We start from the raw sequence: 115343 nt of genomic DNA on the forward strand, positions 1-115343 counted from the left end.
TTGGCACCTCGATGTCGGCTCATCGCAACCTGGGGCTGTAGTAGGTCCCAAGGGTTGGGCTGTTCGCCCATTAAAGCGGTACGTGAGCTGGGTTCAGAACGTCGTGAGACAGTTCGGTCCATATCCGGTGTAGGCGCAAGAGCATTGAGAGGAGCCTTCCTTAGTACGAGAGGACCGGGAAGGACGCACCGCTGGTGTACCTGTTATCGTGCCAACGGTAAACGCAGGGTAGCCAAGTGCGGAGTGGATAACCGCTGAAAGCATCTAAGGGGGAAGCCCACCTCAAGATGAGTGCTCTCACAGGGTTAACCTGGTAAGGTCACGGGAAGACTACCCGTTAATAGGCACTAGGTGGAAGTCCAGCAATGGATGGAGCCAAGGTGTACTAACAGACCGAGGGCTTGACCTTTTCAATGTTGATTTGTTAACTGCAGTCTTGAGGGTATATGTTAAATACTTTCTGGTGTCTTTAGCGCCATGGACCCACTCCGATCCCATCCCGAACTCGGTAGTTAAACATGGCAGCGGCGACGATACTTTTGGGGTAGCCCACTGGAACAATAGTTCGATGCCAGAATCAATATTTCAACTAAAAGCCCCCCTTTTTATTATTAAAAAGGGGGGCTTTTAGCGTGTATAGTATGTGTATGAAAAAGTAAAATAATTTTATTAGACCACTCTTAAATCACAAAATACCTACGGTAACCAGGGATATTGACTAAAGTTCGGAGTACGTTTTTCTAAAAATGCTTTTTTCCCTTCACTACCTTCTTCCGTCATATAATATAGAAGGGTTGCATTACCTGCTAATTCTTGTAAACCAGACTGTCCATCACAGTCAGCATTAAATGCCGATTTTAGACAGCGAATAGCTATAGGACTTTTTTCCAATATTTCCATAGACCACTGCATTCCTTCTTCTTCCAGTCTTTCTATCGGTACTACACAATTAACCAAACCCATTTTTAGAGCTTGTTCTGCATTGTATTGACGACAAAGAAACCAAATCTCTCTAGCTTTTTTCTGGCCAACTACTCGAGACAAATAACTGGCTCCAAAACCACCATCAAAGCTCCCAACTTTTGGTCCTGTTTGCCCAAAAATTGCATTGTCCGCCGCAATTGTTAAGTCACACAATAATTGAAGTACATTTCCTCCTCCAATTGCATAACCAGCTACTAAAGCAATAACAACTTTCGGTAAAGAACGAATTAACTTTTGCAAGTCAAGAACATTTAAACGAGGAATTCCTTCATTATCTATATAACCTGCGTTTCCTCTGACACTTTGATCTCCACCTGAGCAAAAAGCATATTTACCATCTATATGAGGGGATTTTCCCGTCAGTAAAATCACACCGATAGTATTATCTTCACGGGCATTACAAAAAGCATCGTATAATTCAAAAACGGTCTTCGGACGAAAAGCATTACGTTTATGAGGGCGATTAATAGTTATTCTGGCAATGCCTTTAAATTTATGATAGAGTATGTCGTCGTAAATTTTTACACTTTCCCATGCAATTTCCATTAGTTAGAGTCGACATATTTTTACAGTATATAAACAATACTACAAGTCACGATATTTCTGTCCTAATTTATGTAAACTTTACTCAATAATATGATAAGTACCTTTTTTAGATAAGTAATTAGTTATTATATATAGATTAATATTTATCTGAAAATCAAACTTCTAACATAGAATTCTCTAGAAATACTTACAACTCTTATTTTTTAACCAAATAATTGAAAATCTAGCATTCAATTAATAATCAAGTTAAATAAATAGTGTTTAAGATCAAAGTTTATAATTAGATTTGTAAATCTATCTCATGTACAGCGTATAGAGTAGAACTCTTTCTTGTTAGATGTTACTAATTAATTTTAAAGAATAGTTAATATTAATATAGCCATTCTTTAAGACGACGAGTCACTTGAGGACGACGTAATTTTCTCATAGCTTTGCTTTGAATCTGACGCATCCTTTCACACGATAAACTAAAAATTCCTACTTCTTCTTCTAATGTATATGCTTGAGAAGCACATAATCCATAATAACTTAAAGCGATCACATCTCTCTCTCCGTGTTAAAACATCACTTAAAACGGTTGACACTTCATGTTTTAAAACTCCCCCGTTCATAAGTTCTTCTGGAAGTTGTAAATTCTGATCTTTTAATAATTCTGCTAATTCAGTGTCTTTATCTCTTCCGACTCTATGGTTTACAGATAAAGATTGGCTACGTAATTGTAATCATTGACGCAATTGAATAGAAGTAACCTCTAATTTATCAGCTAATTCCTTCTCATTGGGATTACGCTGTAATTCTTGTTTAAGAACTCTCTGAACCTTTTTTAATTTATTTAATTTTTCCGTAACATGTATAGGCAAGCGAATTATTCTAGCATCGTTAGCAAGAGTTCTATTTCCTTTTAGAAAAATCACTATGGTATTTAAAAGGCAATAAACCTTCTTGTCTTAAAATTTTCATTTATTATGAATGCTGATATTAATGATAAAAAAGATTTATGAAAAGAATCTTATAAGTCTCTTTTAAAGTTGAAGAAGAATTGATATTTTCTTAAACTTCAGTAATATATATTAATACTGTTGAAAAAGTTAATGCTTCCTAAACAAAAATATTTTACTAAATCTGATCAATCGAATTTTCAACTGGTTGAAGTTTTAGTTGATTGTCCAGGATTAGAAAAACCATACACTTATGGTGTTCCTGTAAATTTATTAATAAAACCTGGCGATATTGTAAATGTTCCTTTTAAAGCAAGAGTTATAGGAGGTATTGTCCTGAATTATGTTGATTCTTTTCCTCATAATATTGACTACAAAAAGATTAAATATGTCAATGATGTAATTACAACGAGTGTTTTTTCTGAGAAATATTGGAAAATGCTAAATCAGGTTGCTCAATACTATCATACAGATTTAGTTAATGTTATTAAAGCAGCTCTACCTCCAAGACTTTTAGGAAAGTCACAAAGAAGAATTCGTTTAGTAACAAAAATAGTAAATCAAGAAGACGGAGATCTTCCTGATTCTAGTATCAAAATTTTAAATTTACTTCAGAAAGAAAAAAGCAAAAGCTATAGTGTTAAATATCTGCAAAACAAGATTAAGGATTATTACAAAGGAATTAAAGTTTTAAAAAATCGAAACTGGATAGAGGATTACCTAGAAATGCCTAAGAATTCTCAAGTCAAGCAGCAAAAATTAGTAATACAATTAAAAAATAATAATTCTAGTAATTTAACTGTAAAACAGTTAGCAGTTTTAGAGGCTTTACAGCTTAACAACGGTAGTATGCCACTAACTGAACTATTGACTTGGAGTCAAGTTAGTTGTTCAGTAGTTCAGGCTTTGGAAAAGAAAAAATATCTATATACTGAGTATAGAGAAAAACTAAGATTATCAAAACAAAAAGTTGAAAAAATAAGACTGGCAAAGACTCTAACAACAAACCAATCTAAAGCTTTAAATGTTATTAATAGCTTGCAAAAATATGCCGAAGTACTGTTGCATGGAGTAACTGGCTCGGGTAAAACTGAGGTTTATATGCAGGCAATCTCTACATTGTTAGATAAAGGAAAATCTGCATTAGTTTTAGTACCTGAGATTGGTTTAACTCCTCAGCTGATGGATAGCTTTCAAGGAAGATTTGGTGTTCTTGTTTCTGTTTATCATAGTAACTTATCTGATGGAGAAAGATATGATACTTGGCGGCAGATGTTAAGTGAAAAGCCTCAGATAGTTATTGGTACTAGATCAGCAGTCTTTGCTCCTTTACCCAATTTAGGATTAATAATTTTAGATGAAGAACATGATTCTAGTTTTAAGCAAACACAAATTGCTCCAACCTATCATGCAAGAAAAGTAGCTAAAATGAGAGGGATTTTAGAAAATTGTCCGATCATTCTGGGTTCAGCAACACCTTCCCTAGAGTCATGGGTTTCTGTTCATTATTCCAAGCTACCATCTTCTAATTCATACTATTTATCTTTACCAGAGAGAGTCAACCTAAGACCACTACCATCAATTGAAATTATTGATATGAGAAATGAGTTAAAGCAAGGAAATAAATCAATTTTTAGTCGTTCCTTGCAAAAATCATTAAACAATTTAAAGAAACAACAACATCAAGCAATTCTTTTTATTGGTCGTAGAGGACACAGTACATTTGTATCGTGTAGAAGTTGTGGCTATGTTATAAAGTGCCCGAATTGTGATGTTTCACTTGTCTATCATTATGATAGTAACTCTCATGGAGTATTGAAGTGTCATTACTGTAACAGTTCAAGAACTCAGCCCATAAAATGCCCTGAATGTAAATCTCCATATTTTAAGTTTTTTGGGAATGGAACTCAAAAAGTGACAGAAGCTTTAAACAAAGAATTTCCTGAGCTAAGTTTTTTGAGATTTGATAGTGATACTACTCGTTATAAGGACTCTTACCGTAGTTTGTTGAATAAGTTTTCTCAAGGTAAAGTTGATGTTTTAGTAGGAACACAAATGCTAACGAAAGGGCTAGATGTAGAGAAAGTCACTTTAGTAGGTGTTATATCTGCAGATGGATTGTTATATCTATCGGATTATTATGCTTCAGAAAGAGCTTTTCAGACATTAATACAAGTATCAGGAAGAGCCGGGAGGGGGAAAGAACCTGGACAGGTAATTATACAAACTTATGTTCCTGAGAATACTGTTATTCAAACAGTCAAAGAACATAATTATGAATCTTTTGTACATAAAGAATTGATTCGAAGAAAAGAACTAAATCTTCCCCCTTATGGACATTTAATATTGATTCAGTTAAGTAGTTTAAACGCTATGGAAGTTGAGAAAACAGCTGAAATTTTTGCTAATTTTTTAGCAAAGAACATTAGTTTAGATTGTGAAATTTTAGGTCCTGCACCTGCTAATATAACAAAGTTAGAAAAACGTTATCGATGGCAAATATTACTTAAATTTAAATCACATTTACAAACAACTACTTCCGAAATTAAAGCTTGGTATAAGATATGTCCATCATCAGTTAAACTTAAAATTGATATTGACCCAATATATATTAGTTAGCTTTGCTATACTTTTAGATTAATACGAAAGATTCTTCCTACTCCTAGAATTAAAAATAGACAACATTTTATTATACTAAATTAGTAAAAACTTTAAAAAAAATAACTACTAAATATATACAAGTAAATAAATTTTTGAAGAATTCTAAAGGAAAAATATTTTATTTCTTAATAATTCTAATATCAATCAAATAGTAAAAATATTGTAGTTAAGTGAACAATCAAAAAGTAGAGATAAAACTATTATTAATATGACAAAAGTTGTAGATACTTTACAAATAATACATTAATGTATCTCCTGCCATATTTTTTAAATTACTACTTATGATAGAATCATTTACCATAATGAAATGAAATATTAAGTTGTAACTGCATTTAATTTTAATCATCAAAAGTATCTTTTGGATAGAATTATTTTATTTTAAGATATGATAATACATACTTGAGCAAAATAAATATTTTTACATTATGAAAAGATAAAATCTTCTGCTTAACAATATTTATAGCAGTTACTTCTATCTTTTTGCAGAGAATTAAGTAAAATATTTCTAGTTATTATTACTAATGATTGTAAAGCCTTATTATCAGAATTAAAAAAGATATTACTTGATATAAGCTTTATATTATAAATATTTTACATAATGTGGAGATCAATTTTGAATAAAAATACACCATTAATCACCGAGAAATCTGAAGAAATTTTTTCTGCTGCACAAAAGTTAATGCCAGGTGGAGTTAGCTCTCCTGTAAGAGCATTTAAGTCTGTTAATGGACAACCTATTGTTTTTGATCGTGTTAAAGGAGCTTATGCTTGGGATGTAGATGGGAATCAATATATTGATTATGTAGGAACTTGGGGACCTGCTATCTGTGGTCATGCTCATCCAGAAGTAATAAATTCATTGAATAAAGCCTTAGAAAAGGGAACAAGTTTTGGAGCCCCATCTTTGTTAGAAAATATATTAGCAGAAATGGTTATTAAAGCTGTTCCAAGTATTGAGATGGTTCGTTTTGTTAATTCTGGAACTGAAGCCTGCATGTCAGTATTGCGCCTAATGCGAGCATTTACTGGTCGAGAAAAAATTATAAAATTTGAGGGCTGTTATCATGGTCATGCTGATATGTTTTTGGTTAAAGCTGGCTCTGGGGTAGCGACTTTAGGTCTTCCCGATTCACCAGGAGTACCTAAAAGTACTACTGCTAGTACATTAACTGCACCTTATAACGACTTAGAAGCAGTAAAAACTTTATTTGCAGAAAATCCTAACGATATAGCTGGAATAATTCTTGAACCAGTAGTCGGAAACTCAGGGTTTATTAGACCGAATCCAGGATTTTTAGAAGGATTGCGAGAATTAACTAAAGTTAATCATGCATTATTAACATTTGATGAAGTAATGACAGGTTTTCGTATTTCCTATGGAGGGGCTCAGCAAAAATTAGGAGTAACTCCTGATTTAACAACATTGGGTAAAGTGATAGGTGGAGGATTACCTGTAGGAGCCTATGGAGGGCGTGCAGACATCATGTCCATGGTTGCTCCTGCTGGGCCAATGTATCAAGCAGGTACTCTATCTGGTAACCCACTAGCTATGACAGCTGGAATTAAAACCTTAGAAATATTACAAGGACCAGAAACCTACACAAAATTGGAAGAATTAACAAAACAATTAAGCCAGGGACTGCTAAAAATAGCCAAAGATAAAGGACATTCTGTTTGTGGTAGCTACTCTGGAGCCATGTTTGGACTATTTTTTACCGAAGGACCGGTACATAATTATGATGATGCAAAAAAATCTGATCTAAACAAGTTTAGTCGTTTTCATAGAGGTATGTTAGAAAAAGGCGTTTATCTTGCGCCTTCTCAATTTGAAGCTGGATTTATGTCTTTAGCTCATACTTCTCAAGATGTCGAAGAAACTCTAGCAATAGCTAGCGATGTGTTATCAATTTTATAAATAAATATAAACAGTTTAAATCTTGCAAAGTCCAATATAGAAATACTGGACTTTGCTATGATATTTAATAAAAAATTCAATTAAGAAATTCGTAAAACTTAATAACTAAACTCTCTTTATTTCTTATTTACATTAATTTAAAATATAAGCTGATGAACAAAATCTAGTTTAGGCCATAGTAAATTAAAATTAAGCAATAAAAAGGTTACTAATAGTAAATCATAAGTCTAGATTTAAACGGTACTATTAAATTTTCTTCTTTCTTTATAAAAAGTTCTTATATTTTAGATTCTAGATTGAACCATTTGTCTTTTTAGTTTAGAATAAAAAAACTACATTTACTCTCATAAATTATTAGTTCTCAGTGAAAGTCATTAGATGATCGAAACTTTTATTAACTTGAAGCAAAATTATTTTTGGTGCTTAATTAAATAGTATTAAATTTTCAATAACTTACTGAGAAGTGTGTTTTTTCAAAGAATTAATACAATTAAGATTATCCAATATACAGTTGTGTAGCTTTAGAAAATTTATTTGTAATACTACGTGGAGAGGCAATCTAGACGATTAATAGAATATTGATTAATTTTAATTTATCCTTCGCTACTTGAATAGGATCCAATATTAAACAATAATTATTAGATTGACTAGAAATATTAATCCAATCATATTATATTTTCGCTAAACTTTAGCGTTCCAATACGTGTCTCTGATAAGAATAACTATTCTGAACCTTAATTTCTTACTTTCTAACTATATTGACATCTCTAGCATGAAGATATACTACAAGAACATTATCTAATAGAAGATGTAGTCTTTGCTCATAATCATTACATTGACCAGATCAAAATAAGCAATCTCATACACTAGCAGATATACTATGGTTGCATAAATTGTAATTAATATCTATGCAGATCTTTAAATGGTAAATAGGAATATCGGTTGTGATATTAAGATAATATTTTTTAATCAAGTATTGCTATTTCTTGCTTACTTCTTAAAGTATCTTTTATCATCTTTTCAACCCTTAAGAATCAGTAGTTGCTTCTTCCCTTAGGTATTCACTAATTCTAGGAATTTTTTCAGTAATTTTGGAAACACACAACACAACTAAAAATAAAATTACATAATTTATATTATGAACAAAGAAAATTAACTTTTACTATTAAGTGGAAAATAGATAATTAGGTACAGTTAAGTTAGTTTTAAGTAAAAAAAGACATTGTTTACTATGGCAAAATAGTTAAGCTTAAATCAAATTTATTAATTAATTGTCAGTATCATATATATTATATGATACTGACAATTAATTAACACAAGACAAATACTATATTGAATTTCAAAAAAGTTGTTACGTAAATAATATTTTTGTAGCATAGAGTTTTTGTATAAAATTAAATAAATATATTTTTATCATAATCATTGTGAAATTTTCTTTCCAACTACAAAAAAAATGTTGTAACACTCAAGCTAGAGTAGGAGTTTATTCTACTCCTCATGGAATAGTAGAAACTCCTAGATTCATGCCAGTAGGAACAATAGCTGCGGTAAAGGGAATTACACCTGCGCAGTTAGAAACTACAGAGGTACAAATGATTTTAGCTAACACTTATCATCTTCATTTGCAACCAGGCGAAAACATAATAGAAAAAGCAGGTGGATTACATAAGTTTATGCATTGGAATGGTCCAATCTTAACTGATTCTGGAGGTTTTCAAGTCTTTAGTCTCAGTAAACTTAGAGAAATTTCTGAATTGGGAGTAACATTTCGTTCTCCAAAGGATGGTCGTATAATTAAATTAACACCAGAAAAATCAATTAATATTCAAAATGCGTTAGGAGCAGATGTTATTATGGCTTTTGATGAATGTCCTCCAGGTAGTGCTAACTATCAAACTGTTGAAGCTGCAACTAATCGTACTTACCGTTGGTTAAAAAGATGTATAGAAGCTCATAGTAGAACAAAAGAACAAGCTTTATTTGGTATTGTTCAAGGAGGGACTTATCCTAAACTAAGACTCAAAGCCATATCATCGCTAATTGAATTAAATTTACCAGGTTATGCCATTGGTGGAGTTAGTGTTGGAGAAGAACCTTCTTTAATTCAAGATATTGTACAATTTTCTGCCCCGCTACTTCCTGAAAATAAGCCTCGTTACCTTATGGGAGTAGGTACATATAAAGAGATAGCTATGGCAATTGCTTCTGGGATAGACTTATTTGATTGTGTCATCCCTACACGTTTTGGTCGCCATGGAACAGCATTAGTTGCTGGAGAACGCTGGAATCTTAAAAATTCTAAATTCCGAGAAGATTTTATGCCTCTTGATGAAGAATGTACTTGTTATACATGCCAAAATTTTACAAGAGCATACTTAAATCATTTAATAAGATCACAAGAAGTACTAGGTTATACTCTTTTGTCGTTACATAATATTACTGAGCTTGTTAAATTTACTCAAAATATTCGAAAATCTATCTTAAATAATTCTTTCATTGAAGACTTTAAATTCTGGTTAACTTGATTTTATCTAATTATCAAAATTACTTAACTATTTCTTAAAATATAGAAAAAATTAAGCCTTCTGAAAATAATTAGAATATCGGTAGAAAGTAGCATTTAAATTCTATTTATTTGGATTTCTAATCTTTCAGTATTTCATATAATCATTTTTAAAGTGTAGTATTTATATTTTTTAAACCTTTATAGAAAAAATATTCAAACTTTAACTGATATAATTATATCTACCACTATTAAAAACTATTTCTATAGTTAAAATTCGTTATTAATGTAATCTTTATGAAAAAAGAAGTATTACGCATTTGTATTGTTGGAGGAGGTTTTGGTGGTCTTTATACGGCTTTACGCCTTTCCAAATTATTTTTGGAAGAAGATGAATGTCCGACAATAACCTTAATTGATAAAAATAATTATTTTTTATTTACTCCACTTCTTTATGAATTAATAACTGATGAAATTGAAGAGTGGGAGATAACTCCGTCTTTTAGAAAGTTATTGGTACGTACAAACATTCTTTTTAAACAAGGGTTGGTAACCAATATTGATACAAAGAAACAAATCATTCAATTAGAAAATAAAAATAATTTACATTATGATAAGCTTGTGCTTGCTATGGGGGTAGGTCCCTCTTTAGATAGTTGCAATGGAGCTAAACAGAATTCTATTCCATTTCGAACACTCAATGATGTTCATCGCATTAAAGAGCATTTACTTTCCTTGGAAAGAAAACAAACTGAAAAAATCCATATAGCCATTGTTGGTGGTGGAAGCAGTGGGGTAGAAATAGCCTGTAAATTAGCAGATCTCCTAGGAGAAAAAGCTAGAATTCGCTTAATAGAAAAAAATAAAAATATCTTAAAAGACTACTCCTCTTTTAGTCAAAATGTTGCAGGTAAAGCGCTAAAGTCTCGTCATATCTTTGTTAATTTAAAAACGGAAGTTACTCAAGTTTCCAATAAAAACTTATGTCTACTACATAAAGATAAAAGTAAGACTATTCCTGTAGATTTAGTAATTTGGACTATAGGGACTAAAAGTTTAGAAATTGTTAATAAATTACTATTACCCAAAAACTCGAGAGGATCATTAGTAATTAACTCTAAATTACAAGTAATTAATCATCCTGAGATTTTTGCAATTGGTGATATTGCAGAATATCAAAATAATTCAGACAACAAATTATATCCAACAGCTCAAACTGCATTTCAACAAGCAGATTATTGTGCTTGGAATATTTGGGCATCAATTACAAAAAATTGTCTTTTAAATTTTTCTTATCAGCCATTGGGAGAAATGATTGTACTAGGTAATAATAATGCTGCATTATTTTCCTTCGGAATTAAGCTAGATGGCCCGTTAGCTTATATTGCAAGACGTTTAGTTTATTTGTATCGCTTACCTACTCAGAAACACCAACTAATTGTAGGAATAAATTCTATAGTAAAACCATTGTTTAAAATATTGTCATATTAATTAAATTAAGATGTTATTAACTATCTAATTTTAAGCAATAAAACTTAAATATTATTTAAGTTATCTCAATAATACTTTAGTTTTATTGCTTAAGATGAAATAAATAAAATGATTAGTGATGCTTTAATTTCAATTAAAACATCACTAATCATTTTATTTAAGTAGTGGACTAAAGCCATGTTTAATAGACGCTTCTCCAATTTGCTTCATCTTAGACACAGTAATTTGATTACGTCCCCAAGAGAAGCTAGTATGCCATTGCTCAAACTCAAGCAATACTGCTTCTGCAAAGCAGGCAAACATTTGACGAGAAGGAATATCCATATTAACAATATCCATTATTTTCCAATCAATATCTAAAGAGTGCTCGACTATTCCTCCTTTTAGAACATGAATATCAGGATGCTGAATTTGTGTTCCTAAGTTTTTAGGGTAACCTCCATCAATTACTAAACAAGGCTTTTTGAGAACCTCAGCGTTGATTTTTACTCCTTTCGGCATACTTGCTACCCAGACAATAATATCGGCTTTAGGTAAGGCTTCTTCTAAACCTAGAATCTGTCCTCGATTTAATTCATCACGCAACTTTTGTAATCTTTCTTGGTTGCGAGCAATTAACAGCAGTTCCTGGACATCGGTTGTATCATTTAACCAGCGACAAACAGCACTACCTATATCTCCTGTCGCACCACAAACTGCCACTGTTGATTTAGACAAATCAATTCCTAAATTTATAGAAGCTTGTTCTACTTGACGACAAATAATATAAGCCGTATGGGTATTACCTGTTGTGAAATTATTAAATTCTAGAGATATATTACGTACCTGTTTATTATTTTTAAGATTAAATTCTTCAAAAATAATTGAAGAAAATCCTCCTAATGCTGTTATATTTACGTTATTTTTTTGGGCTAAGGCCATAGCATTTAATATTTTACGAATTGCTGCCTTAATACGTCGATTAACAAGCATTTCCGGTAAAAAGCAAGACTCAAAATATTTTCCCTCTATGACCTGTCCTGTAATACTAGTAACTTGGAAATGATCAACGACTAATGGTGGGGCAGAACACCAAAAATCCAGCCCTTGATTACCGTATTCAGTGTAGCCAAGTGTACCGGCAACGGATTGAGCGTGTTCTAAATTTGTGAGATGACCTATCAGACCAAACATTGATTACTTTATAGGATAATTAAGCAGAGAAGAAACTAAATCATAGAAAAAGTTAAAGCTCTCAATAAGCTTAACTTAATACTTAATTATTGATCAGTTTTATCAGAAAAAGCGAAAAGGGCCTAAACATCATAATTATTATTAGACCCTTATATATCTAAGATAATTTTAAACGTTTGAATATTTAAGAGGTACGTAAACCATGAGAAGACATTCTCATTATTTCGCGAGTAGAGAAACCAATATTTCCTAATGCTTCTCCATAACTAATCATAAAGTCTTCAACCAGTGCTTCTTTTTCCATTCCTAGTACGCTGGCATCCTGTTCAACTTCATTTAGCATCCTCCAGACAATGGGTAAATTTGTTTTATTTGCTTCTTCTAGTTCCAATTTAGATGATTCAAAATTTTTCCCCAACCAGACTTCACCAAAATTTAGATGTTTATATTCATCTTTAACAACATTTTCAGTGATTTTACGAGCGAAGGGATCTGCTACAGGAATATAAATGTTATAAGCAGCGATCGCAAAAGCTTCGATAATCAAAGCTTGAATCAATAAACAAGTGACAACCTTTTTTTCATTCTTCGCTATTTGAAAATTTTCATGAAGTTGAGAAAAGAATTCCTTAGCATATTGCATATCAGGAACAACATTTAAATTCTTACCACAAGCTTGGAAGCCTGTTTTATGACGATTTTCCATTTTTGAAAGGCGAACTAGTTCATCTTTGTTTTCTGGTAGCATATGTACCATGTCAAGGTAGTTTTGATAAGCTTCTTGTTCTCCTTCAATAACAATGGCATTGATGCGGCTATACGCATCTTTATAAGTCTCGTTATTAAAGTCAAGTTCTGATCGTAAAGCAAGCTCTTGCATAAGCTAATTTATCTCCTGTAGTTTATCAACTGAGTTAATGTTGAAAATGATGTCTCTAATAAAATAAAGGACTTTGGTTATTAAGTCCAACTTGGCTATTACACAATAATATAAGTTCAATTCTAGTGTATAAATTTAAAATAAGGGAAAATAAATTATTAAACTATTTAATATAATTTAGATTCTATTTCTTTGTATTCATATTTAGCTTAAATATTCAGTGTAACTATTACATACCTGTTTATGATATCTATAGCTTTATGTTTTAGTAGAAGTTTTTAAGGAACCTTTAAGCCTTAATTACTACTAAGACTGTTAGATTAGATGATGATCGTTTCAATGATAGTGTGAGGAAGTATTATGAAAAAAACTTTATTTTTAAGTCCGCCCTCATTTGATGGATTTGATGGAGGTGCAGGATCAAGATATCAAGCAAAGAGAGAAATCACTTCTTTTTGGTATCCTACATGGCTGGCACAACCAGCAGCTTTGGTTCCAGGCAGTAAACTAGTTGATGCAGCAGCTCATTATCAAACAGTAGAAGATGTTCTTAGTATTGCCAAAGACTATGAACTTGTTATTATGTACACTAGTACTCCGACTTTACCAAATGATGTAAAGTGTGCTGAAGCTATTAAAAAACAAAATCCTACAACTGAGATAGGGCTATTGGGAGCACATGCGGCAGTACTACCAACTCAAACACTAGAGGAGAATCCTGTCCTAGATTTTGTCTGTCGTACTGAATTTGATTACACTTGTAAAGAATTGGCCGAAGGAAAACCTTACGATACAATTAAGGGGCTGAGCTATCGAGATAAATTCAACAACATAAAGCACACTGACGAACGACCACTCGTCCAAGATTGGGATTCAATGCCAAGTGTTTTCCCTGTGTATCAAAAAGATCTTGATTTTCGTAAATACTTTATTGGCTATTTACTTCATCCATACGTCTCTTTATATACAGGAAGAGGTTGTCCTGCTAAGTGTACTTTTTGTCTATGGCCACAAACTATTGGAGGTCATGATTATCGAGCCAAAAGTCCTAATGTTGTTGGACAAGAGATGGCTTTAGCCAAGTCGATTTGGGGAAATTCTGTACAAGAATACTTTTTTGATGATGATACTTTTACTATTGATAAGAAACGTGTTATTGCCATTAGCGAACACCTAAAGAAACTGAATTTGACCTGGAGTTGTAATGCACGTGCTAATTTAGATTACGAAACTCTTAAGACTTTACGTAATAACGGATTAAGATTGTTATTAGTAGGTTTCGAATCTGGTAATCAAAAAGTTCTTGATGGTGTAAAGAAAGGAATTAAACTAGAAGTAGCTCGTAAATTTATGGCAAATTGCACTAAATTAGGGATCAAAGTGCATGGAGCTTTTATTATCGGATTACCAAACGAAACAAAAGAGACTATTGAAGAGACTATACGTTTTGCATGTGAAGTAAGTCCCCATACTATTCAAGTATCTATTGCCTCTCCTTATCCAGGAACAGAACTATATCAACAAGCACAAGATAATGGATGGTTTAGTAACGGAGATTTAGTTGCTACTTCTGGTATTCAAATGTCTACTTTACACTACCCTGGTTTATCATCAAGCGACATTGAAGATGCCGTTGAAAAAATGTACCGTCGTTTTTATTTTCGTCGTCGCACAATTATTCCTATTGTTCAAGAAATGCTCGGAAATCCTCAGATGTTAGTACGCCGTTTGCGAGAAGGACGAGAATTCATGTCTTATTTAAAAGAACGTCATACTCGAAGTCTTGCTAATCGTTAATGTAAATAAGTTTTAAATCTCACAAAAGTTTAGATTACTGTAACCATACTTTATTTTGTGAGATTTAAACGTAACTAAAGTTACCCTAGACTTTTTATTATTATTGATTAAGTAACTATATTTTTTATAAGAAAAAATATTAAGTTACTTTAATCTATATCAATAATCTATGATTCTGTTAATTTTGCTCATAAATTCGTTCTAATACTCAAAAGCAAAACGAGAGTAAACATAATGCAAAATATTATTATTACTAATGCTAAAATAATTGGATATCAAAAATGGCAAAAAATCTTAATTAATGAGCAAGGTATAATTGAAGGCATAGTAGATACAAGTCTTGATGTTGATTCTATAAAAATTTGTAAAGTTTATGATGCACGAGGAGATTGGGTGTCTTTAGGTGGTCTTGACTTACAAATTAATGGAGCATTAGGCTTATCATTTACAGATATTGATAAAACGCAAATTCCAAAGTTAAGGGAAATTTGCGACTTTTTATGGAAACAAGGTGTAAATTCCTTTTTACCAACAATAGTAACTACTTCAATTGAAAATATTCAAAATTCTTTATCAACAATCAAACAGTTTATTGAGATTCAAAATAGAGAGAATAATCAAACAGCTCAAGTATTGGGAGTACATTTAGAAGGCCCTTTTTTAAATTATCAGAAAAAAGGAGCGCATTCATTTCATTATCTTCTTGAACCTTCTATTGATTCTGTACAGCGAATATTAGAAGGTTACGAAGATGTTGTTAAAATAATAACATTAGCTCCTGAACTAGATAAAACCCGAAAAGTTATTCCATATTTGCTGTCAAAAAAAATAATTGTCAGTTTAGGACATTCTCAAGCCAATGCAGAAGAAGCAAAAACAGCTTTCGCTATGGGAGCATCAATGGTGACTCATGCATATAATGCAATGCCTTCTTTACATCACCGTCAACCAGGTTTATTGGGAGAAGCAATTATAAATAACAAAGTTTCTTGTGGTTTAATAGCTGATGGTCATCATGTTTGTACTACTATGATGGATCTTTTATTAAGAAGCAGCTCATATCATAAAGGCATATTTTTAGTAAGTGATGCTTTAGCACCAATTGGCTTAGGAGACGGAATTTATCCCTGGGACAATCGAGAAATAGAAGTAATAAAAGGAACAGCAAGGCTTGCTGATAAAACTTTGGCAGGAACAACATTGTCTTTATTCGTTGGAGTTCAAAATTTAGTTAATTGGGAAATATGTTCTCCTGAAATTGCTATTGCCTTGGCTACTGAATCACCCAGAAAGGCTATTAACTTACCTGGAATTTCAATTGGACAACCAGCACATTTAATTCAGTGGTACTGGGATCAATTAAATAACCAGTTAAGTTGGCGAAGGATTGAGGTTTAAATTAAATATCAAATCTAAACAGCACAACTTAAGATCAGTTGGAATGTCTAAAACAATTTAAATAGAGAAAAAATTAAATAAAATATAGTTTTCTAGTCTAATGAGATACAAAATGATTTTTAAGCCAACTATACCAAGCCGATAAACCTTCTCCAGTAACTGATGAAACCTGGAAGATATCCAGTTTAGGATTTACTTGTTTAGCATATTCTAAGCACTGATCAATATTAAAATTGAGATGAGGTAATAGATCAATTTTCGTTAGTAGCATTACTTGGCTTTCTCTAAACATATGGGGATATTTAAGAGGTTTATCCTCTCCTTCTGTAATAGATAAAATAGCAATTTTAGCTGATTCACCAAGATCGAATAGAGCAGGACAAACTAAATTGCCAACATTTTCTATCATCAAAATTGAATTAGGTTTAGGATCTAACTCTACATAACCTTGTTGAACCATTGAAGCTTCTAGATGACAGCCTGCCCCAGTATTTATCTGAATCACTTTACATCCAGTTTCTTGAATTTTTTCAGCATCATTGATAGTTTCTTGATCTCCTTCAATAACACTTATTGAAATATATTTTTTTAAGTCATTAATTGTACGAGTTAACAGAGTTGTTTTACCTGAACCCGGAGAACTCACCAAGTTTAGAGAGCAGATATTATTTTCTCTGAAAAAAAGACGATTTTGTTCTGCAAACGTATTGTTTTTTTGTAGAATTTTTTTTTCTAAATTAACTATACTTTCAGAAGCTTGAATGGATTGAGAGTGATTAATATGATTATCAAAAGACTTATCAACCACACTATCATTGGTTGACTTATGACTATGATGGCTAATATCTTTTGTTTCTCTCGTATTAAGTCTAGTTAGTGAAATATTACTGTGACTAGTACATCCACATGTTATACACATAATTTGCTACAACTCCATTTCTTTAATTTTTAGTTCTTGTCCCTGAATAATTTCTAGTTCAAAACTACCACAATGATTACATTTTCCATAAGGTTGAGACAACTTACTTTCTGTTTTACATTTGAGACATTTACCGATACCCTGAATCTCAATAATTTCTAAAACTGCTCCTTCTAATAAAGTTTCCTTACAACAGATATCAAAGCAAAAATGAATAGAATCTGGGATAATTGCAGACAGTTTACCTATCTCAAGAGTAACACGCTTGACTTTTTTGCCGTTTGCTTCCTCTAAAATAATAGCTACAATATTTCTGGTAATTCCTAGTTCATGCATAGTAAAGAACTACTAACTATTAAATCGTTGTTAGAGTATTTTTTAATGTGTACAGTAAATGTTTTCAGCATACTATTAAAGTTAAGATTTTTTTTAATAAATCTACTACTTTCAAAGAGCAGTTAATGAAAAACAATAGAATAATTATTCCGTTGTTTTTAATAGTTAACTATATTTACAAAACATAAGCATAATATTCTATTAATAACTAAATAAAATGTTTTCTACAGAAAGTTTTTAAATTTAAACTATTGGATCAATATAAATGGTTATTTAAGTTTATTATGTGGAAATTATTTCAACTTCTCCACAAAAGAACACGATTATTTCCAGAATCAGAAATTACTGCAGTATCTTTACAAACAGTAATTCCATAAGGCCAGCTTAAACTATTACGATTTGAGTTTCCGTAAAAACGATTCTCATTTTTAATTTTAAAGTCAGATTGCCCGTTTAATCCTTGAGCTGCTTGTCCCATAGTGGGTCTATCTTTCCATCCTAAAAGACGAGAATTCGCAGTATCAGCAGAAATTAACCATTCATTCATTATTGCTACTCCGTATGGCATGCTAAGAGTACTGGACGAAGGAAAGTAATTACTTTGATTTAATTCAGTATCTCTAAAATTTTTTTGTCCTAAGACAAGATTGCATGGGATATTACTAGTAGTAGGGATTCCATCCCAAATCATAATCCGATTGTTACCAGCATCAGTTACTACTAAATTGTTATTCCAGATAGTTAAAGCATGGGGCCAACGTAAACTACTAGAATTGGGATCTTCTCCTCCATTTTCATCTCTTAAATTCATACTTAACTGTCCAAGAACATAATCTGCAGGTTGTCCGTTTTCTGTCGGAAGCTTGTTCCATACTAGAACTCTACGATTACCTGTATCAGCTACAAATAAACGATCTTGAAAATACATAACACCATAAGGCCAATGCATCTTGTTAGCAGCAGTAGTAGAACTTTCTTGATTGGCTTGATTTTGATTAAAGTCGTTTTGTCCTAAAACAATATCTGCATTAGTATTATTTTTTGAAGGCATTTTGTTCCAAATCAAAACTCTATGATTCCATGCATCAGCAACTACAAGTCCTTCTCCACAACTACAGATACCTGTGGGAACATTTAAAGTGTTTGCTTGAACATGACTTTTAGCATTTTGACCTTCATGATAAAAATCTGGTTGTCCAATAATCCAATCAGCAGCCTGACCATCTTCTTTAGGACGATGCTTCCATCCTAATAGACGATGATGACCAGTATCACAAACCCATAATGGTCCATCTTCAGAAAATAAACAAGCTCCTCTTGGACCAAACATTGTGGTAGGAGAAGGATGAATAGAAGAAACTAAATCTTCAGATTTAGTTTCTCCAAGAATAATTTCTGCGCCTTTTGAATTTAATATATCTAAAAAAGTTTCTTTATCAGTAATATTAGAGGCTTGATTTGCTTGTGGTACAAATTCCATTGTTTAAACGAATGATTTTCTAAACTAATCCTATTGTAAAGAATAAAATAACCATAAATTGGTTTTCTTTTTGCGGAACTACGCTTAAGCGATGATAGAAAGTAAAATTTATTGTTATTTGCAAACATAATAAACAAAACAGTTTTTTCTCTGTAGAAAAAGACACGTGTAATTGAGTGCGTATATAACTTGAATTTTTCTAGATTTTAAAATAAAACTGTATATTTATTGCGTACTTTTAGTATATTCTGCTATAATGCTGAATCTGATAGAATCAATTATCATTATACTCAATAATTTTTTTCTGGACAAAGACTGTGGCTAATTCAAAGTCTGCAACTAAACGTATTCAAATTGCTGAACGCAACCGACTCCGTAATAAGAGCTATAGTTCAGCTGTAAAAACTTTAATGAAAAAATACTTCCAAGCAGTAGAAAATTATTCTGCATCTCCTACTACTGATAACAAAGCAATAGTAGAAAAAAGTATGTCAGCAGCTTACAGTAAAATTGATAAAGCTGTTAAAAGAAGTGTTTTGCATCGTAATAACGGTGCTAGGAAAAAAGCTCGATTGGCAAAATTTTTACAGAAAATTGCTCCGGATTCATAAAGCTTGTTTTGCTTCCTAAGATATAAAACTATAAGTGAAAATTAAAGCTAAAAAGTACTTTTTTAGATATTCCTTATTAATTTATTTTTGGGCAACACATTAATCTAGATGAGGTTAACGCGACTTACTAATTTTCATGCTAATACTAAGACAAAAAACCTATAGCAAGAAATAAAAGTTATTTACTTAACTCCATTAAAATTCAATGAATAGTTAATTATGTAAAAACTAATTTTTGTAATTCGCTTATACCCTCTAGAAACTTGCAAATAGGCTATATAGTGATAAGTTCTTAAGCTTTATTCTGATAAAGACTAAATTCATAGAGATTCAATAGTCAATAACAGGAATATAAAGCTTAAGAAGAAAAACTTGATAATGATTACAGAATTAAAAAAAATTTAGTGTTTACTGTCGCAATGCAACTCAAAGACTTAAAAATATACTCAAAATATTTTGGCAAGAAGTCAGGCTACTAAAAGGAATAGTGAATTATTGATATGATTTTCTAAAAAAGAATCATCCAAGAAAGGTCCATGGTAATTTCAATCAATAAGCAGTTTATTGAAATGGGTTATTCCTTATTAATTTTTACTTCTAAATGAAGAAAATATAGTATACCTAATTAAATGTAAATTGTATCGTTGAATTACATAATGTCTTCTTAGTAAGTATGAATCAACAAGCGACGTAACGCCTGTAAACCATCTCAGTTATCAATTAATTTTTGAAAGTATATTTTTAATAATGCTCAATTGATCAACCTATGAATAATTTGATCTATAACTATAACCTTCTTCCCGATCTTATCGAAATTCAGCATCTAAGTTTTCGTTGGTTTCTTGAAGAAGGATTAATCGAAGAACTTAATAGCTTTTCCCCTATTACTGATTATACAGGGAAGCTAGAGCTACATTTCCTAGGAAATGATTATAAATTAAAGGAACCTAAACACGATGTTGATGAAGCAAAACGTCGAGATAGTACTTACTCAGTACAGATGTATGTTCCTACCCGTTTAATTAATAAAGAGACAGGAGAAATAAAGGAACAAGAAGTTTTTATTGGTGATTTACCATTAATGACTGATCGAGGAACATTCATTATTAATGGTGCGGAGCGAGTTATTGTTAATCAAATAGTCCGTTCACCGGGAGTATATTATAAAGCAGAAACTGATAAAAATGGACGGCGTACTTATTCGGCTTCATTAATTCCTAACCGGGGAGCTTGGTTAAAATTTGAAACTGATAAAAATGGATTAGTATGGGTTAGGATAGATAAAACTCGAAAATTATCAGCTCAAGTTCTTCTCAAAGCTATTGGACTTAGTGATAATGAAATATTTGATTCTCTACGTCACCCTGAATTCTACCAAAGAACTCTAGAAAAAGAAGGTAATCCTACGGAAGAGGATGCTTTATTAGAGTTGTATAGAAAATTAAGGCCTGGTGAACCTCCTACTGTGAGCGGAGGACAACAACTTTTAGAGTCTCGATTTTTTGACAATAAGCGTTATGATCTAGGTCGGGTAGGAAGATATAAGCTTAATAAGAAACTTCGTTTAAATGCTCCAGATACAATACGTGTTTTGCGTCAACAGGATATTCTATCTGCAATAGATTATCTTATAAACTTGGAGTTTGATATTGGAACAGTAGATGACATTGATCACTTAGGAAATCGTAGAGTGCGTTCAGTTGGAGAACTTCTCCAAAATCAAGTCAGAGTTGGCCTAAATCGTCTCGAAAGAATTATTAGAGAGCGAATGACAGTTAGTGAATCTGATAGCCTAACACCTGCCTCTTTAGTTAATCCTAAGCCTTTGGTAGCTGCAATAAAAGAGTTTTTTGGCTCATCTCAATTATCTCAGTTTATGGATCAAACTAATCCACTAGCTGAATTGACACATAAAAGACGTATATCAGCTCTTGGCCCTGGAGGCCTTGCTAGAGAAAGGGCGGGTTTTGCCGTTAGAGATATTCATCCTTCTCATCATGGACGTATTTGTCCTGTAGAAACTCCAGAAGGTCCTAATGCTGGTTTAATAGGATCTTTAGCAACATATGCTAGGGTTAATCAATATGGATTTATCGAAACTCCCTATTACCGAGTAGAAAATGGAAGGGTTAGACGAGATCTAGACCCAGTTTATCTTACTGCTGATGAAGAAGATGATCTTAGAGTCGCACCAGGAGATATTAGTACAGATACAGACGGCAATATTATAGGAAGTGTAGTTCCTACGCGTTATCGTCAAGAATTTTTTATAACGAGTCCTGATCAAGTAGATTTTGTGGCTGTTTCTCCTGTGCAGATTATTTCTGTTGCTACCTCTATGATACCTTTCTTAGAGCATGATGATGCAAACCGTGCTTTGATGGGATCTAATATGCAGAGACAAGCAGTTCCATTGTTACGACCAGAGCGCCCTCTTGTTGGTACAGGTTTAGAAGCTCAAGCAGCCAGAGACTCTGGAATGGTTATTGTATCTAGGACTGAAGGTATTGTTACTTATGTTGATGCTAATAAAATACGAGTCAAAGTAACTGGTCCAGATAATCATGATAAAGTTGGCCAGGAGATACAATATATCTTACAAAAATACCAACGTTCTAATCAAGATACTTGCTTAAATCAGAGGCCACTAGTGTATGTTGGTGAAGATGTAGTACCGGGACAAGTTCTAGCAGATGGCTCTGCCACCGAAGGAGGGGAGTTAGCTCTTGGTCAAAATATATTAGTAGCCTATATGCCTTGGGAAGGCTATAACTATGAAGATGCTATTTTAATTAGTGAGCGTTTAGTATACGACGATATATATACAAGCATTCATGTAGAAAAATTTGAAATAGAAGCTCGCCAAACAAAATTAGGTCCAGAGGAAATTACTCGAGAAATTCCTAATATTGGAGAAGATTCTCTTAAAAACTTAGATGAACAAGGAATCATTCATATTGGAGCATGGGTAGAAGCAGGAGATATTCTTGTAGGGAAAGTGACTCCAAAAGGAGAATCAGATCAACCTCCGGAAGAAAAACTGCTTCGAGCCATCTTTGGAGAAAAAGCACGAGATGTGAGAGATAATTCACTAAGAGTCCCTAATGGTGAAAAAGGAAGAGTAGTAGATGTACGAGTATTTACGAGGGAGCAAGGTGATGAGTTACCTCCAGGGGCCAATATAGTCGTTAGAGTCTATGTAGCTCAGAAACGCAAAATTCAAGTTGGTGATAAAATGGCAGGACGCCATGGCAACAAAGGAATTATTTCTAGAATTTTACCAATTGAAGACATGCCATACCTTCCCGATGGTCGACCCATGGATATAGTATTAAATCCTTTAGGTGTTCCATCAAGGATGAATGTTGGCCAAGTATTCGAATGTCTTCTTGGGTGGGCTGGAGAAAATTTAGGAGTACGGTTTAAGATTACTCCTTTTGATGAAATGTATGGTGAAGAGTCATCTCGAAAAACTGTTCATGGTTTATTAGCTAAAGCAGCTGAGAAGCCTCGAAAAGATTGGGTTTACGAAGATGCTCATCCAGGAAAGATACCTGTCTATGATGGACGTACTGGAGAAAAGTTTGATCGTCCCATCACTGTTGGTCAAGCCTATATGTTAAAGCTAGTACATCTTGTTGATGATAAAATTCATGCACGTTCTACAGGACCTTACTCTTTAGTCACTCAGCAACCTCTTGGAGGAAAGGCTCAACAAGGTGGCCAACGTTTTGGGGAAATGGAAGTGTGGGCTCTAGAAGCATATGGTGCTGCATATACCTTGCAAGAATTATTAACAGTAAAATCTGATGATATGGAAGGGCGCAATGAGGCCTTAAATGCCATTGTTAAAGGAAAGCCTATACCTCGTCCAGGAACACCAGAATCATTCAAAGTATTGATGAGAGAATTACAGTCTTTAGGTCTAGATATTGCTGTTCACAAAGTAGAAACAGCTGATGATGGAACAAGTCGAGATGTAGAAGTTGATTTAATGGTTGACAGTCAACGCCGTTCACCTAACCGCCCAACTTATGAATCACTAACTACAGAGGATCTTGAAGCAGAAGAGGTTTAAACGGAAGAATTTTCAATGATAGATATCAATAAAAATTATTTATTATTGGCTATTAATTACTATTAACTATAAACTACTAACCAAAATGACATTCTATAATCAAATTGTTGACAAACGTCGCTTAAAAAAACTAATCGCTTTAGCTTTTCGTAATTATGGTTCAGCTCATAGTTCTCAAGTAGCAGATGATTTAAAAGACTTAGGTTTTCGCTATGCAACTAAAGCTGGAGTTTCTATTAGTATTGATGACTTGACGGTTCCTCCTGCTAAGAGAGGAATGCTTGATAGTGCTGAAAAAGAAATTAATAGTACAGAAGCCAGATATGCTCGTGGAGAGATAACTGAAGTAGAACGTTTTCAAAAAGTTATTGATACTTGGAATAGTACGTCAGAAAAACTTAAGGATGAAGTTGTTCGCAATTTTAGACTAACTGATCCTCTAAACTCTGTATATATGATGGCTTTTTCTGGAGCGCGTGGCAACATGAGTCAAGTTCGACAGTTGGTTGGAATGCGTGGTTTAATGGCTGATCCACAAGGTCAAATCATAGATCAACCAATTAAAACTAATTTTCGTGAGGGTTTAACAGTAACAGAATATGTAATTTCTTCGTATGGAGCTCGAAAAGGATTAGTAGATACTGCTCTTAGAACAGCTGATTCAGGATATTTAACTAGAAGACTAGTGGATGTTTCTCAAGATGTAATTGTTCGAGAGATAGATTGCGGAACTCGTCGTGGTCTAATGGTTAAAGCTATGAAAGATGGTGAGCGTGTAAAAATAGCATTAGGAGACCGATTATTAGGACGAGTCTTAGCTGAAGATGTAGTAGTGGGAAATGACATCTTAGCTAAAAGAAATCAAGCTATTGATGCAGAGCTCGCTACTAAAATTGGTAATAGTGTAGAACATGTAATAGTACGTTCACCTTTGACATGTGAAGCAGCTCGCTCAGTATGTCAGTCCTGTTATGGATGGAGTTTAGCAACAGGTCGCTCAGTAGATCTGGGTGAAGCAGTCGGTATAATTGCAGCTCAATCTATTGGTGAGCCCGGAACTCAGTTGACTATGAGAACATTTCATACTGGAGGAGTTTTTACAGGTGAAGTCGCTGAACAAATTAAATCTCCTAATGAAGGAATTATAAAATGGGATAAAGGATTAAGTGCTCGTAAAGTACGTACACGTCATGGGGAAGATGCATTCCAAGTTGAAACAGGTGGAGAATTAAATTGGTTCTCTAAAGAAGGCGACAATAAATCTAGCTATTTGATCACTCCTGGCTCTGTTTTATTTGTTGCTGATGGAGATGATGTCCAGAAAGATAGAATGTTAGCTGAAGTTACATCTGCCAAAACGACTTGTGCGACAGAACGTGCGACAAAAGACGTATCAACTGATCTAGCTGGGGAAGTATTTTTTGCAAGTTTAGTTGCAGAAGAAAAAACTGATCGCCAAGGTAATACGACTCATATTGCCCAAAGAGGAGGTTTAGTATGGGTACTATCAGGAGAAGTATATAACTTTCCCCCTGGGGCAGAACCAATAGTGCTAAATGGAGATCAAGTAACAGCAGAAGATGTATTAGCAGAAACTAAACTAGTATCTCTTAATGGGGGAATGGTTCGATATCTTCCTCAAAGTCGTGAAATAGATATTATTACTGCTTCTGTATCTTTAGATACAGCTGAGATACGTAGAGAAAGTAATGGTGGACATGAACAATATATAGTTTATACAGCTGATAATCAAAGATTTTTACTAAAAGCAACTCCTGAAACAAAAGTACAAAATCATGCAATTATTGCGGAATTAATTGATAATCGTTATGAAACTTCTACAGGTGGTATTCTACGTTATGGTGGTATAGAGGTAGCAAAAGGAAGTCGTAAAACTGGTTACGAAATACTAGGAGGAGGAACTTTACTGTGGGTTCCTGAGGAAACTCATGAAGTCAATAAAGATATCTCTCTACTAATAGTTGAGGATGGGCAATATGTTGAAGCAGGTACTGAAGTAGTAAAGGATATTTTTTGTCAGTCTTCAGGTGTTGTTGAAGTTGTTCAAAAAAATGATATTTTACGAGAAATTATTATTAAACCTGGAGAATTTCATCTAGATGTTGACCCAAATGAAGTTGTATTGAAAAACGAAGATCTCGTTCCTCCAGGAACAGAAGTTTTACCCGGTGTTGTCAGTACTGATCTACGTCAAGTTGAATGGATTGAAAGCACTGAAGGACAAGGTCTACTGCTACGCCCTGTTGAGGAGTATAATATTAATCATAAGCCAAAAGTTCCATCCCAAAATTCAATTAATGGAAGAGATCTAGAAAGACATATTGAATTACGACCTATACAAAAATTATTTTATAAAGATGGAGAAAGGGTAAAATCAGTTGATGGAGTCCATCTCGTAAATACTCAGTTAGTACTGGAGATTGATACTGGAAATGATCAATTATCTTCTACTTTAGTTGCAGATATTGAATTAAAAGATGATGATACAAAAGATTGCCAGCGTTTACAACTAGTTATTCTAGAATCTTTAATACTACGTCGAGATCTTGATACAGATCCTCATGGTGGAATAATTAAGACTAGTGTTTTAGTATCTGATGGAGATCAAATATCTCCAGGTGATGTAGTAGCAAAAACTGAAATTCGATGTAAGGAAAATGGACAGATTCGAGGAATAAAAGATGGTCTTGAGGCAGTACGTCGTCTTTTAGTAGTAAGAGATGAAGATATTCACACTTTTACATTAAGCGAAGAACCTCAAGTAAAAGAAAATGACTTAATTGTGGCAGGGGCAAAACTTGCTCAAGGAATAGTTGCACCTGATTCAGGATTAATATCTTCTATAAATCAGATTAATTCATCAAAGTATGAAGTAACTCTACGATTAGCTCGCCCTTATAGAGTTTCTTCTGGAGCCATTTTACATGTTGATGATGGAGATTTAGTTCAACGTGGAGATAACTTGGTCTTATTAGTTTATGAAAGGGCCAAAACAGGGGATATCATACAAGGTTTACCTCGAATTGAAGAATTATTAGAAGCTCGAAAGCCAAAAGAAGCCTGTGTCTTAGCTAGAAAGCCAGGAGTTTGTCAAATCGAATACAGCGATAATGAAATTCTATCAATGAAAGTTATTGAAGATGAAGGAGGAGAAACTGATTACCCTATTCTTCTTAACCAAAATGCTATTGTCTCAGACAACCAAAAAGTTGATATTGGTGAACATTTAACTGATGGTCCAGCTAATCCACACGAATTATTAGAAGTCTTTTTTAATTACTATGTTGATAAAAAAGGAGTCTATGAAGCCGCTTTAATTGGTTTACAAGAAGCCCAAAAATTCTTAGTTGATCAGGTACAGGTTGTTTACCAATCTCAAGGAATTGATATTTCTGATAAACATATTGAAGTCATTGTTCGCCAAATGACTGCAAAGGTTAGAGTTGATGACGGTGGAGATACAACAATGTTACCTGGAGAATTAGTAGAACTACGTCAAATAGAACAAGTTAATGAAGCTATGTCTATTACAGGTGGTGCGCCGGCTATGTATACTCCTGTTTTGTTGGGAATTACTAAGGCTTCGCTGAATACAGACAGCTTCATAAGTGCAGCATCCTTCCAGGAGACCACTCGTGTTCTAACAGAGGCAGCTATTGAAGGAAAGTCTGATTGGTTAAGAGGCTTAAAAGAAAATGTAATTATTGGTCGTTTAATTCCTGCAGGTACTGGCTTTAATGCTCATGAAGAAATGCTTACAGGAACTGTAGATACCAATGATGATAATTCTGATAATCACTATGAAAAAGAGAGTAAGCGGTATGATACAGAGCATTCAAATCGATTGCTAGGATCTACTTTGGATAAAGTAGATGAGAATATGATCTTAGACGATAATATTGCTCGTGCTTATACTAAAGCAGATACTCCTTGGAATATTAATACTAGAACAAATAATGATGAGTGAATAAAACTTAATTTATTATCCTAGACAAAAACAGAATATAATATTCTCTTATGGTATTTGTTCTTTATTTTGATTATATTTTGAAGATATTGTAGATCTTCAAAATATAATCAAACGGTTATATACTAGTTTATATATCTTAAATAAGCTTAAAATATATAAATATGGAAAAATCAAACTTAGCTATGGATTTAAGTGCTTTAAGACAAGAATATAATTGTGAAGGCCTAATAAAAAAAGACTTAGCTTTGGATCCTTTTCATCAGTTTGAAAAATGGTTTAAGCAATATACACAAGCGAATCTACCAGAACCAAATGCAATGGTCTTAGCAACTGTTTCGGAAAGAGGAGAACCTTCGACAAGACTAGTTCTTTTAAAATATTTTGATAAACAAGGATTCGTCTTTTTCACAAATTATAAAAGCAAAAAAGCTAAACAAATAGAGAAAAATTCTAATGTTGCTCTATTGTTTCCATGGTTTCCTCTAGAACGTCAGGTCAAAATCCAAGGAACAGCTAGCAAAATATCAATAACAGAATCTTTGGCGTATTTTGTTAGTCGTCCTCGAGGTAGTCAAATAGGTGCTTGGTGCTCACACCAGAGTACTGTTGTATCTTCAAGAAGTATATTAGAAAATAGCTATGAAGAGTTAAAGATAAAATTTCAAAATAAAACAATACCTCTGCCATCTTTTTGGGGAGGATATCGTGTAGTTCCTAAACAATTTGAGTTTTGGCAAGGACGTAGTAATAGACTACATGATAGATTTACTTATAGCTCTACAGATGATGACCATTGGAGTATTGACCGTTTATCTCCTTAGCCTAGTTCTTCTAGAAGAAAATATTAATTGTATTATTACTTTAATCATAGCTAAATGCTTAAACAATAAAAATCCTACCGAATGAAAAGAATAACTATTAATTAATGTAACAATTTAGATTACTCTAAGGTTACAACCTCATTTATTTTTTAAAAATTATCTGAAAAGTAAGTTCTATAGCCATATATTCAATCAGATAAAATATTTTAGGTAGAAAAATCAAAGTATAATTTTCTAATAGTAAATAATAAGTATAAATTAGTTTAGTAATCCATAAATTTTCATTATGTATGAGAATAATAATTCAATAGTCTAAAAATAAAAGAAAGTTAATTAGATTAGTCAATATACAATAAATAAGCTTCTTAAAGTTAAGCTGAAAATCCGTATATGTTTTGCTTGGATTATTAAGGTTATGATTGATATTATTATAATTACGATATTTATTCTGGTAGCTGCTGGAATTGGTTTCAATAGCGTTGACTTACTTTCTTCAGAATTACAAAAACAAATTTCCGATATTAATAGCTTGCGATGTTTAGGAGCTTTTTGTTCTTCAATTTTAGGACTAATTTTTGGTCTAGTTGCACAAACTACATATAGACATATAGAAGCAGAGATTAAGTCCATTTCCATAGAAGTTATTCTAACAAGGTCAATAGGACTTGTTATAGGACTCATTATCGCTAATCTTACTATTGCCCCAATCTTTTTACTACCGATACCTCAAGAGTTTACTTTTATTAAACCTATGGTTGCTATTCTAGGAAGTATTTTATTCTCTTTTATGGGAGTTAGCATAGCAGGTGTTCATCAAAGAAAACTTCTAAGATTTGCGAATTTTAATATTACAGAATCCGGTTCAGCTAAAGAAAACAAGTTTGAGGATGTCTCTATCAAAATTATTGATACTAGTTGCATAATAGATGGACGTATAGAAAAACTTTTATATACAGGATTTATTGAAGGAAGAATTCTGGTTCCTGAATTTGTATTACAAGAATTACAAATATTAGCAGATAATAATAATGAGCAAAAACGTTTTAAAGGACGTAGGGGATTAGATATATTACATAGAATGCAGGAATCGTTTCCTGATAATCTTTTTGTTTATCAAAGTTATTATAAAAAAGTTTCTACTGTTGATGCAAAATTAGTTGATCTTGCAAGAGAAATTAATGGGATTCTTTTAACGAACGACTACAACTTAAGTAAAGTAGCTAGCTTACAAAAAGTTGCTATTCTTAACATTAACGATATAACCGAAGCTAGTCGCTTAATTTACTTACCTCAAGATATATTGCATCTTAAAATCATTAAGCCAGGACAGGAAACTAATCAAGGAGTAGGATATTTGGAAGATGGCACGATAGTAGTTATAGAAGAGGGAGAAAAGTATATAGGAAAAACTGTAAGCGTACTTGTAACCTCTTTGTTCCAAACTTCTACAGGGCGAATGGTTTTTGCCAAAGCTCAGTCAGTTATATCTTAGTATTAAAATTATTGTACATTTTACAGTTATTAAAATTTGTTTTGAATTAAGTACAATTTAATTCTTCAAATATATTATGTCTTGTATGCAATCTTTTTAAATGAGATTCGAGTTCATAAGTTAATCTTTCAGAATCATTTTTAGTGTCTTGGAAATCATATATAGTTATATCCATAGGTAAACCAATATTCACAACAACTTTTGTCCGCCAAGAAGGGAAAAATTTACTGTATTGAATACTAATTGGTAGTATTTTTACTGTATTACTAGGTTGTTGATACTTAACGTCTATAACAATATGTGCTGTACCTCTTTTCAAAGTTCTAACCTGGGATCCCCTGAAAATACCTCCTTCTGGAAAAATAACTAACATTTTTTCTTTTTTTAAAATCTCTATACTATGATCTAAGCCACCACCAATTAATTGTTTAGAGTTGATGGGAAAACCTCCTAACTTCCGGATAAACCAACCTTGAATACCTTTCATTTCACTAGAAGACACCATAAAATTGAGATCTTGTCCACTCGCTACACGACCTACGGCATAAGGAATTATTAAGGCATCCCAACGAGAACGATGGGATGGAGTTACAATTACTGAACCATTTTTAGGAATATTTTCTTGTCCTTTTATTATCAAACGACCAAAATAAAATGGCAAAATTATCCAGAATCCTAAAATATAAGCAATATAAATTAACCAGGGAGAAATTTTAGGTTGTAATTTTTCATGAGAATGATTGAAGATATACATACAGTTAAACAAAAGTTGTAAAAATAATAGATTCAAACATTAGTTACCAAGCATCTTTTGGACTTTTTCTTGTAAATGTTTGTTTTTCGCGACTATTTCCTCAATTTTTAGAAACCTTGATAAATCTAATCCCTGAGTTTTTACAGTACTTTGTCTCTTTTTCTCTGCATTGTTCATAATTTCTTCAAGTTTAACAACAACTTTTCGAAATCTATCTAAATCTTCTGAAGAATTATTAAGACTGGGTTGTAACTGTCTTTGATTTTTATTAATTTCCATAAATTTCTCAGGAGTTAGACCTTCCTTTTTCATTGCTTTGGCCATGATATGTTGCATGTTCATTTCAATTCTTTGAAATTGCTTAATTACATTTACAAATTGCTTTAATTCTAAAGGACTAATTTCCTGTGAATAAATAGTTTCTGTTTTTATGGTAGGCGATAAAGGTGCTTGAAATTGAGATTTAACTTTCTGAGGAAATGAAAACAATAAAATTGTAACTATACTTCCTAATATGGATATTTTAAACATAAACTTTTTCCTGAACATTTATTTATAATTCCAGTATAGTTAATTATCTTAGACTTCTATTGTTTAAATTGCCACATATTTTGAGCTATTAGTTATTGAAATTTTCTTTAACAAAAATAGATTTATTTATTCTTTATAATTTAATTCAATGAAACATATTTTATAATCATTATAATCTTGGTAGGTACGGATAAAAGTCTCTCCATGCAAATCCGGCAATTGATTTTAATTTTTGTGAAATTCAACACTATGAGTCAGAAAAAGAGATTAAATATTATTATTAAGGGTATTGTTCAAGGTGTTGGTTTTAGACCTTTTATTTATAAACTATCAATCAAGTTAGACTTAAAAGGAATAGTTATTAATTCTGGATCAGGAGTTATTGTCGAGGTTGAAGGAAATAAGTACAATCTACAAAGTTTTCTATTAAAAATACATGAGGAAAAACCTGTAATATCAAAAATTGATATTATAAAAGTTATTACTCTTGAACCTGTCGGATATCCGACTTTTGAAATAAAAAATAGTATTAATGACAAAAAAAATGTTACAGTTCCTCCTGATCTAGCTACATGCCAGGATTGTTTAGAAGAGATTTCTGATCCTAATAACAGAAGATATTTATATCCTTTTACTAATTGTACTAACTGTGGCTCACGTTATAGTATTATCCTTGGACTACCGTATGATCGCTCTCAAACAAGTATAAATAAGTTTACTATGTGTAAATTTTGTAAAGAAGAATATAAAGATTCTTTGGGCAAGCGATTCCATTCTCAAGTAAATTTCTGTCCCTATTGTGGTCCAGAGTTAAAACTATTAAATAATAAAGGTCAAATACTATCATATAGTCTCGAAGCATTAAGACAATGTATTAATGAGCTTAAAGCTGGAAAAATTATTGCAATTAAAGGATTAGGTGGATTTCAGTTTATTACTAATGCCAGAAATATAAATTCAGTTAATAAGTTAAGAAAATATAAAAATCGACCTGCAAAACCATTCGCTTTAATGTATTCTTCATTGGAAGCTATAAGAACTGATTGTCAAATTAGTTTGTTAGAAAAAGAATTGTTAATTTCGCCTCAAGCTCCTATCGTTTTACTTAAGCGAAAAACTAATAATAGTCTGAATTGTAATATTGCACCGAATAACCCATATTTAGGAGTTATGCTTTCCTCAACTTCTTTACACTATTTATTACTAAAAGAATTAAATTTTCCGCTTATCGTAACTAGCGGAAATATTAATAGTGAACCTATATGCATTGAGGAAGGAGAAGCTATACAGTCTTTAGGACCTATCGCTGATTCATTTTTAGTTCATGATTTACCAATTATTCGTCCTATTGACGATTCTGTAGTAAGAATTATACAAGGAAGAAAAGCATTTATACGATGTGCTAGAGGATATGCACCTATATCTTTAATGATGAACAAACAATTATATTCAAATTATAAAAAATTTATAAACATACCTAATGTTCTAGCAGTTGGAAGTCATACAAAAAACACTGTGGCCATACTAAAAAATAACCAGATTTTTGTAAGTCAACATATTGGAGAACTGAGTACACTAAAAACCTTTGAATCGTTTAAGAATACAATTAATAGTCTTAAAGCCTTATATCAATTTAAACCACAAATTATAGTATGCGATAAGCATCCTGATTATGTATCCAGTCATTTCGCGAAAGCTCAGAAGTTACCTTTGGGAAAAGTCCAACATCATTATGCTCATGTACTTTCTTGTATGTTAGATAACCAATTGAAGCCACCGGTTTTAGGAATCGCATGGGATGGAACTGGATATGGTAACGATAGTACGATTTGGGGAGGAGAATTCATACTAGTTTTAAATAATTATTACGAAAGAATTGCCCATTTTCATCCTTTTAAGCTTCCAGGAGGTGACAAGGCTATTAAAGATTCTAAGCGTAGTGCATTAGGCATGCTATATGAGATATCAAATTTTAAAGATAACTTAGAACTGTCTTTCTTGAAAGAATTCTCAAAACAAGAATTATCTTTATTACAACAAATGTTATCTCTTAATATTAATACATTTTTAACCACAAGTGTAGGTAGACTATTTGATGGAGTTGCAGCAATTTTAGGAATATGTTATGAAAATACTTTTGAAGGGCAAAGTAGTATGATGTTAGAGCATGCTACTATAAGTTCCGAAACTGAGGACAGTTATACTTATACGATAAGGGAAAAAAAATATCCTTATATAGTAGACTGGAAACCAATCATAAAAGAGATAATTCAAGATTTACTTAGTAAAGTACCATATGGAGAAATTTCCGTAAAATTTCATAATACCCTTGCTGAAATTATTGTTGATATTGCTAAAATATCTCAGATAAAAAATATTTTATTAACTGGAGGATGCTTTCAAAACAAATATCTTACAGAAAGGGTAATTTTTAGGTTAGAGCAGGAAAATTTGGTTCCTTTCTTTCATAAACATATACCATCGAATGATGGAGGTATCGCTTTAGGACAAATCATAGCAGAGATTATCCATAAATAATAATTTTTTAATAAGGTACGAAAACGTTAATAAGAATCTATAGTTTAAATTTTAGAGAACTTTTATTCAATTAAATAGATTAATAAAACTTTTTCAGTTTCAATAGAATGAAAAGCTTTATAAAGTTCGCTGTGTATATATTCCATACAAACTGGTATAAAAATAATGTTTTTATTAATGTTATCTTTTATACAAGACGATGTAGACTTAGTTATTATATTAAATTCAAAGATTTATTATGGAATTAGTGTTTCCTAAAGATTTAAGATTCTTAGATTCTCATGAATACGTTCGTTTAGATGAGAAAAGTGCCATTATTGGAATTAGTGCTTATGCTATTGAACAATTAGGAGATATAGTATTCTTGGAATTGCCCAATATAGGAGATATTATACGCACTGGAGAGAGTTTCGGTTCAATTGAATCAGTCAAGGCGGCTGAGGATCTTTATCCTCCAATTTCAGGGATCATCATAGATCGTAATGAGAGGATAATTGAAAATCCAGATGAAATAATCGATGATCCTTATGGAGATGGATGGTTGTTAAAAGTACAAATTGAAGATTTTAACAACGAATTAAAAAATACTTTGTCAGAGCAAGAGTACAGACATATGTTAAATGAGCATACTTAAACAATGAAAAAATCTAATTATTAATAGGAATTAAGCCGTAGAGTAATTAGTAATTAAACATCTTCAAAAAGTTGAATGTTACATCTTTTTTGCCTGAAAAATACGTTTTACTACTGCTTCAACAACTTTATCAGGGGTTGAAGCTCCAGATGTAACTCCAATAGTTAAAGGTGTATTAGGAAGCCAATTATCTTGAACAACTAAATCTTGTGTTAATGGTTTATGTTCAATTCTGTTTCCTAGAAGAATACGTTTTTCACTATCTATATGATAAGAAGGAATTCCCTTTTCTATAGCGATTTCCTGTAAATGTGTAGTATTAGATGAATTAAAACCACCAATAACTACCATTAAAGAAATATTTTCTTCTACTAGGTTCAACATAGCATCCTGACGTTCTTGAGTAGCATCACATATTGTATTAAAACTCATAAAATGTTTATCTAACTCAACTGGACCATACTTTTTTAATATAGTCATCTCAAACATTTTTCCAATTTGTTCTGTTTCACTCTTAAGCATAGTTGTTTGATTAGCTATACCTAGTTTTATTAAATCTTTATCTGGATTAAAATCTTCTGAGCAAGCATTTCGAAATTTTTCTAAGAATAATTTTTTATCTCCTCCATTGAGCATATATTCACAAACATAAGCTGCTTCCTCAAGATTTAATACGACTAAATAGGTTTCAGCAAAGGAACTAGTAGCGACAGTTTCTTCATGCTTATATTTCCCATGAATTATAGATGTATAGTTTTTTTTCTTATGTTTTTCAACTGAATTCCAAACTTTAGAAACCCATGGACAAGTTGTATCAATAATAGTACATCCTATACTGTTCAAAAATTGCATTTCTGTAACACTTGCTCCAAAAGCAGGTAGTATAACTACATCTCCTTGTTTCACAACAGAAAAATCTTTGTTTTCACCAATAATTTTAATGAATCCAACATTCATTTCCAACAAACGTTGATTAACTGAAGGATTGTGAATAATTTCATTAGTAATCCATATTTGTTTATCTGAAAAATGCTGACGAGTTTCATAAGCCATAGCTACTGCACGTTCAACTCCCCAGCAAAAGCCAAAAGCTTCTGCTAAATGGATAGTTATATCACCTTGTTGCCACCGATAGTTATTGTTACGAATTTTTTGAATTAGAGAACTTTGGTATTCTGTATTCATTACGCCCATAACTTCAGCCTCATGCCCAAAACCTTTGCGATGATAATGTATAGACTGTTGTAAAGATCTTTTAAAAGCTTTTGTATCCATGGTATCGTAAGACTAAATTTATAATTGGTACTAATTATCAATCATCTTTCATAAATGATCAAATTTGTTTAAGGAATTAATTGAAATTATACTAGATCGTAATAGCAGTTTAAGTATAAGAACTGTTATTTGAACTAATTTGTTCAAACTATATAATTTAATAGTTGATAAATCTAAGTTATTTTTTATGAGAACTTTAGTATTTAATCAAAGTATTATTGAACAATATATGTGAGATCAATCACTAACTATATTAGTTAATGGAATATAAACTCTTGCAATAATCAGTCAAAAACTAATATTAAATTATCTAAATTTTTATCTATATAATTTATAAATTGTTCTAAATTTAAAACAAATCAATTTGCATAGAATTTTTGATGATACTCTAAACTTAGAAAATTACGGCAGAAAATAAGCTGTGTTGAAAATATTCTTTCAAATATAAAAAATCTAAACATTTTAAGGTTAAATACTTTATCTTAGTTTAATTTATATATATTTTCTAATTTACAGCTATCATTTAGATATTGCTTTTTGATATGGTAAATATTAAATAATATAGTATTGATTTAATCTTTTTTTATGAATAATCCTTTAAAAGAATCTTCTTCGCAAGAAGTTAGCCCTTTAAGCTGTCTTATTGGATCATTTTTAGCCGGAATATTAGGCTATGGACTTTATGTATTAACTAGTTCTATTATTTATTCTTTTTATGCTAAGCCTTTAATATCTTCTAATCTTTTAACTATAAAATTAGGAAGTTTGGTAAGGACCTTAGTCATGGGCGTTGCTTCATTAGCAACTTTTATATGTTTCTTTATATCTTGTGGGTTAATTTTATTAGCTTTTCAATTATTTTGGAATAAAATTAATCGTACTTAGTTGAAAGATTTTTTATGATACTTTTATTTACTTCATTAAATTCATAAATTACTGTTTTATTTTCTCTTAGCCTACCCAATCGTGTAGGCTTTTGATGCTTTAGTCCCACTAAAAGTAATCCAGCATTATCTGTTTCAATAATAATACTTTTTTCTCCCTGCCATACTTTTTCTATTTTTTCGTTAAATAATCCATTAAACTTTATATGATTATCAACTATTACTTTTAATGTTGACTCTCCTTTCCCACTAACTTTTACTACTATATTACTCTTATCTATTCCAGAAGATAATGAATTTACAGTAATTTGATCTGAAATACTATCATATTTCTTTTCTAAAAAAAAAAGAAATACAGTCAAAATGATATTGATTGAAATATAGACATTAAATATATAAATAAAGTAGCAATATAAAGGCTTTAATGAAATGGATAATGGTTTAGAAAAAATTTGTGAGTAAGAAGTAGATTTAGATGTAATATTACTTAATGAGTCGACTGGTAACCCCTCAACCAATTTTTGTCCATCTAAATCTAAGCAATTAGCGAATTTTCTTATTAAATTTTTTGTATAAATTATTTCTGACAATTTATTTAAATGACCATTTTCGATAGCTTTTAAAACATATATTGGAATACTTGTTTTTTGAGAAATAGAAATAAGTTTTAAACCTTTTTTTTTTCTGGCATAAAAGAGTTGATTACCAATTTCTCGTAAAGTATCTTCCTGCATTTTATTTTTTTTCACTAGAAGGAAAGTAGTATATTTAGATTGACTGAGATTACTCATTTTAGTGGATAATAAGGTTAAATAATACCCATTATTTTCTAATATTTATCAGCTAATGTTTTATTACATTATTATGAAATAATTTTGTCAGATATTTTAAAGTATTAACTTCTGAAGAATTCAATAAACGATAATTTCCAATACTTAAGTTACTAGCTTTAGAAGTTAATAAAGATATAGGCCCAATAGCAGTACGATGCAGTTTCATAACATCTAACTTAAATTGCTGCGCAATACGGCGAATTTGTCGATTTTTACCCTCTGTCAAAATAATTTTTAAATTCGTATATTGTCCATTATTGTTAAGGATTTCTATATAAGTAGGTAAGGTTCTCCTTCCGCCCAAGATAACACCCTGGCGCCAATTTTTTAATATTTTTTGTGTAAAATTGCCTCGTACCATAACTTCATATTTTTTAGGTAAATGGTACCGTGGATGAGTTAATTGTAAAGTTAAATTTCCATCATTTGTCAATAATAAAGCTCCGGAAGAATTCATATCAAGTCTTCCGACAGGATGTATCCCTATTCCTTTTCTTAAACTATTAGGAAGTAGTTCCATTACAATAGGACGATTTTGAGAATCACTACAAGAACAAATTACTCCTACAGGCTTATTCATTAACATATAGAGTAATTGTGGTTTTTTATTGGATTCAATTAACTTTCCATCCAATTTTAAAAGATCATAAATTGGATCTGCCTTATCTCCTAATACTGCAACTTTTCCATTTAATTTTAATCGCCCTTCTAATATTAAAGTTTCTGCATGACGTCTGGAAGCAATTCCCCATTGAGATAAGATCTTCTGTATTCGCTCTTCCACTTCTATTAAACCTCAAAATGTTAACAAAACTTCCTATCTTTATATTCACGTATTAACAAGACTACATAAAATTTATTTTATGTAGTCTTGTTAAAATTTATGAAACGCTATTGGTCTATTATCTAATAAATAATTAAATGTAATACATGACATTTTGAAATTAAACAACAAAACGGAAACTTATACTTTATTTTTTTCAATTTCGATTTACATATTACAAGCTAAACCTATAGAATTTGTTTTAATTTATTAGCTATTATTTTCTTCTTGATACGAATTAACTTATACACACTCTCTTGTTGCATTAAAGTATAGTCTGACTTTGCTAAATGTAATTTATCCAAATATTTTTTTTCGCTAACTATTAATATATTTTCCTGACTATTTATTTGTTGAAAATATTTTATAGCAAACCCATTATCAATATCAGATTCTGTTATTGAGTCAACAACACCTTGTGTATAAAATACCAAACTCGGACGCATAAAACCTAGAAAAACTAGTCTTTCGTTTGCCTCTCTTTCAGTTTTTATCAAATTGGCAATTTCTCTCAAAGGTAAGTGTCTTTGACTGTCAACAAGTTGTGCAACTGGTAAGCAAATCCAAGAAAAGAAACCTAAAAATCCTAATAAGTTAGCAACCCACAGCCAAGAACGATAATTGCGAATCCAAACTAACAATAGAGCAAAAAAAGCGGAAAACGACCAAATTATTCCTCCTTTTACCAATAAATGAGATCTTAGTAGGAAATTTTCTAGCTCGGGCATCACAGGATCATTTCCAATGAAATGATGGCTATAGAAAATGGCTGTAGCAAACCCAATCAAGATACCAATATTAGCAATACAACTTATTAAAAATAAAAAGGGCCATATTTTTGATGACTGTTTATTGTTATTGATTCGTTTACCCCAAAATAGTGTTAATATAACCGCTACAGCAGGAATAGAAGGTAAAATATAACTTATTAGTTTTGTTGCAGAAATAGAAAAAAATAGGAAGATTACAATAAACCAGCATAGACAAAATATGCCTAAATGATTACTACGGGAAGAGTTTACTAGTTGATTTCGTTTCCAAAATTTTAGTTCAGCCAATGCAAGGGGAAAATAAACTGACCAGGGTAACAACCCTATAATAATAACAATTGCATAGTAATACCAAGCTCCAGGATGACGGCTTACGACACTTGTAAATCTCTGGACATTATGCAATCCAAAAAATGTATTAATATACTCTTGCCCATGAGCCATAGTAACTAGAATAAACCAAGGAGTGGAAATTAGAGAAAAACTCAACAATCCAGATATCCAAGAAATTTCTTTAATAACTGGAACAAGCTGCTTTACATATATTAAAAAAACAGAAACAATGATACCAGGTAGGACTAGAGCAACAGGGCCTTTTGCAAGAATGCCTAAAGACATAAAAATCCAATATCCAAGATACCACAACTTTTTGACCGATAATCCTAAGTAAGTACAAGAACCTTTTCCTTGTTGCACATAGCCTAAAAAAAAAGAAAATAACGCTAAAGATATACTGCTTGCTAAGAAAATATCAGAAACACTTGTTCGTCCCCAAGCAATCCAGAAAGGATTTAATGCAATAATTCCTGAACCAATCCATGCAGAAAGCCATGGTTTTGTAGTAGAAGAAAGACCTTTTGATGAGATAGTATCACCGAAATTTTTTAAAGTATAAAAAGCTAGTATTATTACTAAGATCGCTGCTAACGCTGAGGGAATTCTAGCTCCCCACTCATTAATTCCAAATATTTTATACGATAAGCCAATAAGCCAATAAGTTAGAGGTGGTTTATCAAAACGTACTTCTTGATTCCAATATGGAGTAATCCAATCTCCTGTAACTACCATTTGCCGAGCTGCTTCTGCAAACATCGGTTCTGTTTTATCTAATAGACCAATATTCCCTAGTTCTGAAAAAAAAGCAATAGAACTAATTAAGAATAGCCATAAGAATGAAAATAACCAAAGTGTTTTTTTATCCTTCTTCCAAGCATCGATAATTTTATTCTCAAACATTGATGATTTTATTCTGTTTATTAAATTTATTTTTTTATTTTTTCATCTTTAAGAATCAAGGTACTTATTATTAATGGACTTTAATAAAGTGATACAAAATAGAAACCCCATAAAGGCAATAACAGTACCTGCTAGTAAATCAGTATACCAATGAATATTTAGATAAATACTTGACCACCCTATTGTCATAACAAAAAAAATAGAAATGGTATAAAAAAAAGCTTTCCATTTTGGAAAATAAAAACCCATTAGATAAGAGAAATATAAATATAGCATCAAATTTCCAGATATGTGTCCACTTGGATAACTTTTCCCGTGAACATCAATAAGACCTGGAATTGGGCGAATACGTCCAAACCATGGTTTTAATATTTTATCAATTACCAATAAAATTCCCATAGCTGAAATAGCTAATACTTGAGCCTCTTTCCAATAAGATTTCCAACATAAAAATCCTAAACTTAGGATAACAATACAAGCTGCAACTTCTGATTCCCCTAAAAAATAGAATATCTTAGCTATTTTAGTTAAGATAGGATGTTGATAAAGATGAACCAACTTTATTAGATTAAGGTCCATAGTATTCAATTTACCTGAGATAACTATTCTAGTTAAGCCAGTAAATAATGTTACAACAGTAATGAAGAATAAAGCAAAAGTTTTATCAATTTTATTCAATAAATGTTTTTTAAATTTCATACTATTAAGTAACTTAAATAGTAGGTATTGCCGTATGATAGCATTTAAGGCTAAATCTAGCTGGAGATCGTTAAAATTAATTCAATTACAATTGAATTTAAGATTTTTTAGTAGTATCAAATACTTAAAGAATACTATAGATTTTCTATATAAAAGAAATATAAATGTTAATAGTTAGAAGTTAGTTAATTATTTAGATAATTAGCTTTTAATATGTATATTAATACGAAAATTTATATTAAGGCTAAGGAGCAATAGAATATTGATAGAAAATAATTTCTTATGTACATATATAGTACATTTTACAAAAATTTCACTTCAATTATTTTATTCTACATATCTCAGTTTACTTCTTAACGTAAATTGAATATTCTGAAAAATTGATTTTGGAGTTAACGATGTTAAAATATTTTTAATTACTTTTTTAGGCCCTTCAGGCCCATATATAGCTCCACTAATTAAATAACTCTTCGAAGTTTCTCCTATCATATAACAAGCGATACCTGCAATAGTACCTTGAATTACTCCTATAGATAAATGCAGAAATATAGAGCTTTCCAATAGGATAGAAATTGTTTCACTAGGAATTTCTTTTAACAGGTTTAATACTAATGATATAAAAAATTCACTAATACTAATACTGATCATACTAAGAATAAGCTTTTTAATAAGACAAATTCTTCCTTTTTGAGTTATTGGAACATTATATAAATCAGATAAAGCTAATATCATTACCATATCGATAAGAGATCCTAGTATTAAATCTGCAATAATTATAGGACTAAGACCAACAATTATAAATTTTAATACTGCAGTTTTTTGAATAATATGATCAGCTTTTTTGCCATAAGTTCTAAATTTATATAATGTGGCCTGTTCATTAATTTTATCAGCTAATAACATAGAGTTAAAAGCTATTAAGGATTGTCCTTCTTTATCTAATAAATCTAAAATTTTCAGTTTTAATTGTTCAATTCTCGGTCTACCTTTTAAATACTTTAGTTTCCAATGACCTTGCTTATCTTTAACTAATTTTGAAATAAGCGGAGATGCTGCAACTGTTGTGATTTCATTGTAAGTAAATAGTTTTCCAATACGTTCATTATATATTTTTTTATGTATTTCTAAAGAATCTACTTTTGAATATTGGTCTATTTTATTAAAAACTATAATAACTGGTTTACCTAATTCTTGTAGTTTATGTAAAGCTTCAAATTCTTTTTGAGTTATATCTTCCGTAATAGTAAACAGGACTAAATCTACTTTCTCAGCTATTTTATAAGCTATTATCTCTCGATTTTTACCGTTTACTTCATCTAATCCAGGAGTGTCAATTAATTGTACTTTATGGTATTTATATTTTGATAAATGTGTTAAATTTTTATTTTTTAATAATTTCCAATTAGCAGTTTTAATAGTTTTAGTAACTCCATGAAGAGGTCCTGTCTTAAAAATTTCTCTCTCCAGCAGACTATTGAGAATAGATGATTTACCTTTTCCAACCATACCAAAAATAGCAATTTGCACAACAGATTTTTCTAATCTTATCAATGTCTGCTTCAATGATCTCAACTCTGTTTCTAATATTTTTGCATCCTGACTTGATATAGAGAAAGAATCAACAAGATTTTCTAGAGTATTTCTTGCTTGTGTATAGTTAAACTCTTCTCCTGCTTTTGCTGTATTTGATAGATCTTTATGTAAGTTCTTATAATAAAACTTATTGTTTAAATTTAGTTGAAACATTTCCTTAGATTTATACTATTCAAATTATGATAAATCTAATCTCTATTAGTTTATTAAATAAAATTCAATGATAAATTCATATCTTAAAAGTATACCAAAAAACCTTATATAGTTGTTTTAAAACTATATAATACTTATCCTCTACTTCCAAATGATTAATGATTTCAGACATCAGAAAAATAATAACTATTATGCCATTGATATAGAACCAAATTCAAATAATAGGTGGATATCTAAACCAACTCCTGTTGTTAAATGGGCTGGTGGAAAAAGACAATTGTTAAACGAACTAAGAAGTAAATATCCTGACAAATTAAAAAAAGGACTGATAAAAACTTACTTAGAACCTTTTTGTGGGGGTGGGGCAGTTTTTTTTGACATTTATTCTTCTTACAAAATTGAGAAAGCTTATCTTTTTGATAAAAATATAGAGCTAATTATATTGTATAAAGTGATACAGTATGACGTTTATAAGCTGATCGACAAATTGTATGAATTAGGAGAAAAATATTTAAATTTATCCCTAGATGAAAGAAGTGAATTCTACTATAAGACTAGGAAATTATATAATACTTTTGATAAGAAAATTAATTCTAATACTTATAGTCCAAAATGGATAGAGAGGGCTAGTTATACTATTTTTCTTAATAAGACATGCTTTAATGGCTTATATAGAGTCAACCGTAAAGAAGAGTTTAATGTTCCAATAGGTGCTTATAAAAACCCCAAAATTCTGTGTGAAAATAATTTAATTGCGGCTAACAAAGCGTTTAAAATTGCAGAAATTAAACATGATGATTTTTCTAAAGTTCTGGAATATGCAAACGAGTCTACATTTATTTATTACGATCCTCCTTATCGTCCTATTAGTCGAAAAAACAATTTTAGATCTTATACTTCATTAAGGTTTGATGATAACGAACAACAACGCTTACAACAAGTATTTGTAAAAGCATCACAATTAAAGGCGCTACAAATGTTGAGTAATTCAGATCCTAAAAATTACACAGATGATACTTTCTTTGATGAATTATATAAAGAGTTTAACATTAGCAGGTTTTTGGCTTTAAGAATGATAAATTCTAAAAGTAGCAAGAGAGGTAATATTAAAGAAATCATCATAACTAATTATTAAAATACAAAAGCTTCTGGGAATATAGAATTTTATGATATCTATAGTTCTTATTAAATTAGATGAGCTATATTTAAAATAAAAATACCTCATTCATTAAAGAGTGATTTTTTTATCTTCAAAAATAGATAATGTAAGATATTTATACTGAATCTATGTTATGAACAGTTTTTGGCTATTATGCCGAATATTCCGTAACTAAATTAATATAATATTTAAGATTTGTTCTACTTAGTTAGTGTAATTGCAAGATTAATAGCTTCTCTTAAGCTATTAATTCTCGCAATACCTTTTCCAGCGATATCAAAAGCAGTTCCATGATCAGGTGAAGTGCGAATAAAAGGTAATCCAATAGTATTATTAACAGCTTGTTCAAAAGCCATTAATTTCACAGGTATTAATCCTTGATCATGATATAAGGATAAGTAAGCGTCTGCTAACTCATCATAATTCTGAGTATAAATAGAGTTTCTAGTTTTTTCTGATTCTAATAAACTTCCAAACCAAGCCTTCATGGGTTTTACCCACATAGTATCAGGAGGAACTAAGCCGACTAATTTAATATTGGGATGATTTATTCTCTCTTTTATTAGCCAAGGTAACAACCAATCTTTCTCTTCTGTTCCTAACTGTCCATTTTCTCCACTATGAGGATTCAATCCTCCAATAATAATTTTTGGATTTTTAATAGAGAAATTATTATCAAGGTAATTAATTAATAGATTTAATTTCACAGACATAAGATTAGGAGTTAGGGTTTGTGAAACTTTATTTAAAGGAATATGTGTAGTAGCCAATAATGTTCTCATAATCCATCCAGTGTAGGGCGACTTGGCTACAAATAACATTCCAAATTGATCAACTTTTGCTCTTTTTGCCAAGATTTCAGTTTGTCCAGGATAGTTAAATCCAGCAATTTTCCAGGATAATTTTGAAATAGGAGCCGTAATAATTCCTTGAAAATTTCCTTTAAGAGTTTGAGTAATTGCTGTATTTAAATATTTAAAACTAGCTTCACCACTAGCTGCATTACCGTAACCCGGAATAATTTGGGATTGAACAATAGGATCTATCGGAACATCAAGTATCGAGAATCTTTCAGGATTAGCTAACTTTTCTTTTTTTATTGGTAATTGTTGATAATTTTCTAATAATATTGATTTTGTTCCAATAACAGTTAACTCACAAGATTGAGAAATAACGGGATCTGCTAATACCTTAAGAATAATTTCTGGTCCAATACCAGCTGGATCTCCAAGTGTTAAAGCTAACTTTGGACGTTGATTTAAAGAAAGGTTGGCAGATTGCATCTTGTTATTTTGCCTTCATGTTTTACAATACGTATTGACGAATTAATTTCGCTTAAAATTAATAAGCCTATTTATATCGTATATTAGGTAATCTTAAATATGAGCTAAACTCGTCAATAAATTTGCACGTCTGTTCCTTCTATTAGGAGAATATTTATGACAGCTGAAAGTATGATGTTTAACGGTCCAGCTTTGATAGGAGTTTTAGTTCTCTTTGGTTTAGCTTGGGGATTTCTTATACTCAAGATCCAAGGAGGAGAAGCTGAATAGTTTAAGATAATGAGGAGGAAGTATAGCTAGGTAAGCTATATTAGCTCCTCATTAAAAAATCATGTAACTATATATTATTAGATTTTGTTTAGATTTTTTAAAATAAATGTTTTTAACATAGATAGCTACAGCATTAAAGCTGAAGTAGATTAAAAGTATCAGAAAAAGTATAATATTTCTAGGGTTATTCGTACTGAAAAAATAATTAGGTTTAACAATTATTTTTTATATATTTTAAGTTTTAAGTAATAATATTTAAGTTATCTTTCTATAAAGAATGAGACATTATAAGTATTAATTTTCTTCATGTGTGCGAGGGCAAGTCTCTAAATCTTCAGCAGAAGATTGTATAGGATTTAATCCAATCCAGTTATTAATAGTATCTTGTTCGAAACCTGCGTTATAAGTCTGACCAACTTGAATTAAGGGTCGACGAATTAACAAAGGATCAGCTACCATAAGCTCTAGGATATTCCTTCCATCAGCGTTAGTAAAATTTTTTGGGATAATTTCGCCTGATTTAATTCTTGGTGCACTATGGTTGAACCATAAAGTTTGAGGAAGATCTTTAAAAAATAAATATAACTTATCTATTGTCCAAGATTCAGTCAAAATATTTTTAACGTCTAGCTCATGACCTGCGGCAATAAGTAAATTTTTCTGCTTTGTATTATTGCGACAGCCTGGTTTCTCATAAAATATAATTTTAGCCATAAAATTATTCAGTGTATCTTGATTAATTTTTAAATAGTTTGTATATGTTAGAATTGTTACTCAGCAATACTTAAAGCTAGTTTAAAAAAGCTTTTAAAATATTTTTTATAGCTTAGACTCTAAACTGTACCATAAACTTATAATTCTAAACTGTATAGGATGATTTTTATAGCTTAATAAAATTGTTTTAAATCTTTAGTTTAATCTTATCAAAGTTTTTAATCTTTACTTTCTTGTTAAAAGATCTATGAATTAAGAATTAGGGTCTAATATAGACGCGGAAAGAGATGATGTTGATATTAGAGATAAAATACTACGTTGTTATAAAGTAGTTGAATTTAAAAAACTTATCTAGGATTAATAATTTATAAGACTGCAAGAACTTAACCTATTTAAGCTCTTGCAGTCTTGTAAATAATCAGTAATACTATCTAATGAAAGATAAAATCTAACTATTCTATTCATCTGGTAGACGTTTTGCATCAAAAGTTTGAGGCAAATGTGTTTCATCATTAAGGTTATCAATTTGTAGTCTCCAACCATTTGCTAGAGTCAAAATTTTTCCGCTCCCTTCAACACTTTCTGAAACAACACCTTCTTCTAAATCTTTTTTGGGTACATAAATAGACAAGCTCCCAGCATCATTACGTAAAATGACCTTCATAAAACTACTCCAATTAGATAAATAATTAATATTTTGTGACTAAGCAATCAGCTATTCATCAAAACTACTGTAAAAGTAATTCTGTAGAAATTAATTTTCTTCATTCTCTTTATCATCAGTATCATCGAAGAAAGTATCTTCAGCGGCGACTATTTCATTATAGCGACAGCCTACAACAGAACCACTTTCCAAAAAATGAACAGCATAGATGTAATAGCTTTGAAGATAAGTACCAATACTAACAATATATCCCGTATCCCCTTTTTTAGCTAGACTTTCTCCTACTTCTTTGCCAGGAAACGTTCCATCATTGCGAATCATTTTTCGAAGACGAACTTTTTGTTCTATTTCAAAAACTGGAGGATCATTAAGTTCGATTTCACCTGGATTATACAATCCCATGAGATATTCTCCTATTTATTACTAAATCAAGTAGTTCTTCAATTGTTAGATTGCGTTTCATCTGTACAGATAAATGACGAACAGCATCTAATATTTTTTGGGACTCTTCATAATCTATATTAATGCCATGTTGGCTTAATAAGTTTATCAACAAGCTTCGCCCCGAATGTTTACCAATTACTAAACGACGTTCCCAACCTATTTCTTCTGGAGCAAAAGGTTCATATGTCTGAGGATTTTTTAAAACTCCGTGAACATGAATGCCTGATTCATGAGCAAATATGTTGTCCCCAACAATTGCTTTCCAAGGTGGAAGATTCATACCAGAGGCTTGAACAACTAGTTGAGATAATTCTCGTAAGCGAGAAGTATTTATTGGTAAATTAATTTTGTATAGCTGCTTGAGAGCCATTACAATTTCTTCAAGAGCAGCATTGCCTGCTCGTTCCCCTAGTCCGTTAACTGTAGTATTTACAGAAGTTGCTCCTGCTTGTAAACCTGCTAAAGCATTGGCAGTAGCTAAACCAAAATCATTGTGAGTATGCATTTCAACAGGAATAACGAGATTTTCAACTAATTTCTTTACTTTTTGGGTAGTAGTTAGAGGGCTAAGAATACCTACAGTATCACAGAAACGAAAACGGGAAGCTCCTAAATCTTGAGCATATTGAGCAAACTCTATTAAAAATGATTCGTTTGCACGTGAGGCATCTTCTGCACCAATAGAAACAAATAGTCCTTTGTCTAAAGCAAAATTGAGGCTACTTTTGAGTTTTTCCCAAACAGCTGTAGTTTTTCCGTCAAATTTTGCCTTAATTTGTATATCAGATACAGGAACGGCTATATGAACTCTTTTTAAGCCACAAGCGATAGAGGCCTTTATATCTGAAATTACTGCACGATTCCATCCGAGAAGAGCAGTCTTCAATCCACTATTAACAATCTTAGTAATAGCTTCAGTTTCACTACCTCCCATTGCAGGAATTCCAACTTCTAGTTCAGGAATACCAATAATATCCATAAGAGATGCAATTGCAACTTTTTCGGCAACATTAAAAACTACTCCTGCCGCCTGTTCACCATCTCTTAAAGTTGTATCATTGATGTAGACATTACTCATGCATTTAATATTCAAGATTCTTAGACAAATCCTTTATTAGGGTAATTGAAGACAAACCTGGGCATCTAACCAATCCCAAATTAGTTGTAGCTGATTAGATGAGATCAAACCATATTGCCACAAAAGCATAGGGATTGGATCGTTCGGCTGACGTTGGTTATTAAAGACAACAGATAAATCTTTTGAAGAAATAGCAATTTCCTGTTGTAGGAATTGTCTAAATTCTGTAGATATTAATTGTTTTTGCATAACAGTACTCAGAGTTAAGTTATTAATATTTTGACACCAACTAGAAAAGAAGCAAAGAGACTTAAGGTTAAAATAATAAATCATTCATAGGAATAAAATATTTTCTAATCAATAAATTTCTTCTGGTTATGAATAATAATTAAACTCTAAGACTTGGAATATTATTATTTTTCCAAATTGACTAATTTTTAGGCTAGCTAGATTAAAAAATAACAATAATTAAGTCCTACTCTAATTATTTTATTAAGAAAGGTTCACTTAACGCATAAGCTGTAAAGTAAAATAACATAATCATAGTGCTTTACGTTAATACTAATTTATAAAAAGCCATTTTTTAAATATCTATAAAGGACTATTGATTGTTAATAACTTTAGTAAATTATGGGTTTGATCATAACAATAATTGTTAACTGCTCAATCCGAATATTAAAACAATTAGACAAGAGCTTCCAATTTGAAAAACATTCTCACAATTATAAAGGAAAAGTGAGAATGTTTTTTGTATCTTATGTATCTTTTTTCCTCATTTTTCAGATCTGGATTTAATGAAATTTTAATAATCTAAATTGTCAAATCAACGTTTAAATTACCAAAATAGCCTAGCTTATAAATTTTATACAGGAACTTATTTCAAATATGTTAACTGTTGTTTTCATGTTGATTCGATTTATGAAAAAACATAATGGACTAACTTTATTTGAAATAATTAATCCTATAGCTTTAAGTCAAAATATTCAATCCGTTGACACTTTGATAAATATACTTCCAAGTAATTAGATTTAGTAGACCAAATATTGAGTAGAAAATAAAAAATCTACTTATAAGGCTAATGATTTGTTCAATACCAAGCATCATAAGAATTGAATAATGAGTATAAAAATACATGAATCTATTAATAAAAATACTCAAGCTATCTTCAAAAAATACATGTACCTTACTCTTTACAAAAAAAAAATCTTTTAAAAACCTTGTGTGAAGTGAGTTTAAAAGTATGAGTGCATCCTAAGTATCATAATTAATTTCGATTCCTTCAAAGCAACCTGACGCATAATTGACGAATGATATAAATGTTTATAACGCCGAAAACATAAAGCTTGAAATCTGATTATCGTTGATTGTTTAATCTGTTAAGGTTTTAGACTGTTTTTCCTTAAAAACTTCTTTTACTATCTCCTACTTCCTTGTCACCCTTTAACTTCACGGAATTAAATGCTACAAACTACTGGTTTGACTAATAATAACGCATCTATAGCCAACAAGACGAATTCTACAGAAACGTTATCTACTCCTAAAGCTAAGGAAAGCTGCGCTTGTCCTTCAACAGGAGACAAGCCACAACTAGATGCTAGTATTCAAGAACGTATTGCTAGGCACCCATGTTACAGCGAGGATGCCCATCATCACTACGCAAGAATGCACGTTGCTGTCGCTCCTGCCTGCAATATCCAATGTAACTATTGTAACCGTAAATACGATTGTGCTAACGAAAGCCGTCCTGGCGTCGTTAGTGAAGTACTAACCCCAGAAGAGGCAGCCCATAAGGCTTTAGTTATTGGTGGCAAGATACCCCAAATGACAGTACTAGGAATTGCTGGTCCTGGGGATCCACTAGCTAATCCTAAGCAGACATTTCGTACCTTTGAGCTAGTTGCGGAGAAAGCTCCGGATATTAAACTCTGCTTGTCTAGTAACGGCTTGATGCTTCCTGAATATATAGATCGTATCAAAGAGCTGAATATCGACCATGTTACATTAACAATAAATATGGTTGATCCTGAAATTGGAGCTAAAATCTATCCTTGGGTTCGTTATAATCGTAAGCGTTACAAGGGAATAGAAGGTGTTAAGATCCTTCATGAAAAACAAATGGAGTCTCTTGATGCACTTAGAGAAGCAGATATTCTCTGTAAAGTTAACTCTGTAATGATACCAGGTATAAACGATGAGCATCTTGTAGAGGTAAACAGAGTTATTCAGTCGAAAGGTGCATTTCTTCATAACATAATGCCTTTAATTTCTGCTCCTGAGCATGGTACTCATTTTGGTTTGACAGGTCAAAGAGGCCCTACTCCAAAAGAACTAAAAGCTCTTCAGGATAAGTGCTCGGGCAATATGAAAATGATGCGCCACTGTCGTCAGTGCCGTGCCGATGCTGTAGGATTGCTGGGAGAAGATCGTTCTCAAGAATTTACTAAAGATAAATTTTTAGAGATGAAACCTGAATATGACCTAAAGCAGAGACAAGATGTTCATGCAAATATTGAGAAATTCACAGCCGAAGTGAATATGGCCAAGGCAGAACAAAGTACTCAAAATGAGATAGACACGCCTACGATTTTAGTAGCGGTAGCAACTAAAGGCAATCGGCTCGTCAACCAGCACTTCGGTCATGCTACAGAGTTTCAAATTTTTGAAGTAAATGGTACTGATGTAAAATTCGTTGCTCATCGTAAAGTTGATCATTATTGTCAATCTGGTTATGGTGAAGAAACAAGCTTAGATAGTATTATCAAATCTATTTCCGATTGCAAAGGAGTTCTAGCTTCTAAGATTGGTCTTTGTCCCCAAGAAGCGCTTCGAAAAGCCGGTCTGGAACCTTATGAAGCATATGACATTATTGATAATGTCGCTATTAATTTTTACAAAGAGTATATGCAAAAGCAAACTGTAGGAGTTTAAAACATGAGCAACGTCTTAGACCACTGCCTTCAGTTGAGTTACTTAATATTTACTAAGTCCTCCTCTGACACGTCATCGACTCAAATGGATAATAATTGCAAAAACTGTATTAATAATTATTCTATTCCACCATGTACTGGCTTTTCTAAAGACTATAATTGCTCTTCTCCTGGTTTAAATACTTAATACTAAGTGATGGCTTCAAATTATAGTTATAAGTACATCTACTACTAACACAGTGTAGTGATGGTAGTTCTCTAAAGACAAAAAAATACTATTTATCCAGAAGCATTGTACTTTACAGCAACTTCGTAAGTAGCTGAAAATCCTTTAGAAGTCTAGCAAAAACTAAGTTTCTTATACTGTTAGATTTCTCAAAGGATGGCGGACATTAGTAGTCTAAACACACGTAACAGACATTGGTGTAATTGCACCAAGATATTTAGAGAAATTTGGATAATACTTATTAATTACCTGAGGAGCTAACTTTTCTTCCCGAAAACCCAGTAATGACAGATTAGAAGCAAGATATTCGGTCTTGAAACTATAGTTAATCTGGTAATTGTATGTAAATTCTCGATCTAGTTTCTGATTTTGTTAGATACATGGTAGGCAAATAATGAAAGACTGTATATATTTAGATAATAATGCAACTACGCAAATAGACAGCGAAGTACTCTCAGAGATGATGCCTTACCTCAACTTCTATTATGGTAATCCATCTAGCATGCACTCTTTTGGTGGTCAAGTTGGAAAAGCTGTCCGTACAGGAAGAGAACAAGTCGCATCTCTGCTAGGTGCTGAGCCATCCGAAATCATTTTTACAAGCTGTGGTACCGAAGGAGATAATGCGGCCATTAATGCTGCACTGATATCTCAAAAGAATAAGCGTCATATTATTACAACTGAAGTAGAACATCCAGCTATCCTAAGTCACTGTAAACAGCTTGAAAGACAAGGTTATCAGGTAACATACTTATCTGTAGATAAGTATGGTCAACTTGACCTAAATGAAGTCCAAGCATCCTTAAATGGAAATACAGCACTAGTATCTATCATGTATGCTAATAACGAGACTGGTGTTATCTTTCCTATTGAAGAGATAGGTCAAATGGTTAAAGAGTATGGAGCCTTATTTCATGTAGATGCAGTACAGGCGGTAGGTAAAATACCTTTAAATATGAAAACAAGTACCATTGATATGCTAACTATATCTGGTCATAAGATTCATGCTCCGAAAGGAATAGGCGCTCTATATATTCGTAAAGGTGTACGTTTCCGCCCCCTCATAATTGGTGGACATCAAGAAAGAGGACGCCGAGGTGGTACAGAAAACGTAGCTGGAATAGCCGCTCTAGGTAAAGCAGCAGAGTTGGCTCAATTAAACCTATCTAATATACACGAAGAACGAGAGTTAAGAGATTACTTAGAAAATACTATTTTAGACTTAATTCCTGATACTGTTGTTAACGGTGAAAGGACAAAAAGATTACCAAATACAACAAATATAGGTTTCAAATATATAGAAGGAGAAGCAATTCTTTTATCTATTAATAAGTATGGTATTTGTGCCTCTTCTGGATCAGCATGTACTTCAGGTTCATTGGAGCCTTCTCATGTGCTAAGAGCTATGAAGGTACCTTATAGTGTACTTCACGGATCTATTCGTTTTAGTCTTTCACGATATACGACTAAAAGCGAAATTGATCGAGTAATAGAAATCCTACCAGATACGATTAGTCGCCTTCGTGCTATATCGCCTTTCAGCAGCGATAACTCTACTTGGTTACAGGAAATGGAAAAGGAAGCTTTAGCCAAATAGCTAAGAATGAAAACATTGAAGAAAGTATCTTTTTTCTCTAAAAATAACTAACAACCAATATTCAAATATATAGTAATCAATTATGTGGGAATATACAGACAAAGTGATGGACCTTTTTCATAACCCTAGAAACCAAGGGGTAATCGATGAGAAAGAAAATGGGCAGGCTATTACGACTGGAGAAGTAGGTAGTATTGCTTGTGGAGATGCGTTAAAGCTACACCTAAAAATTGATGAAAATAGTCAGACTATTATTGAAGCCCGCTTCCAAACTTTTGGGTGTGCTTCCGCTATTGCTTCTTCTTCTGCATTAACGGAGTTGCTAGTCGGTAAAACCTTAGACGAAGCTCTTAGTCTTACAAACAAGGAAATAGCAGATTATCTAGGAGGACTACCAGAAGAAAAGATGCACTGTTCTGTAATGGGTCAAGAAGCTTTAGAAGCCGCAATTTTCAATTACAGAGGCATTCCTTTAGATAATCATGAAGATGACGAAGGAGCACTCATCTGTCGTTGTTTTGGAGTAACTAATACAAGAATCCATCGCATTATTCTTGAAAATAGCCTAACTACAGCTGAACAAGTAACTAATTATGTTAAAGCTGGTGGTGGATGTGGCTCCTGTTTAACTGACATCGATGACATTATTGCTGACGTCACAGAAAAGAGACTTGTTTCAGTAGAAGATATATCTCCACAAACTGATGTACCCGAATTAGAAGTAAAAGTACTGACTAATCTGCAAAAAATTACACTTATTCAAAAAGTCCTGGAAGAAGAAGTTAAACCTACCTTAGCTAAGGATGGGGGAGATGTAGAGCTATTTGATATAGAAGGTAATTTAATTAAAGTTGTTTTAAAAGGAGCTTGTAGTTCTTGTAGCAGCAGTACATTTACTCTGAAAACTGCTATTGAAGCTAGGCTACGAGAACGAGTCTCTAAAGATTTAGCTGTCATTGCTGTATAAGCATCAGATACACCGAATATACAATTAATTTAACACGAGGTAAAGAACATGATTAATCAAAAGAAAGGTGAGGAGCGATCTCCACCATGAGCATTGCTCCTCATATCGAAAGATGCATTTCTAGGCAAAAAATAATTGCGTAATTTAGCTTTTATTCATTGCGCTTAGATCAACTATTCTTTCATTTTTTATATACTCACCTCTAATTAGGAGAATCCCAAATGCGTCAAATTGCATTCTACGGAAAAGGCGGTATCGGTAAATCTACCACATCTCAAAACACCATCGCAGCATTATCTGAAAACAACCGTATCATGATCGTTGGTTGTGACCCTAAAGCAGATTCCACCCGTTTAATGTTGCACTGTAAAGCACAAACCACTGTTTTACATTTAGCTGCAGAAAGAGGAACTGTAGAAGATATTGAACTTGACGAAGTAGTAATTCCTGGTTACAACAACGTTTTATGTGTTGAATCTGGTGGTCCTGAGCCCGGAGTTGGATGTGCTGGTCGTGGTATTATTACTGCTATCAACTTTCTTGAAGAAGAAGGTGCTTACGAAAATCTAGATTTCGTATCTTACGATGTATTAGGAGACGTTGTTTGTGGTGGTTTCGCTATGCCTATCCGTGAAGGAAAAGCACAAGAAATCTACATCGTTACTTCTGGTGAAATGATGGCAATGTACGCTGCTAACAACATTGCACGAGGTATTCTTAAATATGCTCACACCGGTGGTGTTCGTTTAGGCGGTTTAATCTGTAACAGCCGTAATGTTAACTGTGAAGCTGAGTTAATCACAGAATTAGCTTCTCGTCTTGGCACTCAAATGATTCACTTCGTACCTCGTAGTAAACAGGTACAAGAAGCTGAATTACGTCGTATGACAGTTATTGAGTATACTCCTAACCATCCTCAAGCTGATGAGTACCGTACTCTAGCTAACAAAATCCAAAACAACGAAATGTTCATCGTTCCTACTCCTATCTCAATGGAAGAACTTGAAGAACTACTAGTTGACTTTGGTATTCTTGGTGGTGAAGACGAATACGAAAAAGCTCTTGAAGCTGATAAAGCTTCTGGCAAATAATAGGTCGATCTAGTCACATAGATCTGAAAATATTCCAGGGCAAAAGTAAATAGGAAATGGTAACTAGTTTTATTGTTGATTAATTATCAGCTTAAAATTAAACCGATTCTTTTGCCTTAAAATTTCCTTACTAAATTGTCCTTTGTCTAAAACCTTAAGAGGATCATTATGGCAACAGTCGAAGAAAATAAGAAGCTCATTGCCGACGTTTTGGCAACTTATCCTGCAAAAGCTGCTAAAAAACGTAATAAGCACCTTGGTGTTTATGAAGAAGGAGCTGATGATTGTGGTGTTAAATCCAACAAAGTATCTCTACCAGGTGTTATGACCGCTCGCGGTTGTGCTTATGCTGGATCCAAAGGGGTAGTTTGGGGTCCTATTAAAGATATGATTCATATCTCTCATGGACCTGTTGGTTGTGGTTACTACTCTTGGTCTGGTCGTCGTAACTACTACATCGGAGTAACCGGAGTAGATAGTTTCGGTACCATGAACTTCACATCTGACTTCCAAGAACGTGATGTTGTTTTTGGTGGAGACACAAAACTAAGTCAACTTATTGACGAAGTTGAAATATTATTCCCTCTTAATGGTGGTATTTCAGTTCAATCAGAATGTCCTATTGGTTTAATTGGAGATGATATTGAAGCAGTATCTCGTGCAAAAACCAAAGAAATCGGCAAACAAGTTATTCCTGTTCGTTGCGAAGGATTCCGCGGAGTTTCTCAATCCTTAGGACATCACATTGCTAACGATGTGATTCGTGATTGGGTTTTCCCAGTTGCTGATAAAGAAATTGCTGAAAAAGGCAATGAAGGTACTCCTTATGATGTTGCTATCATTGGTGACTACAATATTGGTGGAGATGCTTGGTCCAGTCGTATTCTTTTAGAAGAAATGGGACTACGTGTTATTGCTCAGTGGTCTGGTGATGGTACCTTCACTGAAATGAAAGCAACACCTAGCGTTAAGTTAAACCTAGTCCATTGCTACCGTTCCATGAACTACATTAGTCGTCACATGGAAGAAAAATACGGTATTCCTTGGTTAGAATACAACTTCTTTGGACCCAGCAAAATTATTGAATCTTTAAGAGCAATTGCTGAGCGTTTTGATGACACAATTCAACAAAAAGCTGAAGCAGTAATCGCTAAATATAAAGAGCAAGCTGATGGTATTATAGCTAAATATCGCCCTCGTTTAGAAGGCAAAACCGTCATGATGATGGTTGGTGGATTACGTCCTCGTCACGTTGTTCCTGCTTTCAAAGATTTGGGAATGGAAATCATCGGAACTGGATATGAGTTTGCTCATGGTGATGACTATAAACGTACTACTCACTATGTTAAAGACGCTACCCTTATCTATGATGATGTTACTGGTTATGAGTTCGAAGAATTTGTTAAAGAACTTAAGCCTGATTTAGTAGCTGCAGGAATTAAAGAGAAGTATGTCTTCCAAAAAATGGCTCTTCCTTTCCGCCAAATGCACTCTTGGGATTATTCAGGTCCTTACCACGGTTATGATGGCTTTGCTATCTTTGCACGTGATATGGATTTAGCCCTTAACAATCCTACTTGGGGACTAGTTGGAACCCCTTGGAATAAATAAAAAAGGCTGAATGTGGAGGATGAGGAGATTTTTTATCCCCTCTCCCTTCCCCTCCCCCCTTTTCTAAGGATTCTTTGTCCGAGACACACATCCACACGGAGTTACTAAAGATGGCCCAAAACGTAAATAAAATTAAAGATCACGTCGAACTATTTCACCAGCCTGAGTATAAAGAACTGTTTGCTAATAAAAAACAGTTTGAAGGAATGCCTACTGCTGAAAAAGTTAAAGAAGTTGCTGAATGGACTAAAAGCTGGGAATACCGTGAGAAAAACTTCGCACGTGAAGCTCTTACTGTTAACCCTGCTAAAGGTTGTCAGCCTTTAGGAGCTTTACTTGCTGCAGTTGGATTCGAAGGAACCCTACCTTTTGTTCATGGATCTCAAGGTTGTGTTTCTTACTTCCGTACTCACTTAACTCGTCACTTTAAAGAGCCTGTTAGTGCTGTATCTTCTTCCATGACTGAAAACGCTGCTGTTTTCGGTGGACTAAGCAACATGGTTGATGGTTTACAAAATGCTTATGCTCTTTATAAGCCTAAAATGATTGCTGTTTGTACTACTTGTATGGCAGAAGTAATCGGAGACGATTTAGGTTCTTTTATCGGAAATGCTCGTGTTGACGGTGTAATTCCTGCAGAGCTACCTATTCCTTTCGCTCATACTCCTAGTTTTGTTGGATCACATGTTAACGGATACGACCACATGATGAAATCCATCTTGACTACCTTAGGTGAAGGTAAAAAAGGTGACAAAAACGGTAAAATTAACTTTATGCCTGGATTCGAAACCTATATGGGGAATCTTCGCGAACTTAAAAAGTTAATTGCTGCTTTAGGTGTAAATGGAACTATTCTAAGTGATACCGAAATGTACTTAGATTCTCCAAACTTAGGAGAATTCTCTATGTACCATGAAGGAACATCTTTAGAAGATGCTGCTGATGCTTGTAATGCAGAAGCTACTATTTCTCTTCAAGCTTACACAACTCCTAAAACCCTTGCTTATATGGGTAAAAAATGGGGTCAAAAAACTTGCGTTCACCGCCCTTGGGGTATCAAGGCAACTGATGAATTTCTAATGACTTTATCTCAGTTGACTGGAAATCCTATTCCTAAGGAACTTGAAATTGAACGTGGACGTGCTGTAGATGCTATGACTGATACTCAAGCATGGCTTCATGGTAAAACTGCTGCAGTTTTCGGTGATCCTGATACAGTAATGGGATTATTACAGTTTATGTTAGAAATGGGTATTGAACCTGTTCATATCCTAGTACATAATAGTAATGATAAGTTCGAAGAAGAAGCAAGAGATCTTTTAGCTTCTAGTCCTTATGGACAACAAGCAACAGTTTGGGGTTATAAAGATCTATGGCACTTACGTTCTTTATTATTCACCGAACCTGTTGACTTCATGATCGGTAATTCCTACGGTAAATATTTAGAAAGGGATACTGAAATTCCTCTAATCCGTATAGGATATCCTATCTTTGATCGTCATCACTTACATCGTTATTCAACCATTGGATACGGAGGTGCTATTAACCTTCTTAACTGGATTGCTAACGGAGTTCTTGATGCCCTAGATCGTAGAACAGATATTGCTGGAGAAACAGATATCTCCTTCGACTTAGTTCGTTAATCTTAAGGAAGTTTGGATATGAGGGAGACTAGGAGAAATTCAGGGGGAACATTAATAAGCTTCCCCTCTCCCCTCTCTCCTCTTCCTATTATAATTTTCTATATAAATTTATCGAGCTATAAAACTATTTTAATAGGTTATATTATTGACTCTTTTCATAAAACAAACAATGCTCTTCCAAAAAGCTCCTAAAATTTTGTCTATTTACAACTGTTATTAAATATTGGTAAGAAAAACATAACCTGTTAAGAAAATATACACTTGTTATTCTTATAACAAATTATTTATTACTTTGTTATGTCATCTAAATTATGAGTTTAAGCATTTCTGTAGTAGTTATAGGAAATTTATATGAAACTTACAAAAGCAAAGATTAATGATTTACTGACACAGCCAGAATGTGAGCATAATCTTAATAAAGGAAGTCAAGGTAAAAATAAGGCTTGTGCTCAACAATCTCAGCCTGGCTCTGCTCAAGGAGGATGCGCTTTTGATGGAGCATCTATTACACTTGTGCCAATTACTGACGCGGCTCATTTAGTTCATGGTCCTATTGCCTGTTCAGGTAATAGTTGGAATAGTCGCGGTAGTTTATCTAGTGGACCAATGCTTTATAAGATGGGATTTACCACTGATATATCTGAAAATGATATAATTTTCGGAGGCGAAAAAAAGCTTTATAAAGCTGTTACTCAAATTATTAATAATTTCAATCCAGCTGCAGTTTTCGTTTATTCAACTTGCATTACCGCACTTATAGGAGATGATCTAGATGCAGTATGTAAAGCAGCAACAAATAAATATCAAATACCCGTAATTCCAGTTCATTCTCCAGGATTTGTGGGCAGTAAAAATTTCGGTAATCGTTTAGGAGGAGAGGCTCTATTACAACATGTAATTGGAAGCAAGGAACCTAAATATACAACTCCTTACGATATTAATATAATCGGAGAGTATAATATTGCTGGCGAAATGTGGGCAGTCACCACTTTACTTGAAAAGTTGGGAATTAGAGTCTTAGGAAAGATGACAGGTGATGCAAGATACGAAGATATTTGTTCTGCGCATAGAGCAAAGTTAAACGTGATGATCTGTTCTAAAGCCCTTATAAATGTAGCTTCTTCAATGAAAGAGAAATATAGCATCCCTTATATTGAAGAGTCTTTTTACGGAATAGATGATATGAACCTTTGTTTACGCAACATAGCGAAGTTTTTTGAAGATACTCAACTAATTGAACGTACCGAAAAGATTATCGAGGAAGAAGTCTCCAAGCTAAATATTCAATTAGAACCCTATAGAAAAAAACTGAAAGGAAAGCGAATGGTTTTATATACTGGAGGTGTTAAAAGTTGGTCTATCGTATCAGCAGCACAAAATTTAGGTATGAAAGTAGTGGCTACCAGTACTAAAAAGAGTACGGAAGAAGATAAGTCACGTATTAAAAATCTTCTAGGTGAAGATGGCATTATGCTTGAGAAAGGTAGTCCAGAAGAGTTATTAAAAGTAATAAAAAAAACGAAAGCGGATTTGCTAGTAGCAGGAGGAAGGAATCAATATACTGCTCTTAAAGCAAAAATACCCTTTTTAGATATTAACCAAGAACGTCATCATCCCTATGCAGGTTACATTGGTATGGTTGAAATGGCTAGAGAATTAAGTGAAGCAGTTTATAGTCCAATTTGGAGACAGGTTAGAAAGCCTGCACCCTGGGATCAATGAAGAAAAAGAAACTAACAAGGCATTATAATCCCGATTTTTCATATACTAAAACTTCTGAATGAAAACACTAAACCCCTGGAAAAGGAGTGACAGATAGTGACCACGATCGTAAATCCCAATAAATCTTTATCAGTTAACCCATTAAAGATGAGCCAACCCTTAGGAGCAGCTCTAGCTTTTCTTGGTTTAAATAAGATGATGCCATTGTTTCATGGATCACAAGGATGTACGGCCTTTGCCAAGGTTGTCTTAGTACGTCATTTCCGTGAATCTATTCCTCTTTCAACAACTGCTATGACGGAAATTAGCACAATCTTAGGTGGAGAGGAGAATATCGAACAAGCCATTCTAACTATTATGGACAAGTATAAACCTGAAGTTATAGGTCTTTTGACTACAGGTTTAACAGAAACTAGAGGGGATGACATGAATCGTATCCTTTTAACGATCAAAGAAAAACATCCACATTTACGCTCTTTCCCAATTATCTTAGTTTCTACTCCAGATTATAAAGGTTCGCTACAAGATGGATATAGTGCTGCAGTTGAAAGTATCGTATCTACTGACTATGGTGATCCCATCCAAGATAAATTATGTTCGACAAACATAAAATCTCAAGTTAACGTTTTATGTGCTTCCTATCTTTCTCCTGGTGATGTTGAAGAAATTAAAGTCACTATTGAATCATTCGGATTAGTACCAATAATGATTCCTGATTTGTCTTGCTCCTTAGACGGTCATGTAGAAGATGAATATCATACTACAACTACTGGAGGAACTAGTCTACAACAATTAAGGCAATTAAAGCACTCCTGCCTTACATTAGCAATTGGCGAAAGTATGACGAAAGCTGCAATAGTTTTAGAGAAACGCTTTGGTACAAAATATGAAGTATTTCCTAGCCTGGCTGGTTTAGATGCAATAGACTCTTTCTTGTGGAAACTTTCCCAGTTTGTTACAAGTGATAATAATGATCAATTAATATCACAAGCAATTCCTTCACGTCTTAAAAGGCAACGTCGTCAATTGCAAGATGTTATTCTTGATACTCATTTTTATTTTGGCGGAAAGAAAATTTCTCTTGCTTTAGAGCCAGACCTACTGTACCAAACGTCATGGTTGTTAACAGAGATGGGAGCAGAAATCCAAGCTGCTGTAACCACATCCGAATCATCTATATTAAAAGAATTACCTTTTGATACTGTAGTTATTGGCGATTTAAAAGATTTAGAAGAGTTAGCACCTGGAAGTGATTTAATAATCACAAATAGTCATGGTACATCTCTAGCTGATGAATTTAAAATACCTTTGTATCGTATGGGATATCCTGTTTATGATCGTTTAGGTATGGGACAGCGTTGTTTGATAGGATATTCTGGTACTATGAGGTTTTTATTTGATGTTGGTAATCTTCTTATGGAAGAAGAGGCTAAACATAACCCTATAACTTTACACTAAGATAGAAATTATAAAGTAAAGTTTTCGCTTAATTTCATTTATCTGAGAGGAAGAATATGAAAGTCGCATTTACAACTAGTGATAATGTTCATGTCAATGCTCATTTCGGATGGGCAAAAAATATTGACTTATACGAGGTATCACCTGATGGTTTTAGTTTTATTAGTACATTAGAATTTGGCGGTGATTTAAAGGAAGATGGTAATGAGGATAAATTAGTGCCTAAAATCGAGGCATTGAAAGGTTGCACATTACTATATGTCTCTGCTATCGGAGGTAGTGCTGCTGCACGTCTTATAAATAGGAATGTCACCCCTATTAAAGCACGAACAGATCAAGATAAAATTGATGATATCTTAAATGAGTTGGTTAAAACACTAAAAGGTAATCCTCCTCCTTGGTTACGTAAAATTCTTCTTCAAGATAGTAAGCCTATTAACTTTGAAGATGACTAATAGAATAAATGGAGTAAAACATTTCTAAAAGTATGACAACCGGAATCTTCTCTAACATCAAAAAATCTATTGGAGATATATTAATTAAGATAGATTTTAAGCTTCTTCACATTTGAATATGGTTTCAATTTATTTTTAAATAAAGAAAGAAGTTTAGATAAAAGAAGAGATCGTCGTTATTAGCATACTAAGAATTACTTGTTTATATTAGAGAATCTATAGAGTCTGTAAATTAATTGACATAAAAGCAAATACGCTATGTTAAGCTAATTCTTTTAGGATAAATACTATGAAAAGTATTACTAAATAGTCCGTTAAAGATATTTAATCATAGTTTGTTGCAAGAGGTTTTTATTTTAGGACCTCGAGAAAATAAAGTAACTTAGAATTATAAGTAATAGATTTTTATATTAATTTAATACAAAAAATCTTTATTTCTTAATACTCTAACTAACGATAATTTTCAAAAAGCGATATCTAGCTTTTTATCTATATCTTTGATTTACTAGATTATAATTGAAGGACAAAGTAAATCAAACTTTTACTTTTAAACCTCTAATTTTCGGTAACTAGTCAATATTTTTTATACACTATTCTATGAGGAAAATATTGTGGTAAATGATAATAGTGCCCCTACTCCTGATGAGATAGCAGACTTAAAAAAAGCAGTTCGAAAGTTAAATTCAAGAGCTGGCGAAATGAAAATGGATTTACATGATCTTGCAGAAGGATTGCCTGTAGACTATGAGATTCTTTTAGAAACTGCTAAGAAAACATACGATGTTTTTCATGACTTAGACCAATTGAAGAGAAAACTTATTTCTTGGGAGAAAACTTAAAATGACCATTCCTAATAACGCACCGAAAACATTAGCTGAATTCATAAAACTTACTAATACAGAAGATTATTTACAGTTTTTTGATATTGATTATGATCCAACCTTTGTTAATGTAAATCGCCTTCATATTCTTAAACAGTTCTCTATATTAGTAGCAGAAATAAATAGAGTTTTTCCAGATATAGATGATATGGAAAAACTGGCAAAATATAAGGTAGCATTTGAAGAATCTTATCAATTGTTTAAGACTTCTACCCCTCTAGATACTAAATTATTTAAAGTTTTTAAAGATGCTCCTAATAATGTTGTTTTATTAGAGGATCTAAGCATTGATGAAACAGATTGGACAAAAGATTCTGGTATTCTCTAATTAATATTATGGAATTTACTCCTACTGAATTAGAACGCTATTCAAGACAAATTCAGATTCCTGGGTTTGGAGAGGATGGGCAAAAACGGCTAAAAGATACAGTTGCTATTGTCACAGGTGTAGGTGGATTAGGAGGAACTGTTGCCTTATATCTAGCTGTTGCTGGTGTAGGTAAAATTGTTTTAGTTCGTGGGGGAAATCTACGCCTTGATGATCTTAATCGTCAGATATTAATGACTAATAGTTGGGTAGGCCAGCCTAGAGTTTATAAAGCCAAAGAAACTATTTTGAACATCAATCCTGATATTCACGTTGAAGTAATTCCTGAATTCGTTACTTCTGAAAATATTGAGGATCTGGTAAGGAAATCTAATATTGCTTTTGACTGTGCTTTTGATTTTACCGAAAGAGATCTACTAAATACAGCTTGCGTTCGTTGGAAAGTTCCTATGATAGAAGCAGCTATGAGTGGTATGGAAGCATATTTGACAACTATTGTCCCTGGTGAAACGCCCTGTTTGTCATGTATTTTTCCAGAAAAGCCTAAGTGGGATAGATGGGGGTTTGGAGTTTTAGGCGCAGTTTCTGGTAGTTTGGCTTGCTTAGCAGCATTGGAAGGTATTAAACTTTTAACAGGAGTTGGAGAGACTCTGAAAGGTCAATTATTAACAATGGATCTAGGAAATACAACTTTTGCTAAACGTCGACCTTATCATGATCCTGAATGCCCCACTTGTGGTGGTTTAAAACGATAGGATTCTAATGATAATGCAATACAATAAAAGATAGATACTAAGAGTAAATATTTATTCTTATGATGATTCTTTGATTCTAACTCTTCATTACCCTTAATATTCATAAAAAAATGACTGTAACCCTAACTGAGAAAGCTACTATTCGACTTCAGTCCTTTCTGAAAAAACAATCAAATAAAGTTTCCGGCATTCGTGTTGGGGTTAAAGATGGTGGTTGCAATGGTTATGAATACACTCTTAATCTAGTAGGGAAGCCAAATGAAAAGGATGTATGTTTTAATCAAAACAATATATCTATCTATGTTGACCCTAATAATATATCCTTACTAGAAGGGGTGGTTATTGATTTTGTAGATAGTCTAGTTAAAAGCGGATTTATCTTTACGAATCCTAATGCAACAGGTACTTGTGACTGCGGTAAGTCTTTCTCTACAGCAAACTGCGGTGGACAATCTACCCCTTGTAGCTAATCGATAATTGGGATTAGCCAATAAAAAGTTTGATAATTAGTATTATTCTCCTTTTTCAGAATAATATCTAAGAATCAATAACACATATTCAACATATAAGGAGAAACACTTATGCCTAAAACTTATGAAGTTCGATTAATTAAAGGGAAAAAGAACAAGCCCCCAGAAATGGATGTTACTCTTACACTTCCTGACAATGTTTATATAGTTGACTCTGCTGAAGACAATGGAGTTGAACTTCCTGCGACTTGTCGTACAGGTAATTGCTCCAACTGTGTTGGTCGTATGGTTGAAGGAGAAGTTGATCAGCTAGATCAAGCTTTTCTAACTGACAAACAAGTAAAAGATGGTTGGGTACTTCTTTGTGTAGCTTACCCTCGTTCTAACTGTACGATCAAAACTCATCAAGAGGCTTATTTAGTCTAAATTATTAGACTATTTATTCATTAAGAAAGTCGTAGCGCTAGCTACGGCTTCATATATTCTTATTTACAAACATTTGTTTACATTACACAAAGCTAAGTAATATGATTTTCGTCGAGGTTTGTGATGAATCTAAAATGGAAAACATTTGTTTCAAAGACAGTATTTTGGATGATAGGAGAAGTGTTCTTAAATTTATTAGGTTTAGATAATGTAGCCGACTATAGCACTTTCCTTTTTGAAAACGAATTAGAGTTATCTAAAAAAAATCATAAGACAGTTAAACTATCCTGTCTTAATCCTAAATTTTGTCATAAGATTAATGGAGAATGTCCTATCGATGAAGTCGCCCTTCAATTTTCGAAATATCCATTAGACGATTGTATAGTTAACCATGATCTTTTTTCTAAGAAATGTATAAAAATTAAGCACAACTGCATAAAAGCTGCTTTATTTTCTGAGTTATCATATGATTATAAATAGAAAAATAACTTCTTTTGTATAAAGATCAACAGTTAATATAAAAGGGAAGTTGTTGATGGCAAAATATCTCACCACTATAATACTGGATTTTAAAATAAGTATTCTATTCCTATGAGAAAAAATATTTAAAAAATTGTTAAATATTTTGGATTTTTTTTATATTTTATCTTGTTTATCTATAAAAAAATCCTGGTAATTCAAGTTTATGTATCTCTAGTTACTGTTCGTAAAAGCATTAAAAACTACACTAGTAATTACTGAAAAATATAAAGTATTAATCTTATCAAGAACATCGATGATTAATTACAGTTTTCAGTTAATTTAATATTTTTTTTGCCAACTGTTTAATATTTTTATAACAAAATTAAATATCAAAAAATATTAAATAGTTTTTTCCTCTTACCATCAAAAGGAATGTCATGGCTTTAGATTTTTCCCCTATTTGGATTTCATTAAAAACTGCAACTCTTGCCACATTTTTTGCTTTTTTTGCTGGAACAATATTAGCTTATTGGATGTTTAAATATAATGGAAAATGGAAAAGTATAATTGATGGACTTCTAACGATTCCTTTAGTTCTTCCTCCTACAGTAATTGGATTCTTGCTATTATTATTATTAGGAAAATATGGGCCTATTGGTAGACTATTATGGTTATTTAATGTTAATATAGTATTTACATGGTACGCAGCTGTCATAGCGGCTATTGTTGTTGCTTTCCCTCTAATGTATAAAACTTCCTTAGGGGCATTTCAACAGATAGACTTCAACCTAATATCTAGTGCCAAAACCTTAGGAGCTTCAGAGATAGAGCTTTTCTTGCGCATTATATTACCTCTAGCAAGACCAGGCTTAATATCAGGTTTACTACTCTCGTATGCACGAGCCCTTGGTGAATTTGGAGCAACTCTAATGTTGGCAGGCAGTATTCCTGGAAAGACTCAAACTATTCCGATAGCAATTTTTTTTGCTACAGAAAGCGGTAATATGAAAGAGGCTCAGCTATTAGTAATAATAATGGTTCTTTTATCACTTAGTATTACCATTGGTGTTAATATCTGGAATGACAATTACTCTGTCAAACGTTTGGGGAAAAAGTTTTCAGGACTGAAGGCAAGTAAAGTTGATAAAACTTTAAAGAAAGAGCACAGTTCTTTGTCAGTTTCTAAAGTTTCAGAAAAGTTTCATCATTTGACATCAAATACTTCAAACCAGTTGGTTGTTGATATAAAGAAAAAGCTGCCTAACTTTGAGTTAAATGTCTCTTTTTCGACTAATCCAAGCCAAACGCCTTTGGGATTACTAGGGGCTTCTGGAGCTGGAAAAAGTTTAATTCTGAAATGTATAGCTGGATTAGATACTCCTGATTATGGTCATATTTCTTTAAATGGTAAAATTTTATTTGATTCTCGGAAAGGAATTAATATTCCTATCCGTAAACGTAAAGTTGGATTTCTATTTCAAAACTATGCTTTATTCCATCATTTAACAATCTCCGAGAATATAGCCTTCGGCTTACCAAAAAATCTTCCTCCTTCTATTATTCGCCAAAAAGTTGAACAACAACTGACAATAATACAATTAGAAGGATTTAGCCATCGTTATCCCAGCACACTTTCTGGAGGACAAAAGCAAAGAGTTGCATTAGCTAGGGCATTAGTTAATCAGCCTGACATTCTACTCTTAGATGAACCTTTTTCTGCACTTGATACCTATTTACGAGATCAACTAGAAAAGCTTCTAAAGTTAAATTTAAACAGCTATTCAGGGGTTACACTTTTTGTTAGTCACAATCTAGAAGAAGCCTATCGTATTTGCCCCAATCTTTTAATCTTAAATGAAGGTATGATACTTGCAAAAGGCACTAAACAAAAAGTCTTTGATGATCCGCGTTACCTTAAAGCAGCACAAATTACAGGATGTAAAAATTTTTCTAGAGTTCTTCCATTATCGAAGGATAAAGTTATTGCCCTTGACTGGGGATGTACCTTAAAAGTTTACGAACCTATACTCCCTAATTTAACTCATGTTGGTATTCGTGCTCACCAATTATTATTTATTGACCTTGAGGTGAGTTCCTTAAAGCACAATTATCTCCAAAACCTTTTTACTTGCTGGTTAGCTAGCACAAGTGAAACTCAACATAGGATAACACTGTATATTAAGTTAAACTCTGTTCCAACCAGCTCTTTTGACTATCATCTACAAGTCGAAGTTTTCAAGGATAAATGGAATAGGTTAAAGAAATGCCCTATACCTTGGTCAATACAAATTAAGCCCTCACGCCTCATGTTACTACAGAATTCAAGCGACCCTATATCCCTTGAATATACAGCTGGTAATTTTTCAAAAGTTACTAGTACAAATAACTCTAATTAATAACTTTCCTGATATACATAAAGGAGAACACTTATGGCAAACTTAACTGGCTTAACTTTTGGACAAAAAGAATGGACTCCAAAGTTTGTTGAAGCTATCGATAAAGAAACCTGTCTTGGTTGTGGGCGTTGTTTCAAAGTCTGCGGTCACAATGTTCTAACTTTGTTAGGAGTTAATGAAGATGGTGAAATCATTGATGAAGATGATGATGATGATGATGTAGAACGTCAAGTTATGGGTATTGTTAATAAAGATAATTGTGTTGGCTGTGAAGCATGCGCAAAAATTTGCCCTAAAAACTGCTATACTAACGAACCTTTAGCTATGTAATTTAATTTATAAAGAAGTGGCCGCAATTAATAATAATGTAGCCACTTCTTTATGAATATATGCTTACCAAATAATAAAGAAACTGTAATAATTACAATACTAATTCTAATAAGAAGTAACATTAAAGTTAACTTTTGTCTATCTTAAATAAGGAATAAAATGACACAATCTCGTCAAGAACAATACTATACTTTAATTGATGAATTACTACGTTGTCCTAATGGTCAAGAGCCTGATCTCTTAAGTTCTAATAATGAGTTAATAGACAGTAAATTTATCGAGTCATTAGTTCAAGTTTCTACTATGATGGCTCATGAGAACAATCCTGATGGAGCTAAGTTTCTAATTCATATTGCAAGGCAGTTAGCAAAGGAATTAGGATTATATCCTGAAATTAAAAATGATAAATAGTTACTCATTTTTAATTTTATAAATATTATTTAAGATAATATCAAGTTTGATGGTATTAATGGTTCCTACAATTCAACTTTTACCCTTATTTCCCTTATCTAAGATTGTTTTGTTCCCTGGACATACTCTTCTTTTACATATTGTTGAATTTTGTTATCGAACTATGATTGGTGATATTTTGGAAGGGAGTCACTGTTTTGGTGTAGTTAATAAAAATCCCACCAATGGAAATATGGAGAGTATCGGTGTATGTGCCGAAGTAGTTCGTTTCCAAAATTTTTCTAATGACCATATGGAACTAATAATTTCAGGTCAGAAACGTTTTCGCATATTAAAGTATACAAAAGAAAAACCTTACAAAATAGGTTTAGTAGAATGGTTACAAGATAAAAGAACCACCCAAAATCTTTACCCATTATCTAACGAAGTTAAGCAATTATTACAGGATGTAATTCATTTATCTGCGAAGTTAATGAATCAAGAAGTGGGCTTACCAAATAATTTGCCTATACTACCTTTAGAATTATCTTATTTGATAGGTGCTAGTCTTCGCGGTATGGCAACAGAGCAACAAATATTACTAGAAACTCAAGAAACTCAAAATCGCTTACAAAGAGAATTAAAAATTTTAACAATTATACGTAATCATCTAGCTGCTAAAGTTAGCTTAAAAGATATTTTTTAATCGAAACACTTTAATTAGTTAAAATGAGTTTTTAGTATTAAATAGAACTAACTTACTAGAAATAATAATAATTTTTACATTTTTCAAATGCTGTATAAGTTGATTCTACGTTTGTTAAAAAATGGCCATAATTTGGCTTTTAAGGATTTTTATTTTTAGATCCTACCATTGAAAATGTTTTTGCTTAACTTTCTTATTTAATATAAATGAAATTAGGTAATTAAAATTATCTTTACATTAATTTAAGTAAGTTAAAGATAGACAAAAGAATTAATATTACTTACGTTTTATATGTTTGTAATTTAATTTCCGGTAATAGACAAATTATCAACCCATATTCTAGGACAGATTCCTTTAGATGTAATTTCTGGCTCAGATTCTATATGAATAATAGAATTCAATAGTGTTAAGAAGTCACCTGCTATCGTTGCAGCATCGATACTAACAAAATTTCCATTATTAACTAACCATCCTTCAAAAGGTAAAGAGAAGGAACCTTGCAAACTATTTACTCCAGCATGAAGAGCTTGTAATTTATCAACAAAAACTACATCTTTTACTGTATTCAAATCGTATTTAGAATTCGACTTTTCATTAGATAAAATATGATAAAAATGAGGTCTAATAGTTACTTTAGAACCAATATTTGCATGGCCAGTAGGCTTTGAATTTAAACGTTGAGCAGTATTTTCACTATGTAGTAACCCTGTAAGAATTCCATTATTAATTATCTCTACACGACGAGTAGGTGTTCCTTCTTGGTCGAAAGTTTCCATACCAACATTATTAATATGTCTAGCGTCATCATATAGAGAAAAAAGTGTAGCAGAGATCTGCTTTCCTAGAGAACCTGTAGTAGAAAGACTTTGTTTATCTAAAATATTTTGGGCATTAAATAAATTAGTAAAAGAATTGATTAAGCTTAAAAATGCTGTAGGAGAAAAAATTACAGTATATTTTCCTGACGGAACACTTTGATAATTAAGATGGCTAAGAGTTTTTTCTATCAATTCTTGTAAACAACATTCAATATCCAAAGTTGCAAAATCCCGACTAATTTTAATAGAACTTGCTCCCCTAGGCTTTTTCCCCTCTGCTTCTGTACGACTATAAAAATATATAGTAGTATATGAGAGATCTTCTTGACGTAAAGCAGAATTACTATTTAGATAAAATCTGGTAATGTTTTCTTGAGATAGGCCGTTATAAGGAATGCTTGTAATGATGGGGCTCGACTTTAATAAAGTTTTTTCTGCTGCGATTAAGGTATTTACTAGTACAGGAATTGGAGTAGAGGTAGAAATTTTAGTAGATATACTTTCAATTACAGCAGAAGCTTCTGGACTAAAATCTGGTACATGTTCTTGAACACCAAAATAGCTGGCATCTTTAGCAGTTTGCAAAGCCAACTTTATGCCGATTTTATCTAAGTCTGTAGTAGTAGTAACTCCAATCCTTCCATTTTTATTCCAAACTCTAACAATAACACTCGATCTATTTGATACTTGTAGTTGTTTGGGATTACCACGATCAACTTCTATACTGGTTTCTTCTATGGCAGAACCGTAAATGTCGTACTTAGTGATGTTAAGTTCTTTCGAACTTTCTTGAGCATAATAAGCAACTTGTTCAATATGGAGCATTACTATTTACTTTGTAAAGTATAAAATATTTTTTAGACAAGGTTTCTATATAAATATTCTATCTCATTAAACTATGTTCTAAGAATTTTGATTTGTATTAAAGACACAAGCCTAAAATAGAAGATCAATTAATCAATACATATTTCGAAAGCTAATATAAAGTCTAAAGAATATATTGTCAAAATATAAGTGAAAAACCTATTATAAAAATAATTTATAATAGGTTTAAGGTGATAAACAATAAAAATAAATAAATTAATTTAATCATCTAATATCCACTAATTATTGTATAAAATCTCTAAATGTTAAAAATTTAAAATTAATTTCTTAATTAGAATTTAGAGTATTATTATTTCTTTAAAATTATATTTAGTTATCTTAAAATTACGAAAAATGTTTAGTCTATAAATAAATTAAATACTTTCCGTAATTTTAATTCTATCAATACAAGAAAAATCAATAAAATTTAGATATGGATATTGTAAACTAGAAAGTAAGTTGATCTATTCTAGAAATTATGAATTCGTTAAACATAACATATTGGGCTTTAAGTACATTTTTAACAATAATGACTCTTCTGTTTATTTTTCGTATTGTGTTAACTTGGTACCCCCAAGCAGAAATCAATCGATTTCCTTGGTTTTTAATTGCTCTGCCAACAGAATTTTTATTAGTTCCAATTAGGAAAATAATATCTCCAATTGGAGGGGTAGATATTAGTCCTATTATTTGGGTTGGACTTTGCAGTTTGTTAAGAGAAGTGTTAGTTGGACAACAAGGACTAATATCTATGGCACTATACAAATGATTAGTGACTAATTAACTATTAAGATTATTTAATTTTGATAGAAATTTTTATAGTATTATCATCAACAGTTAACAGCAAAGAAAGACAGTACGTATATATTTTGCAACACTCTATATCAATTTTTTTAAAGTTTGAAATATTTATTGAATATTGATTATTCTTTTAAAAAGTTATATTGATATTTATAGGTATTCTAATAGATACCTCTCTATTAAAATAAGATTCAGTTATAGAAAATAATTAAAAAATTTTTAATTATTTTGATAAGTAAAATACTAGACTCTTCTAAAGAAAGATCTAATTGTATTACTATAGTTTCTCTTATTGATTAAAATATTCATAGGGTAATGTAATATAGGTGAGAGTAAACTACTTAAAATTGCTGATAACAAAATTGAGCTTTGATGGTAAATATTAATATATTCAAAAGAATACATTTCTCGTAAAATATATTCTAGAAAAAGAATACCTTGAGCTACCAAAGATAATATAAATACTAATACAATAATTGAGAGAAAACTATAAAGATTATTTCCAAAAAAGTAGTTTCTTCTAAATCTACTTGATAATGCTCCAACTATTACTAAACTTGGAATGTGAGACAAAGTTCCTAATGTTAGGCTGTCTTGAATTAATCCCATTACCAAACCACCAACAATTCCCTGCAATATTTTCCTTTTAATACTCCATACTATTACCCAAATTAGAATCCAATTAACCTTAGCTCCAAAAACTTCCATTCCTGGAAGATAAACTACGGAAAATAATAAAGAAAGTACAGCAGAAACAATAATAATTAATTTGTCAAAAAAAACAATATTTTTTAAAAAGCTCATAATTCAAGAAACTTTAACAAATCTTTATAGACTATTTGATTTTAAAAGTGAGTAAAATAAACTATTTACTAATGTAAGGGTGGATAACTACATTTTCTAATTTATTAAAAGCGACTGTTAATAGAACATCTCCTTCTGGTGCAGGTTGCTTATTAAGATCTAGCGAAATTATTTGACCAATGGGTAGACCACCAGGAAATAGAAGACCAACAGGGGAAGTAATGACAGTATCTCCAACGTTTGCTTCCGGAAATTTATCAAAAAAACGTATCTTAACAAAACTAGAAGCATTTCCAATGATTATACCCATAGTTCCTGTTTGACTTACTTTGAAACCTACGCGGCTACTAGGATCAGTAATTAGGAGAACACGACTAGTATGCGGAGTAACACTAACGATACGACCAACCAATCCCCCAATTCCTGTAACTACAAAGCCTATCTCTACTCCATCTCTGCTACCACGACCAAGAACAAGACTTTTCCACCAATGATAAGGAGTATGTGCAATAACTGGTGCAACGATTACCTCTGTTTTTTGTATTTCAGAATAACCTAATAATTTTTTTAGTTGTTGATTTTCCTTTTTTAACTCTGCAGTAGTTTGAGTTAGTTCCATCAGGCGAGCATTGGTTAATCGTTTGTGTATTAGTCCAGAAGAGTCAAGTGTTCGTAGAGGATAGCTTATCCAATAATATAATTCAAGGATGGCTGACCCTTTAGTTTCAAAAAAGAATAATCCAATTCCTATAGAAATTATTATCCATAAAAATTGTGAACCGTATCGGCTATACCCATGAAATACCATTAGCATTTTATATTTTTCACATTCTTCATTTAAACAACTTTTGAAGTTTGGTATAAAATCTTATCTAACATTACAGAATTTTTTAAGATTTCTTCTGTTCCCTTAACTACACAATGTAAAGGATCTTCAGCAATATGAGTTACGATTCCGGTTTCATGACTTATGAGAATATCAATACCTTTAAGCAAAGCTCCTCCTCCTGCTAATATAATTCCTCGATCCATAATATCTGAGGCTAACTCTGGAGGAGTATGTTCCAATGTAGATTTAATAGCTTCGACAATCGCGGCTAAAGGCTCAGACATACATTCTCTAATTTCTCCTCCCCTTAACGTAATACTACGAGGCAATCCAGATAATAAATGTAATCCTCGAACTTCCATCGTAAGATCTTCTTCTTGTTCTATTGGATAAGCGGAAGCTAGTCGAATTTTTATTTCTTCAGCTGTCCGTTCTCCAATAATCATATTGTGAACCTTCTTTACATATTGAATGATAGACTCAGTTAGCTCATCTCCAGCAACTCTTATCGATTGACTAAACACCTGTCCTTGCAAACTTAGAATTGCTACTTCAGTTGTACCTCCACCAATATCTACGATCATATTGCCAGTAGCTTCTGTAATTGGTAAGCCTGCTCCTAAAGCGGCTGCTACTGGTTCTTCTACTAATCCTACTTTTCTCGCACCTGCTTCTCTTGCGGCATCAATAACTGCTCTTCTTTCTACGTCTGTAATACCACTAGGAACACCGATAATCATTCTTGGATTTCCTAATGGAATTCCCTCATTGGCTTGACGAATAAATTCTTGAATCATAATCATGGCACTTAAAAAGTCTGTGATTACACCATCTCGCAAAGGGCGTACAACAATAACATTTGCGGGGGTACGACCAAGCATTTTTTTCGCTTCTTCTCCTACAGCCAATGAAACTTTTCGACTTTGATCAATGGCTATAATAGAAGGCTCATTAAGCACAATACCTTTTCCAGATACATAGATAAGAGTATTAGCTGTTCCTAAATCAATACCTATATCCCGTGAAAGAGAAAAACGACTAAAAATCCCCACTTTTATTTATGCCTCTGATTGATAGTTAAAGACTAACATGACTCTAGATAATGAATAAACTGATTAACCTTATTAAGGAAAGATATAAATTCCAAGCCATGTAATGCTTGACCAGTGAAGAAAAGAGTTGGTTCCCGTATCATTGCTTGTTACAATAATTTGGATATAAAGGAAATTTAGAAAAAAATATATGAGTTTAAATATTGTTAATTTGGTCGGTCGTGTTGGAAGAGATCCAGAAGTTAAATACTTCGAATCCGGGACAGTCTTGTGTACATTAACACTGGCAGTTAGTCGTCGTTCTAGTAAAAGAGATGAAGCAGATTGGTTTAATTTAAAAATTTGGGGTAAAACAGCAGAGATTGCTGCTAATTATGTTAGAAAAGGTAGTTTAATTGGAGTTCACGGATCATTAGAAATTGAGACCTGGAAAGATCGTAATACAGGTATTGATCGTTCTAGTCCAGTTATCAAGGTTGATCGTCTAGATCTATTAGGTTCTAAGCGTGATAATGACTCAAATTCAGATGGAGGTTATCAAAGAGAAAGCTATGAATTTTAAAAAGATCAAAATTATATTCTTAAGTACGTGAAAACTAATATCACTTAAAGATAGTTTATAGTAAGCTCTCTTCTAAGTATAAGAAAGTTATTTTTTATATTTATCAATTTAGGGCTGTAAAGAATGTCTTTTTATAATTCTTAAATTTTTTAATTTATTTGTTTTTACTCTAAGTATTTTTCATATAGAAACACCACAATATATACTTCTTCACTTTATAAAGAAATATATATTATCTACAACACAAATCTTAACTTAAAGAGACTAGAATGCTTATTATGATTAAGATAATACAAGATAATTTTTGTAACTTTAATCTTAATTAGATCTTTGAATCAGATTAATATAACTCGTTACATTACTGACTTATTTTGTCTTGTGTTCTATGAACTTAGTCTTTTGTGACAAAAGGAAACAACTTCTATGAAACGGTTATTGTTCACATTAATTCTTATCACAACTCTGTGGTTTAATTTTACCCCTACTGCTTCAGCTTCTTATAATAATTTAACCCCTTGCAGCGATTCTGCTGCTTATCAGCAGAAGTCTAAGCATTTTCTAAATACTACTGATGATCAGCAGTCTGGACAGAAACGTGCTGAACGCTATGCTGAAGCCTTGTGTGGTCCAGAAGGTTATCCTCATCTAATAGTAGATGGTAATTTGACACACATTGGAGACTTTGCTATTCCTGGTATCATGTTCCTTTATATAGCAGGTTGGATTGGCTGGGTTGGTCGTGCTTACTTAATTGCTATTAATGGTGATACAAGTAAAGAAATTATTATTGATATTCCTCTAGCTATTGGACAAATGTTAATGGGTTTTGCTTGGCCAGTTTTAGCTTTTTATGAGTTTATTTCTGGAGAGTTAGTAGTGAAGGATAGTGAAATTACTATATCCCCACGATAATTAAGTTTATCCTAGTATATTTATTGTTCATTAAATTATTGGAGAATTACTCATGGAAAATTTGACAAAATTTCTGTCAACTGCACCTATTTTAATTATGGTGTTACTAACCTTTACTGCAGGTCTCTTAATTGAGTTCAATCGCTTTTTCCCTGATCTTCTTTTTCATCCTTTAGGATAAAAAATTGATTAGTTACAGTATTTAAGTGCAAGCCCAAAGCAAAGACGAGTCAATTATATTTTCATAAAACTGAAATATAATTGACTCGTCTTTGCTTTGGGCTTTAAATTTCAAAAAGCCAATCAACATTAATCTTGATAACATCTTAGCTGTTAATAACTTTTAAGTTAAGGTGAAAGATTACACTTATTCAATAAATACAAAACATTATCATAATCTATATTCCTTTAGCTTAAATTTCTTGCTATCAAAAAAACTTTCTTAGTTATAGGCTTTAAACTAAGATTGGTTAGACAAACAATTAATAATTTGTTTATGTAATTTATCCTTATCAAGGTTTTGTCCAATTAAAACTAATTTATTGTTAAAGTATTTATTGAATTCTTCGTCTTCTATATTAAAACGTTTTCCAGTTAAATGAAAAATGTGACGTTTTTCACTTTCATCAAACCATAAAATACCTTTTCCTCTAAATACATTCTCAGGTAATTGGTTATTAAGAAAATATTGGAATTTTTCGATAGAAAATGGTTTGTTACTTTCAAAAGCAATTGAGGTGAATTCATCATTGGTTAAATGATGATGTGTATGGCTGTTATTGTTATGTTTAGAATATTTATCAGTATTAAATAACTCAGAGCTAAGTATTAGAGGTAAAGAAACTTGAGAATCTGTAGTTTTTAAAATCCTAGCAAATTCTTTCATTTTATGAAGACGTTTTTCTAGTTCATCCACCTCTTTTTTACTAACTAAATCAGTTTTATTAAGTAAAATAATATCTCCATAAGTTATCTGACTATATGCAGCTTGAGAATTAAATAAATCAAGACAAAAATTGGAACAGTCTATCATTGTAATAATAGAATCAACTCGTGTTATATCCTTTAAGTCAGCACCTAAAAAAGATAATGCGATTGGTAAAGGATCTGCTAAACCAGTAGTTTCTATTATCAAATAGTTAATTTTTTTAGAATATTCTAAAATTTTATGAATGGCTTGAATTAAATCATTATTAATAGAACAACAAATACAACCATTGTTAAGTTCAATAACATTGTCGTCAGTAGCGATAATTAATTCATTATCTATCCCAATCTCCCCAAATTCATTAACTAAAACTCCAACATTTATGCCTTCTTGATTGAGAAGAATATGATTGAGAAGTGTTGTTTTACCACTACCTAGGAAACCAGTAATAATTGTTACAGGTAGAACTTTATCTTTTATGTTCATCACTTTTAATATTATTTAATTTTTGTTTCTTGATATTTGAAAAACTGAAATATAAAAGTTGGTACTAGATATTGATAAGAAAGAAGAGAAATTGCATGTTGATTTCGAAGATAAAGAACTTTAAATATCATTAATGTGCTTAGATTATCTGAAATAATCTAAGCATGTTTTTAAAACTTGCTCTATATGCGAAATAAATTACAAAGTACATTTTAAAATTACTTTTATTAATCTTGATTAGAGTCTGGAGAACGCGGATGAATCTGTTCAGCATCAGGGCATTCATCAGATACAGCAATCTCAGAGTCATACCTTGAAACAGAAGCAATTTTTTGACTAATTGCTCCAATACTCTCCAATCTTACCATTTCTTCCCAAGAACTAATTTCATCATCTTCTTCAGTTTCGTACCGAATAATGACTAGATCTCCTTCTAAAGATAGAATAGTCGCACCATCAATCCAACGTTGCTGATCCCGCAAGAACAGGCAAACTTCTCGACCTTCTGTACAAAGTTGATAAATCTTGCGGTGTAGCATAGATGTCTCCTCAACAGGTAACAGCCTTAATAAATTTACACTAACATTAAAAATAGTCTATGTGCTATGTCATATAAGCTATTTTTAAAATAATTAATAATTACAGCAATGGTTTTGAAAAGACTTTAAATAAGTCAATTTTGAAATGTGCTTATATTAATAAATATTATTAGTTCTAACACAAACTAGAGTTAACAATACTTGTGCTTAGTAATTAATAATAATTACTAAGCACAAGTAGTTATTCTTCATCCCATGCATCAACAAGTAAAACTTCACTTACAGGATCTTGCATTGCAAAACCAAAATCTAATAATTCTTTTTTCCAATAAGACCATTCATTCTCATAAAGAAGAGCTAATTTCCATATACTATCACTGGGCTTGAGAACTTTTGACTCTACCAGTGAAGAAACTTTACGTTGAAACTTCATCATAGGATGAGTAACTTGTTTCGTCATAGACTCAATCAATTTACGTTTACTAAATTGTACGAATTTTTTAAGATCAACTTCCTCTTTAATATTCCTATATATGATTAAAGCAATATACGTTTATCTAATACTTATATTTAGAGAAGTATTTCTACTACACTCTTTTTAACTGATATATTCAGTTTATGCAAGTCTTTTTAATTTATAGTACGGTAATTACTACTCTGGTACATAGATTTGAGACTATAACTAATTATTGGCTTAACTTAAAAATTTATAGAGATTTCCAATAAAATATTTCAAAATATATGTTTATTATTTTTATTATTAGTGTGAATGATACAGGTTATTTGTTGAATTAAAACAAATAGTAGATTTTAGAGTTATTTTAAATGAATATCTAAATTTATTGCCTTTAAAACAATATTTCTCAAAGTAGTTAAAAAAAAGCTATTAATTAACCTAATTACTTTTATTCTACAAGTACTATGGCATTAACGAAATCGATAGAATGGTTAGCATTAGTAATTGGTAATTCTCATCTTCACTGGGGATATTTTAAGAATGGATTTTTACACAGTTGTTGGGACACTCATTATTATAATGAGCCCATTAATAAATTAATGTTACCTTCTGAAGTTTTACTTGCTAATATTCCTAATACTTTACCACTTGTAGTGGCTTCTGTTGTACCAAAACAAACTACTATATGGAGAGAATACCACGGTGTTAATATCATAGAGTTAAATAATATTCCAATCAAGAACCTCTATTTAAATATTGGTATAGATAGAGCCTTAGCTGCTTTAGGAGCTGGAGTCACATATAGTTACCCATGTTTGGTAATTGATGCAGGTACTGCTTTAACTTTTACAGGAGTAGACGAAAATTATACTTTCATAGGAGGGGCAATTTTACCGGGATTAAAATTACAGTTTGACTCATTATCAAGCAAAATTGAAACTTTGCCTAATGTTAATTTACCTAAGAAATTACCATGTCAATGGTCAAAAAGCACTATGGGAGCGATCAAGAGTGGAATAATACATACAATTATTAGTGGTATGAAGATATTTATAGATAATTGGTTAACAATTTATCCACAAAGTCATATTATTCTGACAGGAGGAGATTCAATTGCTTTATATAATTATTTTATTGAAAAAGATTCCAATAATTTCAGTAGACTAAAAGTAGATAGAAATCTTATATTTTGGGGGATTAAATCAATATAATTTAAATTATTAAATAAAATTTTTATTACTCAGAAGTATTTGGATCTAAGGCATCTCTTAAGCCATCTCCAAGTAAGTTAAAAGATAAAACTGTTAAAATAATTGCAAGAGCTGGAGGCCAAATTAACCAAGGTTGTAATACTAAGATTGATGCATTAGTAGATACTGAGAGTAAATTTCCCCAACTAGCATCAGGTTGTTGGATCCCTAAACCAATTAAGCTTAAAACTGATTCTGATACAATAAATTCAGGAACTGTTAGTGTAGCAGAAATAACAATATAAGTTGCTGTCTGCGGTAATATATGGTGAAGAATGATTCTTTTATTAGTTGCTCCCATGGCCTTAGCAGCTTGAACAAATTCCTGATCTTTAAAAGAAAGCACTTGCCCCCTGACGACTCTGGCAAGTCCTGACCATCCAATAAAAGAGGTAATTAGAATTATTAAAATAAATCGTTGTGTATTGCTTAAACTTGGAGGAATTATCGTAGCTAAAGCAACTAACAGATAGATCCCTGGAATCGTCATTAAAACTTCTACCAAGCGCATTAAAACTACATCAATCCATCCGCCAAAATACCCAGAAATACCTCCAAGAACTATACCTATCGGAAAAGATATCATAATTCCTAGTAAACCAATAAATAAACTAACCCTTCCCCCAAATAATAATCGGCTAAACTGATCTCTTCCTTGTTCATCAGTTCCTAATAAGTTTAATTTTCCTGTACCCAGAGTTCCCATAAGATGGATATCTATTGGAATTCCAGAGAATAGTTCAACTTCTTCAAAAGAGGGAGGTAAGGGAATACGTATATTTAATAATTTATACCTACTTCCTTTTACAAATAAACGTATAGGAGATGGATCATGAAAATTGATATTTAAGTTACGCTTTCCTGTCTCAATATTTGTAGGACTTTGACTAGCTGGATAAACATGAGGACCAATATATCTACCTTTAAGTGGTCCATCCTGAATTGTCAAATAAATTGGTGTAGGAGGTAACAAAGAACCATCTAATTGAGATGAATAAGGATTATACGGAGCAACAAAATCTGCAGCAATAACAATTACATACAAGACAGTTAGTATAGCTATCCCAAGAAGTGCTAGATGATTATTTTTAAGTCTTTGCCATAGGTTCATGATTTTAGCTTTATATTTTATTTATTAAAAGCCAGGTGATGTTTAAAAGATATGAACTGTATAGATAGTGGGCTAATCACTACATAAGTAATATTATTTAATAATATACAATTAGAAGAATTTATTAAAACATTTTTTATAGTTCAGTTAACTCTTGCTTGTTAATTTAGTAGCTTGATAAGAAGTGTAATATTACTTATAAAACGACTTTAGCTTATAACAATTATTAATTAAAATTTAACAGTAGATAGAAAGAGAGAGAATAAATAAGGAATTTTATTCTCTCTCTTTCTATTATTTACCCATTCCTAATTGTTGAGCTTTTTGATAGACCTTTCCTTCTGTCAATAAAGAAGGTGCAATCACTACTTCTACTTTTTGCATTTCTTTTATATTTTGAGCTCCTAATGTACTCATACTAGTCTTTAATGCTCCTAATAAATTATGAGTTCCATCATCTAATTTAGCAGGCCCAATTAAAATTTCCTCTATAGTTCCTGTCGTAGCCACATTTATTCTTGTACCTCTAGGCAAGACAGGAGAGGGTGTTGCCATTCCCCAATGATATCCTTTACCAGGCGCTTCTATCGCACGGGCTATAGGAGAACCTATCATTACTGAATCAGCACCACAAGCTATGCACTTACAGATATCTCCTCCTGTAATAATTCCTCCGTCTGCAATGATAGGTGTATATATTCCTGTTTTCTTATAGTATTCATCACGTGCTGCAGCGCAATTAGCAATAGCTGTAGGTTGCGGAACACCTATTCCTAAAACACCTCTAGATGTGCAAGCAGCTCCTGGACCAATACCAACCAATACTCCTGCAGCCCCTGCTTCCATAAGCTCTAAGGCTACTTCATAAGTAACACAATTACCAAGAATAACTGGTATCGGCATGTCCTTACAAAACTGTTGTAAATTGAGAGAAGTAAGAGATTCTGGCGTTAAATGATTAGTTGAAACTACTGTAGCTTGAACAAGTAATAAATCAGCTCCTGAGTTAGCCACAATTTCTCCATATTTAGAAGCTCCTAGAGGAGTTAAACTAACTGCAGCAATACTTCCGGTAGATTTAATATCTTCAATTCTTTTTTTTATTAGTTCAGGTTTGATTGGCTCTGCATAAAGCTTTTGCATTAATTCTACAAACTCTGATTTACCTACTGAAGTAATCTTTTCGAGAATTGGGGTAGGATCATCATAACGAGTTTGGATACCTTCTAGATTCAGAACGCCTACAGCCCCAAGATTTGAAAGTAGATTAGCCATCTTAGTATCTACTACCCCATCCATAGCACTTGCAATAATAGGTATATCCCTTTTTATGTTTCCAATAGTCCAACTAGTGTCTATTAGAGCAGGATCCAAGGTGCGTGTGCCAGGTACGAGCGCAATTTCATTTATACCGTATGCTCGTTTAGCTTTTTTACCATAACCAATAATAATATCCACGTTTTTATATTCCATTCCCTAAGTATTAAATTAGGCTAGCAAATTTTTAGAGTTTTCGGGTATAAAATTAAAAACTTCATTTTGATAAAATTAACTCAGTTCAATATATTAGAATCTAATAAGATATTACAATACAATAATCATCTACGATTTGTCATATAGTTTTCTAACTATATGACAAATCATAAAAATAACTTTCTCAGTACACTATTTGATAAATAAAAAGAATTACTCAAAATAGTTTCTTACTTCTGAATATGATTAAGTCAATATAAAGAAATGAAATTATCAATTACTAGTACAATATAACAATCTCTAATAATTTGAGAACTATAAATAATACCAAGTCTTATAAACTTACTAAGTATAAAAATTAATATCGATATTGTGAAAATAACTTTCTAGCTGGGAGTTCACTTGTCATAATAAATAATCTCATAACTCTTTGTTATTGAATATTTTTAATATTTTTACCTAATTCTTACTAAGATTGGTTTTAAAATCTGAAATTATTTTCAAAACCAGGGCAAAAAGAAAATTAGTTTTATCAATAAAATGATTAATGCAAAAGGATGCAACTTCTCTACATTATCGAAGTGGAAAAAAATATTAATTTCTAATCTCTAATCGTATTAGCCATACTGAAATTCTTATGATATGGCACAATCTAATTAAAAATAAATAATTATTAATATTTTAAATGACTGCAAACATATTTGAATTATCAACCAAATACGACCCTAAGTTAACAGAGGCTAAGTGGCAAAAAGCTTGGGAAATTCATCAAATATTCAAAGCCAACACAATAGAAAAAGAAAAAATTTTCTGTATGGTTATTCCTCCTCCAAATGTTACAGGTAGTCTTCATATGGGCCATGCATTTGAGGATTGCTTAATGGATGTATTGGTCCGTTATCATCGAATGAATGGAAAAAATACGTTATGCCTTCCTGGAACTGATCATGCCAGCATTGCAGTTCATAGTATTCTGGATAAACAATTAAAAAAAGAAGAAAAAACTCGCTATGATATCGGACGCGAGAATTTTCTTGAGCGAGCTTGGGAATGGAAAAAATCATCAGGAGGCAAAATAGTAAGTCAATTAAAACAAGTTGGCTTATCTGCTGACTGGTCGAGAGAGCGTTTTACTCTAGACAAAGGATTATCAAAAGCAGTTAAAACTGCTTTTATAAAATTATATGAAGCAGGACTAATCTATAGAGGTAACTATCTAATTAATTGGTGTCCTGCTTCTTTATCAGCAGTATCAGACTTAGAAGTAGAAAATAAAGAAGTTAAAGGAAATTTATGGTACTTTCGCTATCCTTTAAAAGATAGTAGCGGCTATCTAGACGTTGCGACTACTAGGCCTGAAACTATTTTAGGTGATACTGGAGTAGCCGTTCATCCTGATGATGAACGGTATCAAAACTTAATTGGAAAAACTTTAATATTGCCTATTGTAGGCCGAGAAATATTAATAGTCGCAGATGAATCAGTTGATTCAAAGTTTGGAACTGGGTCTGTAAAAATAACTCCTGCTCATGATCCTAATGACTTTGCAATAGGTAGTCGCCATAACTTACCTTTTATTAATATTCTTAATAAAGATGGCAGCCTAAACGAAAATGCAGGAGAATTTCAGGGACAAGATCGCTACGAAGCTCGTAAAAATATTGTTACAAGATTAGAAAAAGATGGATTTTTAGTTAAAGTTGAAGATCATTATCATTCAGTTCCATATAGTGATCGTGGTAAAGTGCCTATTGAACCATTACTTTCTACACAGTGGTTTGTAAAAATTAAACCACTGTCTGAGAAAGCACTTAAATTTCTAGACGAAGATAATTCACCCCGCTTTATTCCTGACAGATGGACAAAAGTTTATCGAGATTGGTTAGTAAATTTGAAAGATTGGTGTATTTCACGTCAGCTGTGGTGGGGACATCAAATACCAGCATGGTATGTAATTAGTCAAACTAATGGAACTATAACTGATGGGACGCCTTTTATTGTAGCTTATGATAAAGAGGAAGCTTTAAGAAAAGCGCATAAGGACTATGGAAGTGATGTCATATTGGAGCAGGATCCTGATGTTTTAGATACTTGGTTTTCATCAGGTTTATGGCCTTTCTCTACGTTAGGTTGGCCAGAAAATACAGAAGACTTTGCTACTTACTACCCTACAAGTACCCTTGTTACTGGATTTGATATTATTTTCTTTTGGGTAGCAAGAATGACTATGATGGCAGGATATTTTACAAACAAGATGCCTTTCAAAGATGTCTATATTCATGGACTGGTGAGAGATGAGAATGGTAAAAAAATGTCTAAATCTTCTAATAATGGAATAGATCCATTAATTCTAATAGACAAATATGGTACGGATGCACTTCGTTATACTTTAATCAAGGAAGTTGCGGGAGCTGGTCAAGATGTAACCCTGCAATATAATAGAGAAACTAATGAATCTGAATCTGTAGAAGCATCTAGGAACTTTGCAAATAAATTGTGGAATGCTGCGAGATTTGTAATAATTAATTTGCAAGAAGACATTCGAAATGATATCGGAACTCTTAATCCTGAATATTTGGATTTGGCTGACTATTGGATATTATCAAGATTTCAAAAAGTAACAGAACAAACTATTAACGATATAAATAATTACGGTCTAGGTGAGGCAGCTAAAGGATTATATGATTTTGTTTGGAGTGGCTTTTGTGACTCATATATCGAATTAGTAAAATCTCGATTATTAGAAAATTCAGATTCTTCTTTAGGTGCCCAGCAAACTTTGGCATATGTTTTGGACGGAATATTAAAATTACTTCATCCATTTATGCCCCATATTACGGAGGAAATTTGGCAAACATTGACACAAAGGAATAAAGAGTTTATAGCTTTACAAGCATACCCCAAGCCTGATTTAAATTATGTAAATAAAGATTTAGAAAATCTCTTTGATTTATTATTTGATGTGATTAAAACTATTCGTAATTTACGTGCTGAATTAGATATCAAACCTAAAACAAAAACCTTTGTTATATTACAGAGCGAAAGTAATACAACACAAGATACTTTGAGAATAGGTCAAAAATATATTCAAGATTTAGGGAAGACAAGTAATATAACTATTGTTTCTAAAGTAGAAGCAAAAACAGAGCAAGTATTTACTGGAGTAATAAGAAATATACAGGTTTTAATCCCATTATCAGGAGTAGTTGATATTGTCCTTCTTCGTCAAAAATTAGAAAAAAACTTAAATAAGATAGAAAACGAAGCCAATATCCTAACACAGCGCTTAGATAATTCTAAATTTATTCTAAAAGCTCCTAAGGAAGTAGTTCAAGGAGCAAGAGATGCCCTTGAAGAAGCCAAGCAACAGACCTTTATTTTACGAGAACGTCTTCAACACTTGCATGAGTAGTTTGTTATCAATAATCAATTTATTGATTATTGATAACAAACTATATATAAAATCTTACTTGTAAATTATTTTATCGATAAACTGATGTAATATTTTTTGATGCTAGATTAGAAAATAAAACAGAATGTAAAAATAATAATTACTATTTGACGTGATTCTAAAAAATATATTATGAATAGTAAATTCTAATACATCTATACAATAAAAGAGTTAATGAAAATTGATAGGAATCAAAAATTAAAAACGTTATCAGGGCAAATGATAAGGCCTACTTCTTCAAAAGTAAAAGAAGCGTTATTTAATATTTGGCAAGGTAAAATCACAGGATCTTGTTTACTAGATTTATGTGCAGGAAATGGAACAATAGGTTATGAAGCTCTTTGTAGAGGTGCGACCCTAGTGGTCGGAATTGAAAAATACGGAAAAGCTTGTGCAATTATTAATACAAATTGGCTAAAACTTTCGAATTCTGAGCAAGATTTTAAGGTAATAAAGGGTGATGCTTTAAAAAGTCTGAACAATTTAAAGGAACAACAATTTAATTTTATTTACTTTGATCCTCCTTATAGGAGCAACTTATATCAACCTGTTCTTGAATTAATTGCAAGAACAAATATCTTAGCTAAAGATGGAGAAGTTGCTGTAGAACACGATCCAAGACTATGGAAAGCAAAAGAAATAAAAAGATTAAAAATTATAAAGGAGAAGCATTATGGAAACACTAATTTAACTTTTTATCAGTCAAGTTTAGATTGAAAAGAGCAAAGTTTTGATTTAGTCTAAATTTTATTTAATAATATAAATGATATATTCAAGAAGTGAAATATAAATAAATTATTGTTTCAAAAATTCTAATCTACAAAGGGTTATAAGAAAATTTAGGAAACACTTTGTTCTTGTATTCTAATTAATGGGAAACAGAAAAATGATAAAAATAAATGATTAAGAACTAGAGTAATAGTACTGTTTAAGTACATATTTATTGTAGATCTATATAAACTCAATCTAGATAAGATAAGTTAGTTCGTTTTGACCGAAATACTTTATATCTTGACTTATATAAGCTAATTATTGCAGTAATTAGTAAAATCTTTTTTCTTACACATCAATAAAAGAATTTTTGATTAAAAATTAAAAATGAAAATAAACTAAAAGAATACACAATAGACAAGAATAAAATGAGAACAAATATTCTTTCAGCTGAAAAAATAAGACAAGTATTAACTCGTTTAGCCTCTCAAGTAATTGAAAAATCGGGAAACTTATCCGATATTGTACTGTTGGGAGTTCATACTAGAGGAGTCCCTCTAGCTTTTATGTTGGCTCAGCAAATAGAAATATTGGAAGATTTTAAGGTTCCTGTTGGTTCTATAGATATTACTTTTTATAGAGACGATTTAGATAGAATCAGAACGAGAACTCCGGCTAAGGCTATGTTTTCTTTCGATATAACCGGAAAGACTGTAATTTTAGTTGATGATGTTATCTATAAAGGAAGAACAATTCGTGCTGCTCTTAATGCTATTAATGAATATGGAAGACCTGAAATAATTCGCTTATTAGTGTTAATAGATAGAGGTCATCGGGAACTACCGATTCATCCTGACTTTATAGGAAAGAAATTACCCACATCATCTAAAGAACAAGTAAAAGTTTATTTTCAAGAAACAGATGGGAGGGATGCAGTAGAGTTAATAAAAAATAATTATTCATGAATAAGCGACAAAGAAAGACTCTAAGCATAGTAAGTATTGTCAAGACTATTGTATATAGATATCATTTTTACAATGAAATCTTTGTAAAATTAAAAGAAGCATATAAAAAAATCATATCTTTCTACTTAAATTTTCTACACCGTAATCAGCAAACTATCTTTAGTAGAATATTACGCTTTCGTGGAATTAGTGCATTAGCTTTAAGTGTAAAAACTGATTATTTATTTACTTCAAAACAAACTAAGATTAATTTTTATACTTTCCCAGGTGAGATATGTTTAAAAATATCTACTAAGGCAAACTCTATAGAAAAAGCATCTACTGTTGTTCAGCCAACTATTACAGAAATACGTAAAATTACCCAATTAAATTACTATGGTCACAATCATGATACTTTGATCAAAATTGTTGCAAAATTGCTGAGAGAAAACCAAAATACAGTCTCTGTTGCAGAATCTTGTACAGGAGGAGGCTTAGGGGCAATATTTAGTTCTTTCCCTGGCAGCTCAAATTATTTTCTTGGAGGTATTATTGTATATAGTAATCAAGCAAAAATATCTTTATTGGAAGTCTCAGAAAAAACTTTAAGTATTCATGGAGCAGTAAGTTCTAATACTGCAAAACAAATGGCTTTAGGTGTTAAAAAGAAACTAGGAACCTCTTGGGGATTGAGCATTACTGGAATTGCTGGGCCAGGAGGAGGAACACAAATGAAACCTGTTGGTCTAGTCTATATTGGTATTGCCGATCCTGAAAATAAAGTTAGTAGTACAAGATGTTTCTTTGGATCTTGTAAAAGAGATATAATTCGCTCTTTAAGCGAATATAGCGCGCTAGATCAGTTGAGAAGAAGCTTGTTAACAAAGTTGAATATGTGTTAATAGATAATATCTTTTCTAATTCATTTATAAAATTTCAATTATTTGATGGATGTGAAACATATAGTTATTATAAAATATCTAAGTTCACTATATAAATAGAAATTCAATGGACATAACTGGATTCGAACCAGTGACCCCATCGATGTCAACGATGTACTCTAACCAACTGAGCTATACGTCCTTATTAACTTAATATAACATAATATCCTGCAATAATCATCCGTAAGATAAGCTATGATTTATTTTTTGATAAATACATCAAGAGCCACTATTTGAAAAAAATAAGATAAAAAGACTATATTACTTTCAGAAATAATTTTCTACAGATTCCTGAAAAACTTAGATTTTATTTTTTATAAATTTTGTACACATACAAATTAATGTTGGGAAAACACTATGAATCGGGATCAAAAATATTTCTTATAATTAGTGTATTTAAACATTTATAAAATAAAGTATTGAAGTACATTTGATAAATAGTAAAATACAGAATTTCTTGTGAAAAATATTGAGTAAAAAATGTAAACCATGAAACCTAGATAAATTTATCATGCTTCTTTAATTAAATCATTAAAAAATTTTACTAACCTTTATGTAGGTAAAAACTTCTAGGCCATAAGTCTAAATACTTAAAATTATGGAAAAATCAATTCAACTTAATAAGAATGACTTAATAACCTATCCTATAGCTGAAATCTTTCATTCTATCCAAGGTGAAGGTGCTTGGACGGGAGTGAGTGCATTTTTTATTCGTTTAGCTGGATGTAATGTTGGCTGTCCATGGTGTGATCAAAAAGAATCATGGAAACATAAAACATTCCCAAAATATTCGTCTAAAACTTTAGCTATAGAAGCTCACAAAGCTAATGCAAGTATTATAGTTATTACTGGAGGAGAACCTTTGATGTACAATTTGTTCCCCTTAACTAATGCCTTACAAAATTTAGGAATGCAAGTCCATTTAGAAACTTCTGGTTCTTATCCTTTTAGTGGTAACTTTGATTGGATAACACTTTCGCCTAAACCTTTTAAAATTCCACATGAAAGTATATATGATAAAGCAAGCGAGTTAAAAGTTATCGTAGCTAATCAAAAAGATTTTGATTGGGCGGAAGAACAAAAAAATAAAACTAATTCTCAATCAATTAACTTTCTACAACCTGAATGGAATAGTGATATAAGTAGTTCTTTAATTTATAACTACATTCGTAAACATCCCGAATGGCGTATAAGCTTACAAACTCATAAGTTTTTAGGTATTAGATGAACAAAAATTACTATATTCTTTTATAAGTCATGAAAGAATATAGTTTTGTCTTGATTCGAAAAAATACTTGTATGTACTTAACCTATTTCACGGCTATAAAATTTGAAGGGCAATGATTTTGAAGATATTTAATGTCAAATTCACATTATTGAAAATATAGTTATAGAAAGTAAGTTAGTGACATAACTTGTTTTTTAAAAAATTTTCTGTTAGCATATTAAAAAACGAAAGGGGCAGACCAGCATCCCAAATACCAATTTTAGCCACAAGGCTACACCGAAGGACTTGCTTAGTTTTCGCCCCATGGTAGATGAGGGGTAAAACCAAATATACATGGTCAAAAAACCAGCTATTGCAATTTCACATCTCGGTTGTGAGAAAAATCGAATAGATTCAGAGCATATCTTAGGACTATTAGCAACAGAAGGATATTCTGTTAGTTCAAGTGAACACCTTGCTGATTATGTTGTTGTAAATACTTGTAGTTTCATCCAACAAGCTAGGGAAGAATCAGTTCGTACCCTAGTAGAGTTAGCCGAAAATAATAAAAAAATTATTGTTGCTGGCTGTATGGCTCAACATTTTCAAAATCAATTACTTGAAGAATTACCTGAAGTTGTAGCAATCGTTGGAACAGGAAATTATCAAGACATTGTTAAAACTGTTCAACGTGTTGAGTTGGGTGAAAGAGTAATAGATATATCTCAAAAACCTACTTTTATTGCTGACGAAACTATTCCACGCTATCGAACTACTAATGAAGGAGTAGCTTATTTAAGAATAGCAGAAGGATGTGACTATCGCTGTACCTTCTGTATCATTCCCCATTTGCGAGGCAATCAAAGATCTCGCACTATCGAATCTATTGTCGCAGAAGCCCGACAACTAGCTGATCAAGGTGTACAAGAGATTATTCTTGTTTCGCAAATTACTACAAATTATGGTCTAGATCTTTACGGGAAAGCTCAGTTAGCCGAGCTTTTGCAAGCGCTAGGAAAAGTTAATATTCCTTGGATACGTGTTCACTATGCATATCCTACCGGATTAACAACAGAAGTTCTTCAGGCTGTTAAAGAAGTACCAAATGTCATTCCTTATTTAGATCTACCATTACAGCATTCTCATCCTAATATTCTAAAAGCTATGAATCGGCCTTGGAAGGGAACAGTAAATGATGAAATCATTGAAGTTATAAAAACATCTATTCCAAATGTTGTTTTACGCACAACTTTCATTGTTGGCTTTCCTGGTGAAACAGATGAATACTTCGAACATTTAGTAAAATTCATTAAAAGGCATCAATTCGATCATGTAGGAGTTTTTGTATTTTCTCCAGAGGAAGAAACTCCTTCCTATAGAATGCTTAATCAAGTTCCATTGGAAATAGCTCAAGAAAGGCGAGATTACTTAATGGAAATACAGCAGCCTATTTCTAGTAAGAAAAATAAACAGTATATTGACACGATAATAGAAGTATTGATTGAACAAGAGAATCCAAAAACTCATCAATATATAGGTCGTTCAATTAAATTTTCTCCTGACGTAGATGGAGTTGTTTTTGTTAAAGGAGAGGCTCAATTAAATTCAATTATTCCAGTTAAAATTACCAAAGCTGATGCTTATGATCTCTATGGAAAAGTTGTTGACACTTAAATATTTATTTGCATATGCATTAAGGTGGAAACAAAAAATAACTTAGTAATAGCATTAATTAAAACAATAAGTAATTTAAAAACTATTATTAAAATCTTCACTATACCTTGTTAAATTTTCAACTTACAGTAAACCTATTAACTATAACGATCTTATGACTATTTCTTTCGAGAACTTAGGACTATCCGAAATTCGCGTCAATAAATTAAAAGAGCTCGGATTTGAAAACCCTACTGAGATTCAGGAAAAAGCAATTCCTTTGATGCTAGAAGGACATGACGTACTAGGACAATCACAAACAGGGACGGGAAAAACTGCAGCCTATTCTTTGCCTATTCTTGAACAAGTTGATATACAAAATCCTAACGTTCAAGTCTTAATCTTGACTCCTACTCGTGAACTTGCTCAGCAAGTCGCAGAAGCTTTAAAAGAATTTGCAGTAGAACGACGTTTATATATATTAACTGTTTATGGTGGCCAGTCCATAGATAGACAGATTAGAAGCCTAGAACGAGGGGTCCAAATTGTAGTAGGAACTCCAGGGAGAGTTATTGACCTCTTAGAACGGAAAAAGCTAATTTTAGACTCTTTATCCTGGGCCGTTCTTGATGAAGCCGACGAGATGCTTAGTATGGGTTTTATTGATGACGTAAAAACTATCTTAAAAAAGACGCCTGAGCAACGTAATACTGCCTGTTTTTCTGCTACGATGCCAAGAGAAATAAGAGAACTTGTTAATCAATTTCTAAAATCTCCAGTAACTATATCTGTTGAAAAAACTCAGGCTGCTCCTACGCGAATAGAGCAAAATATATATATGGTTCCTAGAGGCTGGTCAAAGCGAAAAGCATTGCAACCGGTTTTAGAAATAGAAGATCCCGAATCAGCTATTATTTTTGTTCGTACTAAACAAACAGCTTCAGATTTAACTACAAGATTGCAAGAAATCGGTCATTGTGTAGATGAGTATCATGGTAACCTTAGTCAATCTCAGAGAGAAAGATTAGTTCATCGCTTTAGAGATGGTAGGATAAAATTAGTTGTAGCTACGGATATCGCAGCCAGGGGTTTAGATGTAGAGGGTTTGAGCCATGTTATTAACTATGATTTACCAGATAATAGTGAAACCTACATTCATAGAATCGGCCGTACTGGAAGAGCTGGTAAAACCGGAAAAGCAATTTCTATCGTGGAATCTATTGATCGTCGAATGATTCGGCAAATTGAACGAAAACTTCGTCAAAAAATAGATATTTGCAAAATACCTAGTCGTTCAGAAGTTGAAGCAAAGAGACTAGAAAAATTACAAAATTTGATTAAAGAATCATTAGTAGGGGAAAGGATGGCTTCTTTTTTACCCTTAGTAAGTGATTTGAGCACAGAGTATGACCCTCAAGCAATTGCCGCTGCAGCTTTACAAATGATTTATGATCAAGACTGTCCTGATTGGATGAAAACTGATTGGGAAGTTCCTGAAGCAACTACACCGAAACCAGTTGTCAATCGCAAATCTAATAAATATAGCTCCAAGAATAGTAAGAATAATCGTAGCATTAGTAAAAGCATTCGCAAAACAGTAAGTCATTAAACATAGCGCTTGGTATTCATATTTATATAATATGAATGCCAACTATTTATTTATTTCCTATACCAGAACTATATCTCCAATATGGGAAAATCTATTTTTTTAAATTAATTAATTACCGAAAGGCCTTCTGCTAACAAAGATGGGGCATAAGTTGAATTTACCCAACGTGAATCATTAGCTATACCAATAATATTTTCTAAAATTTTATAAACGTTACCTGTTACCATAGTGTCTTTTATTCTCCCATTTATCGAGCCATCCTGAATAGAGTATCCTGAGTCTATATTGACAGAGAAATCCCCAGATATATCAATTTTTTCTCCTAGGACTAAGTCTACTATAATACCGTAATCTAACTTCTTGATTAAATCCTTAAAATTTTCTTTTCCAGGCTCTACTATTAGATTAATTAATACAGGTGTTGGGTAACTTTTCAAATTAGGGCGAAAACCATTGCCAGTGCTTTTTATTCCTAATCTTTTTGCACTAGTAAGATTACTATAAAATTGTTGTAAATCTCCTTTTTTGATTAAAGATAATTCCTGTGTAACAGTTCCTTCGTCATCAAAAGGAATAGTGTAAGGTTTATATCGTGGATTTTGGGATATAGTCAGAGAGTTTGACATAACCTGTTTTTGTAGCTTGTTACTCCAAGGAGAAGTTTTTTCTAAAACAAACTTACTATTGAGAGCCTCAGATACTGTATTCCAAAGCATAGCAGCTCCATTAGGAGTAAATAGAACTGGTATATAACCTTTCGGAGCCGAAGTAGTTTTTTTCGCCCATTCTAAACGTTCTAAAATATTTTTTGCTATTTGTTGAGTCTCAATTTTTCCTTGGGTTAGTTTAGTATCATGGACACTCAAAAAATCTTTTCCGTTTGAACATTCTAATTCTAGATAATAATTAACTAACGATTTACTATATTCACAATGAAGTCCCACAGAGTTTACTAAGCATGTAAACTGTTCTGAATAAATAAACTCTCCACTACAAATAGCTTCTATATAGATGTCTCTTAATTGACGGATTGTATCTTCTCCTGAGGCAATCAGTTGCTCAGTAGGTATAAATTCTCCCTGATGAGGTTGAAGATTTATATGTGAGTGATTAGGTTTAATAATTTCAGTATTATTTAAAGTTGACAAAATAATCGCTTGATCAACTAACTTATCACTATCAAAATCTCCATAAGCAACAGCCAATCCTGATGAACCTTCTTTCCATAAGCGTAAAGCTATTCCTTCTGATTGAGAATTTTCTAATCTTTTTAGATTGTTAGTCTCAAATATAGCAGAATCAGATTTAAGCTTAGACTGATAAACTTCTGCATGAGAAGCTCCTTTGCGCAGAGCTGAATCTATTAATTTTTGCAGTTCAATATCCATAACTTTAATATGATAGAATCTTAGGTGTATGAAACTGAATCTAAATGAATATTTATCAGTAGACTATTATTAAGTTACAAAATAAAGTTATTAAGTAATCTTGGAAAATTAACATTTGGAGACTTTATGGTTAGTAAATCTACATTCAATAAACAGGATACATCAAAAGATCAAAATGTCGAGCCAGATATTAGTTATGTTAAACTAGCTATGCGTAATATGGTTCGCAAAAAGGTTACTTCCATTAAACATTTTCTCGTAACTACTATAGGACTACTAGCTTTTTTAATTGGTCTTGCCTATTTGACACGCTAATACCTTGGTTTAAACTCACTTACAAGCTAATTAATTTTACAAGTACTGTATCTAAAACAACAGAAAATCATTATATCTTTTTCTAAAACAAGAAACTTTGTTAATCATTATTGGTCTTTAGTAAAAGTCTCAACTTAGAATATATACGAAGTCAATAGGCTTTATAAAAAATAAGTTACTCCTTATAAAAATTAGTAAAGTTAAAGATTATGAAAGCCGATTTTAAAATGAACCACTTTTCTTCTACTAGATTATTTCCAGATGCTACTAATCTAAGGCCAAATCATATTTCACAATTAGTTAAAGAAAAATACCCTTCAGAAATTAGAAGGAAATCGGCTTGGCATATTTCTCCCAATATATTTTTAAGCTTTCAATATGCCTGGACAGGTATCTGCTATACTTTTGCTACACAGCGTAATTTCCGCATCCATACTGCTATGACATTCATTGCGATTGGTATCTCTGGATTTTTAAAAGTCAATTCAGTTAGTATGGCTATTATTACTCTTACTTGTGCATTGGTGCTAATTCTAGAACTACTTAATACAGCTCTGGAATCAATTGTTGATTTGACTGTTGGTCAATCATATCACGAACTAGCAAAAGTTGCTAAGGATTGTGCTGCAGGTTCTGTTTTGATCTCGGCTTTTGCAGCTTTATTAGTTGCGTTTTTCATTATTATTCCACCCATTATAGACACAAATTTTAACTCATAATATTAGCAAATTAATTCTGTTTCTAAAGTCAAAATAATATAATATTTTTTTACCATCTAATTTTGCATTACCAACAATTAAAATCTAATTTAAGTTTAAGTATTTAAAGAGTTCACAAATATATTTTATCTTTTAATATCTATGATGAAAAGACGACAATTTATAACCTATTCTGGCATTAGTGCTTTGTTTTTTTCTAAGTTATTTCCAAGTTTTCATTTTTCATCTCTAGCTGCTCAAGAGACTAATTCAAGTACTTTGTCCATTAAGTATCTAGGACATACATGTTTTTTATTTAGCGGTGGTGGCTTAAGAGTTCTAGTTAATCCTTTTTTAACTATTGGATGTACTGCAGGTTATCGTTTACCAAATGTTGAAGCAGATTTAGTTATAACTAGTAGTCATATGTGGGATGAAGGAGCTGCTGATGGCTTACCTGGTACTCCTCGTATGTTGCATGAACCAGGAGTATATAAAATCAATGGATTAGGATTTCAAGGTATTAGTATTGATCACGATAGAAAAGGTGGTAAACAATTTGGGAACAATGTCGCTTGGCGTTGGACGCAAGCAGGTATGCATATAGTTCATCTAGGTGGAGCAGCAGCACCAATTGATTTAGAACAAAAAATTTTATTAGGTAATCCTGATATTGCCTGTATTCCAGTAGGTGGTGGTCCAAAAGCTTATAATGCAGTAGAAGGAAGACAAGCAATGCAAGTCTTAAATCCTAAAATAATGATTCCCACTCATTACCGTACTTCTGCTGCTGATACAGAAAATTGTGATATTGATCCATTGAATAACTTTTTAGAATTAGAAAAAAGTACAAATATTAAAAAAATACATAGTGATCAGCTTTCTTTAACTTCTAAAGATTTGCCTCAACAGGATACACATATATACATATTTGATCACGAATCGTTATTAGTAAATAAAAGAATTTAACTTATATCAAATCTTCAACATCATGGCTAAATTAATTCTCTCCTAAAACTTCATGGAAATTAAATTCCGGAGCAGCTAACACAAATATTATTGTTGGTAATGCTTTAGTCCATTGCTGTAGCTTTTCATAGTTAGGAACAAATGATTTATCAGGGGAGGGCATACCTAAAAACACAAAATCTGCTCCGATCGAAGACTGTTCTAGAATAGTCGTAAAATTACGTCCATTAGAAAGAATGACTTCTGATGTCGCACCAATTCTTAGGTCTTGAACTAATTTTCCTAGATTTTGCTGGGCCTCTTTAACAGCACTTTCGTCGGTAACTACTAGCTTCAAATGAATTTTCCCTTTTCTCCACTGGGGGTTAGAGCATAGTAAATAGGCTAAAACTAGCATCAAACTACCATTGCCTTGTCTTCCACCACTCCACCACACATCTATATGGCAACGACGATTTTTAGATTCTTTCCACGGGTTATATAATAAATCAGGATTTTCTCTTAAGACGATTACATTTCTTTGTGCTTTGTGAAAATTAGCTATCATTTGACAATAACGTTTACGGTGAGTAGCTTGTTGAGAGTCACCTAATAAAATTGTATTTGGAACAATTGATCCCAAGCCATAAGTTTCCACTAACCGCTCTGCTCCATCAAATGGATCAGGAGCTGTTACCAATCTAACTAAAGCTTTTACTCCTCTTCGCTGCAAGTAATCTCTAATACGCTTTTCCAGAATTGCCTGTCGTGCTACATCGCGTGAACCTACAGGCAAAACACTAGAAACAGTTATTAAACCACGATTATAAGTTAGAGCCTGTGCTAGCTGAATTAAAGGCCAACGTTTAGTTGGTGCCCCAGATAATACTAAAAATTGAGGTCGCCAATTTTTAGTATCATTAGTATGGTCAGTCTGTAAAATAGCCATTCGGAGAACGGCCATCCAAACACCTCGCCTTACATCTCCCCAAGTTGCCGATAATTCTCTTTGACGTACCCAAAAATAAATGCTTATAACTACTACTCCTGCTACACAAGTAGCTATCGTATCAATTAAAAACATTACCCCTAAACAACCTATTGCACCTAACCATGAGAATAGCCAATGTACTCTAAAAGAAGGACGAAATGAAGGACTGTTTAATACACCTTCCACCCCAGCAGAAATGTTTAAAACTAAGTAGGTAGTTAAAAAGAACATCGTTAAGATTGGAGCTATTAAATTTAAATCTCCAATACACACTGCTGCAAGAGCTATTACAAAAGTAACTAAAGTTCCTATTTTTGGCTCATCATCTGGGCCACTACCTTGACCTAGGAATCTCATCCATGTTGGTAAAATACCATCTCTAGCCAAAGCCTGAAGAATACGCGGGGCACCCAATATGCTACCAATTGCACTACTTAAGGTTGCTCCCCAAACTCCAACAGAAATAGCTGGTCCCCAAAGTGCCATTCTTTGCATTATTAAGGGTTCTGCTATTAAAGTACTGCCATTGGCACGCATCGCTAAAAATATCGGTAATGTAATATAAATCAAAAATCCTGTACCTACAGCAGCTAAAGTGCCAATAGGTAAAGATCTAATTGGGTCACGTAGATCTCCTGACATATTGACACCAGCCATAATGCCTGTTACAGCTGGAAAAAAAACTGCAAAAACAGCCCAGAAAGGTTCTCTATCAGTTACCCACATTTCTACATTAACTTCTTCAACAGGATAGCCAAAATAGAAAGATAATAAGGAAACAGCAATAGCAGCCATGATAAAGTATTGTGCTTTTATTGCTATTTTTGCTGACGTTATACTTATTATTCCGACTCCAATTGTTACAACCAGAGCAATATAAAGTTGATTAAGATTCAGCATAGGGAAAGCAGCCACAACACTTTCAGCAAAACCAATAGTGTAAAGAGCGACAGACAAAGCTTGAGCAAAATATAATGGAATACCTACTGCACCACCAGTCTCAATACCAAGAGAACGACTGATCATATAGTAAGCTCCTCCAGTTCTGATAATGCGATCTGTAGCTATAGCACACACAGAAAGAGCTGTAAAAAAAGTTATGGAATTAGCTAGAATAACGATTAGAATTGCTCCCATCAATCCTGCGTTACCAACTACCCAGCCAAAGCGAAGATACATGATCACACCAAGGATAGTAAGAGTTGAGGGAGTATAAACACCTCCGAAAGTTTCTAATCCTTGTTTTTTATTAGTTTTTTTGGCGGGGGAAAAAAATTGAAAGAGCAATTTCACAGGTTATTAAAAATAAATCTAATTAATCACAGATATTATGCCAGATTTTTTGATACTGCTAAATGTTTAACTAATAATTTACTATGTTATTAATTAAATGTGTGATGGTTAATGTATTGTACTATTCTTTTTTTAGTTCATCGTCACTTGTCTCAAGAACATTTTCTTCCTTCTGAGATATACGCTTTTTTCGGTCAAATTCCAATGAATCTTCAATAGCTGTTAACAACTGTTGCATTTTCTCTAAGTTACCACAGTATACTTCAAGGTCTTTTTGTATTTTTTCCGATGAAAGTTTTAAATCATTAGCTATCTGATTTATTGCCTTATTATACTCTTCCTTACTTTCTACTAAGTCAGAGCTAATTTTTTCTAGTAAAGAATATAAACCAATAGCTAATAAACGACTATATTTAAACTTAGAATTTTCAGCTATAGAATAATAAGATTTCCAAAGTAACTTTTCATTAATTTCTTCTTGAGATAATCTTACAATATTTCCTTTAAAATCTGAAACAGATAGCATTTCAGCTTCATGTAATATAGTATCTGATTCCTCTAGATATCGTTTGGTATCTCCTCCAGTCGATTTACACAATGCATCAAATATTAGATCTTGATGATCATCCGGTTGATACCCATACATGAATTTTTTGAATAAGGTAACAACTCCTAAAGCATAAATGGGATTATATTGGTAATCTGCATTTACTGATAGTAAATGCATTTCTACTAGGAGCTCTTCTATAAATCGTCTATAAATTGAGCTGATTGGTCTAGTAAAGAAATTGTAGAACTCACGTTTTGTATCAGAAACAGTACGAATATTATCCACGAAATAGATTGTAAATTATTTTTAATGATGGTCTTTAGTTATTCTCTCTTGTAAAGTACTATTTTGCAAAGTAAGTCATATAAAAATTTAAATGTAACTTATTCTGATTATCCTTAATAAGGAATAAAATTGAATTTAGTGAGCGTAGAATTTAATAATCATAATATTCAAGAATAAATTTTTAATTCGCATTGGCAAGACAATTTACCATAATTTAAAGAAAGTTGATTAATACAAAAATCAGGTCCTAAATCTAATAATATTTCCCTATCTAAACAAGTATCTAACCCAGATAAACCTCTGATCTCGACTTCTTTTAAGCTAAGAGTTTGAGTAGAAGTTATGTTTGGTCTCAACTTAATTGTGATAGATTCAATTACCTCCTCGTATAGTGATACTACTTGTATGGTTATATTAGAACAATCAATATTAATCTCCTTCAACTGAAAAGTCATATTACTTATTCTTCGTGAAAATTTTGTAAACTCTTTATGTTCCAATAAAATATTCAAAAGATATTTAATGCTATCCTGAAGCATTGTTGACGAAATAGATGCTTTCAAACTTTCATTACTTATAGCAACTTCTCCAGATATTTTAATATCTTTTAGTAATTTTAAAGATTGTCCTCTTAAAATTTGACCTACGTTTATGCGAATATTCCTCGCTTTTAACTTAATTTCTTCTAAAGATAATCCTTTATAAACTAGTTGATGGCTATCTAATATTATTTCAGGTATATAACCGCTTAAAAACTGATAATCACTACCTTCAATAGATAAATTCAAGGTCTCTAGTTTTTCGACCTGTGAATTTAACCAAAGCTTTAAAGCAGGAGTTAATATCTTTGTAATAATTTTGCTCATATTAAATATTTTGGCTAAACAATAAATTTATTATTTTGTAAATCTTCGCTATGTTAACCTTAGTTATATTTTTCTTGTAAAGTTTTAAGTTCAATAATTTAACTTTTAATTGATTTTTTCTGTTGATTATCATCCCGAGACTATAGAAAAATATTAAATCGTTTAAAATCTCGTTATATCTACATGCATCTGATGCTTAGCAACATTGTTGATTTCAGCATTCTAGGAAATAACAATAAACAATTACTCTATTTAAGAAATTACTAGAATTCACCATAAAATTAACTATATGAAAAATAAAGAAAATTTATTAAGTATTGCGCCAATGATGGATCGAACTGATCGTCATTTTCGTTACTTTATAAGACAAATTACCAAACATACTCTACTGTATACGGAAATGATATCTACAGCAGCTATTCAAAATGGTAATAAATCAAAACTTTTAGATTTTTCGCCCGAGGAAAAGCCTTTATCTCTACAATTAGGGGGTAATGACCCTTATATACTAGGTAAATGCGCAGTAGTGGCAGAAGACTGGGGGTATGATGAAGTGAATTTAAATGTTGGGTGTCCTAGTGATAGAGTGCAAGACGGACGCTTTGGAGCTTGTTTGATGGCTGAGCCAGAATTAGTGGCTAAGTCAGTTGAAAAAATGAAAAATTCAGTTAGTATACCAATTACAGTAAAGCATAGAATTGGTATTGACAATCATGATGATTATGATAGCTTAAAGAACTTTGTACGTATAGTTTCGGAATCTGGATGTGAAAAATTCACGGTGCATGCCCGTAAAGCTTGGTTAAAAGGGTTAAGTCCAAAAGAAAATCGTAATATTCCTCCTTTAAGGTATCAGGATGTCTATCGTCTTAAGGAAGATTTTCCTCATCTTATTATTGAAATTAATGGAGGAATCATTAGTCTAGAGCAGGTAAGTAATCACTTACAATTTGTTAATTCTGTTATGCTAGGAAGAGCAGCTTATGATAATCCTTATCTACTGGCTACGGTAGATAGAAAATTTTATCAAAGTAAAGCCTTACCATTAACTCGCTATCAGATTATAGAAAATACACTACCTTACATAGAATATTGGACAAGTCGCGGTTTAAAATTACACAATATCACTAGACATCTTTTAGCTTTATTTTTAGGTATGTCTGGAACTAAAGAATGGAAAAAATATATTGGCAAAAATTCTCATTTTATTGGTCAAGATTCTAAGACTATTCTTTATGCACTAGATAAAGTAAAAAACTAATTTTTTCTAATAACTCTAACCATATAGATTTGTGAATCTAGCAATGGTTTATTATCTATAGTTTTAAACTCAAAAAATACTTAAATTATCTAGTTTTATTTTAATAAATAGAAGATATATATTAATTTTACAATAACGTTTATATTGAAAACACCACATTTTGATTTTTTATTTAGACTTATTAAAAACCTATCTTTTAGAAAATAGAGATGTTACAGCGAATGGTTGAATGATACGATATGAGAAGACTTGGCAACTTATATTATCACAATACGAATTATAAAAATCAAACAATTCAATAGATTTAATTGTTTTAAACCATTATAAACATATTCGAAAAAATAGAAAGTATAAGAGTATAATAAAAGATTTGACAATTTTGATTAGTTTTATACATAACCTATAACAAGAGAAAATATTCGTTTTTGACTTTTGCAACCTTAAATAAGATAAATTCTAAATTAACTTTATTTAAGGTGGAGAGACTTATATATTCTTATTGAGACTTTAATATGCAAAAAAATTAATATTAGTTACTGACCTAATTAAAATAGTAATTAATGCTTATATTATTTTTAGATTTTATTTTCTAACGTACAAATGTTGACTGTCTTATTGTTTAATAAATAATTATCTTTTTTAGTATTAACTGAGGAGATTCTAGTATTTTACTAGAATCTCCTCAGTTAATACTAAAAAAGATTCTCAAATTATTCATTTAAAAAGGCTTTGGTTGGTGACGAACTAAGTTGAGAAACTCTTCTCGAGTTTTTTGTTCTTCGTTAAATTTACCGACCATTGTACTAGTTACAGTCCAAGAGCCAGGCTTTTGGACCCCTCGCATTACCATACACATATGGCTAGCTTCCATAACAACTGCAACACCACGTGGTTCTAAGACCTCCTGAATAGCATCAGCAATTTGACGGGTCAGACGTTCTTGTACTTGCAAGCGACGCGAATACATTTCTACAATCCGAGCTAATTTACTCAACCCAATCACTTTGTTGTTAGGTATATAAGCAACATGAGCACGTCCCATAAATGGCAACATATGATGTTCACATAAACTAAAAAAGTTAATGTCTCTTATCAAAACCATTTCATTATGTCCTTCATCAAAAATAGCTCCATTGACTAATTCAGCCAAAGACTGATTATAGCCTGCTGTTAGAAACTCCATGGAAGTTGCAACACGATATGGAGTTTTTAATAATCCTTCACGATTAGGATCTTCTCCTAGTGCTTCAAGAATAGAATAAACAGCATCTTCTATTTTTTTTATATTTACATCCAGATTATTTGGGTCTGTAGATTTTTGTTTATTGTGATTATTTTGAGTATTAATTTGATCAACTAAATCGGAATTAAGATTATTAGAACTGTTTGATTTAGAAGAATTGAATCTGTTAGAAGAATCTCTTGTCATAGTTAAAGTAAAATGCTGATCTAATTATTAAAGGTTCCCACAACTAGGTAAAATCGTTATTTCTTCAATGACGGCCTCTACTGGTAATAGTGCCACATGAAGAATGGTTTGTGCGACTAAATCAGGAGTGAGCATAACAGTACGGTCAAAATTTTTTTGAACAGTGATTGTATCCCATATTGGTGTACTGACAGCCCCAGGCATAATTGTTGTTACACGAATACCGTTGCTTCGTTCTTCTTCCGCTAGTATCTTAGAAAAAGATAAAAGTGCAGCCTTACTTACAGAATATGCTCCCCAGTTAGGAAAAATATTTGTTGCTGCAGTAGAAGAAATATTAATGATAGTTCCTTTCATATGTTTTCGCATATGAGGTAAAACTCCCTGAACACATTGAAAAACACTAGTTAAATTTAAATTAAGTACTTTTTGCCAATCTGTTAAAGATGTTTCTCTCAAGAAATTGGTATACCCTATACCAGCATTGTTAACAATAATGTCAATACTATTAAAGTCACTAATTATTTCTTGGATTCGCATCGATACCATATCTAATTCACTTAAATCTATTACGTATGGTTTTACTTTAACGCCTTCCTTTATCGATTCTTTAGCTACATTCTCTAGAGATTCTAAGGAACGACCAACCAAAGCAGTATTAATACCTGCACGAGCAAAAGCTAAACTAGTTGCTTTTCCAATACCGCTACTGGCTCCAGTAATAATCGCATTTAATTTAATTGAGGAAGAACTCATAGTATAATGAAGGCCTTTAGCTGATTTCTTAAGAAAAATATATAAGTTAGCTAAGAATTATCTAAATAACAGAGTTAAAGATCAGATATGCTTAATTGCTACCTAATATTCATTGGGCTTAGAACTTCAATATCATTAGAGGGAAAAATCTTTATGAACTTGAAGCTAGTCAATACTTAAGGTGAACTTAAGGATTTGTCCTAAGTCTCCCATAATATTATGATAGCATTTCCTAGAAAATTCTGTTAGCAAGTTAAAAAAACTCACTTTTTAAATTTATTGATAACCTGGACAATCTGACCCTGGATCAAAAAATATACCTATTTTTCGGAACTTTTCATATCTTAATTCTTTCCTTGTCTTTATGGTCGAACTGGATAATTCATCAAGATTCTGAAGCAACACTTTTTTTAAAATTACTGCAGTTTCTAGTGGTTTTACATGAGCACCACCAGAAGGCTCAGGTATGATAGAGTCAATGATGTTTAATCTTTTAAGATCATTTGCTGTAATTTTAAGAGCAGTCGCAGCTTGTGAGGATTTTTTTGCATCTTTCCAAAGAATAGCAGCACAAGCTTCAGGAGTTGCTACAGTATAAACTGAGTGTTCGAGCATAAGGATTCTGTCTCCAACTCCAATACCCAATGCTCCTCCTGAGCCTCCTTCTCCAATAACAGTACAAATAATAGGAACATCGAAACTAAACATTCTACGAAGATTGAATGCGATTGCTTCTCCCTGACCAAGCTTTTCAGCTTCTACACCAGCCCAAGCCCCTGGAGTGTCGATAAAAGTTAAAATTGGCATAAAAAACTGATTCGCATGCTCCATTAAACGAATAGCTTTACGATATCCTCCAGGAGCCGGCATACCAAAATTTCTTGCTACATTATCTTTAGTATCTCTTCCTTTCTGATGACCAAGAATTACTACAGGACGACCTCCTATACGAGCAATTCCACCTACTAAGGCAGGATCATCATAGCCTCCACGATCACCATGTAATTCTATCCATTCATCAGTAATTGATTGGATATAGTCTAAAGTACTTGGACGACGAGGATGGCGAGCAAGTTGTAGGCGTTGAGATGGAGTTAAACCATTAAAAATTTCTCTCCTCAAATTTTCTGCACGATTTCCAAGTTGAGTAATTTGCTCAGTAACATCCACATTGTTTTCTTTGGCCAATCTTCGAATTTGCTCAATTCGAGCCTCTAATTCCCATAATGGCTTTTCGAAATCTAGTAAAAAGACGCGGCGCTCATTTTTATTCATCAGTCATTATGATAAATTAATAGTCTATGGTAGATTGATATGATTAAGATAAAAAATAACCGTAGTTACTTAAAATCAACTGGTCTAATAAAATTAGTATTTTTATGTTGCTTTTTAGTATTTAGAGATTTTTCAGTGTTTGAAAATTATCTAGCATATCTAATGTTTCCTGATAGCAAGTCTTATTTTTTTGTTGATAGCATAATATTTTTGCGGTTTTTAAATCAGTAATTGCCTCCCGTAAATGTCCTAGCTTATAAGATACATTCGCTCTTGCTATGTATATATCTACCATATTACTATTAAGCCTTATAGCCTTATCAAAATCAGCAATTGCACTTATATTATAGTTAATTTTTTCATAAGCAATTCCACGATTGTAATAAGCTTCTATGTCATAAGGACTTAAACGAATAACCTTTGTAAAATCAATAATAGCCTTTAGATAATCTCCTTGAATACCTTTTTCCATTCCCTTTATCAAGAGATCGTTTAGGGAGTGATTTGAAAGATAATTTTGAGAGATTAGAATGAATTTTGATGTTGGTAGAGAAACTACAGGATAAATTAAACTAAATGCAGATAAAAACTGCACAAAATATAAAAATAACTTTCTTTTTTTAGATAAATACAACACTGCTTTAATAATCATTAGTTTAGCTATTGGTATAACAAAATTTTTAATTAATCGGCAAGCTTTTAGCTTTTTATCTTTTGTTTATTTCGACTATAAAGAAAAAGTTTTATGATAAGAAAAGATAAGTTATGAATGTTCTTATTTATATAAAGAAACTATCTGTATAGATAAGAATTTTAATTTCCATATCTATAATTTACTCAAATTAATGCTTCATTACTTTATTCAACAGGAGATATAAAAATCATTGTTAATTTTTGATTTTTCATGGTTATCAGAAATGATTAGTTCCGGTAATATTATTTTTCCAATAAAGCAAAAAATCTTAATCTTCTTTATGATGCAAATTTCATTGTTTAGACAGTTTCGCTGGATATCATTGATTCTAATCACTATTTTATTTATTGTTTTGATTGTTCGACTACCAGCAACAGCTAAAACTCCAACAGATTATAAAGAATTAGAATTTCCTTCTTTATCCAACATCACTTTACCCGATTATGAGCGTTATGAATTAGATAACGGAATGGTAGTGTATCTAATGGAGGACCATCAGTTACCTTTAATTAAAGGTAATGCATTAATTAAAGTGGGATCACGCATTGAGCCACAAGAAAAAATTGGGTTAGCGGAAATTACTGGATCTATGATGCGTCTGGGGGGGACAGTGGACCATTCCGCTGGTGAATTAAATGAACTTTTAGAACAGAGAGCGGCAAAAATTGAAGTCAGTATTAATACGCATTCAGGAAATGCAGCATTTAATTCTTTAAGTAAGGATATTGAGATTGTATTTGATCTCTTTTCTCAAGTTTTAAAACAACCAGCTTTTGATTCCCAGCAATTAACCCTGACTAAAACTCAGTTGCAAGGACAAATTGCTCGTCGTAATGATAATCCAGGAGATATTGCCAACAGAGAACTACACAAGCTTGTTTATGGAGAAGGTAGTCCTTATGCTCGTACTATAGAGTATGATACTTTAAATAACATTAATTTGAATGATGTTGTTTCTTTTCATCAAAAATATATTCGTCCAGAAAGTCTTATTTTGGGGATCGTAGGAGATTTTGATTCTAAAGAAATCAAACAATTAATTCAAAATAAGTTTGGAAATTGGAAATCTTCTACTATAAAGCCTGAGATAAAAATTTCTCAAGCCCATCAAGCTAAAAAAGATGAATTATTTTTTGTTGATCAGCCTCACTTAAACCAAAGTAATGTATTGCTAGGACATTTAGGAGGTAAGTTAGATAGTCCAGATTATCCAGCCTTAAGTGTTATAAATGGTTTACTGAATGGTTTTGGAGGACGTTTATTTAATAATCTACGTTCTCGCCAAGGACTAGCTTATACCGTGTATGGATACTGGAATGCAGCTTACGATTATCCAGGAATTTTTCTAGCTGGCGGTCAAACTTCTTCTGAAACAACAGTACAGTTTATAAAATCTCTAATGACGGAAATAGAGTTGCTTAGAGACCAACCTATAGAAAGTGATGAATTAGCATATGCAAAAGAATCTATTCTTAATTCCTTTGTATTCAAATTTGAAAATCCTAGTCAAACTCTATCTCGTTTATTAACTTACGAATATTATGACTATCCGGAGGACTTTATTTTCAAATATCAGGATGGAATTAAAAAAACTACTATAGAAGATATTCAGAGAGTTGCTAAAGAATATTTAAAACCAGAAAATACAGTAATCTTAGTAGTAGGCAATAAAGAAAATATTTATTCTTCTCTTACTAAGCTAAAGAAAAATATAAACAATATTGATGTTACTATTCCTAATTCGAATAAATAATTAAATTATTGATTTGATGTGATTTTATGATTAAGATCACATCAAATGTTGATTTATAGAAAAACAATCAACATGTTCCATTATATAATTTCATTTAAAAATATATGTTTAAAATTTATTCTTGCTGAGAAACCATAAGTGGGTTTTAATTTTTAGCATATGGGAAATTTATCATAACTTGAAAGTATATTGTATTTTCCTAAAGTCATATGATTATTTTTTTTGTTAATAATTAAAAAAACAAAAAGAGGGTTAAAAAGCCTCTTTTTGTTTTTGAAAACATTGAAATCCGGTTATTTTCAAGTTGCGCTGGAAACAATTACAAATCCTAAAACTGCCCCAAAAAGAACTAGGGCATAGAATTGAACTCTTCCACTTTCAAAATACTTTAGACCTTCTCCACTAACTAAAGTTGCTAATCCTGTAAAGTTAACAACTCCATCAATAACTCGATAATCAACCTCCATAATTTGACGAGCTAATCGGCGACATCCTATTACAAAAACTTGATTATATACATCATCGAAATACCATTTATTTAAAGAAAATTGGTATAAAGTAGGAATTTTTTCGGCAATAGTATTTGGATCAATTTTATGTTTTAAATACATTAAAAATGCTACTACAATACCAATACTTGCTATTCCAACTGAAGCCCCAGCCATAATAGTAAATTCAGTCCAATCAAAATGAACTAATTTTTCAACAACTTCTCCAGGAGCATGAATAAAATTCTCAAAGTTATTATTCCAAGGCCTGCCTAATAAGCCAATAGCTGTTGAAGGAATAGCTAAGGTTAACAACGGTAAGGTCATTGTTAAAGGAGATTCATGAGGCAAACTGTTACTACTATGATCGTGATTAGTAGAATGATGCTCTAATTCCTCATCTTCAGTAGCTTTTGTCTCTAAAGTGGCAGTAGATAATAATCTTGTGCGAATTGTCATATCATTTCCTTTAAAATTACCTTCAAAAGTCATGAAATACATTCTAAACATGTAAAAAGCTGTTATTCCTGCTGTTAACCATCCAACCAACCATAAAAAAGGATTTGATTGATAAGCTAATCCTAATATTTCATCCTTAGACCAAAAACCAGCAAATGGAGGAATACCACAAATAGCAAGGGTGCCGACTAAAAAGGCTAAAGATGTGAGAGGCATATACTTCCTAAGACCCCCCATCAAGCGCATATCTTGAGCTAATACAGCATTATGTCCTACAACATTTTCCATACCATGGATAACAGATCCAGAGCATAAGAACAACATGGCTTTAAAGTAAGCATGAGTCATCAAATGAAATAGCCCAGCACTATAAGCACCAATACCCATTGCCATAACCATATAACCTAGTTGAGACATGGTTGAATAAGCTAATCCCTTTTTAATATCATTTTGAGTGATCGCAATAGTTGCCCCTATAAAAGAAGTTACTGCCCCTGTCCAAGCTATTATTGTCATCAATGTAGGAATATGCTCAAATACTGGATACATTCTCGCCACTAAGAATACTCCTGCTGCTACCATAGTTGCTGCATGGATAAGAGCAGAAATTGGCGTAGGTCCTTCCATAGCATCAGGCAGCCAAACATGAAGTGGAAACTGAGCTGATTTTGCAACTGGCCCCAAAAATACAAGTATTCCAAATATTGTAATGAGCATGGGAGAAATCATATCTGAAGAGATTAATTCTTCTAAACGTTGTCCCATTAAATCAAACTCAAAAGTTCGTGTTGCCCAATATAGACCTAGCATACCTAAAAGTAAACCAAAATCTCCGACACGATTAGTGACAAAGGCCTTTTGACAAGCATTGGCAGCTCCTGGACGGTCAAACCAAAAACCAATTAGTAAATAAGAAGACATACCTACTAGTTCCCAGAAAACATAAATTTGTACTAAATTAGGACTGATGACTAATCCCAACATAGAAGCACTAAAAATACTTAAATAAGCATAAAAACGTACATATCCTGGATCATGGGCCATATAACCATCTGTGTAGATCATTACCAAAAAAGCTACAGTAGTTACAATGACACACATGAGAGAGCTGAGGTGGTCAAGTGTATAACCCATTTCTAAGTGAAATTTTCCGGATGCAGCCCATTCGAACATCTGGGAATATTCCCCATGACCTTGAATTTGACTCCATAGAAGAGCAAATGATAAAACCATGGATGTGCCTATTAGAGAAATAATGATTGCTGCATTGATTTGTCTAAGGCTATTGGTAACTTGATTGAAGGTGATTAAACCCAAGCCAACTATTATTGCCCCTAAAAGAGGTAAAGTGGGAATTAGCCAGGCGTATTGATAAAGGGGTTCCATACCGTAATGCCTAAGTTATTTGTTTTTGTATTTAGTTAATAACGTTAGCTTTTCGGTTAAGGGCTTCTTTAAGAAATTTACAACCCCTCTGTACTGAATAAATAGTATCAAATACAAGACTATGTTGAAAGAGATAATTTATAATTTCTCTCTCTGTAAGTCTTTTTGATTTAAATTTCTATTAATTGGCCAATAACCTATAAGATAACAAACTTAATTAAGGTACCTCTCTACACGCTGTTCAACTTAAAATGAAGTATTGAACCATATAGATATGTGAGGACACTATACTTTTATGATCTTAGCAAAAATGTGTAGAACTCATCAAATCTTAAAAAATCTAGTAGATATGAAAATCAAAAGTTTCCTACCTATCTCATAAACGTTATGCCCTCAGATTAAAATAGAGGTATTTTATAGTTGATATTATTTTAACTTCAGTTTTTTATGAACATATAGTCTATTTAGGTAGTGAAGTTGAATAAATGAGTTTTTTTATAATTTAAATAAAATGATTCCGGCAATAGATGAGCATCTGCTACTATATTCACTGTATTCTTAAGATTAACAAAAAAATAATTTAGCTTTTAATTCTCAATATGATACTAATAATAAGAATTCAGCTTTATTTTATTCATACTTTTAAGTACAGCAAAATAATATGACATCTATTCGTAAACTTCACCAACAATTAATTAATAAAGATAGAACTGCAGTTGAGATTACAACAGAAGCATTAGAAAGAATCGAAGCAGTTGATTCAAAAGTTAAAAGTTTTCTACACATAACAGCTGATTATGCCCTATCAAAAGCTAAACAAATTGATAATAAAATTGCTAATAAGGAGGAAATAGGAATTTTATCAGGTATTCCTGTTGGAGTTAAAGACAACATGATTACTTCTGGAATCACTACCACCTGTGGCTCTAAGATTTTAGAAAATTTTGTTCCTTCTTATGAATCTACTGTAACCCAAAAACTTCAAAATGCTGGAGCTATTATGGTAGGAAAGACTAATTTAGATGAGTTTGCAATGGGAAGTTCTACAGAAAACTCTGGCTATCAAGTCACTGCAAATCCTTGGGATTTGTCTAGAGTTCCTGGTGGTTCTTCGGGTGGTTCTGCCGCAGCTGTAGCAGCTGCAGAATGCTTAATCTCTATAGGTTCGGATACTGGAGGTTCTATTCGTCAGCCTGCAGCTTTATGTGGTGTGGTCGGACTAAAACCAACTTATGGATTAGTTTCTAGGTTTGGACTGGTCGCTTATGCTTCATCCCTAGATCAAGTTGGACCATTTGCCCGCAGTGTAGAAGACACTGCTATCGTGCTAGGAACTATTGCTGGCTATGACTGTAAGGATTCTACTAGCCTTAAAGTTACAGTACCAGACTATACTCGATTCCTCAAACCTTCATTAAAAGGGCTAACAATTGGAGTAATTGAAGAAACTTTTATGGAAGGAGTAGAACAAGAGGTTAGTAATATTGTCCAAAATGCAATTAATCACCTAAAAACATTAGGTGCAAAGATTGTAAGTGTTTCTTGTCCTAGTTTCCGTTATGGTCTACCTGCTTATTATATCATAGCTCCTGCTGAAGCCTCATCAAACTTAGCACGTTATGATGCAGTCAAATATGGATTAAGAACAAAATCAAATACTCTAGCGGATATGTATACTAGTACTAGATCCCAAGGCTTTGGCGCAGAAGTAAAAAGACGTATTATGCTAGGTACTTATACGCTATCTACAGGATATTATGATGCATACTACCTTAAAGCTCAAAAAGTGAGAACCTTGATTAAGAAAGATTTTGATATTAACTTTGAGAAAGTAGATGTTTTAGTATGTCCAACATCTCCGACAACAGCTTTTAAGGCCGGTGAAAAAATATCTGAACCTTTAAATATGTATTTATCTGATTTAATGACTATCCCCGTGAACTTAGCTGGATTACCTGGAATGAGTATTCCGTGTGGATTTGATAAAAAAGGTTTACCTGTTGGATTACAACTAATTGGCAATATTCTTGAAGAAGGAAAACTTTTTCAAGTAGGTTATGCTTATGAACAATCTACACCATGGCATAATTTGTCACCTCAGTTATAGAAGTTAATTAGAGATAAAAACTTTATATAATGTTTTACTTCAACTAAACAAACTTATCGATAAACAGGTAAAGTAAAGTGAAAGCAACTTCCTTGACCGAGCACACTATCTACCCAAATTTGTCCATAATGAACGCGGATGATTTTACGACATAAAGATAGGCCTAGTCCATAACCTTCTTTACCTTGATCTCTTTGTAGCCGAAAATGTCCTTCAAAGATTCTTTCTTCCTTTTCTTTAGGAATACCTGGTCCAGTATCAGAAATGCTTACTTGCACTTTTTGACTAGTACGATGAAGAATTGATAGAGTAACTTGGCCATTTTCTGGTGTATATTTAATTGCATTATCTAATAAATTAATAACAACCTGGCGAATCAATTCTTCATCTGCATACACACCTGGTATATCTTCAGGGATATCTTGTGTTAGATTTATCGATTTTTCTTTAAGTAAATTAACATATCGTCTAAAAATTCCTCTAAATAGATGAGACAAGAAAACTTCTGTACGTTCTACTTTCAATTCACCGTTAATACTTTTTGATGCCTGTAGAATATCAGTGATTAGGCGATTCATAATTTGCAGCTGATTATGTATTTGAGAAAATAATTGCTTTTTAAGTTTTATATAACGTTCATTAATTTCTTTGTCTTGAACTATTTCTAAAGTATCTATAGCTATAGAGGTAGCAGTAAGAGGACTACGTAAATCATGGGCTAACATAGCTAAAACCTGATCTTTAAAGTTTAGTTGATCTAACAAGTCTTTTTTTTCTTTTTTTAGACGAAAAACTTCATCAGACAAGCGTATAAGTTCTGCTGAATATTCAATTAGACCAATTTTAGAAACAGTACTTTTCTCTATTTGATAATTACTATGCTTTCTTTCTAATAAAGATTTCCATTGAGGCCACCATTTTTCTAATTGGCTAATTAAATTACTTCCGGCCAAAATTTGTTTTTGTCCTGGTGATACTTTTACAAGTGCAGGGGTGGCAACTAGCCGAAAATGTTCTACAAGATGAGGTTGCTTACGAATTTCAATTACTTCTAACTGACATGGACAACTCTTTTTAATGATTTCAATATAGTCTCTTATTAATCTCACATACTCACTAGAACTAGGACGTTCATCTACAAACAATAATAACTGGATAGACATAGGAATGAAGTAATCATTTTCAGTATTTATTCTATATTTCAATGTCTTTACCACTGAAATCCAAAATCATATATGTGTTAATTGAGAATAATAATTAAAAAAAAGTTTTCATTAACTAATTTATGTTTCGTACTTAAAAATAATTAATCATTTTTTATATTAGACTGTAATTGTAAAAACTTCACTGATAAATTATTTGTCTTATAGTAAATTTGCTAAAAACTATTTTCTATATTCATTTCTATTTAGTACTACGTAATTTTTAAAAAGAAATAAAACAATCAAGATACAGATAGGAAAACAAGACAGCATAAATAAGAAAACTATTATGTTTATTAATATTTGTATATTTTTCTAAAAATTAGATCTTTTATTAGAATCAATTTTATTTATAATATGAGATTCATATGAATTATCTAGTTACTAAAAAAATATAGCGCAGAAAATTATTTATCTCTGCACTATAATATTAAAAACTAATGAGCCATGACTTCTAAAGAAGAATTATTGAACTTATTTAGAGAAAAACTTACCATTAGTTAACAGGAGAATTTACTAAAGTTAGTAAATACTTTTCAAAGTAATAAATATTTAATTAATAACTTTAAGTAAATAACTGATGATGACAATTTATTGTTTATGTTTATCAGTTTAAATTAGTTACTACCACTAAATGTTACTTCTAAGAATTTAGCCTGAGCTTCCTTCATAGTAATACTTTTTCCTTGATTACGAAGGTCTTGCCAATAATTAATGACTTCTGTTGCCTTATTTAAGACTTCAATTCTTTCTGTTTCTAAGATCCAATGCTTTGCTTCTAGTTCATTTTTTAACTCTTGCCAAGCATTATTACGTGGCCAAAAGAAATAAGCAGTTAAAGGACTGGTTCCTTTTCCGACAATTTGATCAACGGCGATGGCTACATTAGCATCTAACCAAAGAACTTTTAATATAAATCTAGGCTCCAATTACGCCTCCGGTGGGTAGACTGCACAAATATTTTAAATATGAGACCCTTTATTATAACTTATTTAGAGTAAATTTTACTATTAAACAGAACAAAGATTTTATAGTAATGGTTAAACAACAAGTACAGTAATTCATTATTTTTATAAATTTTCCTGTTTAGTAGCTTTTAATTAAAAAAAATCAAAGTATTAACAGATATAATGATTAGTTATATATCTTAAACAAGAAATAAAATCTATACTATTCTAGTTAATATAAATAAGTACATATCTCAACTTAATGTTATCAGTTTCACCAGGTTAATATCTTTTTTTAAATTATTTTATAACTTTAATTAAGCTTGCTTAAGCAGATCAATTAAGGAGTAACTATACAAAAATTACCTTACCAATAAAAACATTACATAATTTTGATTTACTTATTTTGTATGATAGGACTATTTAATCATAATAGTTATTTAATAAATGAAGATTTTAACTACTAAAATTTTTAAAAATCAGATCTAAGAAACTAGACTTTATAAAGTTTACTTGACAAAGAACATACAGTCTTTGTCTTTAGACCTAAAATGTTTTATAGTTATTCATTTTTATCTATTTTTTGTTACAATTTTCTTAATCTCATTTGTTTTGTAGATAACTATAGTTTTTAATATTATTAACTTACAAAAGGAAAAAGAAATGTTTTATACTTTTGACGTAATTACTTCAACTAAAAAATATAGTACTTGATAACTTCTACTTGTTACTTTTTTGTTTGAGAAAATACTTAACTGCTAGAAAAATATATAAATGAACTCTTCTACATATCGTTTTAAAAGCAAACTATTCAACCTATTAAATCGTAAATCTTTATTGTTAAAAGAGCATCTTGTCTACCAAGGTAAGCTAATAAAAATTATTTTTAAGTGGAGTGTACAAATTATTATATACCCACTTTATTTTTTTGTACATACGAAAAAAACTAGCCAAAAAAGATTAAGAAGAACTGACTATTTATTAAGTCCTCTTTATTCAAATACTGATTTTTATTTAGAAAAAACGCTTAAAAAAGTACGGTATTTTCTATTAAATCTTGAAGAATACAAAGACTTTTTTAAAGAGCAGAAGAGATTAGAAAATGAAATTTACACAATAAATGATATTGCTATTAATTCAATCCAAGGACTGGCTAGTAACTTAATTACCCATAAATTGATTCTAGTTACTGAAAACAACATTACTATTGATATATTGTCTGAAAATCAAAAAAATTATTTGCATAAATACATAAACTTACAATTAAACAACTATAAGAATAACTCGAGATACAGTAAAGTACATGATCTGTATTTAATAACTCAATCTTTTACGAAGCAAAATTTCATTTTATTCCTGATGTCTGTTTTCTGGAAGTTAATGTTTTGGATGAAAAATGAATCATTAGCTATGAATCTTAATTTTTGTGGGGAACTATCTGACATATCTTTAAGTTCAGAGAAATTGTTAAAAAAAATACCAAGGTCTATAGTTAAAGATCATAACGGAAACACAAAGTTTTCCTTTTATTTTTTAATAGGCAAGATGGTTCAAAAGTGGAAAGGATATCTGCAAAAAAAAAGTTATCAATCCCTTAGAATTCAAAGTAATCAATTTTCTTTAAAGTTTCTCGTATATACGACTATATATTATTTTTTAA

95 protein-coding genes, 1 tRNA gene, 2 rRNA genes and 1 pseudogene (2 of these 99 cut by a window edge) are annotated in these 115343 nt (G+C 31.9%); 57 read left to right on the forward strand and 42 right to left on the reverse strand.

Annotation, left to right across the window (positions count from 1 at the left end):
• Together LPC16_RS04290 and rrf are read left to right on the forward strand one after the other, a co-directional pair.
• Positions 1-409, forward strand: a 23S ribosomal RNA gene (locus LPC16_RS04290); it begins 2470 nt to the left of the window's first position.
• Positions 410-459: 50 nt separating this feature from the next.
• Positions 460-577 (forward strand): 5S ribosomal RNA (gene rrf, locus LPC16_RS04295).
• 119 nt (positions 578-696) lie between these two features.
• On the opposite strand, the gene menB is transcribed toward rrf, so the two are convergent.
• Positions 697-1530 (reverse strand): 1,4-dihydroxy-2-naphthoyl-CoA synthase, encoded by an 834-nt coding sequence (gene menB, locus LPC16_RS04300; RefSeq protein WP_229636936.1) that lies wholly within the window; start codon positions 1528-1530, stop codon positions 697-699.
• 370 nt (positions 1531-1900) lie between these two features.
• Positions 1901-2423 (reverse strand): annotated as a pseudogene (locus LPC16_RS04305) (sigma-70 domain-containing protein); the annotation flags it as partial.
• 198 nt (positions 2424-2621) lie between these two features.
• Here LPC16_RS04305 and priA point away from each other — a divergent pair.
• The 4 genes from priA (at position 2622) to LPC16_RS04325 (ending at position 11038) form a co-directional block, all read left to right on the forward strand.
• Positions 2622-5087, forward strand: coding sequence for a primosomal protein N' (priA, locus tag LPC16_RS04310; protein WP_229636937.1), 2466 nt, complete (start codon positions 2622-2624; stop codon positions 5085-5087).
• 640 nt (positions 5088-5727) lie between these two features.
• Positions 5728-7044 carry a glutamate-1-semialdehyde 2,1-aminomutase gene (hemL, locus tag LPC16_RS04315; protein WP_229636938.1) on the forward strand — a complete coding sequence of 439 codons (1317 nt, stop codon included), beginning with the start codon at positions 5728-5730 and terminating at the stop codon, positions 7042-7044.
• Between the two features lie 1424 nt (positions 7045-8468).
• Positions 8469-9569 (forward strand): tRNA guanosine(34) transglycosylase Tgt, encoded by a 1101-nt coding sequence (gene tgt / locus LPC16_RS04320; RefSeq protein WP_229636939.1) that lies wholly within the window; start codon positions 8469-8471, stop codon positions 9567-9569.
• A gap of 275 nt (positions 9570-9844) precedes the next feature.
• Positions 9845-11038: an NAD(P)/FAD-dependent oxidoreductase gene (locus LPC16_RS04325; protein ID WP_229636940.1), complete on the forward strand. Its 1194-nt coding sequence runs from the start codon at positions 9845-9847 to the stop codon at positions 11036-11038.
• 153 nt (positions 11039-11191) lie between these two features.
• Here the strand turns inward: LPC16_RS04325 and LPC16_RS04330 are convergent, their stop codons facing one another.
• Entirely contained in the window at positions 11192-12211 is a 1020-nt protein-coding gene (locus tag LPC16_RS04330) for a long-chain acyl-[acyl-carrier-protein] reductase (protein WP_040055154.1), read from the reverse strand.
• Between the two features lie 184 nt (positions 12212-12395).
• Positions 12396-13091, reverse strand: a complete 696-nt coding sequence (locus tag LPC16_RS04335; RefSeq protein ID WP_040055155.1) for an aldehyde oxygenase (deformylating) — start codon at positions 13089-13091, stop codon at positions 12396-12398.
• Positions 13092-13451: 360 nt separating this feature from the next.
• Between LPC16_RS04335 and hpnJ the strand changes: the two genes are divergently transcribed.
• Positions 13452-14888 (forward strand): hopanoid biosynthesis associated radical SAM protein HpnJ, encoded by a 1437-nt coding sequence (hpnJ, locus tag LPC16_RS04340; protein WP_229636941.1) that lies wholly within the window; start codon positions 13452-13454, stop codon positions 14886-14888.
• A 234-nt stretch (positions 14889-15122) separates the two neighbouring features.
• A complete protein-coding gene (gene nagA / locus LPC16_RS04345; RefSeq protein WP_229636942.1) occupies positions 15123-16286 on the forward strand; it encodes an N-acetylglucosamine-6-phosphate deacetylase in 1164 nt (387 codons plus the stop codon).
• A 97-nt stretch (positions 16287-16383) separates the two neighbouring features.
• Here nagA and hypB read toward each other — a convergent pair whose 3' ends face one another.
• The 3 genes from hypB to LPC16_RS04360 all read right to left on the reverse strand — a co-directional run bounded on the left by hypB (position 16384) and on the right by LPC16_RS04360 (position 19021).
• The gene (gene hypB, locus LPC16_RS04350) at positions 16384-17205 is read right to left on the reverse strand and encodes a hydrogenase nickel incorporation protein HypB (RefSeq protein ID WP_229636943.1); all 822 of its coding nucleotides are present in this window, start codon (positions 17203-17205) and stop codon (positions 16384-16386) included.
• 6 nt (positions 17206-17211) lie between these two features.
• Positions 17212-17541 carry a hydrogenase maturation nickel metallochaperone HypA gene (gene hypA, locus LPC16_RS04355; protein ID WP_229636944.1) on the reverse strand — a complete coding sequence of 110 codons (330 nt, stop codon included), beginning with the start codon at positions 17539-17541 and terminating at the stop codon, positions 17212-17214.
• Between the two features lie 298 nt (positions 17542-17839).
• On the reverse strand, positions 17840-19021 hold the full coding sequence (locus LPC16_RS04360; RefSeq protein ID WP_040055160.1) for an NHL repeat-containing protein: 1182 nt from the start codon (positions 19019-19021) through the stop codon (positions 17840-17842).
• A 317-nt stretch (positions 19022-19338) separates the two neighbouring features.
• Here LPC16_RS04360 and rpsT point away from each other — a divergent pair, with 317 nt between their 5' ends.
• From rpsT to LPC16_RS04385, 5 genes are all read left to right on the forward strand, one after another.
• Positions 19339-19632 carry a 30S ribosomal protein S20 gene (rpsT, locus tag LPC16_RS04365; protein WP_229636945.1) on the forward strand — a complete coding sequence of 98 codons (294 nt, stop codon included), beginning with the start codon at positions 19339-19341 and terminating at the stop codon, positions 19630-19632.
• A 766-nt stretch (positions 19633-20398) separates the two neighbouring features.
• Entirely contained in the window at positions 20399-23710 is a 3312-nt protein-coding gene (rpoB, locus tag LPC16_RS04370) for a DNA-directed RNA polymerase subunit beta (protein ID WP_040055162.1), read from the forward strand.
• 85 nt (positions 23711-23795) lie between these two features.
• Positions 23796-27698, forward strand: coding sequence for a DNA-directed RNA polymerase subunit beta' (locus LPC16_RS04375; RefSeq protein ID WP_229636946.1), 3903 nt, complete (start codon positions 23796-23798; stop codon positions 27696-27698).
• Between the two features lie 185 nt (positions 27699-27883).
• A complete protein-coding gene (gene pdxH / locus LPC16_RS04380; RefSeq protein ID WP_229637719.1) occupies positions 27884-28522 on the forward strand; it encodes a pyridoxamine 5'-phosphate oxidase in 639 nt (212 codons plus the stop codon).
• 415 nt (positions 28523-28937) lie between these two features.
• Positions 28938-30014: a PIN/TRAM domain-containing protein gene (locus LPC16_RS04385; protein ID WP_229636947.1), complete on the forward strand. Its 1077-nt coding sequence runs from the start codon at positions 28938-28940 to the stop codon at positions 30012-30014.
• 46 nt (positions 30015-30060) lie between these two features.
• Here the strand turns inward: LPC16_RS04385 and LPC16_RS04390 are convergent, their stop codons facing one another.
• Positions 30061-30768, reverse strand: coding sequence for a lysophospholipid acyltransferase family protein (locus LPC16_RS04390; protein WP_229636948.1), 708 nt, complete (start codon positions 30766-30768; stop codon positions 30061-30063).
• Positions 30769-30807: 39 nt separating this feature from the next.
• The gene (locus LPC16_RS04395) at positions 30808-31299 is read right to left on the reverse strand and encodes a DUF4168 domain-containing protein (RefSeq protein ID WP_040055166.1); all 492 of its coding nucleotides are present in this window, start codon (positions 31297-31299) and stop codon (positions 30808-30810) included.
• A 249-nt stretch (positions 31300-31548) separates the two neighbouring features.
• Here LPC16_RS04395 and hypF point away from each other — a divergent pair, with 249 nt between their 5' ends.
• Together hypF and gcvH are read left to right on the forward strand one after the other, a co-directional pair.
• Positions 31549-33837: a carbamoyltransferase HypF gene (hypF, locus tag LPC16_RS04400; protein WP_229636949.1), complete on the forward strand. Its 2289-nt coding sequence runs from the start codon at positions 31549-31551 to the stop codon at positions 33835-33837.
• A gap of 238 nt (positions 33838-34075) precedes the next feature.
• On the forward strand, positions 34076-34471 hold the full coding sequence (gene gcvH / locus LPC16_RS04405) for a glycine cleavage system protein GcvH (protein WP_040055167.1): 396 nt from the start codon (positions 34076-34078) through the stop codon (positions 34469-34471).
• Positions 34472-34549: 78 nt separating this feature from the next.
• Here gcvH and LPC16_RS04410 read toward each other — a convergent pair whose 3' ends face one another.
• Positions 34550-35746, reverse strand: coding sequence for a 4-hydroxy-3-methylbut-2-enyl diphosphate reductase (locus LPC16_RS04410; protein WP_229636950.1), 1197 nt, complete (start codon positions 35744-35746; stop codon positions 34550-34552).
• A 585-nt stretch (positions 35747-36331) separates the two neighbouring features.
• Between LPC16_RS04410 and LPC16_RS04415 the strand changes: the two genes are divergently transcribed.
• Entirely contained in the window at positions 36332-36631 is a 300-nt protein-coding gene (locus LPC16_RS04415) for a DUF3082 domain-containing protein (RefSeq protein WP_040055169.1), read from the forward strand.
• Here LPC16_RS04415 and LPC16_RS04420 read toward each other — a convergent pair.
• From LPC16_RS04420 to LPC16_RS04440, 5 genes are all read right to left on the reverse strand, one after another.
• Positions 36618-37364: a helix-turn-helix domain-containing protein gene (locus LPC16_RS04420; protein WP_229636951.1), complete on the reverse strand. Its 747-nt coding sequence runs from the start codon at positions 37362-37364 to the stop codon at positions 36618-36620. The two genes, LPC16_RS04415 and LPC16_RS04420, sit on opposite strands and share 14 nt — an antisense overlap.
• 109 nt (positions 37365-37473) lie before the next feature.
• A complete protein-coding gene (locus LPC16_RS04425) occupies positions 37474-38247 on the reverse strand; it encodes a pseudouridine synthase (RefSeq protein ID WP_229636952.1) in 774 nt (257 codons plus the stop codon).
• 227 nt (positions 38248-38474) lie between these two features.
• Positions 38475-40292, reverse strand: a complete 1818-nt coding sequence (locus LPC16_RS04430; protein WP_229636953.1) for an ArnT family glycosyltransferase — start codon at positions 40290-40292, stop codon at positions 38475-38477.
• 48 nt (positions 40293-40340) lie between these two features.
• A complete protein-coding gene (locus LPC16_RS04435) occupies positions 40341-40991 on the reverse strand; it encodes a phosphatase PAP2 family protein (protein ID WP_229636954.1) in 651 nt (216 codons plus the stop codon).
• A 327-nt stretch (positions 40992-41318) separates the two neighbouring features.
• The gene (locus LPC16_RS04440) at positions 41319-42737 is read right to left on the reverse strand and encodes a GTP-binding protein (RefSeq protein WP_229636955.1); all 1419 of its coding nucleotides are present in this window, start codon (positions 42735-42737) and stop codon (positions 41319-41321) included.
• A 151-nt stretch (positions 42738-42888) separates the two neighbouring features.
• Here LPC16_RS04440 and LPC16_RS04445 point away from each other — a divergent pair, with 151 nt between their 5' ends.
• A complete protein-coding gene (locus LPC16_RS04445) occupies positions 42889-43872 on the forward strand; it encodes a DNA adenine methylase (protein WP_229636956.1) in 984 nt (327 codons plus the stop codon).
• Positions 43873-44096: 224 nt separating this feature from the next.
• Here the strand turns inward: LPC16_RS04445 and pdxA are convergent, their stop codons facing one another.
• Positions 44097-45179, reverse strand: coding sequence for a 4-hydroxythreonine-4-phosphate dehydrogenase PdxA (gene pdxA, locus LPC16_RS04450; protein WP_229636957.1), 1083 nt, complete (start codon positions 45177-45179; stop codon positions 44097-44099).
• A gap of 156 nt (positions 45180-45335) precedes the next feature.
• Here pdxA and petM point away from each other — a divergent pair, with 156 nt between their 5' ends.
• Complete coding sequence (petM, locus tag LPC16_RS04455; protein WP_040055247.1) at positions 45336-45449, forward strand: cytochrome b6-f complex subunit PetM; 114 nt, start codon at positions 45336-45338, stop codon at positions 45447-45449.
• 294 nt (positions 45450-45743) lie between these two features.
• Here petM and LPC16_RS04460 read toward each other — a convergent pair whose 3' ends face one another.
• The 5 genes from LPC16_RS04460 to LPC16_RS04480 all read right to left on the reverse strand — a co-directional run bounded on the left by LPC16_RS04460 (position 45744) and on the right by LPC16_RS04480 (position 48682).
• On the reverse strand, positions 45744-46163 hold the full coding sequence (locus LPC16_RS04460) for an ArsC/Spx/MgsR family protein (protein ID WP_229636958.1): 420 nt from the start codon (positions 46161-46163) through the stop codon (positions 45744-45746).
• Positions 46164-46620: 457 nt separating this feature from the next.
• Positions 46621-46827 (reverse strand): putative nitrogen fixation protein NifT, encoded by a 207-nt coding sequence (gene nifT / locus LPC16_RS04465; protein WP_040055245.1) that lies wholly within the window; start codon positions 46825-46827, stop codon positions 46621-46623.
• Positions 46828-46917: 90 nt separating this feature from the next.
• Positions 46918-47229 carry a nitrogen fixation protein NifZ gene (locus tag LPC16_RS04470; protein WP_229636959.1) on the reverse strand — a complete coding sequence of 104 codons (312 nt, stop codon included), beginning with the start codon at positions 47227-47229 and terminating at the stop codon, positions 46918-46920.
• Positions 47216-48349 (reverse strand): homocitrate synthase, encoded by a 1134-nt coding sequence (nifV, locus tag LPC16_RS04475; RefSeq protein ID WP_229636960.1) that lies wholly within the window; start codon positions 48347-48349, stop codon positions 47216-47218. The genes LPC16_RS04470 and nifV overlap by 14 nt, the downstream gene beginning before the upstream one ends.
• A 36-nt stretch (positions 48350-48385) precedes the next feature.
• Complete coding sequence (locus LPC16_RS04480) at positions 48386-48682, reverse strand: DUF2949 domain-containing protein (protein ID WP_229636961.1); 297 nt, start codon at positions 48680-48682, stop codon at positions 48386-48388.
• 1125 nt (positions 48683-49807) lie between these two features.
• On the opposite strand from LPC16_RS04480, the gene nifB reads away from it, so the two are divergent.
• The 20 genes from nifB (at position 49808) to LPC16_RS04580 (ending at position 69190) form a co-directional block, all read left to right on the forward strand.
• Entirely contained in the window at positions 49808-51277 is a 1470-nt protein-coding gene (gene nifB / locus LPC16_RS04485; protein ID WP_229636962.1) for a nitrogenase cofactor biosynthesis protein NifB, read from the forward strand.
• A 3-nt stretch (positions 51278-51280) separates the two neighbouring features.
• Positions 51281-51463, forward strand: a complete 183-nt coding sequence (locus LPC16_RS04490; RefSeq protein ID WP_229636963.1) for a hypothetical protein — start codon at positions 51281-51283, stop codon at positions 51461-51463.
• A gap of 433 nt (positions 51464-51896) precedes the next feature.
• Positions 51897-53099, forward strand: coding sequence for a cysteine desulfurase NifS (nifS, locus tag LPC16_RS04495; RefSeq protein ID WP_229636964.1), 1203 nt, complete (start codon positions 51897-51899; stop codon positions 53097-53099).
• Between the two features lie 82 nt (positions 53100-53181).
• Complete coding sequence (gene nifU, locus LPC16_RS04500) at positions 53182-54066, forward strand: Fe-S cluster assembly protein NifU (protein WP_229636965.1); 885 nt, start codon at positions 53182-53184, stop codon at positions 54064-54066.
• Between the two features lie 221 nt (positions 54067-54287).
• Positions 54288-55157: a nitrogenase iron protein gene (nifH, locus tag LPC16_RS04505; RefSeq protein ID WP_040054948.1), complete on the forward strand. Its 870-nt coding sequence runs from the start codon at positions 54288-54290 to the stop codon at positions 55155-55157.
• Between the two features lie 168 nt (positions 55158-55325).
• Entirely contained in the window at positions 55326-56768 is a 1443-nt protein-coding gene (gene nifD, locus LPC16_RS04510) for a nitrogenase molybdenum-iron protein alpha chain (protein WP_229636966.1), read from the forward strand.
• Positions 56769-56878: 110 nt separating this feature from the next.
• Positions 56879-58411, forward strand: coding sequence for a nitrogenase molybdenum-iron protein subunit beta (nifK, locus tag LPC16_RS04515; RefSeq protein WP_229636967.1), 1533 nt, complete (start codon positions 56879-56881; stop codon positions 58409-58411).
• A 351-nt stretch (positions 58412-58762) separates the two neighbouring features.
• Positions 58763-60133, forward strand: coding sequence for a nitrogenase iron-molybdenum cofactor biosynthesis protein NifE (gene nifE, locus LPC16_RS04520; protein ID WP_229636968.1), 1371 nt, complete (start codon positions 58763-58765; stop codon positions 60131-60133).
• Positions 60134-60229: 96 nt separating this feature from the next.
• On the forward strand, positions 60230-61591 hold the full coding sequence (gene nifN / locus LPC16_RS04525; protein WP_229636969.1) for a nitrogenase iron-molybdenum cofactor biosynthesis protein NifN: 1362 nt from the start codon (positions 60230-60232) through the stop codon (positions 61589-61591).
• 56 nt (positions 61592-61647) lie between these two features.
• Positions 61648-62046, forward strand: a complete 399-nt coding sequence (gene nifX, locus LPC16_RS04530) for a nitrogen fixation protein NifX (protein ID WP_040054943.1) — start codon at positions 61648-61650, stop codon at positions 62044-62046.
• Positions 62047-62654: 608 nt separating this feature from the next.
• On the forward strand, positions 62655-62885 hold the full coding sequence (locus tag LPC16_RS04535) for a CCE_0567 family metalloprotein (RefSeq protein WP_229637720.1): 231 nt from the start codon (positions 62655-62657) through the stop codon (positions 62883-62885).
• A 1-nt stretch (position 62886) separates the two neighbouring features.
• Positions 62887-63255 carry a nitrogenase-stabilizing/protective protein NifW gene (gene nifW / locus LPC16_RS04540; protein ID WP_229636970.1) on the forward strand — a complete coding sequence of 123 codons (369 nt, stop codon included), beginning with the start codon at positions 62887-62889 and terminating at the stop codon, positions 63253-63255.
• A gap of 8 nt (positions 63256-63263) precedes the next feature.
• Entirely contained in the window at positions 63264-64010 is a 747-nt protein-coding gene (locus LPC16_RS04545) for a HesA/MoeB/ThiF family protein (RefSeq protein WP_040054940.1), read from the forward strand.
• 110 nt (positions 64011-64120) lie between these two features.
• The gene (locus LPC16_RS04550) at positions 64121-64480 is read left to right on the forward strand and encodes a HesB/IscA family protein (RefSeq protein WP_040054939.1); all 360 of its coding nucleotides are present in this window, start codon (positions 64121-64123) and stop codon (positions 64478-64480) included.
• A 111-nt stretch (positions 64481-64591) separates the two neighbouring features.
• Positions 64592-64906 carry a 2Fe-2S iron-sulfur cluster-binding protein gene (locus tag LPC16_RS04555; RefSeq protein WP_040054938.1) on the forward strand — a complete coding sequence of 105 codons (315 nt, stop codon included), beginning with the start codon at positions 64592-64594 and terminating at the stop codon, positions 64904-64906.
• A 123-nt stretch (positions 64907-65029) separates the two neighbouring features.
• A complete protein-coding gene (locus LPC16_RS04560; RefSeq protein WP_229636971.1) occupies positions 65030-65386 on the forward strand; it encodes a hypothetical protein in 357 nt (118 codons plus the stop codon).
• 419 nt (positions 65387-65805) lie between these two features.
• Positions 65806-67764 (forward strand): molybdate ABC transporter permease subunit, encoded by a 1959-nt coding sequence (gene modB, locus LPC16_RS04565; RefSeq protein WP_229636972.1) that lies wholly within the window; start codon positions 65806-65808, stop codon positions 67762-67764.
• 33 nt (positions 67765-67797) lie between these two features.
• Positions 67798-68094, forward strand: coding sequence for a ferredoxin III, nif-specific (fdxB, locus tag LPC16_RS04570; RefSeq protein WP_040054935.1), 297 nt, complete (start codon positions 67798-67800; stop codon positions 68092-68094).
• A 159-nt stretch (positions 68095-68253) separates the two neighbouring features.
• Positions 68254-68505, forward strand: a complete 252-nt coding sequence (locus LPC16_RS04575) for a hypothetical protein (RefSeq protein ID WP_040054934.1) — start codon at positions 68254-68256, stop codon at positions 68503-68505.
• 58 nt (positions 68506-68563) lie between these two features.
• Positions 68564-69190, forward strand: coding sequence for an LON peptidase substrate-binding domain-containing protein (locus LPC16_RS04580; RefSeq protein ID WP_229636973.1), 627 nt, complete (start codon positions 68564-68566; stop codon positions 69188-69190).
• A gap of 302 nt (positions 69191-69492) precedes the next feature.
• Here LPC16_RS04580 and LPC16_RS04585 read toward each other — a convergent pair whose 3' ends face one another.
• Positions 69493-70833, reverse strand: a complete 1341-nt coding sequence (locus LPC16_RS04585) for a TldD/PmbA family protein (RefSeq protein WP_229636974.1) — start codon at positions 70831-70833, stop codon at positions 69493-69495.
• Between the two features lie 517 nt (positions 70834-71350).
• Between LPC16_RS04585 and LPC16_RS04590 the strand changes: the two genes are divergently transcribed.
• Positions 71351-71641: a YggT family protein gene (locus LPC16_RS04590; protein ID WP_040054931.1), complete on the forward strand. Its 291-nt coding sequence runs from the start codon at positions 71351-71353 to the stop codon at positions 71639-71641.
• A 275-nt stretch (positions 71642-71916) separates the two neighbouring features.
• Here the strand turns inward: LPC16_RS04590 and mreD are convergent, their stop codons facing one another.
• From mreD to LPC16_RS04605, 3 genes are all read right to left on the reverse strand, one after another.
• Positions 71917-72477 carry a rod shape-determining protein MreD gene (gene mreD, locus LPC16_RS04595; RefSeq protein WP_229636975.1) on the reverse strand — a complete coding sequence of 187 codons (561 nt, stop codon included), beginning with the start codon at positions 72475-72477 and terminating at the stop codon, positions 71917-71919.
• Between the two features lie 61 nt (positions 72478-72538).
• Entirely contained in the window at positions 72539-73285 is a 747-nt protein-coding gene (gene mreC, locus LPC16_RS04600) for a rod shape-determining protein MreC (protein WP_229636976.1), read from the reverse strand.
• Positions 73286-73314: 29 nt separating this feature from the next.
• Positions 73315-74358, reverse strand: a complete 1044-nt coding sequence (locus tag LPC16_RS04605) for a rod shape-determining protein (protein WP_229636977.1) — start codon at positions 74356-74358, stop codon at positions 73315-73317.
• A gap of 190 nt (positions 74359-74548) precedes the next feature.
• Here LPC16_RS04605 and LPC16_RS04610 point away from each other — a divergent pair, with 190 nt between their 5' ends.
• The 3 genes from LPC16_RS04610 to psaJ all read left to right on the forward strand — a co-directional run bounded on the left by LPC16_RS04610 (position 74549) and on the right by psaJ (position 76013).
• On the forward strand, positions 74549-74920 hold the full coding sequence (locus tag LPC16_RS04610; RefSeq protein ID WP_229636978.1) for a single-stranded DNA-binding protein: 372 nt from the start codon (positions 74549-74551) through the stop codon (positions 74918-74920).
• A gap of 423 nt (positions 74921-75343) precedes the next feature.
• The gene (locus tag LPC16_RS04615; protein WP_040054927.1) at positions 75344-75832 is read left to right on the forward strand and encodes a photosystem I reaction center subunit III; all 489 of its coding nucleotides are present in this window, start codon (positions 75344-75346) and stop codon (positions 75830-75832) included.
• A 52-nt stretch (positions 75833-75884) separates the two neighbouring features.
• The gene (gene psaJ, locus LPC16_RS04620) at positions 75885-76013 is read left to right on the forward strand and encodes a photosystem I reaction center subunit IX (protein ID WP_040054926.1); all 129 of its coding nucleotides are present in this window, start codon (positions 75885-75887) and stop codon (positions 76011-76013) included.
• A 279-nt stretch (positions 76014-76292) separates the two neighbouring features.
• Here the strand turns inward: psaJ and LPC16_RS04625 are convergent, their stop codons facing one another.
• The 3 genes from LPC16_RS04625 to LPC16_RS04635 all read right to left on the reverse strand — a co-directional run bounded on the left by LPC16_RS04625 (position 76293) and on the right by LPC16_RS04635 (position 78245).
• On the reverse strand, positions 76293-77246 hold the full coding sequence (locus LPC16_RS04625; protein WP_229636979.1) for a CobW family GTP-binding protein: 954 nt from the start codon (positions 77244-77246) through the stop codon (positions 76293-76295).
• A 227-nt stretch (positions 77247-77473) separates the two neighbouring features.
• Positions 77474-77785, reverse strand: a complete 312-nt coding sequence (locus LPC16_RS04630; protein ID WP_040054924.1) for a DUF6679 family protein — start codon at positions 77783-77785, stop codon at positions 77474-77476.
• A gap of 241 nt (positions 77786-78026) precedes the next feature.
• Complete coding sequence (locus LPC16_RS04635; protein ID WP_040054923.1) at positions 78027-78245, reverse strand: DUF4327 family protein; 219 nt, start codon at positions 78243-78245, stop codon at positions 78027-78029.
• Between the two features lie 461 nt (positions 78246-78706).
• Here LPC16_RS04635 and LPC16_RS04640 point away from each other — a divergent pair, with 461 nt between their 5' ends.
• The gene (locus tag LPC16_RS04640; RefSeq protein WP_229636980.1) at positions 78707-79453 is read left to right on the forward strand and encodes a pantothenate kinase; all 747 of its coding nucleotides are present in this window, start codon (positions 78707-78709) and stop codon (positions 79451-79453) included.
• Between the two features lie 25 nt (positions 79454-79478).
• Here the strand turns inward: LPC16_RS04640 and LPC16_RS04645 are convergent, their stop codons facing one another.
• Both LPC16_RS04645 and LPC16_RS04650 read right to left on the reverse strand, forming a co-directional pair.
• On the reverse strand, positions 79479-80603 hold the full coding sequence (locus tag LPC16_RS04645; protein WP_229636981.1) for an ABC transporter permease: 1125 nt from the start codon (positions 80601-80603) through the stop codon (positions 79479-79481).
• Between the two features lie 294 nt (positions 80604-80897).
• On the reverse strand, positions 80898-82061 hold the full coding sequence (locus tag LPC16_RS04650) for a GuaB3 family IMP dehydrogenase-related protein (protein ID WP_040054920.1): 1164 nt from the start codon (positions 82059-82061) through the stop codon (positions 80898-80900).
• A gap of 700 nt (positions 82062-82761) precedes the next feature.
• Between LPC16_RS04650 and LPC16_RS04655 the strand changes: the two genes are divergently transcribed.
• The 4 genes from LPC16_RS04655 (at position 82762) to LPC16_RS04670 (ending at position 88084) form a co-directional block, all read left to right on the forward strand.
• Positions 82762-85488: a valine--tRNA ligase gene (locus LPC16_RS04655; protein ID WP_229636982.1), complete on the forward strand. Its 2727-nt coding sequence runs from the start codon at positions 82762-82764 to the stop codon at positions 85486-85488.
• A 213-nt stretch (positions 85489-85701) separates the two neighbouring features.
• The gene (gene rsmD / locus LPC16_RS04660) at positions 85702-86244 is read left to right on the forward strand and encodes a 16S rRNA (guanine(966)-N(2))-methyltransferase RsmD (protein WP_040054918.1); all 543 of its coding nucleotides are present in this window, start codon (positions 85702-85704) and stop codon (positions 86242-86244) included.
• A gap of 422 nt (positions 86245-86666) precedes the next feature.
• A complete protein-coding gene (pyrR, locus tag LPC16_RS04665) occupies positions 86667-87203 on the forward strand; it encodes a bifunctional pyr operon transcriptional regulator/uracil phosphoribosyltransferase PyrR (protein ID WP_040054917.1) in 537 nt (178 codons plus the stop codon).
• Positions 87200-88084: a nicotinamide-nucleotide amidohydrolase family protein gene (locus LPC16_RS04670; RefSeq protein ID WP_229636983.1), complete on the forward strand. Its 885-nt coding sequence runs from the start codon at positions 87200-87202 to the stop codon at positions 88082-88084. Before pyrR ends, LPC16_RS04670 begins: the two co-directional genes overlap by 4 nt.
• Before the next feature lie 107 nt (positions 88085-88191).
• Here LPC16_RS04670 and LPC16_RS04675 read toward each other — a convergent pair.
• Positions 88192-88265 (reverse strand) — tRNA-Val (locus LPC16_RS04675).
• 456 nt (positions 88266-88721) lie between these two features.
• On the opposite strand from LPC16_RS04675, the gene LPC16_RS04680 reads away from it, so the two are divergent.
• From LPC16_RS04680 to LPC16_RS04690, 3 genes are all read left to right on the forward strand, one after another.
• The gene (locus LPC16_RS04680; RefSeq protein ID WP_229636984.1) at positions 88722-89351 is read left to right on the forward strand and encodes a 7-carboxy-7-deazaguanine synthase QueE; all 630 of its coding nucleotides are present in this window, start codon (positions 88722-88724) and stop codon (positions 89349-89351) included.
• A gap of 333 nt (positions 89352-89684) precedes the next feature.
• Positions 89685-91004: a 30S ribosomal protein S12 methylthiotransferase RimO gene (gene rimO, locus LPC16_RS04685; protein ID WP_040054915.1), complete on the forward strand. Its 1320-nt coding sequence runs from the start codon at positions 89685-89687 to the stop codon at positions 91002-91004.
• 154 nt (positions 91005-91158) lie between these two features.
• On the forward strand, positions 91159-92592 hold the full coding sequence (locus LPC16_RS04690) for a DEAD/DEAH box helicase (protein WP_040054914.1): 1434 nt from the start codon (positions 91159-91161) through the stop codon (positions 92590-92592).
• 104 nt (positions 92593-92696) lie between these two features.
• On the opposite strand, the gene LPC16_RS04695 is transcribed toward LPC16_RS04690, so the two are convergent.
• Positions 92697-93980 (reverse strand): TldD/PmbA family protein, encoded by a 1284-nt coding sequence (locus tag LPC16_RS04695; RefSeq protein ID WP_229636985.1) that lies wholly within the window; start codon positions 93978-93980, stop codon positions 92697-92699.
• A gap of 126 nt (positions 93981-94106) precedes the next feature.
• Between LPC16_RS04695 and LPC16_RS04700 the strand changes: the two genes are divergently transcribed.
• From LPC16_RS04700 to LPC16_RS04710, 3 genes are all read left to right on the forward strand, one after another.
• Positions 94107-94295: a DUF3285 domain-containing protein gene (locus LPC16_RS04700; protein WP_040054912.1), complete on the forward strand. Its 189-nt coding sequence runs from the start codon at positions 94107-94109 to the stop codon at positions 94293-94295.
• A gap of 209 nt (positions 94296-94504) precedes the next feature.
• Positions 94505-95014 carry a diacylglycerol kinase family protein gene (locus tag LPC16_RS04705; protein ID WP_040054911.1) on the forward strand — a complete coding sequence of 170 codons (510 nt, stop codon included), beginning with the start codon at positions 94505-94507 and terminating at the stop codon, positions 95012-95014.
• 144 nt (positions 95015-95158) lie between these two features.
• On the forward strand, positions 95159-95962 hold the full coding sequence (locus LPC16_RS04710) for an MBL fold metallo-hydrolase (protein WP_229637721.1): 804 nt from the start codon (positions 95159-95161) through the stop codon (positions 95960-95962).
• 31 nt (positions 95963-95993) lie between these two features.
• On the opposite strand, the gene LPC16_RS04715 is transcribed toward LPC16_RS04710, so the two are convergent.
• The 3 genes from LPC16_RS04715 to LPC16_RS04725 form a co-directional block, all read right to left on the reverse strand.
• Positions 95994-98219, reverse strand: a complete 2226-nt coding sequence (locus LPC16_RS04715) for an amino acid permease (protein ID WP_407084198.1) — start codon at positions 98217-98219, stop codon at positions 95994-95996.
• 127 nt (positions 98220-98346) lie between these two features.
• Positions 98347-99060, reverse strand: coding sequence for a photosystem II biogenesis protein Psp29 (gene psb29 / locus LPC16_RS04720; protein ID WP_040054909.1), 714 nt, complete (start codon positions 99058-99060; stop codon positions 98347-98349).
• Between the two features lie 167 nt (positions 99061-99227).
• Positions 99228-99926, reverse strand: a complete 699-nt coding sequence (locus tag LPC16_RS04725) for an LmeA family phospholipid-binding protein (RefSeq protein WP_229636987.1) — start codon at positions 99924-99926, stop codon at positions 99228-99230.
• A 289-nt stretch (positions 99927-100215) separates the two neighbouring features.
• On the opposite strand from LPC16_RS04725, the gene dusA reads away from it, so the two are divergent.
• Positions 100216-101187, forward strand: coding sequence for a tRNA dihydrouridine(20/20a) synthase DusA (gene dusA / locus LPC16_RS04730; RefSeq protein WP_229636988.1), 972 nt, complete (start codon positions 100216-100218; stop codon positions 101185-101187).
• Positions 101188-101905: 718 nt separating this feature from the next.
• Here the strand turns inward: dusA and folE are convergent.
• The 4 genes from folE to LPC16_RS04750 form a co-directional block, all read right to left on the reverse strand.
• Entirely contained in the window at positions 101906-102616 is a 711-nt protein-coding gene (gene folE / locus LPC16_RS04735) for a GTP cyclohydrolase I FolE (RefSeq protein WP_040054906.1), read from the reverse strand.
• Between the two features lie 27 nt (positions 102617-102643).
• Positions 102644-103372, reverse strand: coding sequence for an SDR family oxidoreductase (locus tag LPC16_RS04740; protein ID WP_040054905.1), 729 nt, complete (start codon positions 103370-103372; stop codon positions 102644-102646).
• 276 nt (positions 103373-103648) lie between these two features.
• Entirely contained in the window at positions 103649-104647 is a 999-nt protein-coding gene (accA, locus tag LPC16_RS04745) for an acetyl-CoA carboxylase carboxyl transferase subunit alpha (protein ID WP_229636989.1), read from the reverse strand.
• A gap of 121 nt (positions 104648-104768) precedes the next feature.
• Positions 104769-105242: a tetratricopeptide repeat protein gene (locus tag LPC16_RS04750; RefSeq protein WP_229636990.1), complete on the reverse strand. Its 474-nt coding sequence runs from the start codon at positions 105240-105242 to the stop codon at positions 104769-104771.
• A gap of 379 nt (positions 105243-105621) precedes the next feature.
• Here LPC16_RS04750 and LPC16_RS04755 point away from each other — a divergent pair, with 379 nt between their 5' ends.
• Positions 105622-107094, forward strand: a complete 1473-nt coding sequence (locus LPC16_RS04755) for a M16 family metallopeptidase (protein ID WP_229636991.1) — start codon at positions 105622-105624, stop codon at positions 107092-107094.
• 299 nt (positions 107095-107393) lie between these two features.
• Here LPC16_RS04755 and LPC16_RS04760 read toward each other — a convergent pair whose 3' ends face one another.
• Entirely contained in the window at positions 107394-109427 is a 2034-nt protein-coding gene (locus tag LPC16_RS04760) for an NAD(P)H-quinone oxidoreductase subunit 5 (protein ID WP_229636992.1), read from the reverse strand.
• Between the two features lie 661 nt (positions 109428-110088).
• On the opposite strand from LPC16_RS04760, the gene gatA reads away from it, so the two are divergent.
• On the forward strand, positions 110089-111534 hold the full coding sequence (gene gatA / locus LPC16_RS04765) for an Asp-tRNA(Asn)/Glu-tRNA(Gln) amidotransferase subunit GatA (protein WP_229636993.1): 1446 nt from the start codon (positions 110089-110091) through the stop codon (positions 111532-111534).
• A gap of 53 nt (positions 111535-111587) precedes the next feature.
• Here the strand turns inward: gatA and LPC16_RS04770 are convergent, their stop codons facing one another.
• The gene (locus LPC16_RS04770) at positions 111588-112751 is read right to left on the reverse strand and encodes a histidine kinase (protein WP_407084175.1); all 1164 of its coding nucleotides are present in this window, start codon (positions 112749-112751) and stop codon (positions 111588-111590) included.
• A 602-nt stretch (positions 112752-113353) separates the two neighbouring features.
• Complete coding sequence (locus tag LPC16_RS04775; protein ID WP_012954051.1) at positions 113354-113665, reverse strand: 30S ribosomal protein PSRP-3; 312 nt, start codon at positions 113663-113665, stop codon at positions 113354-113356.
• Between the two features lie 792 nt (positions 113666-114457).
• On the opposite strand from LPC16_RS04775, the gene LPC16_RS04780 reads away from it, so the two are divergent.
• A protein-coding gene (locus tag LPC16_RS04780; RefSeq protein WP_229636995.1) for a hypothetical protein crosses the window boundary here: on the forward strand, positions 114458-115343 show its 5' portion. Its footprint extends 482 nt past the window's final position; only the first 886 of its 1368 coding nucleotides appear in the window; the start codon lies at positions 114458-114460; the stop codon falls past the right edge of the window.

This window comes from cyanobacterium endosymbiont of Braarudosphaera bigelowii, assembly GCF_020885515.1.
Taxonomy (GTDB): Bacteria; Cyanobacteriota; Cyanobacteriia; order Cyanobacteriales; family Microcystaceae; genus Atelocyanobacterium; species Atelocyanobacterium thalassa_A.

Bases quoted from the DNA above. Each gene is read 5' to 3' on its own strand.
- menB (WP_229636936.1), bottom strand. From the start codon at position 1,530: ATGGAAATTGCATGGGAAAGTGTAAAAATTTACGACGACATACTCTAT.
- priA (WP_229636937.1), top strand. From the start codon at position 2,622: ATGCTTCCTAAACAAAAATATTTTACTAAATCTGATCAATCGAATTTT.
- hemL (WP_229636938.1), top strand. From the start codon at position 5,728: ATGTGGAGATCAATTTTGAATAAAAATACACCATTAATCACCGAGAAA.
- LPC16_RS04325 (WP_229636940.1), top strand. From the start codon at position 9,845: ATGAAAAAAGAAGTATTACGCATTTGTATTGTTGGAGGAGGTTTTGGT.
- LPC16_RS04330 (WP_040055154.1), bottom strand. From the start codon at position 12,211: ATGTTTGGTCTGATAGGTCATCTCACAAATTTAGAACACGCTCAATCC.
- LPC16_RS04335 (WP_040055155.1), bottom strand. From the start codon at position 13,091: ATGCAAGAGCTTGCTTTACGATCAGAACTTGACTTTAATAACGAGACT.
- hpnJ (WP_229636941.1), top strand. From the start codon at position 13,452: ATGAAAAAAACTTTATTTTTAAGTCCGCCCTCATTTGATGGATTTGAT.
- nagA (WP_229636942.1), top strand. From the start codon at position 15,123: ATGCAAAATATTATTATTACTAATGCTAAAATAATTGGATATCAAAAA.
- hypB (WP_229636943.1), bottom strand. From the start codon at position 17,205: ATGTGTATAACATGTGGATGTACTAGTCACAGTAATATTTCACTAACT.
- hypA (WP_229636944.1), bottom strand. From the start codon at position 17,541: ATGCATGAACTAGGAATTACCAGAAATATTGTAGCTATTATTTTAGAG.
- LPC16_RS04360 (WP_040055160.1), bottom strand. From the start codon at position 19,021: ATGGAATTTGTACCACAAGCAAATCAAGCCTCTAATATTACTGATAAA.
- rpoB (WP_040055162.1), top strand. From the start codon at position 20,399: ATGAATAATTTGATCTATAACTATAACCTTCTTCCCGATCTTATCGAA.
- LPC16_RS04375 (WP_229636946.1), top strand. From the start codon at position 23,796: ATGACATTCTATAATCAAATTGTTGACAAACGTCGCTTAAAAAAACTA.
- pdxH (WP_229637719.1), top strand. From the start codon at position 27,884: ATGGATTTAAGTGCTTTAAGACAAGAATATAATTGTGAAGGCCTAATA.
- LPC16_RS04385 (WP_229636947.1), top strand. From the start codon at position 28,938: ATGATTGATATTATTATAATTACGATATTTATTCTGGTAGCTGCTGGA.
- LPC16_RS04390 (WP_229636948.1), bottom strand. From the start codon at position 30,768: ATGTATATCTTCAATCATTCTCATGAAAAATTACAACCTAAAATTTCT.
- LPC16_RS04395 (WP_040055166.1), bottom strand. From the start codon at position 31,299: ATGTTTAAAATATCCATATTAGGAAGTATAGTTACAATTTTATTGTTT.
- hypF (WP_229636949.1), top strand. From the start codon at position 31,549: ATGAGTCAGAAAAAGAGATTAAATATTATTATTAAGGGTATTGTTCAA.
- gcvH (WP_040055167.1), top strand. From the start codon at position 34,076: ATGGAATTAGTGTTTCCTAAAGATTTAAGATTCTTAGATTCTCATGAA.
- LPC16_RS04410 (WP_229636950.1), bottom strand. From the start codon at position 35,746: ATGGATACAAAAGCTTTTAAAAGATCTTTACAACAGTCTATACATTAT.
- LPC16_RS04415 (WP_040055169.1), top strand. From the start codon at position 36,332: ATGAATAATCCTTTAAAAGAATCTTCTTCGCAAGAAGTTAGCCCTTTA.
- LPC16_RS04420 (WP_229636951.1), bottom strand. From the start codon at position 37,364: ATGCAGGAAGATACTTTACGAGAAATTGGTAATCAACTCTTTTATGCC.
- LPC16_RS04430 (WP_229636953.1), bottom strand. From the start codon at position 40,292: ATGTTTGAGAATAAAATTATCGATGCTTGGAAGAAGGATAAAAAAACA.
- LPC16_RS04435 (WP_229636954.1), bottom strand. From the start codon at position 40,991: ATGAAATTTAAAAAACATTTATTGAATAAAATTGATAAAACTTTTGCT.
- LPC16_RS04440 (WP_229636955.1), bottom strand. From the start codon at position 42,737: ATGTTTCAACTAAATTTAAACAATAAGTTTTATTATAAGAACTTACAT.
- LPC16_RS04445 (WP_229636956.1), top strand. From the start codon at position 42,889: ATGATTAATGATTTCAGACATCAGAAAAATAATAACTATTATGCCATT.
- pdxA (WP_229636957.1), bottom strand. From the start codon at position 45,179: ATGCAATCTGCCAACCTTTCTTTAAATCAACGTCCAAAGTTAGCTTTA.
- petM (WP_040055247.1), top strand. From the start codon at position 45,336: ATGACAGCTGAAAGTATGATGTTTAACGGTCCAGCTTTGATAGGAGTT.
- LPC16_RS04460 (WP_229636958.1), bottom strand. From the start codon at position 46,163: ATGGCTAAAATTATATTTTATGAGAAACCAGGCTGTCGCAATAATACA.
- nifT (WP_040055245.1), bottom strand. From the start codon at position 46,827: ATGAAGGTCATTTTACGTAATGATGCTGGGAGCTTGTCTATTTATGTA.
- LPC16_RS04470 (WP_229636959.1), bottom strand. From the start codon at position 47,229: ATGGGATTGTATAATCCAGGTGAAATCGAACTTAATGATCCTCCAGTT.
- nifV (WP_229636960.1), bottom strand. From the start codon at position 48,349: ATGAGTAATGTCTACATCAATGATACAACTTTAAGAGATGGTGAACAG.
- LPC16_RS04480 (WP_229636961.1), bottom strand. From the start codon at position 48,682: ATGATTTATTATTTTAACCTTAAGTCTCTTTGCTTCTTTTCTAGTTGG.
- nifB (WP_229636962.1), top strand. From the start codon at position 49,808: ATGCTACAAACTACTGGTTTGACTAATAATAACGCATCTATAGCCAAC.
- LPC16_RS04490 (WP_229636963.1), top strand. From the start codon at position 51,281: ATGAGCAACGTCTTAGACCACTGCCTTCAGTTGAGTTACTTAATATTT.
- nifS (WP_229636964.1), top strand. From the start codon at position 51,897: ATGAAAGACTGTATATATTTAGATAATAATGCAACTACGCAAATAGAC.
- nifU (WP_229636965.1), top strand. From the start codon at position 53,182: ATGTGGGAATATACAGACAAAGTGATGGACCTTTTTCATAACCCTAGA.
- nifH (WP_040054948.1), top strand. From the start codon at position 54,288: ATGCGTCAAATTGCATTCTACGGAAAAGGCGGTATCGGTAAATCTACC.
- nifD (WP_229636966.1), top strand. From the start codon at position 55,326: ATGGCAACAGTCGAAGAAAATAAGAAGCTCATTGCCGACGTTTTGGCA.
- nifK (WP_229636967.1), top strand. From the start codon at position 56,879: ATGGCCCAAAACGTAAATAAAATTAAAGATCACGTCGAACTATTTCAC.
- nifE (WP_229636968.1), top strand. From the start codon at position 58,763: ATGAAACTTACAAAAGCAAAGATTAATGATTTACTGACACAGCCAGAA.
- nifX (WP_040054943.1), top strand. From the start codon at position 61,648: ATGAAAGTCGCATTTACAACTAGTGATAATGTTCATGTCAATGCTCAT.
- nifW (WP_229636970.1), top strand. From the start codon at position 62,887: ATGACCATTCCTAATAACGCACCGAAAACATTAGCTGAATTCATAAAA.
- LPC16_RS04545 (WP_040054940.1), top strand. From the start codon at position 63,264: ATGGAATTTACTCCTACTGAATTAGAACGCTATTCAAGACAAATTCAG.
- LPC16_RS04550 (WP_040054939.1), top strand. From the start codon at position 64,121: ATGACTGTAACCCTAACTGAGAAAGCTACTATTCGACTTCAGTCCTTT.
- LPC16_RS04555 (WP_040054938.1), top strand. From the start codon at position 64,592: ATGCCTAAAACTTATGAAGTTCGATTAATTAAAGGGAAAAAGAACAAG.
- LPC16_RS04560 (WP_229636971.1), top strand. From the start codon at position 65,030: ATGAATCTAAAATGGAAAACATTTGTTTCAAAGACAGTATTTTGGATG.
- modB (WP_229636972.1), top strand. From the start codon at position 65,806: ATGGCTTTAGATTTTTCCCCTATTTGGATTTCATTAAAAACTGCAACT.
- fdxB (WP_040054935.1), top strand. From the start codon at position 67,798: ATGGCAAACTTAACTGGCTTAACTTTTGGACAAAAAGAATGGACTCCA.
- LPC16_RS04575 (WP_040054934.1), top strand. From the start codon at position 68,254: ATGACACAATCTCGTCAAGAACAATACTATACTTTAATTGATGAATTA.
- LPC16_RS04580 (WP_229636973.1), top strand. From the start codon at position 68,564: ATGGTTCCTACAATTCAACTTTTACCCTTATTTCCCTTATCTAAGATT.
- LPC16_RS04585 (WP_229636974.1), bottom strand. From the start codon at position 70,833: ATGCTCCATATTGAACAAGTTGCTTATTATGCTCAAGAAAGTTCGAAA.
- LPC16_RS04590 (WP_040054931.1), top strand. From the start codon at position 71,351: ATGAATTCGTTAAACATAACATATTGGGCTTTAAGTACATTTTTAACA.
- mreD (WP_229636975.1), bottom strand. From the start codon at position 72,477: ATGAGCTTTTTAAAAAATATTGTTTTTTTTGACAAATTAATTATTATT.
- mreC (WP_229636976.1), bottom strand. From the start codon at position 73,285: ATGGTATTTCATGGGTATAGCCGATACGGTTCACAATTTTTATGGATA.
- LPC16_RS04610 (WP_229636978.1), top strand. From the start codon at position 74,549: ATGAGTTTAAATATTGTTAATTTGGTCGGTCGTGTTGGAAGAGATCCA.
- LPC16_RS04615 (WP_040054927.1), top strand. From the start codon at position 75,344: ATGAAACGGTTATTGTTCACATTAATTCTTATCACAACTCTGTGGTTT.
- psaJ (WP_040054926.1), top strand. From the start codon at position 75,885: ATGGAAAATTTGACAAAATTTCTGTCAACTGCACCTATTTTAATTATG.
- LPC16_RS04625 (WP_229636979.1), bottom strand. From the start codon at position 77,246: ATGAACATAAAAGATAAAGTTCTACCTGTAACAATTATTACTGGTTTC.
- LPC16_RS04630 (WP_040054924.1), bottom strand. From the start codon at position 77,785: ATGCTACACCGCAAGATTTATCAACTTTGTACAGAAGGTCGAGAAGTT.
- LPC16_RS04635 (WP_040054923.1), bottom strand. From the start codon at position 78,245: ATGACGAAACAAGTTACTCATCCTATGATGAAGTTTCAACGTAAAGTT.
- LPC16_RS04640 (WP_229636980.1), top strand. From the start codon at position 78,707: ATGGCATTAACGAAATCGATAGAATGGTTAGCATTAGTAATTGGTAAT.
- LPC16_RS04645 (WP_229636981.1), bottom strand. From the start codon at position 80,603: ATGAACCTATGGCAAAGACTTAAAAATAATCATCTAGCACTTCTTGGG.
- LPC16_RS04655 (WP_229636982.1), top strand. From the start codon at position 82,762: ATGACTGCAAACATATTTGAATTATCAACCAAATACGACCCTAAGTTA.
- rsmD (WP_040054918.1), top strand. From the start codon at position 85,702: ATGAAAATTGATAGGAATCAAAAATTAAAAACGTTATCAGGGCAAATG.
- pyrR (WP_040054917.1), top strand. From the start codon at position 86,667: ATGAGAACAAATATTCTTTCAGCTGAAAAAATAAGACAAGTATTAACT.
- LPC16_RS04670 (WP_229636983.1), top strand. From the start codon at position 87,200: ATGAATAAGCGACAAAGAAAGACTCTAAGCATAGTAAGTATTGTCAAG.
- LPC16_RS04680 (WP_229636984.1), top strand. From the start codon at position 88,722: ATGGAAAAATCAATTCAACTTAATAAGAATGACTTAATAACCTATCCT.
- rimO (WP_040054915.1), top strand. From the start codon at position 89,685: ATGGTCAAAAAACCAGCTATTGCAATTTCACATCTCGGTTGTGAGAAA.
- LPC16_RS04690 (WP_040054914.1), top strand. From the start codon at position 91,159: ATGACTATTTCTTTCGAGAACTTAGGACTATCCGAAATTCGCGTCAAT.
- LPC16_RS04695 (WP_229636985.1), bottom strand. From the start codon at position 93,980: ATGGATATTGAACTGCAAAAATTAATAGATTCAGCTCTGCGCAAAGGA.
- LPC16_RS04700 (WP_040054912.1), top strand. From the start codon at position 94,107: ATGGTTAGTAAATCTACATTCAATAAACAGGATACATCAAAAGATCAA.
- LPC16_RS04705 (WP_040054911.1), top strand. From the start codon at position 94,505: ATGAAAGCCGATTTTAAAATGAACCACTTTTCTTCTACTAGATTATTT.
- LPC16_RS04710 (WP_229637721.1), top strand. From the start codon at position 95,159: ATGAAAAGACGACAATTTATAACCTATTCTGGCATTAGTGCTTTGTTT.
- LPC16_RS04725 (WP_229636987.1), bottom strand. From the start codon at position 99,926: ATGAGCAAAATTATTACAAAGATATTAACTCCTGCTTTAAAGCTTTGG.
- dusA (WP_229636988.1), top strand. From the start codon at position 100,216: ATGAAAAATAAAGAAAATTTATTAAGTATTGCGCCAATGATGGATCGA.
- folE (WP_040054906.1), bottom strand. From the start codon at position 102,616: ATGACAAGAGATTCTTCTAACAGATTCAATTCTTCTAAATCAAACAGT.
- LPC16_RS04740 (WP_040054905.1), bottom strand. From the start codon at position 103,372: ATGAGTTCTTCCTCAATTAAATTAAATGCGATTATTACTGGAGCCAGT.
- accA (WP_229636989.1), bottom strand. From the start codon at position 104,647: ATGAATAAAAATGAGCGCCGCGTCTTTTTACTAGATTTCGAAAAGCCA.
- LPC16_RS04755 (WP_229636991.1), top strand. From the start codon at position 105,622: ATGATGCAAATTTCATTGTTTAGACAGTTTCGCTGGATATCATTGATT.
- LPC16_RS04760 (WP_229636992.1), bottom strand. From the start codon at position 109,427: ATGGAACCCCTTTATCAATACGCCTGGCTAATTCCCACTTTACCTCTT.
- gatA (WP_229636993.1), top strand. From the start codon at position 110,089: ATGACATCTATTCGTAAACTTCACCAACAATTAATTAATAAAGATAGA.